The organism is Achromobacter sp. UBA4530 (assembly GCF_002388205.1).
GTDB classification, from domain to species: Bacteria; Pseudomonadota; Gammaproteobacteria; order Burkholderiales; family Burkholderiaceae_B; genus Achromobacter; species Achromobacter animicus.
The window spans coordinates 1-111882 of sequence record NZ_DGMA01000011.1 but is presented as its reverse complement, the minus strand read 5'-3'; the positions used below and the strand labels follow the sequence as shown (position 1 = coordinate 111882).

Annotated in this window: 105 protein-coding genes and 1 riboswitch (1 of these 106 only partly in view); of the genes, 50 read left to right on the top strand and 55 right to left on the bottom strand. The window is 65.8% G+C overall.

Going from position 1 to position 111882, the window contains the following annotated elements; translation table 11 throughout:
* The 5 genes from hslU to B2W22_RS12345 all read right to left on the bottom strand — a co-directional run.
* Positions 1-904 carry the 5' portion of an ATP-dependent protease ATPase subunit HslU gene (gene hslU, locus B2W22_RS12365; RefSeq protein WP_175124909.1) on the bottom strand. The gene continues 431 nt to the left of window position 1, outside the view, so the window shows 904 of its 1335 coding nt (coding positions 1-904); the start codon lies at positions 902-904; the stop codon falls past the left edge of the window.
* Between the two features lie 70 nt (positions 905-974).
* On the bottom strand, positions 975-1514 hold the full coding sequence (hslV, locus tag B2W22_RS12360; RefSeq protein WP_056327243.1) for an ATP-dependent protease subunit HslV: 540 nt from the start codon (positions 1512-1514) through the stop codon (positions 975-977).
* A gap of 114 nt (positions 1515-1628) precedes the next feature.
* A complete protein-coding gene (dksA, locus tag B2W22_RS12355; protein ID WP_056327244.1) occupies positions 1629-2093 on the bottom strand; it encodes an RNA polymerase-binding protein DksA in 465 nt (154 codons plus the stop codon).
* A 124-nt stretch (positions 2094-2217) separates the two neighbouring features.
* Entirely contained in the window at positions 2218-3333 is a 1116-nt protein-coding gene (locus tag B2W22_RS12350; RefSeq protein WP_175124910.1) for a CobW family GTP-binding protein, read from the bottom strand.
* 426 nt (positions 3334-3759) lie between these two features.
* Entirely contained in the window at positions 3760-4263 is a 504-nt protein-coding gene (locus tag B2W22_RS12345) for a Fur family transcriptional regulator (RefSeq protein ID WP_056327248.1), read from the bottom strand.
* A gap of 202 nt (positions 4264-4465) precedes the next feature.
* Between B2W22_RS12345 and B2W22_RS12340 the strand changes: the two genes are divergently transcribed.
* Genes B2W22_RS12340 through B2W22_RS12315 form a run of 6 tightly spaced genes read left to right on the top strand, consistent with a single transcriptional unit; the run spans position 4466 to position 9069 of the window.
* Positions 4466-4636 carry a hypothetical protein gene (locus tag B2W22_RS12340; protein WP_175124911.1) on the top strand — a complete coding sequence of 57 codons (171 nt, stop codon included), beginning with the start codon at positions 4466-4468 and terminating at the stop codon, positions 4634-4636.
* Entirely contained in the window at positions 4633-5355 is a 723-nt protein-coding gene (locus B2W22_RS12335; RefSeq protein WP_175124912.1) for a metal ABC transporter ATP-binding protein, read from the top strand. Before B2W22_RS12340 ends, B2W22_RS12335 begins: the two co-directional genes overlap by 4 nt.
* Positions 5352-6218 carry a metal ABC transporter permease gene (locus B2W22_RS12330; protein ID WP_175124913.1) on the top strand — a complete coding sequence of 289 codons (867 nt, stop codon included), beginning with the start codon at positions 5352-5354 and terminating at the stop codon, positions 6216-6218. Before B2W22_RS12335 ends, B2W22_RS12330 begins: the two co-directional genes overlap by 4 nt.
* Positions 6219-6239: 21 nt before the next feature.
* The gene (locus B2W22_RS12325) at positions 6240-7274 is read left to right on the top strand and encodes a metal ABC transporter substrate-binding protein (protein ID WP_175124914.1); all 1035 of its coding nucleotides are present in this window, start codon (positions 6240-6242) and stop codon (positions 7272-7274) included.
* Positions 7235-7918, top strand: coding sequence for a DUF1007 family protein (locus B2W22_RS12320; protein ID WP_175124915.1), 684 nt, complete (start codon positions 7235-7237; stop codon positions 7916-7918). The genes B2W22_RS12325 and B2W22_RS12320 overlap by 40 nt, the downstream gene beginning before the upstream one ends.
* On the top strand, positions 7909-9069 hold the full coding sequence (locus B2W22_RS12315) for a nickel/cobalt transporter (protein WP_286937880.1): 1161 nt from the start codon (positions 7909-7911) through the stop codon (positions 9067-9069). The genes B2W22_RS12320 and B2W22_RS12315 overlap by 10 nt, the downstream gene beginning before the upstream one ends.
* 61 nt (positions 9070-9130) lie before the next feature.
* Here B2W22_RS12315 and xerC read toward each other — a convergent pair whose 3' ends face one another.
* Genes xerC through B2W22_RS12290 form a run of 5 tightly spaced genes read right to left on the bottom strand, consistent with a single transcriptional unit; the run spans position 9131 to position 13587 of the window.
* Positions 9131-10138, bottom strand: coding sequence for a tyrosine recombinase XerC (gene xerC, locus B2W22_RS12310; RefSeq protein WP_286937877.1), 1008 nt, complete (start codon positions 10136-10138; stop codon positions 9131-9133).
* A gap of 28 nt (positions 10139-10166) precedes the next feature.
* Entirely contained in the window at positions 10167-10844 is a 678-nt protein-coding gene (locus tag B2W22_RS12305; RefSeq protein WP_175136852.1) for a DUF484 family protein, read from the bottom strand.
* Between the two features lie 4 nt (positions 10845-10848).
* The gene (gene dapF / locus B2W22_RS12300; RefSeq protein WP_286937875.1) at positions 10849-11760 is read right to left on the bottom strand and encodes a diaminopimelate epimerase; all 912 of its coding nucleotides are present in this window, start codon (positions 11758-11760) and stop codon (positions 10849-10851) included.
* A 30-nt stretch (positions 11761-11790) separates the two neighbouring features.
* Positions 11791-12681, bottom strand: coding sequence for a lysophospholipid acyltransferase family protein (locus B2W22_RS12295; protein WP_191577600.1), 891 nt, complete (start codon positions 12679-12681; stop codon positions 11791-11793).
* Between the two features lie 39 nt (positions 12682-12720).
* On the bottom strand, positions 12721-13587 hold the full coding sequence (locus B2W22_RS12290) for a lysophospholipid acyltransferase family protein (protein ID WP_286937873.1): 867 nt from the start codon (positions 13585-13587) through the stop codon (positions 12721-12723).
* Between the two features lie 275 nt (positions 13588-13862).
* Here B2W22_RS12290 and metK point away from each other — a divergent pair, with 275 nt between their 5' ends.
* Positions 13863-15026 carry a methionine adenosyltransferase gene (metK, locus tag B2W22_RS12285; protein ID WP_056327270.1) on the top strand — a complete coding sequence of 388 codons (1164 nt, stop codon included), beginning with the start codon at positions 13863-13865 and terminating at the stop codon, positions 15024-15026.
* Positions 15027-15164: 138 nt separating this feature from the next.
* Here metK and B2W22_RS12280 read toward each other — a convergent pair whose 3' ends face one another.
* Entirely contained in the window at positions 15165-16592 is a 1428-nt protein-coding gene (locus B2W22_RS12280) for an amidase (protein ID WP_286937870.1), read from the bottom strand.
* A gap of 97 nt (positions 16593-16689) precedes the next feature.
* A complete protein-coding gene (locus B2W22_RS12275; RefSeq protein ID WP_286937868.1) occupies positions 16690-17994 on the bottom strand; it encodes an MFS transporter in 1305 nt (434 codons plus the stop codon).
* Positions 17995-18076: 82 nt separating this feature from the next.
* Between B2W22_RS12275 and B2W22_RS12270 the strand changes: the two genes are divergently transcribed.
* Positions 18077-19081 carry an Lrp/AsnC family transcriptional regulator gene (locus B2W22_RS12270; protein WP_175124923.1) on the top strand — a complete coding sequence of 335 codons (1005 nt, stop codon included), beginning with the start codon at positions 18077-18079 and terminating at the stop codon, positions 19079-19081.
* 127 nt (positions 19082-19208) lie between these two features.
* Here B2W22_RS12270 and B2W22_RS12265 read toward each other — a convergent pair whose 3' ends face one another.
* Genes B2W22_RS12265 through B2W22_RS12255 form a run of 3 tightly spaced genes read right to left on the bottom strand, consistent with a single transcriptional unit; the run spans position 19209 to position 23794 of the window.
* Entirely contained in the window at positions 19209-21698 is a 2490-nt protein-coding gene (locus B2W22_RS12265; protein WP_175124924.1) for a branched-chain amino acid ABC transporter ATP-binding protein/permease, read from the bottom strand.
* On the bottom strand, positions 21698-22576 hold the full coding sequence (locus B2W22_RS12260) for a branched-chain amino acid ABC transporter permease (RefSeq protein ID WP_175124925.1): 879 nt from the start codon (positions 22574-22576) through the stop codon (positions 21698-21700). The genes B2W22_RS12265 and B2W22_RS12260 overlap by 1 nt, the downstream gene beginning before the upstream one ends.
* Positions 22577-22603: 27 nt before the next feature.
* Complete coding sequence (locus B2W22_RS12255) at positions 22604-23794, bottom strand: ABC transporter substrate-binding protein (protein ID WP_175124926.1); 1191 nt, start codon at positions 23792-23794, stop codon at positions 22604-22606.
* Between the two features lie 230 nt (positions 23795-24024).
* Between B2W22_RS12255 and B2W22_RS12250 the strand changes: the two genes are divergently transcribed.
* From B2W22_RS12250 to B2W22_RS12240, 3 genes are read left to right on the top strand one after another with little or no spacing between them, the layout of a single operon-like run.
* Entirely contained in the window at positions 24025-24981 is a 957-nt protein-coding gene (locus B2W22_RS12250) for a polysaccharide deacetylase family protein (RefSeq protein ID WP_175124927.1), read from the top strand.
* 8 nt (positions 24982-24989) lie between these two features.
* Positions 24990-25742, top strand: coding sequence for a GntR family transcriptional regulator (locus tag B2W22_RS12245; RefSeq protein ID WP_175124928.1), 753 nt, complete (start codon positions 24990-24992; stop codon positions 25740-25742).
* A gap of 1 nt (position 25743) precedes the next feature.
* Positions 25744-26376, top strand: coding sequence for a flavin reductase family protein (locus B2W22_RS12240; RefSeq protein WP_175124929.1), 633 nt, complete (start codon positions 25744-25746; stop codon positions 26374-26376).
* A 4-nt stretch (positions 26377-26380) separates the two neighbouring features.
* Here the strand turns inward: B2W22_RS12240 and B2W22_RS12235 are convergent, their stop codons facing one another.
* Positions 26381-27304, bottom strand: coding sequence for a LysR family transcriptional regulator (locus B2W22_RS12235; protein ID WP_175124930.1), 924 nt, complete (start codon positions 27302-27304; stop codon positions 26381-26383).
* 124 nt (positions 27305-27428) lie between these two features.
* On the opposite strand from B2W22_RS12235, the gene B2W22_RS12230 reads away from it, so the two are divergent.
* The 12 genes from B2W22_RS12230 (at position 27429) to B2W22_RS12175 (ending at position 41104) form a co-directional block, all read left to right on the top strand.
* A complete protein-coding gene (locus B2W22_RS12230) occupies positions 27429-28409 on the top strand; it encodes a tripartite tricarboxylate transporter substrate binding protein (protein ID WP_175124931.1) in 981 nt (326 codons plus the stop codon).
* Between the two features lie 100 nt (positions 28410-28509).
* Positions 28510-29931 carry a 3-isopropylmalate dehydratase large subunit gene (gene leuC, locus B2W22_RS12225; RefSeq protein WP_286937862.1) on the top strand — a complete coding sequence of 474 codons (1422 nt, stop codon included), beginning with the start codon at positions 28510-28512 and terminating at the stop codon, positions 29929-29931.
* Positions 29928-30578 carry a 3-isopropylmalate dehydratase small subunit gene (gene leuD, locus B2W22_RS12220; RefSeq protein ID WP_286891942.1) on the top strand — a complete coding sequence of 217 codons (651 nt, stop codon included), beginning with the start codon at positions 29928-29930 and terminating at the stop codon, positions 30576-30578. Before leuC ends, leuD begins: the two co-directional genes overlap by 4 nt.
* A 36-nt stretch (positions 30579-30614) precedes the next feature.
* Positions 30615-31502, top strand: coding sequence for an alpha/beta fold hydrolase (locus B2W22_RS12215; protein ID WP_286937860.1), 888 nt, complete (start codon positions 30615-30617; stop codon positions 31500-31502).
* Between the two features lie 91 nt (positions 31503-31593).
* Positions 31594-31830, top strand: a complete 237-nt coding sequence (locus tag B2W22_RS12210) for a DUF1289 domain-containing protein (protein WP_175124935.1) — start codon at positions 31594-31596, stop codon at positions 31828-31830.
* A 159-nt stretch (positions 31831-31989) separates the two neighbouring features.
* A complete protein-coding gene (locus B2W22_RS12205; protein WP_286937859.1) occupies positions 31990-33036 on the top strand; it encodes a glycosyltransferase family 4 protein in 1047 nt (348 codons plus the stop codon).
* 61 nt (positions 33037-33097) lie between these two features.
* Positions 33098-33232: riboswitch (S-adenosyl-L-homocysteine riboswitch) on the top strand.
* A gap of 100 nt (positions 33233-33332) precedes the next feature.
* On the top strand, positions 33333-34751 hold the full coding sequence (ahcY, locus tag B2W22_RS12200) for an adenosylhomocysteinase (RefSeq protein WP_286937857.1): 1419 nt from the start codon (positions 33333-33335) through the stop codon (positions 34749-34751).
* A gap of 123 nt (positions 34752-34874) precedes the next feature.
* The gene (locus tag B2W22_RS12195; RefSeq protein ID WP_056327402.1) at positions 34875-35210 is read left to right on the top strand and encodes a phage holin family protein; all 336 of its coding nucleotides are present in this window, start codon (positions 34875-34877) and stop codon (positions 35208-35210) included.
* 130 nt (positions 35211-35340) lie between these two features.
* Positions 35341-36183 carry a methylenetetrahydrofolate reductase [NAD(P)H] gene (gene metF / locus B2W22_RS12190; RefSeq protein WP_286937856.1) on the top strand — a complete coding sequence of 281 codons (843 nt, stop codon included), beginning with the start codon at positions 35341-35343 and terminating at the stop codon, positions 36181-36183.
* A 259-nt stretch (positions 36184-36442) separates the two neighbouring features.
* Complete coding sequence (locus tag B2W22_RS12185; protein WP_286937855.1) at positions 36443-37357, top strand: DUF4123 domain-containing protein; 915 nt, start codon at positions 36443-36445, stop codon at positions 37355-37357.
* 29 nt (positions 37358-37386) lie between these two features.
* Entirely contained in the window at positions 37387-40221 is a 2835-nt protein-coding gene (locus tag B2W22_RS12180) for a toxin VasX (RefSeq protein WP_286937854.1), read from the top strand.
* Entirely contained in the window at positions 40205-41104 is a 900-nt protein-coding gene (locus tag B2W22_RS12175; protein ID WP_175124941.1) for a DUF6708 domain-containing protein, read from the top strand. Before B2W22_RS12180 ends, B2W22_RS12175 begins: the two co-directional genes overlap by 17 nt.
* Positions 41105-41473: 369 nt before the next feature.
* On the opposite strand, the gene B2W22_RS12170 is transcribed toward B2W22_RS12175, so the two are convergent.
* Positions 41474-42472, bottom strand: a complete 999-nt coding sequence (locus B2W22_RS12170) for a tripartite tricarboxylate transporter substrate-binding protein (protein WP_286937852.1) — start codon at positions 42470-42472, stop codon at positions 41474-41476.
* 261 nt (positions 42473-42733) lie between these two features.
* Entirely contained in the window at positions 42734-43831 is a 1098-nt protein-coding gene (locus B2W22_RS12165; protein WP_286937850.1) for a LacI family DNA-binding transcriptional regulator, read from the bottom strand.
* A 225-nt stretch (positions 43832-44056) separates the two neighbouring features.
* Between B2W22_RS12165 and B2W22_RS12160 the strand changes: the two genes are divergently transcribed.
* From B2W22_RS12160 to B2W22_RS12130, 7 genes are all read left to right on the top strand, one after another.
* Positions 44057-45148 (top strand): Gfo/Idh/MocA family protein, encoded by a 1092-nt coding sequence (locus B2W22_RS12160; RefSeq protein WP_279975674.1) that lies wholly within the window; start codon positions 44057-44059, stop codon positions 45146-45148.
* A 31-nt stretch (positions 45149-45179) separates the two neighbouring features.
* The gene (locus tag B2W22_RS12155) at positions 45180-46094 is read left to right on the top strand and encodes a sugar phosphate isomerase/epimerase family protein (RefSeq protein WP_175124945.1); all 915 of its coding nucleotides are present in this window, start codon (positions 45180-45182) and stop codon (positions 46092-46094) included.
* A 130-nt stretch (positions 46095-46224) separates the two neighbouring features.
* The gene (locus B2W22_RS12150; protein WP_175124946.1) at positions 46225-47403 is read left to right on the top strand and encodes an aldose 1-epimerase family protein; all 1179 of its coding nucleotides are present in this window, start codon (positions 46225-46227) and stop codon (positions 47401-47403) included.
* On the top strand, positions 47400-48161 hold the full coding sequence (locus tag B2W22_RS12145; RefSeq protein WP_175124947.1) for an SDR family NAD(P)-dependent oxidoreductase: 762 nt from the start codon (positions 47400-47402) through the stop codon (positions 48159-48161). Before B2W22_RS12150 ends, B2W22_RS12145 begins: the two co-directional genes overlap by 4 nt.
* Positions 48162-48193: 32 nt before the next feature.
* A complete protein-coding gene (locus B2W22_RS12140) occupies positions 48194-49387 on the top strand; it encodes a CaiB/BaiF CoA transferase family protein (protein ID WP_175136830.1) in 1194 nt (397 codons plus the stop codon).
* Positions 49384-50523, top strand: coding sequence for a hypothetical protein (locus B2W22_RS12135; protein ID WP_286937843.1), 1140 nt, complete (start codon positions 49384-49386; stop codon positions 50521-50523). Before B2W22_RS12140 ends, B2W22_RS12135 begins: the two co-directional genes overlap by 4 nt.
* A gap of 10 nt (positions 50524-50533) precedes the next feature.
* Positions 50534-51304: an enoyl-CoA hydratase/isomerase family protein gene (locus tag B2W22_RS12130; protein WP_128829573.1), complete on the top strand. Its 771-nt coding sequence runs from the start codon at positions 50534-50536 to the stop codon at positions 51302-51304.
* A 61-nt stretch (positions 51305-51365) separates the two neighbouring features.
* On the opposite strand, the gene B2W22_RS12125 is transcribed toward B2W22_RS12130, so the two are convergent.
* On the bottom strand, positions 51366-52922 hold the full coding sequence (locus B2W22_RS12125) for an AMP-binding protein (RefSeq protein WP_286937971.1): 1557 nt from the start codon (positions 52920-52922) through the stop codon (positions 51366-51368).
* 223 nt (positions 52923-53145) lie between these two features.
* On the opposite strand from B2W22_RS12125, the gene B2W22_RS12120 reads away from it, so the two are divergent.
* The gene (locus tag B2W22_RS12120; RefSeq protein WP_286937840.1) at positions 53146-54159 is read left to right on the top strand and encodes a Bug family tripartite tricarboxylate transporter substrate binding protein; all 1014 of its coding nucleotides are present in this window, start codon (positions 53146-53148) and stop codon (positions 54157-54159) included.
* Between the two features lie 25 nt (positions 54160-54184).
* Here B2W22_RS12120 and B2W22_RS12115 read toward each other — a convergent pair whose 3' ends face one another.
* Entirely contained in the window at positions 54185-55096 is a 912-nt protein-coding gene (locus tag B2W22_RS12115) for a LysR family transcriptional regulator (RefSeq protein WP_286937839.1), read from the bottom strand.
* Positions 55097-55185: 89 nt separating this feature from the next.
* Between B2W22_RS12115 and B2W22_RS12110 the strand changes: the two genes are divergently transcribed.
* Entirely contained in the window at positions 55186-56346 is a 1161-nt protein-coding gene (locus B2W22_RS12110; protein WP_175124954.1) for an acyl-CoA dehydrogenase family protein, read from the top strand.
* Positions 56343-57470 (top strand): CaiB/BaiF CoA transferase family protein, encoded by a 1128-nt coding sequence (locus tag B2W22_RS12105; RefSeq protein WP_286937837.1) that lies wholly within the window; start codon positions 56343-56345, stop codon positions 57468-57470. Before B2W22_RS12110 ends, B2W22_RS12105 begins: the two co-directional genes overlap by 4 nt.
* Before the next feature lie 46 nt (positions 57471-57516).
* On the opposite strand, the gene B2W22_RS12100 is transcribed toward B2W22_RS12105, so the two are convergent.
* From B2W22_RS12100 to B2W22_RS12080, 5 genes are all read right to left on the bottom strand, one after another.
* A complete protein-coding gene (locus B2W22_RS12100; RefSeq protein ID WP_175124956.1) occupies positions 57517-58380 on the bottom strand; it encodes a proteasome-type protease in 864 nt (287 codons plus the stop codon).
* A gap of 91 nt (positions 58381-58471) precedes the next feature.
* Positions 58472-59275, bottom strand: coding sequence for a transglutaminase family protein (locus B2W22_RS12095; RefSeq protein WP_175124957.1), 804 nt, complete (start codon positions 59273-59275; stop codon positions 58472-58474).
* A 13-nt stretch (positions 59276-59288) separates the two neighbouring features.
* Positions 59289-60263, bottom strand: a complete 975-nt coding sequence (locus B2W22_RS12090; RefSeq protein WP_286937835.1) for an alpha-E domain-containing protein — start codon at positions 60261-60263, stop codon at positions 59289-59291.
* Between the two features lie 2 nt (positions 60264-60265).
* Positions 60266-61696 (bottom strand): circularly permuted type 2 ATP-grasp protein, encoded by a 1431-nt coding sequence (locus B2W22_RS12085; RefSeq protein WP_175124959.1) that lies wholly within the window; start codon positions 61694-61696, stop codon positions 60266-60268.
* Positions 61697-62008: 312 nt separating this feature from the next.
* Positions 62009-62683 carry a 5-formyltetrahydrofolate cyclo-ligase gene (locus B2W22_RS12080; protein WP_175124960.1) on the bottom strand — a complete coding sequence of 225 codons (675 nt, stop codon included), beginning with the start codon at positions 62681-62683 and terminating at the stop codon, positions 62009-62011.
* A gap of 69 nt (positions 62684-62752) precedes the next feature.
* Between B2W22_RS12080 and B2W22_RS12075 the strand changes: the two genes are divergently transcribed.
* Complete coding sequence (locus B2W22_RS12075) at positions 62753-64891, top strand: lytic transglycosylase domain-containing protein (RefSeq protein ID WP_414631959.1); 2139 nt, start codon at positions 62753-62755, stop codon at positions 64889-64891.
* Positions 64888-65997, top strand: a complete 1110-nt coding sequence (locus tag B2W22_RS12070) for a CCA tRNA nucleotidyltransferase (RefSeq protein WP_286937833.1) — start codon at positions 64888-64890, stop codon at positions 65995-65997. The genes B2W22_RS12075 and B2W22_RS12070 overlap by 4 nt, the downstream gene beginning before the upstream one ends.
* Before the next feature lie 125 nt (positions 65998-66122).
* On the opposite strand, the gene B2W22_RS12065 is transcribed toward B2W22_RS12070, so the two are convergent.
* The 5 genes from B2W22_RS12065 to B2W22_RS12045 form a co-directional block, all read right to left on the bottom strand.
* Entirely contained in the window at positions 66123-67310 is a 1188-nt protein-coding gene (locus tag B2W22_RS12065) for a class I SAM-dependent methyltransferase (RefSeq protein WP_175186168.1), read from the bottom strand.
* Between the two features lie 88 nt (positions 67311-67398).
* Positions 67399-69198: a DEAD/DEAH box helicase gene (locus B2W22_RS12060; protein WP_175124963.1), complete on the bottom strand. Its 1800-nt coding sequence runs from the start codon at positions 69196-69198 to the stop codon at positions 67399-67401.
* Between the two features lie 276 nt (positions 69199-69474).
* Positions 69475-70239, bottom strand: a complete 765-nt coding sequence (locus B2W22_RS12055) for a uracil-DNA glycosylase (RefSeq protein WP_175124964.1) — start codon at positions 70237-70239, stop codon at positions 69475-69477.
* Between the two features lie 67 nt (positions 70240-70306).
* Positions 70307-70969: a thiaminase II gene (gene tenA, locus B2W22_RS12050; RefSeq protein ID WP_175124965.1), complete on the bottom strand. Its 663-nt coding sequence runs from the start codon at positions 70967-70969 to the stop codon at positions 70307-70309.
* A gap of 113 nt (positions 70970-71082) precedes the next feature.
* Positions 71083-71472 carry a DUF488 domain-containing protein gene (locus B2W22_RS12045; protein WP_175124966.1) on the bottom strand — a complete coding sequence of 130 codons (390 nt, stop codon included), beginning with the start codon at positions 71470-71472 and terminating at the stop codon, positions 71083-71085.
* Positions 71473-71731: 259 nt separating this feature from the next.
* Here B2W22_RS12045 and B2W22_RS12040 point away from each other — a divergent pair, with 259 nt between their 5' ends.
* Positions 71732-72910, top strand: coding sequence for a glycosyltransferase (locus B2W22_RS12040; RefSeq protein WP_175125000.1), 1179 nt, complete (start codon positions 71732-71734; stop codon positions 72908-72910).
* 22 nt (positions 72911-72932) lie between these two features.
* On the opposite strand, the gene B2W22_RS12035 is transcribed toward B2W22_RS12040, so the two are convergent.
* From B2W22_RS12035 to B2W22_RS12020, 4 genes are all read right to left on the bottom strand, one after another.
* The gene (locus B2W22_RS12035) at positions 72933-73397 is read right to left on the bottom strand and encodes an HIT family protein (protein WP_175124967.1); all 465 of its coding nucleotides are present in this window, start codon (positions 73395-73397) and stop codon (positions 72933-72935) included.
* Positions 73394-73843, bottom strand: coding sequence for a GNAT family N-acetyltransferase (locus B2W22_RS12030; RefSeq protein ID WP_286937829.1), 450 nt, complete (start codon positions 73841-73843; stop codon positions 73394-73396). The genes B2W22_RS12035 and B2W22_RS12030 overlap by 4 nt, the downstream gene beginning before the upstream one ends.
* 22 nt (positions 73844-73865) lie before the next feature.
* A complete protein-coding gene (gene pap, locus B2W22_RS12025; RefSeq protein WP_175124968.1) occupies positions 73866-75332 on the bottom strand; it encodes a polyphosphate:AMP phosphotransferase in 1467 nt (488 codons plus the stop codon).
* Positions 75333-75414: 82 nt separating this feature from the next.
* Positions 75415-76278 (bottom strand): MBL fold metallo-hydrolase, encoded by an 864-nt coding sequence (locus B2W22_RS12020; protein WP_175124969.1) that lies wholly within the window; start codon positions 76276-76278, stop codon positions 75415-75417.
* A gap of 126 nt (positions 76279-76404) precedes the next feature.
* Here B2W22_RS12020 and B2W22_RS12015 point away from each other — a divergent pair, with 126 nt between their 5' ends.
* Genes B2W22_RS12015 through B2W22_RS12005 form a run of 3 tightly spaced genes read left to right on the top strand, consistent with a single transcriptional unit; the run spans position 76405 to position 77617 of the window.
* Complete coding sequence (locus B2W22_RS12015) at positions 76405-76740, top strand: ArsR/SmtB family transcription factor (RefSeq protein ID WP_175124970.1); 336 nt, start codon at positions 76405-76407, stop codon at positions 76738-76740.
* Positions 76737-77168, top strand: coding sequence for a YeeE/YedE family protein (locus B2W22_RS12010; RefSeq protein ID WP_175124971.1), 432 nt, complete (start codon positions 76737-76739; stop codon positions 77166-77168). The genes B2W22_RS12015 and B2W22_RS12010 overlap by 4 nt, the downstream gene beginning before the upstream one ends.
* A 2-nt stretch (positions 77169-77170) precedes the next feature.
* Entirely contained in the window at positions 77171-77617 is a 447-nt protein-coding gene (locus B2W22_RS12005) for a DUF6691 family protein (RefSeq protein WP_175124972.1), read from the top strand.
* A 63-nt stretch (positions 77618-77680) separates the two neighbouring features.
* Here the strand turns inward: B2W22_RS12005 and B2W22_RS12000 are convergent, their stop codons facing one another.
* From B2W22_RS12000 to B2W22_RS11970, 7 genes are all read right to left on the bottom strand, one after another.
* The gene (locus tag B2W22_RS12000; RefSeq protein WP_286937826.1) at positions 77681-78949 is read right to left on the bottom strand and encodes a phenylacetate--CoA ligase family protein; all 1269 of its coding nucleotides are present in this window, start codon (positions 78947-78949) and stop codon (positions 77681-77683) included.
* A gap of 81 nt (positions 78950-79030) precedes the next feature.
* A complete protein-coding gene (locus B2W22_RS11995; protein WP_175235839.1) occupies positions 79031-79867 on the bottom strand; it encodes an ABC transporter ATP-binding protein in 837 nt (278 codons plus the stop codon).
* 106 nt (positions 79868-79973) lie between these two features.
* Positions 79974-81311 (bottom strand): ABC transporter substrate-binding protein, encoded by a 1338-nt coding sequence (locus tag B2W22_RS11990; RefSeq protein ID WP_081100873.1) that lies wholly within the window; start codon positions 81309-81311, stop codon positions 79974-79976.
* Positions 81312-81445: 134 nt separating this feature from the next.
* Positions 81446-82510, bottom strand: coding sequence for a branched-chain amino acid ABC transporter permease (locus B2W22_RS11985; RefSeq protein WP_286937820.1), 1065 nt, complete (start codon positions 82508-82510; stop codon positions 81446-81448).
* Positions 82511-82533: 23 nt separating this feature from the next.
* Positions 82534-83463, bottom strand: coding sequence for a branched-chain amino acid ABC transporter permease (locus B2W22_RS11980; protein WP_063955103.1), 930 nt, complete (start codon positions 83461-83463; stop codon positions 82534-82536).
* A gap of 24 nt (positions 83464-83487) precedes the next feature.
* On the bottom strand, positions 83488-84285 hold the full coding sequence (locus B2W22_RS11975; RefSeq protein WP_175124976.1) for an ABC transporter ATP-binding protein: 798 nt from the start codon (positions 84283-84285) through the stop codon (positions 83488-83490).
* 5 nt (positions 84286-84290) lie between these two features.
* Positions 84291-86267, bottom strand: a complete 1977-nt coding sequence (locus B2W22_RS11970) for an AMP-dependent synthetase/ligase (RefSeq protein WP_175136808.1) — start codon at positions 86265-86267, stop codon at positions 84291-84293.
* A 171-nt stretch (positions 86268-86438) separates the two neighbouring features.
* On the opposite strand from B2W22_RS11970, the gene B2W22_RS11965 reads away from it, so the two are divergent.
* From B2W22_RS11965 to B2W22_RS11955, 3 genes are all read left to right on the top strand, one after another.
* Positions 86439-87146 carry a Crp/Fnr family transcriptional regulator gene (locus B2W22_RS11965; protein ID WP_175124978.1) on the top strand — a complete coding sequence of 236 codons (708 nt, stop codon included), beginning with the start codon at positions 86439-86441 and terminating at the stop codon, positions 87144-87146.
* A 61-nt stretch (positions 87147-87207) separates the two neighbouring features.
* A complete protein-coding gene (locus B2W22_RS11960; protein ID WP_175124979.1) occupies positions 87208-87669 on the top strand; it encodes a MarR family winged helix-turn-helix transcriptional regulator in 462 nt (153 codons plus the stop codon).
* A 161-nt stretch (positions 87670-87830) separates the two neighbouring features.
* Positions 87831-88256, top strand: a complete 426-nt coding sequence (locus B2W22_RS11955) for an organic hydroperoxide resistance protein (RefSeq protein WP_056560358.1) — start codon at positions 87831-87833, stop codon at positions 88254-88256.
* A 1074-nt stretch (positions 88257-89330) separates the two neighbouring features.
* Here B2W22_RS11955 and B2W22_RS11950 read toward each other — a convergent pair.
* The 7 genes from B2W22_RS11950 to B2W22_RS11920 all read right to left on the bottom strand — a co-directional run bounded on the left by B2W22_RS11950 (position 89331) and on the right by B2W22_RS11920 (position 96493).
* Positions 89331-90053, bottom strand: coding sequence for an ABC transporter ATP-binding protein (locus B2W22_RS11950; protein ID WP_056560356.1), 723 nt, complete (start codon positions 90051-90053; stop codon positions 89331-89333).
* A gap of 18 nt (positions 90054-90071) precedes the next feature.
* Complete coding sequence (locus B2W22_RS11945; protein WP_175139640.1) at positions 90072-91994, bottom strand: branched-chain amino acid ABC transporter ATP-binding protein/permease; 1923 nt, start codon at positions 91992-91994, stop codon at positions 90072-90074.
* A gap of 3 nt (positions 91995-91997) precedes the next feature.
* The gene (locus B2W22_RS11940; RefSeq protein WP_006216335.1) at positions 91998-92870 is read right to left on the bottom strand and encodes a branched-chain amino acid ABC transporter permease; all 873 of its coding nucleotides are present in this window, start codon (positions 92868-92870) and stop codon (positions 91998-92000) included.
* A gap of 141 nt (positions 92871-93011) precedes the next feature.
* Entirely contained in the window at positions 93012-94175 is a 1164-nt protein-coding gene (locus tag B2W22_RS11935) for an ABC transporter substrate-binding protein (protein WP_175124981.1), read from the bottom strand.
* 369 nt (positions 94176-94544) lie between these two features.
* A complete protein-coding gene (locus B2W22_RS11930; RefSeq protein WP_286937814.1) occupies positions 94545-95486 on the bottom strand; it encodes a LysR substrate-binding domain-containing protein in 942 nt (313 codons plus the stop codon).
* Positions 95487-95537: 51 nt separating this feature from the next.
* Positions 95538-95852, bottom strand: coding sequence for an antibiotic biosynthesis monooxygenase family protein (locus B2W22_RS11925; protein ID WP_175124983.1), 315 nt, complete (start codon positions 95850-95852; stop codon positions 95538-95540).
* Between the two features lie 8 nt (positions 95853-95860).
* Positions 95861-96493, bottom strand: coding sequence for a LysE/ArgO family amino acid transporter (locus B2W22_RS11920; RefSeq protein WP_286937812.1), 633 nt, complete (start codon positions 96491-96493; stop codon positions 95861-95863).
* Positions 96494-96640: 147 nt separating this feature from the next.
* Here B2W22_RS11920 and B2W22_RS11915 point away from each other — a divergent pair, with 147 nt between their 5' ends.
* Both B2W22_RS11915 and B2W22_RS11910 read left to right on the top strand, forming a co-directional pair.
* Entirely contained in the window at positions 96641-97540 is a 900-nt protein-coding gene (locus B2W22_RS11915; RefSeq protein ID WP_056560345.1) for a LysR family transcriptional regulator ArgP, read from the top strand.
* A gap of 18 nt (positions 97541-97558) precedes the next feature.
* Complete coding sequence (locus B2W22_RS11910; RefSeq protein ID WP_286937811.1) at positions 97559-98050, top strand: copper chaperone PCu(A)C; 492 nt, start codon at positions 97559-97561, stop codon at positions 98048-98050.
* Between the two features lie 169 nt (positions 98051-98219).
* Here the strand turns inward: B2W22_RS11910 and gdhA are convergent, their stop codons facing one another.
* Together gdhA and B2W22_RS11900 are read right to left on the bottom strand one after the other, a co-directional pair.
* Complete coding sequence (gdhA, locus tag B2W22_RS11905; RefSeq protein WP_105241110.1) at positions 98220-99566, bottom strand: NADP-specific glutamate dehydrogenase; 1347 nt, start codon at positions 99564-99566, stop codon at positions 98220-98222.
* Positions 99567-99978: 412 nt separating this feature from the next.
* On the bottom strand, positions 99979-100773 hold the full coding sequence (locus B2W22_RS11900) for an exodeoxyribonuclease III (RefSeq protein ID WP_175124986.1): 795 nt from the start codon (positions 100771-100773) through the stop codon (positions 99979-99981).
* Between the two features lie 132 nt (positions 100774-100905).
* On the opposite strand from B2W22_RS11900, the gene pyrE reads away from it, so the two are divergent.
* Positions 100906-101592 carry an orotate phosphoribosyltransferase gene (pyrE, locus tag B2W22_RS11895; protein WP_175124987.1) on the top strand — a complete coding sequence of 229 codons (687 nt, stop codon included), beginning with the start codon at positions 100906-100908 and terminating at the stop codon, positions 101590-101592.
* A 199-nt stretch (positions 101593-101791) separates the two neighbouring features.
* Here the strand turns inward: pyrE and B2W22_RS11890 are convergent, their stop codons facing one another.
* The 5 genes from B2W22_RS11890 to gatC form a co-directional block, all read right to left on the bottom strand.
* Entirely contained in the window at positions 101792-102145 is a 354-nt protein-coding gene (locus B2W22_RS11890; RefSeq protein WP_286937809.1) for a type II toxin-antitoxin system VapC family toxin, read from the bottom strand.
* Positions 102142-102387, bottom strand: coding sequence for a hypothetical protein (locus tag B2W22_RS11885; RefSeq protein ID WP_286937807.1), 246 nt, complete (start codon positions 102385-102387; stop codon positions 102142-102144). The genes B2W22_RS11890 and B2W22_RS11885 overlap by 4 nt, the downstream gene beginning before the upstream one ends.
* Positions 102388-102510: 123 nt before the next feature.
* Positions 102511-103968: an Asp-tRNA(Asn)/Glu-tRNA(Gln) amidotransferase subunit GatB gene (gene gatB / locus B2W22_RS11880; protein WP_191578460.1), complete on the bottom strand. Its 1458-nt coding sequence runs from the start codon at positions 103966-103968 to the stop codon at positions 102511-102513.
* Positions 103969-103972: 4 nt separating this feature from the next.
* Entirely contained in the window at positions 103973-105508 is a 1536-nt protein-coding gene (gene gatA / locus B2W22_RS11875; RefSeq protein ID WP_175186159.1) for an Asp-tRNA(Asn)/Glu-tRNA(Gln) amidotransferase subunit GatA, read from the bottom strand.
* Positions 105509-105511: 3 nt separating this feature from the next.
* Complete coding sequence (gene gatC / locus B2W22_RS11870) at positions 105512-105820, bottom strand: Asp-tRNA(Asn)/Glu-tRNA(Gln) amidotransferase subunit GatC (protein ID WP_175124992.1); 309 nt, start codon at positions 105818-105820, stop codon at positions 105512-105514.
* Positions 105821-106049: 229 nt separating this feature from the next.
* Between gatC and B2W22_RS11865 the strand changes: the two genes are divergently transcribed.
* From B2W22_RS11865 to rodA, 5 genes are all read left to right on the top strand, one after another.
* Positions 106050-107093 (top strand): rod shape-determining protein, encoded by a 1044-nt coding sequence (locus tag B2W22_RS11865; RefSeq protein WP_006216320.1) that lies wholly within the window; start codon positions 106050-106052, stop codon positions 107091-107093.
* A gap of 84 nt (positions 107094-107177) precedes the next feature.
* Positions 107178-108062 carry a rod shape-determining protein MreC gene (gene mreC, locus B2W22_RS11860; RefSeq protein ID WP_056560320.1) on the top strand — a complete coding sequence of 295 codons (885 nt, stop codon included), beginning with the start codon at positions 107178-107180 and terminating at the stop codon, positions 108060-108062.
* Positions 108063-108111: 49 nt separating this feature from the next.
* Entirely contained in the window at positions 108112-108618 is a 507-nt protein-coding gene (gene mreD, locus B2W22_RS11855; protein ID WP_175125001.1) for a rod shape-determining protein MreD, read from the top strand.
* Positions 108619-108633: 15 nt separating this feature from the next.
* On the top strand, positions 108634-110562 hold the full coding sequence (gene mrdA / locus B2W22_RS11850) for a penicillin-binding protein 2 (RefSeq protein WP_286937805.1): 1929 nt from the start codon (positions 108634-108636) through the stop codon (positions 110560-110562).
* Positions 110559-111695: a rod shape-determining protein RodA gene (gene rodA, locus B2W22_RS11845; RefSeq protein WP_056560313.1), complete on the top strand. Its 1137-nt coding sequence runs from the start codon at positions 110559-110561 to the stop codon at positions 111693-111695. Before mrdA ends, rodA begins: the two co-directional genes overlap by 4 nt.
* The last annotated feature ends 187 nt before the right edge of the window (positions 111696-111882 follow it).

Here is a 111882-nt window from a genome sequence, read left to right as displayed (position 1 = left end):
GGTCGGTGCGGACCATGCCATAACGCGTGTTGACGGTGGTGCCTTCAACCAGCGGCAGCAGGTCGCGCTGCACGCCTTGGCGCGACACATCGGCGCCGCCGGATTCCTGGCGGGCGGCGATCTTGTCGATTTCGTCCAGGAACACGATGCCGTTCTGCTCGACGTTGTTGATCGCAACGCTGCGCAGGTCTTCTTCGTTGACGCGCTTGGCGGCTTCTTCGTCGACGATGAGCTTGAAGGCTTCGCGCACCTTCATCTTCTTGGGCTTTTTCTTGTCGCGCGCCATGCCCGCGAACATGCCGCGCAGCTGCTCGGCCATTTCTTCCATGCCGGGGGGCGTCATGACGTCCATTTGCGGCACGGTCTGCGCGACTTCAATCTCGATTTCCAGATCGTCGATCAGGCCTTCGCGCAGGCGCTTCCGGAACGTCTGGCGGGCGCTGTTGTCCTCGCCGCGCTGGGGCTCACCCGAGGCGCCGCGGGGCGGCGGAACCAGGGCGTCCAGGATGCGGTCTTCGGCGGCGTCCTCGGCCTGGGTGCGCACACGGCGCATTTCCAGTTCGCGGGTCTGCTTGATGGAGTATTCGGTCAGGTCGCGGATGATGGTGTCCACGTCGCGGCCCACGTAGCCGACCTCGGTGAACTTGGTGGCTTCGATCTTGATGAACGGCGCGTTGGCCAGTTTGGCCAGGCGGCGCGCGATCTCGGTCTTGCCGACGCCGGTCGGGCCGATCATCAGAATGTTCTTGGGATGGATTTCGTGGCGCAGGGGTTCGGCGACCTGCTGGCGGCGCCAGCGGTTGCGCAGTGCCACCGCGACCGCGCGCTTGGCGCGGTTCTGGCCGACGATGTACTTGTCGAGTTCGGAGACGATCTCTCCGGGCGTCATGTTGGATGCGGACATCAGGGCGGATCCTTGAAGCTAGGGCGGGCTGGGAGGGCGCCGCGGCGCAGGTTGCGCCGCGCGGCAGGCGTCAGTCGCCCAGCGTTTCGATGACGTGGTTCTGGTTGGTGTAGATGCACAGGTCGCCGGCGATCTCGAGCGATTGTTTGATGATCGTCTCGGGCGGGAGGTCGGTGTTGCGCAGCAGGGCCAACGCGGCCGATTGCGCGTACGCGCCGCCGGAGCCGATGGCGGCCAGGCCGTGCTCGGGTTCCAGCACGTCGCCGTTGCCGGTGAGAACCAGCGTGTGCTCGGCGTCGGCCACGATCAGCATGGCTTCCAGGCGTCGCAGGACGCGGTCGGTACGCCAGTCGCGGGTCAGTTCGACCGCGGCGCGCATCAGGTTGCCCTGGTGCTTTTCGAGCTTGGCTTCGAAGCGTTCCTGCAGCGTGAACGCATCGGCGGTGGCGCCGGCGAAGCCAGCGAGAATCTTGTCGTGGTACAGGCGGCGGATCTTGCGGGCAGTGCCCTTGATGACGATGTTGCCCAGGGTGACCTGGCCATCGCCGCCCAGCGCGACGCGGTTGCCGCGGCGCACACACACGATGGTGGTGGCGTGAAATTGTTCCATGCGTTCCTTCCGTTGAAAGTTTTAGCTGGGGGCGGTCGCCGGTATATCAAGTAGAAAAAAGGCCATGCGGTTAACCGGCATGGCCTTTCAGGGACGGAGCGGAAGCGGGACGGATCAGTCGCCGTACAGCTTTTGACGCATCTCACGGCGTTCCTGCGCTTCGAGCGACAGGGTGGCCGTGGGGCGGGCGAGCAGACGGGGGATGCCGATGGGCTCGCCCGTTTCTTCACACCAGCCATATTCGCCGCTGTCGATGCGGGCGATGGATTGCTGCACCTTCTTGAGCAGCTTGCGCTCGCGGTCGCGGGTGCGCAGTTCCAGGGCGTGCTCTTCCTCGATGGTGGCGCGGTCGGCGGGATCCGGCACGAATTGCGTTTCACGCAGGTGCTCGGTGGTCTCGCCGGCGTTGGCCAGAATGTCCTGCTCGAGTTGTTTGAGCCGTTCCTTGAAGAACGCCAGTTGGCGGTCGTTCATGTAGTCCGACTCGGGCATGGCCAGCAATTCCTTTTCGCTGGGCAGATCAATCGCCGTATCGCTCGTCGACTTACTTGATTTTTTGGTTGCTGCCTTGGTAGCCATGTAAACACTCCACTATGAATCGATCCTGGCGCGGGCGTCCGTCCCGGTCCGTGTTACTTGTTGCCTACGCTATCCGTACCTCACAGTACTGCCTTCGTCGCATCGCGTCACGCAGGAATGGGGATTACCCCGCCAGGCACTGCTCCAAGCCCCGGGTAAAAATCTCCTGGGGCAGCTTACGTCCGATGAACACCATCTTGGTGGACGGTTTTTCGGCCGCGGTCCACGGCTTGCCGGGTTCGGCGCCCATCATCATGTGCACACCCTGGAACAACATGCGGCGGTTGATGCCCTTCATGTACAGGATGCCCTTGTAGCGCATCAGGTCGGGACCATAGACCTGCACGACGCCGCCCAGGAATTCCTCAAGGCGCGCGGGATCGAACGGCTTGTTGGAACGGAACACGAACGCGCCGATTTCGTCGTCGTGCTTGGGGTGGTGATGGTGGGCATGATTGCAGTGCGCGCCGCATTCGCCATCGTGGTCATGATCGTGGTCATGGCCGTGGCCGTGATCATGGTCGTGATCGTGGGCATGGTTGTGCGCGGCGTCCGGATGCTCATCGGCCAGGAACTCCGGGTCGATGTCCAGAATGGAATTCAGATTGAAGCCGCTGATGTCGATGATGGACTTGAGGTCGACGTCGCCGAAGTTGACGGCGGTGATCGGCGCGCGCGGGTTCATGTGAACCAGACGGTGGCGCAGCGCTTCGTAGTCGACTTCGTTGACCAGGTCTTTCTTCGAGATCAGGATGCGGTCGGCGAAACCGACCTGCTTTTGGGCTTCGGGTTGTTCGTCGAGTGTGGACATGCCGTGCTTGGCATCGACCACGGTGACCACCGCGTCCAGGCGGTAGTACTCGGCGATGTCGTCATCCATGAAGAACGTCTGGCACACGGGGCCGGGGTTGGCCATGCCGGTGGTTTCGAGGATGACGCGTTCAAAAGTGAGTTCGCCGGCTTCGCGCTTGGCGCGCAGCTCGGACAGAGTACGCATCAGGTCGCCGCGCACCGTGCAGCAGACGCAACCGTTGGACAGCTCGATGATTTCTTCGTCGCTGTCCTGCACGAGCAGGTCGTTGTCGATGCTTTCGGGTCCGAACTCGTTTTCGATGACGGCGACGCGGCGGCCATGGAATTCGGTCAGGATGCGTTTGAGCAGGGTGGTCTTGCCCGCACCGAGGAAGCCGGTGAGGATGGTGACGGGAACCATTTTGTCCAAACTGCGCGGGGTGTTCATGGCGAAGCTGCTAGCGTGATGTCAGGGCGTGAAACACAGCGCCTGACGGGGTTTTCAGTCCCTGCCGATTGATGTCTGCCACAGGCTGCGAGAGCCACCGATAGCGGCCGGACGCAGGATTACAGCACAGTCGGGGGCAGGGGGCAAACCCCGGGCCAACCCGGGGGGCCGTGGCCGCCAGATGGCAGCCGATCGCCGTCAAGTATCGGGCGATACCTCTATTTTGGGGCGGTTTGCCTGAATTCAAGGGCGAGCCGGCGGCCCGGGAGCGGGCGGGCTTGAAATGGCGCGGCCGATGGGGCGCATCCTAAGGATGAGATGCGGCTCGAAATGGGGCTCATCCAAGGATGAGAGGTGCCCGGGATGAGGCCAATCCAAGGATGAGGCGCACCCAATGGATGAAACGCCTCAGGGGCGCCCGCCCAATCAGTGGTGATGGTGGTGATGACCCGCGTCGGCCGGCTGCGTCTTCTGGCACTGCGGGCACAGCGCGCGGATTTCGGTTTCATGCGTGGCCAGCGCATAGCCCGTCTGGGCAACGCGTTCGGCCAACTGACGGCTCATGGCCGGGTCGGAGACTTCAGCGACAGCGCCGCAACCGGTACAGACGACGAGCAGGTCATGCGGGGCGCCGCCGGCGTCGTGGCAGGCGCTCCAGGCATTGACGGCGTCCAGGCGGTGAATGAGGCCTTCGTCCATCAGGAAGTCCAGGGCGCGATACACCGTGGGCGGCGCAGCGCCCGGATGGACCGCGCGCATGGCGTCCAGCAGCTCGTAGGCCTTGAGGCTGCGGCCATGGCGCAGCAACAGTTCGAGGACCTTGCGGCGGATGGGGGTCAGGCGGCGTCCGCGCTGCGCGCACAGCGTTTCGGCGACGCTGAGCTGAGCGCCAACGCTGTCGTTGCGGGGTGGACGGGACGGAGCGGACATGGCGGGCTTTATCTGAATGGGAAGCGCGCGCGACGCGCGCGCGAGATGCCTGGAAGGTAGCAGAAAACCCCGGCGTGCGGGAACCGGCTCTGAAGCCGTCATGGTTTAGTTATGATATAACATAATAAAACTACCGCTGCTTCGTATGTTGTTGCTGCGGTTGCCGCTTTCCCGTCGTTGCCGAATTCCGTTGTTGCCTGCCATGTCCCATTTCTCGCTCCTGCCCCCGCGGCCCGGCGCCGCGCCCGGCCGGGGCACGCCGCCCCGTTCCGCGTTTCTCGTTTCCGCCTGGCGGCGCATGGCTTACGCCCTGATGGCCGGCATCGCGCTGTGGGCGTTGACCGGCTGGGCGCTGGACTGGTGGCCGCGATGAACGCGGCGCCCGTCACGGTCGAGCTGGTCGACGCATCGTTCGGCTGGCATGGGCGCGCGGCCTTGCGCGCGGTTTCGGGCAGCTTCGCGCCCGGCGGCATGACAGCCGTGGTCGGACCCAACGGCGCGGGCAAGTCGACGCTCATCAAGGGCATCATGGGCGTGCTGCGACCCATGACCGGCAGCGTGCGCATCCAGGGCGCCGGACGATCGGCGTTGGCGTGGCTGCCGCAGGCGGCGGAACTGGACCGATCATTTCCGACGACAGTGCTGGACCTGGCGGCCATGGGCGCCTGGCGCCGGGTCGGCGCCTGGCGCGCGTTCAGCAACGACGAGCTGGACCGGTGCATGCACGCACTTGAAACCGTGGGCCTGGCCGATTGCGCGGGCTGCGGCGTGGATACGCTGTCGGGCGGGCAGATGCAGCGCGCCCTGTTTGCACGGATGCTGGTGCAGGACGCGCCGGTGCTGTTGCTGGACGAACCCTTTGCGGCCGTGGACAGCCACACCGCCGAGGAACTGATGGCCCTGTTGTGCGGCCTGCATGGACAAGGCCGCACCGTGATCGCGGTGTTGCACGATCTGGACCTGGTGCGCGATCACTTTCCGGAAAGCCTGCTGTTGTCCGGTTCAGTGGTGGCCTGGGGCGACACCACCGCCACCTTGAGCGAGGCGCATCTGAAGACGGCGCGCCAACGCCACGCGGGAGCCTGGGCATGACGCTCGTGGATTGGGTGGTATCGCCGTTCCTCGACTACGGTTTCATGCGGCGCGCGCTTGCGGGTGCTTGCGCGCTGTCGCTGGGCGCCGCGCCCTTGGGTGTCTTTCTGGTGTTGCGGCGCATGAGCCTGATGGGCGATGCGATGTCGCACGCCATTCTGCCGGGTGTGGCGGTGGGCTTTCTGATGGCCGGCCTGTCGCTCGGCGCGATGATGCTGGGCGGTATTGCGACTGGACTGGCCGTGGCATTGCTGGCGGGGCTGGTGGCCCGGCTGACGCCGCTGCGCGAGGACGCGAGCTTTGCCGCCTTCTACCTGATATCGCTGGGGCTGGGCGTGCTGCTGGTGTCCCTGCGCGGCTCCAACATGGATCTGCTGCACGTGCTGTTCGGCACGGTGCTGGGCCTGGACGACGCGGCGTTGCTGCTTGTGACCGCCACGGCCAGCGTGACCTTGCTTGTGCTGGCGGCCATCTACCGGCTGCTGGTTGCCGAATGCCTGGACCCGGGATTCCTGCGCGCCAGCGGCGGCATGGGCGGCGTGGTGCACATGGGCTTTCTGGTGCTGGTCGTCGTGAATCTGGTGGCGGGCTTTCAGGTGCTGGGCACGCTGATGGTGGTGGGCATCATGATGCTGCCGGCCGCCGCGGCGCGGTTCTGGGTGCGCAGCGCGGCCCGTCAGATTCCGCTGTCGGCGGCGCTCGGCGTGGCGTCTTCGGTGGCCGGGCTGCTGGTCTCCTATCACTTCGACGTGCCGGCCTCGCCCGCGATCATCCTGGCGGCCGGCGCCTGCTATCTGTTTTCCATCGTGGGCGGCCCGCAAGGCGGGCTGCTGCGGGCAACGCGCCGCGCGCGCCCTGCCTGAGACTTCATAAGGAGATTGACCATGCGTTCGATTCTGCCGGCACGCCGCCGCGCACTGCTGGCCATGGCGGGCGTCTGCCTGTCGGCCATGTTGGGAACCGCGCAGGCGGCCGAGCCGCTGAAAGTGGTGGCCAGCTTTTCCATCCTGGGCGACATCGTGCGGGAAATTGGCGGCGCCGACATCAGCCTGACGACGCTGGTCGGGCCTGACGGTGATGCGCACGGGTACGAACCCACGCCGGGCGATGCGAAAAAGCTCGCGGATGCGCGCGTGCTGGTGGTGAACGGCCTGGACTTCGAGACCTGGCTGCCCAAGCTGACGAAGGCGTCCGGGTTCGCCGGACAGACGGTGACGGCGTCCAAGGGCGTGACGCCGCGCAAGTTCGCGGGGCATGGCGATGGGCACGCGCACGAGGCTGATCACGATCATGATCACAAGGACGGACACGATCACAAGCACGGCGATGACCACGACCATGACCATGACGATGACCACGACCACAAGCCCGGCCATCACCATCACCATGGCGACGCCGACCCGCATGCCTGGCAGAGCCTGGCGAACGGCGTGATCTACGCGCGCAACGTGGCCGACGGCCTGGCCGCCGCGGATCCCGCGCATGCGCAGGCGTATCGCCAACGCGCCGACGCCTACGTCGCCAAGCTGCAGGCGCTGGACGCCAGCGTGCGCAAGACCTTTGGCGCCATCGGCGCCGATCGCCGCAAGGTCGTCACCTCGCACGATGCGTTCGGCTATTTCGGCGACGCGTATGGCGTGACGTTCATCCCCGCAATGGGGGTGTCTACCGACGCCGAACCGTCGGCGCGCGAGGTGGCCGCGATCATCGAACAGGTGCGGCGCGACAAGGTGCCCGCGGTGTTCGTCGAGAACATCAGCAGTCCCAAGCTGGTCCAGCAGATCGCGCGCGAGACCGGCGCAAAGGTGGGTGGTACGCTCTACTCCGATGCCCTGTCCAAGCCTGGACAGCCGGGCGCCACCTACCTGGAAATGTTTGAATGGAACGCACGCCAGCTTGCCGCGGCCTTGCAACCCTGAGCGCCGTGGCGGCGCTGCTGGCGGCGGGCGCCGCCAGCGCGCACCCGCACATGTGGATCGATGCGCGCGCGCAGATCGACGTCGATGCCGAACAGCGCATCAGCGCCGTGCGGCAGGTGTGGCTGTTCGACGAAATGTTCGGCGCCTACGCGACGCAGGGGCTGAAAAAGGCCAAGGACGGGACGCTTCCCGCCGACACTCTGAAAGGCATGGCGCAGGATTGGATGAAGGCGCTGGGTGAGCCGATCTCGCATTACTTCACGCGCGTCACCGTTGACGGCAAGACCGCGGCATTCGCCGCACCTCGCGACGCCCGCGTCGACTGGAACCCCAAGACCACGCGGCTGACGCTGTCCTTCACGCTGCCGCTGGCCGAGCCCGTCGTGCCGGGCGCGGGCGGCGCGCAGGTGGACATCTACGACCCCACCTATTTCGTGGCCTACGCATTTGAAGAGAAGGGGGCGGTGTCGCTCGGCGGTCCGCAAGGCGCGGCCTGCAAGGCCGACTACCGCAAGCCCAAGGAACTGGATTGGAAAACCATGCAGGAACTGGCCGCGATCCCGGCCGACCCGGACGCCTTGCCCGACGAACTGTTCGCCATTACCAAGGGACTCACGCACCGCATCGAGGTGCGATGCCCGTGAGCCGCCGCGCGCGCGCGCTGGCGATCATCCTGCTGATGCTCGGTGGGCTGTCGATTGCGGCCGCGCAAGGCACGCATCCCTTTGGCGTGCCGGAAAGCGGCAGCGGCCTTGCCGGTCCCGGCTGGCTGTCCAGTTTTTTTGGCAGCGTGTCTGTCTGGCAGTCGCATTTCTACAGGCAACTGACGGGCGCTGTCCGTGCCTGGCAGGCGGACGGCGGCGCAGCGTGGGCCTTGGTCGGCCTGTCGTTCGCGTACGGCGTCTTTCATGCGCTGGGACCGGGCCATGGCAAAGCGGTGATTTCGTCGTACGTCCTGGCCAACCGCCAGACGGCGCGCAACGGTGCGCTGCTGGCTTTGGCGTCTTCGCTGATCCAGGCGCTGGTGGCGATCGTGATGGTGGCGGTGCTGGCGTTGATCTTCAACGCGACGGCGGCGACGATGAACGAAGCCACGCGCTGGCTGGAGCTGGCGTCGTATGCGTTGGTGACGCTGTTGGGCGTGTGGCTGGTGTGGTTCAAGGCGGTGAGGCCGTTGCTGCGGCGGGCCGGGGCGCGTGAACATGCAGCGCATGATCATGCAGATGCGCCGGTGCAGGCGCACGAACACACGCACGAACACACGCACGAACATGCGCATGGGCATGAGCACGTACACGAGCACGTACATGAGCACCGGCATGATCACGAACACGCGCACAAGCATGCGTACGGCAATCCGCAGGTTCAGGTCCAAGCGCATCACCATGATCACGATCATCACCATGACCACGACTGCGGTTGCGGACACGCGCACGTACCCGCGCCGGAACAGGTTGCCGGTCCGATGAACTGGCGCCGCGCGTGGTCGGCGATTTTCGCGGTGGGCCTGCGGCCCTGCAGCGGCGCGTTGATCGTGCTGGTGTTCGCGTTGTCGCAGAATTTCTTTCTTGCCGGCGTCGCATCGGCGCTGGCGATGGGTTTGGGCACGGGGCTGACCGTGGCGGCGTTGGCTTGCCTGGCTGTTGCGGCCGGGAGCGCCGCGACGCGTCTGGGCAGCCGTCTGTCCGGCGCTGGCGCGGCGCGGCTGCGCTATGCGGTCGAGGCGCTGGCCGCGATTGCGGTGTTGCTGCTGGGCGTGATGCTGCTGGGCGGCATGTTGGCCGTGGGCGGGTAGCGTATACCCGCGTGCGGGCCGGGCCTTTGATCAGGCTGGACGAGCGCCTCGCCAAGAAAGGTCAGGACTTGCGCCCAGCGCGCGGATGGGCCTGGTCGTAGGCCTTGGCCAGATGCTGGAAATCCAGCCGCGTGTAGATCTGCGTGGTCGAGATATTGGCGTGGCCCAGCATCTCCTGCACGGCGCGCAGGTCCTGCGCGGATTGCAGGACGTGGCTGGCGAAACTGTGGCGCAGCACGTGGGGGTGCACATGCGTGGGCACGCCCGCCGTCTGCGCGATGCGCGCAAGCTGCAACTGCACCACGCGGGGTGAAATGCGGCGTCCGCGGGCGCCCAGGAATAGCGCGGCCGCGTCTGCGGGCGGCGGCGAGGGCAGCGCAAGCTGCGGACGCACCTCGATCCACTTGCGCAGCGCGGCCAGGGCCTGCTGACCGACCGGCACTGAGCGGCGTTTACCGCCCTTGCCCAGCACCACGACTTCGGCATCATCCAGATTCAGCCAGCCGCGCGACTCGTAATCGGCGGTGCGCTCGTAGCACAGGTCCAGTCCCACCAGTTCCGACAGCCGCAGTCCGCTGGAATACAACAGCTCGAACATGGCCTGATCGCGCAGCGCGGCCGGTTCGGTGGCGACCTGTGCCGGTGCGCTTTCCAGCAGAGCCTGGGTCTGTTCGACCGACAAGGCCTTGGGCAGGCCACGGGGCGCTTTGGGCGCGCGTACGCCCGCGACGGGATTGCCGGCCAGTTCGACGGCAGGCGCCCACCATTGATAGAAACCGCGCCACGCCGCGAGTGTGCGGGCCAGACTGCGCGGACCGCGGCCCTGCGCGTGCAGGCGCGCGACGAACTGCCGGATGTGGCCGTTGCCAAGCTTGTCGAGCGGCAGACCGGCCTTGTCGGCCAGTTCGCGCAGAAAATGCAGTTCGCGCTGGTAGCCGTCCAACGTATGGGGCGAGTACCGGCGGTTGGTCTCCAGATGGCGCAGCCAGGCGCGCATCGGATCCGGCAGCGGGGGCGGATTGTTGGCTTGCTCGGCTTCGTGCTTCGCATTCTGCTCGGCGTTCTGCATCGCGTTGTCCTTGTCCGCCCCGGCAGCCCTACGCCTTGGGCGAGGCCGGATTCAACCGGTGCAAAGCCGCCGACGCCAGCTGGCCGACGGATTCAAGAAACGTCGTCCCCATTTCCGGCGTGAAACGTTCCGGGTCGTCTGAACCCAGCACCAGCAGGCCCACGGCCGCGCCGTCGGCTTCAAGGCGCAGGGGAACCAGCGCCAGCGACTTGGGCTTGGCGTCCAGCCACGCCACCGCTTCGAAGGCGGTGTCGGCGCCGACATACGGCGTTTTCAGGCTGTCGGTGAAGGTGCGCACGTCATCGGATACGGGCTCGCCGTAGCCGTGATCGGGCAGGTCAGACAGGTTCCACAGGCGCAGCGCCACGTGGTTCAGTTCGAATTGTTCGGCCAGGCCCAGCGCGATTTCGCCGGGCACCAGCTGAGGATCGCATTCGGACAGCAGGCGGCAGCACCACTTGGCCACGTGCGAACCGATGGTCTCGTTGGCGGTGGCGTTGCGGACCAGTTCGTTCAGGCGCCATTCGAGTTCGCGGGTGCGCTCGCGCAGCGTGAGGATCTGGCGTTCGCCCAGCGAGATGGCGCGCGAACCGTGCGGATGCGGCACCTGCAGGGTGGCGAAGACTTCGGCGTGTTCGTCGAAGAAGCCGGGGTTCTCTTGCAGGAAGGTTGCGATGTCCTGGGCGGTGAAAGCGGTATCGGTCATAGAGTTATCGGTTCAGCGCCATGGAAAAGACGAGCTTGTCGATGTCGACCTGGCCCGTGAAGACGGATTCGGCCGGGCCGGTCATGCGGAGTTGTTCGCCGTTCCAGGCGACGGTCAGCACGCCGCCGAGCGCTTGCACGCGCACGGGCGAATCGAGCAGGCCGCGGCGGATGCCGGCCGCGACGGCGGCGCAGGCGCCCGTGCCGCAGGCCAGCGTTTCGCCGACACCGCGCTCGAAGACGCGCAGGCGGATGTTGTTGCGGTCGACGACCTGCATGAAGCCGGCGTTGACGCGGCGCGCAAAGCGCGGATGGGTTTCGATCAGCGGCCCCAGCACGGCGACGGGCGCGGTGTCGACGTTGTCGACGACCTGCACGGCGTGCGGGTTGCTGATGGCGACGGCGGACAGAGTGACCGTGCGGGGAAATCCGGCGGGGGCGTCGAGGTCCAGTTCCCAGAGGGTGTCCTGGCCCTGCGTCACGGAGGGCAGGCCGGCGGTGTCGAAGGGCAGCGCGGCCGGATCGAAGCGGGTGCTGCCCATTTCCACGGTGACCTGCTCGTCGTCGCCTTCGTCCAGGACGAGGATGCCGGTGGCGATCTCGGCGCGAAGCGGATTGCGGTCGGACAGGCCTTGCTCGTGCACGAAGCGCACGAAGCAGCGGGCGCCATTGCCGCAATGTTCGACCTCAGATCCGTCCGAATTGAAAATGCGGTAGCGGAAGTCGGCGTCCAGCCGCGTGGCGCGTTCGACCAGCAGGATCTGGTCGGCGCCGATGCCGAAGTGGCGGTCGCCGAGGGCGCGCGCGCGTTCGGGCGTCATCTCGATGGTCTGGCGGACCCCGTCGAGCACAACGAAATCGTTGCCCGCGCCGTGCATTTTGGTGAAGTTCCAGTTCATCTGCGGATTATCCCCCATTCTCGCGGTGCGGCGAGTGCGCGCCGCGGTTCAGTACAGCTTGGCTTCGCCTTCGGGGCGTGTCTTGAAGCGGCGGTGCACCCAGTAATACTGGCTGGGGCAGCGGCGCACCCAGGTTTCGAGTTCGCGGTTCAGGCGGGCGGTGGCCGCTTCCAGCGTGTCGTCGCCCGGAAAGTCGTCAAGTGGCGGCAGCACGTCGACATGGTACTTGCCGGTGTCAGGATTCCAGAACCCCACGATAGGCAGGACGGCGGCGTTCCATTTCTGGGCGAGCTGCGCTGTGGCGAGCAGCGTGGCGGCGGGCACACCGAAAAACGGCACGAAGACCGAGCCCTGCCGGCCGAAGTCCATGTCGGGGAGGTAGTAGACCGGGCGCGGGGCGCGCAGGTGCCGGATCAGGTCGCGCACGCCGTCCTTGCGGCTGACCAGGAATACTTCATTGAAGCGCGCGCGCCCGGCGGCCACGACGGCGTCGATGTGCGGATCGCTTTGCGGCGTATACATGGTGGCCGCGCTGGGCACTTCCATGGTCAGGCGGGTGGCGGCGGCGTCCAGCGCGATGAAGTGGGGCGCAAGCAGGATGACCGAGCGGCCCTCGGCCGTCAGCGCGTTGATGCGGTCGGCGCCGGTCTGCGTGACCATCTCCTTGATGGCCTCGGGCGTGCCGTACCACAGCACGCCGCGGTCGACGATGGATTGCGCCAGCGCGCGGAAGTGATCGGCCACCCACTGCTCTCGCACGGCCTCGGGCTGGTCGGGAAAGCTCAGTTCAAGATTGCGGCGGACGATGCGCGCGCGCGACTTGGCCAGCCGCGGCGCCAGCCAGCCCAACACCGCGCCGATGCGCAGGCGCGTCGACGGCTTGATGCGGCCGAACCATTTCAGCAGGGTAACCAGCGTGCGCGTTTTTCTATCGTTCATGGATGTGGGTGGAGACCGGACGGCGGGATGAGCCAGGGTTCAAGCGGTCGGGGGCGCCGATTCAGCGTCGGGCGCCGGGGTGGCGCCGCGCGGAGTCTTGTAGCGGTTGTAGCTCCAGAGGTACTGGTCGGGGCAGCGGCGGATCAGCGTTTCCATCGCGGCGTTGATGAGGGCGGCCTGGGCCTCGGGCTCGGCGGGCAGCGGCTCGGGCACGCGCACGTAGTGGATGCGCCAGCCTCGGCCCTTGGGCAGGCGTTCGCCGGCCGTAAGGATGATGGGGACGTTGGTCTGCGATGCAAGCTTGCCGGGCAACGTCATGGTGTAGGCCAGGCGCCCGAAGAACGGCACCCACACGCCGTCGCCCACGCTGGGCGCCTGGTCGGGCAGCATGCCGACGGATTCGCCGCGTCGCAGCGCGCGCACGAATTCCCGCACACCCTGCATGTTGGCGGGCACCGCATTGACGGCCGAGCTGTTGCGCGCCGTTTCCAGCAAGGGCGCCAGCGCTTCCTTGCGCGGGGGGCGGAACATCACCGTCATGGGCATCTGGCGGGCCAGGTAGCGCGCGGTGATCTCAAAGCAGCCCAAGTGCGGCGTCAGGAACAGGATGCCGCGGTTCTCGGCGCGGGCGGCGGCGACCACGTCGTCATCGTCGGAGACCACCTGCGCCAGGCTTTCCTGGTTGCGGAACCAGACGCGGGGATTCTCGAGAATCATTGCGCCGGCTTCAGCCGCCGCGCGCCGGGCGAACGCCGCGCCGGGGTAGCCCGCCTGCGCCGCATTGGCCTGCAGGCGCCGCCGGTACTTGCCCGGCAAGGCGTAGATGGCGCGTCCCGCGAACCTTCCGATCGCATGCGCGACGGGGAGCGGCAGGGCGGCAAAAAGTCGGAACAGAGGCAGCAACATGCGTCAAAAGGTTGAAATCGGGCAGGGTAATACTGCTGATCGAGGCATATGGATACACCCCGGCAACAAGCATAAGAACGGCATTTTCGCTTAAAATGCGCCCAGTCGCCGAGTTAACCGACAACTTGCGGGGCGACGGCAAGGGTAATGCGCTTCGCGCAGCCTGCGCCAAATCCGCTAAAGCGTCGCGCCCAGTTGGCATTGCATTGCAGACCGGGGTGCAACGCGCCTCGAGAACCTATGCGCCGGCAAGACCGGACAATAAGGACGCATCTGTGGCCAACAACGATTTTCTCTTCACTTCCGAATCCGTCTCCGAAGGGCACCCCGACAAGGTTGCCGACCAGATCTCCGATTCGATCCTCGATGCCATCTTCACGCAAGATCCCAACGCGCGTGTTGCAGCCGAAACGCTGTGCAACACCGGTCTCGTCGTGCTGGCTGGCGAAATCACCACCACCGCCAACGTCGACTACATCCAGGTCGCGCGCGACACGATCCGCCGCATCGGCTACGACAACACCGAATACGGCATCGACTACAAGGGTTGCGCGGTGCTCGTCGCCTACGACAAGCAGTCGCCCGACATCGCGCAGGGCGTGGACCGCAGCTCGGAAGACTACCTGAACCAGGGCGCCGGCGACCAAGGCCTGATGTTCGGCTACGCCTGCGACGAAACCCCCGACCTGATGCCCGCGCCGATCTGGTACGCGCACCGCCTGGTGCAGCGCCAGAGCGAACTGCGCAAGGACGGCCGCCTGGGCTGGCTGCGTCCGGACGCCAAGTCGCAGGTCACGTTCCGCTACGTCGACGGCCGTCCCGCCGAAGTCGACACCGTGGTGCTGTCGACCCAGCACGCGCCGGAAGTCTCGCAAGAGACCATCCGCGAAGCGGTCATCGAAGACATCATCAAGCCCAGCTTCCCCGAAGGCCTGATCACGCCCAAGACCAAGTTCCTGGTCAACCCGACCGGCCGCTTCGTCATCGGCGGCCCGCAAGGCGATTGCGGCCTGACCGGCCGCAAGATCATCGTCGACACCTACGGCGGCGCTTGCCCGCACGGCGGCGGCGCGTTCTCGGGCAAGGATCCGTCCAAGGTCGACCGTTCGGCCGCCTACGCCGCCCGTTACGTGGCCAAGAACATCGTGGCCGCCGGTCTGGCGCGCCAGTGCCAGGTGCAGGTCAGCTACGCCATCGGCGTGGCCGAACCCATCAACATCACCGTCTACACGGAAGGCACCGGCGTCATCCCCGACGACCAGATCGCCAAGCTGGTGCGCGAGCACTTCGACCTGCGTCCGAAGGGCATCGTGAACATGCTGGACCTGCTGCGCCCGATCTACACCAAGACCGCCGCCTATGGCCACTTCGGCCGCTCCGAGCCCGAGTTCTCGTGGGAAGCCACGGACAAGGTCCAGGAACTGAAGAAGTCCGCCTGACGCGATCCAGGATCCGCGATGCGGATAACGAAAAGCGCCCGATTGGGCGCTTTTTCGTTTTGTGCCGCCGATGAACGGCGTTCTTGATTCACGGCGCGCGCCGGCCGGGCCGGGCTTCTGCCGTGGCTGCGCGCGGCGTCAAAGACCCCAGGCCGACAGGTCCGGCTGCAGCGGCGTTGGAGACAGCACCGTTTCCAGCGCCGCTGCGCAGTCCAGCAGCGCGGCGTCACCGCCTGCGGGCGCCAGCAGTTGCACGGCGCACGGCATGCCGTCCATGTCCAGGCCCGCCGGCAGTGCAATGGCCGCCGCGCCCAGGAAGTTGGCCGGGCGCAGCAGCTTGCCCAGGCCGGCGTGGCGCGTGTCCTGCGCGTCCAGCGCCTGGGCGGCCTGATCGCTGGCGGGCATGAGCAGGGCGTCAACGCCCCGCATGGCGGTTTCGAAAGCCGCCATGTCGGCCTGGCGGCGCAGCAGCGCGGCCTCGTAGCTGGCCTGCGTGATCCGGCCGCCAGCGGCGATGCGCGCGCGCACCACGTCCCACAACGGTTGCGAGGCGTCTTCGGCCAAAGCGCCGAAATAGCGGAAGGCTTCGTACGCCAGCACCAGCGAGTTGTCTTCCGCCATGCGCGCAAACGACAGCGAGGCGGGCGGGTGCCAGGCGGTGGGCGTAAAGCCAGCCTCTGCCAGGCGTCCCTGCGCCGCGTGCCAGGTTTGCAGCGCCTCGTCGGTCAGCGGGGCCGGCCAGGCCTGCGGCGCCAGTACGGCGACGGCGCCCGGCTGGCGCGCGGCGGTATGACGCAGGCTGGTGAAGCGGGCGGCCGGCAGCGCCAGCGTGGCGCCGTCATCGACGTCCGGGGCGGCCAGCAGTTGGGTCAGGAGACGGGCGTCGCCGACGCTGCGCGCAATCGGGCCCAGCACGTCCAGCGTGTCGGACAGCGGCAGGCAGCCCGCGCGGCTGATAAGGCCGGAGGACGGCTTGTAGCCGACCACGCCATTCAACGCCGCCGGCGCGCGCACCGAGCCGCCGGTGTCGCCACCCAGCGCCAGCGGCGTCAGACCGGCCGCGACCGCCACGCCCGCGCCGCTGGACGAGCCACCCGGCGCGCGCGCCACCGTTGCGTCCCACGGATTGCGGGCGGTGCCCTGCGTCGGGTTCTGTCCCGACAGCCCGAACGCGAACTCCGTCATGCGCGTCTTGCCCAGGATCACCATGCCTTGCGCCGCCAGCCCGCGCGTTGCCGCGGCGGTTTCCGTGCTGACGACGCCGGCGCGCGCCTGCGAGCCGCCGGTGCACGGCGTGCCTTCCCACTGCACGCTGTCCTTCACCGCGACCGGCACGCCATGCAGCGGGCCCAGAATGATGCCGGCGTCCAGCAAACGGTCTGCCGCCTCAGCCTGCGCCAGCGCGCGCTCGGCCGTGACCACGCTGTAGGCGGCCAGTGCGGCGCCGCGCTCGATGCGGTCGAGGAAATGCAGGGTAAGGTCGCGCGACCGGAGCTTGCGCTCGCGGATGGCGCGGGCAAGCTGGCGGGCGTCCTGGAAATGCGGAGTGGTGTCTTGGGCGGGCATGTGTCTCGTCGAAATGGAAAAAGCCTTCCGGTCCTCGGCGGGACCGGAAAGCGATCTGATCGGGATGGCTGAGCGGGGGGGGCCTACCGCGGCTGGTCTATTTCAGGACCTGGCCTTTCGTCTCAGGCATGCGGATGAAGGTGATCAGTGTGATCACGGCGCCCGCCAGCACGTAATAGAAGAACCAGCGCTCCATGCCCTTGCTTTGCAGCCAGGTCAGCAGGTAGGGCGTGGTGCCGCCCAGCAGCGCGACGACCAGGTTGTACGGCGTGCCGATGCCGACGGCGCGCACGCTGGTGGGAAACTGCTCGGACATGATGGCCGGGGCGATCGCGGTGTACATCGCGTAGAGCACCAAACCGAACAGTTCGACGGCCAGGATCGAACCGAATGACGGCCCGAGCGTGGTCATGACCGGATAGAAGAAGATCAGGTAGCCGGCGGCAAAGAAGATCAGTTGGGGCTTGCGGCCGATGCGGTCGGACAGCATGCCGAACAGCGGCTGCACCAGCATGAATACGATCAGCGCGACGGTGTTGGCCGCAAACGCGGTCTTGGGGTCGGCGCCGACCTGCCGGATGGCGTAGGTGGGCACGTAGGCCACGAAGATGTAGAACGCGAACGTGGTCAGGACCGAGAAGCCCACGATGCGCAGCACTTCGCGCGGATGGTCGCGCAGCAGCGTGCGCAGGGGTTGCTTTTCGATGCCGGCCTTCTTGGTGTGCGAGAAGGCTTCGGTTTCCGGGATAGCACGGCGGATCCACATGCCGGCCAGGCCGCCCAGCGCGCCCAACAGGAACGGGATGCGCCAGCCCCACTCGGCCATGTCGGCCTTGGTGAGAACGGTGGTCAGGATCCAGCCCACGGCCGAGGCGGCCAGGATGCCGACCGCGGCGCTGAAGAAGACGAAGCTGGAATAGAAGCCGCGCTTGTTCGGCGGCGCCATTTCCGCCAGGAAGGTCGTGGCCGAGGCATACTCTCCGCCCAGCGACAGGCCTTGCAGCAGGCGCGCGGCGGTCAGCAGCAGCGGCGCAGCGATGCCGATGGTGGCGTAGGTCGGCGTGATGGCGATGATGAGCGAGCCGCCCGCCATCATCAAAATCGTCAGGCCCAGCGCGGCCTTGCGGCCGTAGCGGTCGGAGAAGATGCCGAGCACCCATCCGCCCACCGGACGCATGAAGAAGCCCACCGCGAAGATGCCGAACGTCGCAAGCAGGGCAGTGGTTTCGTTGCCGGGCGGGAAGAACTGGCTGGAAAAGAAAATGGCGAACGACGCGTAGATGGTCCAATCGAACCATTCCACCGCATTGCCTACACTACCGGCCAGAATCGTGCGGCCGCGCGAAACGGGCGGGGCGCTTGCGCCTTGCGCCGCGCGCAAGGTTGCGGATGTGCTGCTCATGACGTCCTCAAATTGTGTTTTGTTTTTTGGTCAAATAGGCCACTAAATTTTGTGTTTTTATCAGTGCGCGAACGTTAGATTAATGGATATGGTCACGTCAAGTAAGGGTAATTCCCTAAGCGCCGCGTTGGACGACACGGATCTCGCGTGCCTCGTCGCGCTGCAGGCGCAGCCTCGCGCGTCCTGGCGCGAGCTGGGCGCGGCGACCGGCATCGCCGAGCGAACCGTCGCGCGGCGCATCAAGCGCCTGATGGACGCGGACGCGCTGCGCGTCATCGCGGAACCGGACCCGCTGGCCACCGGCCGCGGCGTGGTGCTGCACGCCTGGGTGCGCTGCCGGTCTGGCCGGGTGCCGGACGTGGCCGACCAACTCGCGAAGCTGGACATCAGCCAGCTCGTGGTGACGCTGGCCGGTTCCGCCGATCTGATGGCCGAGCTGACGCTGGCCGACGCGGCCGATATGCCGGACGTGGTGACCCACGTGCTGCCGTCCATCGACGGGGTGGAGCACGTGGAGGCGCGGCTGGTGCTTCGGCCGTTCCGGCGCGCGGGTCAGTGGCGCATTCAACCGGCGTCTGAAGGCGATGCGGACGCGCCGCTGCTGTCCCCGCCAGCCGCGCTGACCGATCCCGAGCAGCGCATGGTGTCGCACCTGATGCGCGATGGCCGCGCCAGCCTGGCGGAATTGGCCGAACGGTCCGGCGTCAGCGAGCCCACCGCGCATCGTCTGCTGCAGAACCTGGTGGAGCGCCGGGCGCTGAGCTTTCGCGTGGAAGTCGAGCCGGCGCTGGTCGGCTTTCCGGTGGAAGCGGTGATCTCGGTGCAGGTGCGTCCGCAAACGGTGGACGCGCTGGCCGCGCATCTGGCGCTGGACCCCAATACCCGCTGCCTGTTCGGCACCAGCGGCGCGTCGCAGCTTTTCTGGCACGTGCTGTGCCGCGACAGCCTGCATCTGTGGGACGTGGTGACGCGGCGGCTGGGCGAGCTGGACGGCGTGCTGAACAGCGAAGTCGGCGTGGTGATGCGCGCGCACAAGCGTTGCGGCATCGTGCGCGCGGGCGCGCGGCTGGGGGCGGACGCCGCGTGATGTTCACGCGGGGCCGCCTTCGGTCCTTCCGGCCCTTCCGGCCCTTCCAGCCCTTCAGACCCTTCAGACCCTTTAGGCCCTTCCGGCGGCCACACTTCCAGGCGGCCGCCTCGGCGCCTCACTTCCGCTATGCCCCGAGATACGCGCGCGCCAGCGCGCCGTCCTTGGCAATGTCTTGCGCGGCGCCATGCGCGGCGACCCGGCCGGATTCCAGCACGTACGCGCGGTCGGCCAGGGACAGCGCCAGCGCCGCCATCTGGTCCACCAGCAGGATGGTCATCGACTCCTTGCGCAGCCGGTCCAGCGCATCGAACAGCTCGTCGATGATCTTGGGCGCCAGGCCCAGCGACGGCTCGTCCAGCAGCAGGATCACGGGCTTGGCCATGAGGCCACGAGCGATCGCCAGCATCTGTTGTTCACCACCCGACAGCAACCCCGCGCGCTGGTGCAGCCGTTCGCGCAGCCGCGGAAAGCGCGTCAGCATTTCCTCGACGCGCGCCTCGCGATCCTGCGGATGCAGGAAGGCACCCAGGCGGATGTTGTCCAGCACGCTAAGTCCCGGAAACACCTGACGTCCTTCCGGCACCAGCACCAGGCCGCGCGCCACGATGCGGTCGGCGGCCAGACCGTGCAGCTCCTGACCCTGAAGGTGCATGCCGCCCTGCGCGGGCCGGTGCAGCCCGGCTAGCGTGCGCATCAGCGTGGACTTGCCCGCGCCGTTCGCGCCCAGCAGCGCCACCATCTCGCCTTGCCTGACCTGCAGGTCGATGCCGTGCAGCACGGGATTGGCGCCGTAGCCGGTCGTGAGATTGCCCACACCCAGCACCTCGGGCGGCAGCGCCTCGCCCGCCGGCCTGCGCCGCGCGGCGGGCGCCCGGCGGGCCGCCTCGTCGCCCAGATAGGCCTGCCGCACTTCAGGCGATTGCTGGATCTGGGCGACGCTGCCCTGCGCCAGTTCGCGTCCGGCGTCGATCGCCACGATGTGGTCGGACACGCCCATCACCAGCGTCATGTCGTGCTCGACCAGCAGCACGCCCGCGCCCGCCTCGGCAATGCGCCGCAGCAGCCCGGCCAGCCGCGTCTTGTCCTCGCGCGACAGTCCGGCCGCGGGCTCGTCCATCAGCAGCACGTCGGCATCGGTGGCCAGCGCGCGCGCAATCTCCACCAGCCGCCGGTCCACGTGCGGCAGGTCCGCCGCGGGAATGTCCAGCGCGCCTTCGTAGCCGCAGAACGCGAGCAGGGCGCGCGCGCGTTCGCGCACGTCGGGCGCCAGGTAGCGGCGCGACGCCAGCAGCCCGCCCAACCGTCCGCGCAGCATGCCCAGCGCGACGTTGTCTTCGACGCTCAGCGTGTCGAAGAGCTGCGAGGTCTGGTAGGTGCGTGCAATGCCGCTGCGCGCCACGCGATGCGCGGGCAGCGCGGCCAGCGGGGCATCGCCCAGCGCCACGCGGCCGCTTGTCGGCTGGTAATAGCCGCTCAGCATGTTGATGACGGTGGACTTGCCCGCGCCGTTGGGGCCGATCAGCGCCGTCACCGCACCGGGCGGCACCGTGAACGACACGGCCTGCACGGCGCGCACGCCGCCGAAGGTCATGGTGAGCGCGTCGGCCTGCAACGTGCGGCGCGCACGCGCGGTCGCAGGCAACGCGCCGTGGCGAGGCGCAAGCCCTTGCGTCTGCGCGCGCCGCCGCCAGCGCGCCAGCAGCCCGGCGGCGCCTTCGGGCGCGGCCCACAACACCACCAGCAGGAAGGCGCCGAAGAACAGCAAGCGGTATTCCTCCAGGCTGGACAGCACTTCGGGCAGCAGGCCCACCACCACCGCGCCCAGCAGCGGCCCGGCCAGCGAGCCCGCGCCGCCGATGGTCACCGCCAGCACGAACAGGATGGACTGCATGAAGTTGAAATTGTGCGGCGTGATCATGCCCGTGAGCGGTGCATACAGCCCGCCCGCCAGGCCGACCACCGCGGCCGACACCATGAAGGCCACCGCTTTGACCACCAGCGGATTGATGCCGATGGATTCGCTTGCTGTCTCGCTGTCCTTGACCGCGCGCATGGCCGCGCCCCACGCGCCGCGCGACAGCAGCGCATAGCCGATCAGCGCGGCAAACACCGCCACGATGGCAAGCATGGCCACGCCGCGGTCGCCGCCCAGGCTGCCGAGGGCCGGCTGCACGATGCCCATCAGGCCGTTCTGCCCGCCCGTGACCGAGCCGCCTTCGATCAGCGCGTGTTCCACGATGAAGCCGAAGGCGATGGTGATCATCGCCAGATACGGGCCTTTCACGCGCAGCGCGGGCACGGCGAGCAGCAGGCCGAACGCGCCACACACGAGCGCGGCGGCCGGCCACGCCAGCCAGAAGCTCCATTCGGCCTGGCCGGTCAGGATCGCGACGGTGTACGCGCCGATGGCATAAAAGCCCGCGTGGCCGAACGACATCTGGCCGGTCAGACCCAGCAGCACGTTCAGGCCGATGCCGGCCAGCGCCAGCAGCGCCACATTGCCCAGCACGAAAACGTAGTAGCCGTTGACGGTGGCGGCCAGCATCAGCGCCGCCACGGCCAGCAGGGCATACAGCGCCGGCGGCAGCCAGCGCATTGCGGATTGCTTGTTCATCAGACTTTCCTCACATCGGCGCGCCCGAACAGGCCATTGGGCAGCACGGCCAACATGACGATCACCAGCGTGAAGCTGATGATCTGCGTATACCCGGAGCCCAGCGCCACGGTGATCAGCGCTTCGACCACGCCGAACAGCAAGCCCGCGATCATCACGCCCCATGCGCTGGTGATGCCGCCCAGGATGGCGACCACATAGGCCTTCAAACCGAACAGCGTGCCCATGTCCGCCTGCACGTTAAAGAGCGGCGCGACCAGCGCGCCGGCCACGCCCGCGAACAGCGTGGACACCGCGAAGGCGGCCATGATGGCGTGGCGCACGGGGATGCCCATCAGCCGCGCGGCGTTCGGGTTCTGCACCACGGCCAGCAGCGCCACGCCCCAGCGCGTGCGGCGCGACAAGGTGTGCAGCGCAGCCGCCAGCGCCAGACCCACCACCGGGATCAGCAGTTGCAGCGGATAGATGCCCAGGCCCAGCCCGCCGATCTCCAGCGGCGATTGCGCCAGCGGAGAGGGCAGGCTGCGCGGCTCCTTGCCGAACGTGAACATGACCACGTTGTCCAGCACGATGCCCAGCGCCACCGTGGACATGAGCCACGCATTGGAGCCGCGGCTGGCAAACGGCCGCACCGCCAGCCGCTCCACGACCAGGCCGTACAGCGCGCAGAGCGCCAGCGCAAACAGCAGCGCCACGGCCAGCGGCCAGCCCAGCGTCTGGGCGAACGTGTAGGTCAGCACGGCGCCCAGCATCATGGAACTGCCCTGGGCGAAGTTCACCGTGCCGGACACGGCATAGGTCAGGTAAAAGCCCAGGGCCATCAGCCCATACATGCTTCCCAGTCCCAGGCCGCTGACGATGGCGGACATCAACAACATGCGCGTCTCCCGCGGCGTCTGGCCGCTTTACTGCACGCCCTTGACGGGCAGGATGCGGTTGTCGATGAACTGCGTCCACACGTAGTCGTCCTCACGCAGCGCATCGTGCGAGGCCGGCGTGAAAGGCTGCTCATACGTCTTGATCAGGCCTTCGTACTTGCCGATCTTGTAGAAGCCCTGGCGCACCGCGTCGCCATCGGTCGAGCCGGCCTGCGCGATGGCCAGCGCGGCAAGCTGCATGCCGTCGTACGCGTTGGCCACGCCCACGGCCGGCGTGATGTCCTGCGGACCCTTGATGTCGGAATACTTGGTCTTGAGCGCCTGCATCACCTTGTCGCCCACCGGGCCCTGCTTGCCGAAGAAGCTGTAGGTCTGCACGAAGTGCACGTTCTTGGCGTTGGGACCGGCCAGTTCTGTGAAGCGGCCGCCGGCCGGGCCCCAGTGCGACACAATCGGCACCTTCCAACCCATGCGGTCCAGCGACTTCACCACCTGCGCGGACGGACCCACGTTGCCGACCAGGAACAGCGTGTCGGCGCCGGCGGCCTTCAGGCGGCTCAGTTGCGGCACGATGTCCAGATCGTTGGGCTGGAATTTTTCGACGCCGGCGGGCGTGATCTTGGCGGTGGCCAGCGCGGCGTTCAGGCCTTTCTCGTTGGATTCGCCCCAGGGGTTGTTCACCAGGATCATGCCTGGCTTGGCGCTCTGGAACGTCTTCTTCGCGTACTGGACCATCGCGCTGTCGACGATCTCGTCCATCGCCGACACGCGGAACACGAAGTTGGGATTGCCCTTGTTCTGCGTGATGGCGGTGCCCGCGGCCCACGGCCCCATGAACGGCACCTTCTCCTGGTTCACGATGGGAACGATGGCCATCGAGACCGGCGTGTCCAGGCCGCCGAACAGCACGGCGACCTTTTCCTTGTAGATCAGCTCGCGCGCGGCGGCCATGCCCTTGGCAGGATTGCCTTCGTCGTCGCGGCGCACCAGCACGACCTGGCGGCCGTCCAACAAGCCGCCGCGCGCGTTGATCTCGTCAATGGCGATGGTGATGCCGCGCGTCAGCGCTTCGCCGGCGCGCGCCGACTCCCCGGACAGCGCGGTGATCAGACCGATCTTGATCGGGTCCGCTGCCAGCGCCGACTGCGAGGCAAGGCCCGCGGCGAAAAGCGCGGCGGCGGCCGCGTGGCGCATAAAGGAACGACGGGTCGGGGTCATCGGGACACTCCTGAAAAAGTGGAATGAATCTTGCATGGGGTTAAGTGCTGCTTCGTTCCCTTATGCAAGATCCATGCCACCTGATCCGCGTTCATTGCTGCATGCCGCTTTCGCCCCGCCGCCGCTGGGCGCGGGCAGTGTAGGCGGGATATGTGCACACCGATGTCAGGATTTTGTCGCCAAAACCGCAGCGATTTTGTTCACAATCATGCTTCAGGATTTGCACCAAAATGAATCCATCCTCGCTTCCAAGCACTAAACCGGGGCGCGAAGGCAACGCCGCCTGGACGCCGCAACCGCTGGCCAGCCACGGCCGCTTCCCGTACCGCGCCATCGCGGGCCGCGCCGACTATTCGTGGCCGAACGGCGCACGCCTGGCCGTGTACCTGGGCTTCAACATCGAGCACTTCGCGTTCGGGGAAGGACTGGGCGCGGAACTCGGCCCGGCGTCGCCCCATCCGGACGTCCTGAACTACGCCTGGCGCGAATACGGCAACCGCGTGGGCGCGTGGCGCTGCCTGGAACTCTTCGACGAGCTGCGCCTGCCCGCCGGCGTGTTGATCAATACCGCGCTGTATGAGCATTGCCCCGATCTGGTGGACGCCTTCCTGGCGCGCGGCGACGAGCTCATCGGACACGGCTACAGCAACGCGCACCGGCAGGGCGGATTGCCCGAGGCCGAGGAACGCGCGCTGCTAGCGCACTGCCGCGATCGCATCCTGCGGCACGCGGGCAGCGAGCCGGCGGGTTGGCTGTCGCCGTGGATTTCGGAAAGCCACGCCACGCCCGACCTGCTGGCCGAGGCGGGCTACCGCTACACCCTGAATTGGTGCCACGACGACCAGCCCATGCGTATGCGCACCCGCGCGGGCGACCTGTGGGCCATTCCGTATCCGCAGGAACTCAACGACATTCCGATGATCATGGGCCGCAAGATGGACGCGCGCGATTTTGCCGATATGATCCTTGACCAGTTCGAGGAGATGCGCGCGCAGGCGGTGCGCCAGCCGCTGGTCATGGGCATTGCGCTGCATCCCTACATCGTCGGCCAGCCATACCGGTTGCGTCACCTGCGGCGCGCGCTGGCGCCACTGGCCGCCGCCCGTGACCGCGGCGAGATCTGGTTCACCACGCCAGGCGAGATCTGCCGGCATGTGGACGGCTTGCCGCCGGGTGTGATCGTTTAGGAGCCGCAGTGCCAAGTCCAACCCAATCCCGCCGCGCCGCCGCCGCGCGGTCCAAACCCCCCAAGCCCGCCGCGGACGATGACGTCCTGCCCGACGCCGACATGGAACGCCGCATCTGCGAGGCGGTCTACGAAAGCGTGATGAGCCAGCGCCTGACGCCTGGCACCAAGCTGCCCGAGGCCGCGATCTGCGACCTGTTCGGCGTATCGCGATCGGTGGCGCGCAAGGCGTTGCAGCGGCTGGCGCACGAGCACGTCGTGGACCTGCACCACAACCGCGGCGCGGTGGTGGCCGAACCCACGCCCGAGGACACCCGCCAGATCTTCCAGGCGCGCCGCGCGCTGGAGGCGGCCTTGCTGCCGTTGGCCGCGGCCCGCGCCACGCGCGCCGACTACGCCTCGCTGCGCAAGCAGTTACGTGACGAGCATGCGCTGCTGCACCGCGCCGGGCAACCGGCCTGGGCACGGCAGGCCAGCGCGTTTCACGTGCGGCTGGGCGAACTGTCCGGCAACACCATCCTGCACGGCTACCTGGCCGAGCTGGTCTCGCGCTGCTCGCTCATCGTGGCGCTGTACGAGCCGCCCGGCAACGCCGCCTGCGAACACGGCGAGCACGTGCTGATCGTGGACATGATGGAGCGCGGCGACGTAGCCGAAGCCGTGCGGACCAACGACAACCACCTGGCGGACCTGGAGCGGCGCATCAGCCTGGAGCGCCCGCAGCCCGCGCAAACCCTTGCCCAGATGCTGGGACTGGCCTGACATGGAAATCGACTTCGACGCTATCACCGAATATCAGCGCTACAAGCTGATGGCCAGCCTGATCGTGCCCCGTCCGATCGCGCTGATCACGACGCTGTCCGAGACCGGCGTGGTCAACGCCGCGCCGTTCAGCATGTTCAACATGCTGGGCGAGGACCCGCCCATCGTGATGGTCAGCATCAACCGCCTGGAAGACGGCGGGCTGAAGGACACTGCGGTCAACATCGCGCGCGACCGCGAGTTCGTCGTTCACCTGACCGACGAAGCCATGGCCGAAAAGATGCACCGCTGCGGCGACCGCCTGCCCTCCGATGTCAGCGAACTGGCGCACGCGGGTCTGGACGCCGCGCCCAGCCACCGCGTCGCGCCGCCGCGCATCGTGCAGGCGCCCGTCGCCTTCGAATGCACGTTGTTCGAGACCATGGAGACCGCCAGCCGCCAGATCTTCATCGGTCAGGTGCGCTGGCTGCATGCGCGCGATGGCTTGATCGACACGGAGACGTGGCGCGTGCGCCTGCAGGATTACTTTCCGGTGGGCCGGTTTGGCGCCAGCTTTTACGTGCGGACGCGAGACCGCTACGCCATCGACGCGGAAAAGAACGCGCCGGCCAGCACGGCCATCGACGAGATCTGAGGCCTCACCACACGGCGGCGCCGGAGCCGGGCGCCCGCAGGCGGCGCGCAAAGCGTCGCGACAGGAAGTCCACGAACGCCAGCGTCTTGGCCGGCAGGTTCAGGCGTTCCGGGTACAGCGCGTGAATATCCGCGGGCGGCGTGCGCCAGTCGGTCAGCACTTCTTGCAACCGGCCGGCGCGCAGGTGCGCCGCGGTTTCCCATTCGGACCGCATGACGATGCCGTGGCCGTCCAGCGCCCATTCCAGCGCGCTCTGGCCGTCGTTCGAACTGACCGGGCCGCGCACCTTCACCGTTTCCGCGCGCGCGCCGGATTCCAGCCGCCAGGTGCCGTAGGCCACGTCGTTCTCGCGCACGACGATGCAGCGGTGGCGCTGCAGGTCGCCGGGGGCGCGCGGCTCGCCATGAATCTCCAGGTAGCGCGGCGACGCGCACAGCAGGCGCCGGTTTGAGGCGATCCTGCGCGCCGTCAGCCGCGCGTCCGGCAGGTCGCCGAAGCGCACCGCCACGTCAAAGCCTTCCTCGATCAGATTGAGCGGCCTGTCGGTCAGGCGCATCTGCACTTCCACGTCGGGAAACTGCCTGCAGAAATCCGAAACGGCCGGCACGATGTGCGCGCGTCCAAAGCCGAACGTCGCGTTCAGGCGCAGCAGGCCCTGCGGTTGGGCGCGGGCACTGGACACCGACCGTTCCAGCGCCTGCAGATCGGCCAGGATGCGCGCGCCTTCGGCCAGGTACAGCTCGCCTTCCTGCGTGACGCTGACACGTCGCGTGGTGCGGTTCAACAGACGCACGCCCAGCCGCTGTTCCAGTTTGGCCAGCCGGGTGCTGACCGCGGGCGGCGTCAGCCCCAGTTCCCGCGCCGTGGCCGAGAGGTTGCCGTGCTTGACCACCAGCGAGAAGAAGGCGAGATCGGAGAGCGCGTCCATGGCGATTTATAAATTGAATTTAATAAAGATTTATACATTCCACGAATTATAAGAATGAAACCGGCCTATACACTGGGTTTACCGATACAGAGCCGCGCCACGCGGCCACACGAGGAGACCCGAAATGAAGATAGCCAGATTGGCCGGCGCATTGTGCGCGGCCGTTGCCGCATCCTGTTGGGCCCATGGCGCTGCGGCCAGCAATGCCTTTCCTGAACGCGCGGTGACGCTGATCGTGCCGTTCGCGCCGGGCGGCAGCGTGGATATCGCGGCCCGCCTGATCGCCGACGCGTGGGCAAAGGAACTGGGGCAGAGCGTGATCGTCGAAAACCGCGCCGGCGCGTCCGGCAACATCGGCATGTCGGCCGTGGCGCGCGCAGAACCCAACGGCTATACGCTGGGCATCAACACCATGTCGCTGGCGATCAATCCGGCGCTCTTCAAGAACATGCCATTCGACACCGCGAAGGATCTGCGCTCGGTGGGAACGGTGGGCACGTCCCAGCACGTGCTGACGGTCACCAATTCGTTGCCCGTCGCGTCGGTGAGCGAGCTGCTGACGTACGTGCGCGCGCGTCCCGCGAACGAACTGAGCTTTGGCTCGGCCGGCACCGGCAGCACGTTCCACATGGCCGCGGAGCTCTTCAAGTCCGTGTCCAAGACGCAGATCATGCACGTGCCGTACAAGGGCGGCGGCCCGGCCATGCTCGACACGATCAGCGGCCAGGTGCAGATGAGTTTTCCGGTGCTGTCCGCCGCCAAACCGCAGGTCGACGGCAAGAAGCTGCGCGCGCTCGGGGTGACCGGCACAAAGCGCTCGCCGCTGCTGCCCGACGTGCCGACCATCGCCGAGTCTGGTCTGCCTAGCTATGAATTCAACACCTGGTTCGTCGTCAGCGCGCCGGCCGGCACGCCGCAGGCGGTGATCGACACGCTGAACGCGAAGCTGGGGCAGGCGCTGAAAACGGACGCGCTGACGCAACGCATGCAGAGGGAGGGGTTTGAACCGCTGATCACCACGCCCGACAAGACCGACGCGATGGTAGCCGCCGAGATGACGCGCTGGTCCGGCATCGTCAAGGAAGCCGGCATCGAGGCGAACTGAACGCGCAGGATGCACCCGCAATAGCCGGCGGCAATACCGCCGGCCGCAATACCCGCCCGCGCGCACCGCGGGCGCCTCTTTCAAGCAAGGAAGCACAGACATGCCCGGCATGACGCTTTACGACAAACTGGTGGCCAGCCATGAAGTGGCCCGGATCGACGCCGAGCACGTGCTGCTTTACGTCGACCTGCACATCATGAACGAGTACACCAGCCCGCAGGCCTTCAGCGGCCTGGCCGCGCGGGGCCGCGACGTATTGCGCCCGGGCCAGCAGATGGCGGTGGTGGACCACATCATCCCCACGCATCCCGTGCCTTCCGCGCTGCGCGTGATTGCGGACGATGCGTCGTCGCGGCAGGCGCTGAACCTGAAGCGCAATTGCGATACGCAGCACATCGCGCTCTTTGACACCACCGATCCGCTGCAAGGCATCGAGCACGTCATCGCGCCGGAACACGGCATGATCCTGCCCGGCATGGTGGTGCTGTGCGGCGACAGCCACACCACCACGTACGGCGCGTTGGGGGCGCTGGGCTTTGGCATCGGCACCAGCGAGGTCGAGCACATTCTGGCAACGCAGACGCTGGTGTACCGCGTGGCGCGCAACATGCGGATCCGCATCGACGGCGCGCTGCCGGCGCATGTGTCGGCCAAGGATCTGGTGATCTACATCGTGCACCGCATCGGCGCGCAGGGCGCGCGCGGCCATGCCGTGGAGTTCTGCGGCGAGGCGGTGGCTGCGCTGTCGGCCGAAGCGCGCATGACCCTGTGCAACATGACGGTCGAAGCCGGCGCGCGCGCCGCACTGATCGCGCCGGACGCCGTCACTGATGCCTACGTCACGGTGCACGCGCCGCAGCTGCGCGGCGCCATGCTGGACGACGCGCGCGCCTGGTGGGCCACGCTGCGCTCGGATGACGACGCGCGCTTCGACGTGGAACACGCGTTCGACGCGGGCCGCATCGCGCCGTTTGTGACGTGGGGCACGAGCCCCGATCAGGCAATGCCGGTCGATGGCGCCGTGCCGGATCCGCGGGACGAGCCCGACGCGCTGGCCCGGCTGGCGCTGGAAAAAGCCATGGACTACATCGGCCTGGCCGCGGGCGCGCCCATCGCGGGCGTGCCGATCGACCGCGTCTTCATCGGTTCCTGTACCAACGGCCGCATCGAAGACCTGCGTGTCGTGGCCGAACTGGCGCGCGGCAAAAAGGTGGCGGCGGGGGTGCGGGCGATGGTGGTGCCCGGTTCTGGCGCAGTGCGCGCGCAGGCTGAAGCCGAAGGGCTGGCCGCCGACCTGATCGCGGCCGGCTTCGAATGGCGCCAGCCCGGCTGCTCGATGTGCCTGGCCATGAACGACGACGTGCTGCGCCCCGGTGAGCGCTGCGCGTCCACCACGAACCGCAATTTCGAGGGACGCCAGGGGCGGGCAGGGCGCACGCACCTGATGAGTCCCGCAATGGCCGCAGCGGCTGCGCTGGCGGGCCGTATCGTCGACGTGCGCACCTGGGGAGACGCCAAATGAATGCCATGACCGAAGGCGTGGCCGCGCCGCTGCCGTATTCCAATCTGGACACCGACCAGATCATGCCCAAGCAGTTCCTGCGCATCATCGACAAGGCGGGGCTGGACAAGGGTCTGCTCTACGACCTGCGCTTTGACGAAGCGGGCGCGCCGCGGCCGGACTGCGTGCTGAACCAGCCCGCGTACGCGGGCACGTCCATTCTGGTGGCGGGCCCGAACTTCGGCTGCGGTTCCAGCCGCGAGCACGCCGTCTGGGGCTTGCAGCAGTTCGGCATCCGGGCGGTGATCGCGTCCAGTTTCGGCGAAATCTTCTACTTCAACGCGCTCAACAACGGCCTCTTGCTGGTGACGTTGCCACCGGCCGAGGTCGACGCCTTGCTCTCGAAGGTGTCCAATACGGCGGCGGCCGGCGCAAACCGCGTCAGCATCGACGTGATGGCCGGGCAGGTGCGCGCGGCCGATGGCTGGACCGCACACTTTGACCTGCCGGCGCGGCATCGGCACATGTTCGCGCAGGGACAGGACATGGTGGGGGCAACGCTGCAACAACTGCCCGACGTCGAGCGTTTTGAAGCCCGCCATTGGGCGCGCTTTCCGTGGATGAAGGACGTGGCGCGTCAGGTGCGCGACCGGCTGGACGCCGCCTAGCGCGTAACGTGCGCGACAACAATGGAGATGACGCAGATGACCGCCTTTTTCGACCTGCCGGTGCGGCGCTTTCGGGCCAACGGCGTGGAGATTGCCGCGCGTATCGACGGCTCGGGTCCGCCCCTCTTGCTGTTGCACGGCCATCCGCAGACCCACACCATCTGGCACCGCGTCTGGCCCGAACTGACGCGTCATCGGACCTGCGTGGCTGCCGACCTGCGCGGCTATGGCGACAGCGAGAAGCCCGCTGCCAGTGCCGATCACGCCGCGCATTCGAAGCGCACCATGGCGGCAGACATGGTGGCGCTGATGCGCGGTCTGGGCTATGACCATTTTGAGATCCTGGCGCACGACCGCGGCGCGCGCGTGGCGCACCGGCTGGCGCTGGACCACCCCGAGGCCATCTCGCGCATGATGCTGCTGGACATCGCGCCCACGCTGGATATGTATGAAGGCACGACGCGCGCCTTTGCGCAGGCCTATTTCCACTGGTTCTGGCTGATCCAGCCGGCGCCGGCGCCGGAAACGATGATCGAGCACGATCCCGTCTTCTATCTGCGGTCCGTGATGGGCGGTCGGCCGGGCGGACTGGCGCATTTTTCGGCTGAGGCCATGGCCGAATACGAACGCGCCGCGCGCCAACCCGGCTGGGCAACCGGCATTTGCGAAGACTACCGCGCGTCCGCCACGATCGACCTGGACCACGACAAGGCCGGCCGCGCGGCGGGCGAGCGCCTGCGCATGCCGGTGCGCGCGATGTGGGGCGAGCGCGGCGCCGTGGGCCGCAACTTCGATGTGCTGGCCCTGTGGCGCGCGGTGGCCGACGACGTGACCGGCGGCCCGCTGCCCGGCGCGCACTATCTGGCCGAGGAAACGCCGGACGCGGTGCTGGCCGAAGCCGGAAATTTCTTCGGCTGGCGATGAAGGGGCGGGGGCGCACCGCCTGTCAATCAAGCCTCGGCAGGCGATAGGGCTATCCAATAAGGGACGCACCCCTGGTGTTAACCTTCGGCCCATGAATCGTTACTTCGCCGATCTTTCCGAATTGCCCGACGCCGAGGACGCCCAGCGCGCCTTCAAAGCGTCGGATTCACCCTGCGTGGCGGTGTGCTCCACGCTGTTCGACGACATCTGCCGGGGCTGCGGCCGCACCGCCATGGAAGTCGCCAACTGGGTGTTCATGTCGGAAGAAGAAAAGCGCGAAGTCTGGATCCGCATCAAGTCGCAAGGGTATCCGCGGCGCAACAACTGACGCGCTGCGCACTTGACGCGCCGCCGCGCCTGGGCATGACCGCGCCGCCCTCCACATTGAAGTCACGTTAAAGACGCGAAGCCGCGCGCTTGCGTCCCCGTCTTGGGCTTGTCACATGGCGCAGGCTGAATAGCGCCATTGCCCACTTCCGGCTCCATCATGCGCATCGTTCTCGTCACGGATGCCTGGCATCCGCAAGTCAACGGCGTCGTCCGCACCTGGTCGACCATGCGGCAGATCCTCAGCGACTGGGGCCACGAGCTGATCGTGGTCAGCCCCGAGGGCAGCCGAACCATCCCCGCGCCCTCCGAACCCGATCTACGGCTGTGCCTGCAACCCGGCCGGCAACTGCGCCGCATCCTGGGCGACACCATCCCCGACGCGCTGCACATCGCCACGGAAGGGCCGCTGGGTCTGGCCGCCCGGCGCATGGCGATGCGGCGGGGATGGCGCTTCACCACGTCGTTCCACACCATGTTTCCGGACTACCTGCAGGCGCGCATGGGCATTCCTGCCGCGCTGCCGTGGCGCTACCTGCGCTGGTTCCACCGGCCATCGCAATGCGTGCTGGTGCCCACGCCCACGGTGCGCGACATCCTGGTGCGGCGTGGCCTGGCGAATCTGCGCGTCTGGTCGCGCGGGGTCGATCCGCGCAAGTTCCAGCCCTCGGCCAGCCAGGCGTTCCAGGACCTGCCCCGGCCGGTCTGGCTGAGCGTGGGCCGCGTGGCCAAGGAAAAGAACCTGGATGCCTTCCTGTCCCTGAATCTGCCGGGCAGCAAGGTGGTGGTGGGCGCAGGACCTGACGAGGCCCGCCTGAAGAAGCGTTTTCCGGACGCGGTCTTCCTGGGCATGCAGCAGGACGGTGCGCTGCCCGGCTTTTACGCGGCGGCCGACGTGTTCGTCTTTCCCAGCCTGACCGACACCTTCGGGCTGGTGATGCTGGAGGCCATGGCCTGCGGCACGCCGGTGGCGGCCTTTCGCAGCGAGGCGCCGCTTGCCGTGGTCGAGGAGGGCGTGACGGGCCGGCTGGACGACGATCTGAAGCGGGCCTGCCTGGCCGCGCTGCCGCTGCACCGGGACGCGGTGCGCGCGCAGGCGCTGACCCGCAGCTGGGATTCGGTCGCTTCGGATCTGCTGGACGCACTGGTGCCGCTGACCCAGGGTGATTCGCGCGGGGCGGCCAACGACTGGGCGACCACCACCTGAAACACACGCGCCGCCCGGATTTGCTAGCCGCGCGGCGCGCCAACCTTGTACAATGCCCGGCAATCCTGAGGAGCGTTGCGACGACCCTGCGGTCCCCCATGTGTCTTACCCATGCGGACCCCGGCTCGCCAGGCTCAGGAATCCTTGTTCAAGCGCCGCGCCCCGCGCGTCGCTACAGCAACGGCGCTCACCTTTGTCGCGTATGGCGGGAAAGGCGAGCACTCGACTGTCGTGGTGTATTCGCGTTGTCCGGCCATCTCGTGCGCCGTTCGTATTTCACGTGGAGCCTACACACCATGAACGCTGTGACTGATAAATCCTTTTCCGACTACCTCGTCGCCGACATGTCGCTGGCCGGCTGGGGCCGCCGCGAACTGGCCATCGCCGAAACCGAAATGCCCGGCCTGATGGCCATCCGCGAGGAATTCGCCGCATCGCAGCCGCTCAAGGGCGCGCGCATCGCCGGCAGCCTGCACATGACCATCCAGACCGGCGTGCTGATCGAAACGCTGGTGGCGCTGGGCGCCGAAGTGCGCTGGGCCTCGTGCAACATCTTCTCCACGCAGGACCACGCCGCCGCCGCCATCGCCGCGTCCGGCACCCCGGTCTTCGCCGTCAAGGGCGAGACGCTGGAAGAGTACTGGCAGTACACCCACAAGATCTTCGAATGGCCCAATGGCCAGAACGCCAACATGATCCTCGACGACGGCGGCGACGCCACGTTGATGCTGCATCTGGGCACCAAGGCTGAAAAGGACATCTCGGTCCTGGCCAACCCCGGCAGCGACGAAGAGCGCATTCTGTTCGCCGCCATCAAAGAAACCCTGAAGCGCGATCCCAAGTGGTACTCGACCCGCCTGGCGCTGATCAAGGGCGTGACCGAAGAAACCACCACCGGCGTGCATCGCCTGTACCAGATGTCGCAAAAGGGCGAGCTGGCCTTTGCCGCCATCAACGTCAACGACTCGGTCACCAAGTCCAAGTTCGACAACCTGTACGGCTGCCGCGAATCGCTGGTTGACGGCATCAAGCGCGCCACCGACGTCATGGTCGCCGGCAAGATCGCGGTTGTGGCCGGCTACGGCGACGTGGGCAAGGGCTGCGCCCAGGCGCTGGTCGCGCTGCGCGCGCAAGTGTGGGTCACCGAAATCGACCCGATCTGCGCCCTGCAGGCCGCCATGGAAGGCTTCAAGGTCGTGACGATGGAAGAAGCCGCCGCCCACGGCGACATCTTCGTCACCGCCACCGGCAACTACCATGTGATCACGCGTGAGCACATGAACGCCATGAAGGACCAGGCCATCGTCTGCAACATCGGCCACTTCGACAACGAAATCGACGTCGCTGCGCTGGCCGACTGCCAGTGGGAAGAGATCAAGCCGCAAGTCGACCACGTCATCTTCCCGGACGGCAAGCGCATCATCCTGCTGGCGCAGGGCCGTCTCGTGAACCTGGGCTGCGCCACCGGCCACCCCTCGTTCGTGATGTCGTCCTCGTTCGCCAACCAGACGATCGCCCAGATCGAACTGTTCACGCGCAACGACGCCTACAAGTCCGGCGAAGTCTACGTGCTGCCCAAGCGTCTGGACGAGAAGGTCGCCCGCCTGCATCTGAAGAAGCTGGGTGTCAAGCTGACGACCCTGCGCAAGGACCAGGCCGACTACATCAGCGTGCCGGTCGAAGGCCCCTACAAGCCCAACCACTACCGCTATTGATGGATGTAGCACAATAGGAAAATTCCGCGCCATGTCGGCGCGGGTTTTCCGGTCTGCGGGTCACGCCCGTCGCCGCCCGGCGCCGACGGGTCCGCGGAGCGTCAATACAGGAGTTCGAACATGGTGACACTGATACTCGTCTGGATCCTGAACGCAGTGGCCTTGCTGGCCGTTGCCTACCTGCTGCCCGGCATCACGGTGGCCAGTTTCGGTTCGGCGCTGATCGCCGCGCTGGTGCTGGGCTTGGTGAACATGCTGGTCAAGCCGGTCCTGGTGCTGCTGACGCTGCCCATCACGATCGTTACCCTTGGGCTCTTCCTCATCGTCATCAACGCCTTGCTGTTCTGGTTCGTGGGCTCCGTGCTCAAGGGCTTCCAGGTCAACGGGTTCTGGTGGGCCGTGGGCGGCGCCATCCTCTACAGCATCATTTCCGGTCTCCTGACCAAGCTGATCCCGTAGGGTAGAGCCCCCCCGAGCGCTGCGCGCTTCCCCCAGGGGCGTGCCTGCGGACCGGCGGAGCCCGGATCCGCGGCACCCCGCGGGGGCCGCACCTGCCCTAAGCGGCGCTTGGCGCCATAAAAAGATTGATATGTCCGAATCGAACTCTCCTGCTTTTAGTCTGGAATTCTTTCCTCCGCGTGATCTGGCCGGCCAGGAGCGTCTGGTGCGTGCGGCCAAGCAGATGCTGGCCATCCAGCCCAAGTACGTCAGCGTGACGTTCGGCGCGGGCGGTTCCACGCGCGCCGGCACGGCCGACGCGGTGCGCACGCTGCGCAATCTGGGCTGCGATGCGGCGCCGCACTTGTCGTGCGTGGGCGCGTCGCGCCAGGATCTGCGCGACATCCTGCAGGCCTACACGAACGAGGGCGTGCGGCGCGTGGTGGCCCTGCGCGGCGACCTGCCCTCGGGCATGGGCGGCGACGCGGGCGAACTGCGCTACGCCAACGAACTGGTGTCGTTCATCCGCAAGGAAACCGGCGACTGGTTCCACATCGAAGTGGCCGCCTATCCCGAAATGCACCCCCAGGCCGCCAATCCGTCGGCCGACCTGGACCATTTCGTGACCAAGGTGAAGGCCGGCGCCGATGCCGCCATCACGCAGTATTTCTTCAACGCCGACGCCTATTTCGACTTCGTCGACCGCGCCCGCGCCAAGGGCGTGAACGTGCCGATCGTGCCGGGCATCATGCCCATCACGAACCACACGCAGCTGCTGCGGTTCTCGGAAATGTGCGGCGCAGAAGTGCCGCGCTGGATCCGCCTGCGCCTGGCCGAATTCGGCGACGACAAGGCCTCCATCCGCGCCTTCGGCGTGGACGTCGTGACCGAGCTGTGCCAGACCCTGCTGGACAACGGCGCGCCGGGCGTGCATTTCTACACGCTGAACAATTCCGAAGCGCCGCTGGCGATCTGGAAGGAACTGACGGTGTAAGCGGTCGGTTGCACGGCGGCGGGAATACCGCTGGCTGCCGTCGTAAAAGGCCGGCGTCTTCCCCGGTCTTAATAAGTTGGTCAGATCGATCCCCACGAAGCGTTACGCTGCGTGGGGATTTTTTTGCTGGTAACTCAGACCCGCTCCTCAGCAGTTTCGAAGTATTCATATGTCCAAGGGGGCGGCCCCGCCTTAGATTGAACGACTTTTCGTTCAATCAACGAGTGAAACTCACATGGCGGGAGCGGCGACTGATTTGATGGCCGAGGCGTCCAGATGGACGCGTCGGGTGGTAAGTACATTGGCATGTCCGGATTGGACCTCGCTGGAACACGGTATCCGCCCCTGGCTTTTTCTGGACGGCGCCCGCAGCGACACACTCGAAAGCGACGTTCTGCGAATCACAAGGGGATTCGAGCACCGGTGGGTGTGGCGCGACACGCCTCGGGAGTACCGCAACCCAGGCTATCGCCATGGTCCCCTGCTCGTGCCCCTCGACGAGGCCTTGTTCACTCACGCCCTTGACCATTGGTTCCGTCAGCAAACGGGGATCATCCTGCTCGCCTCTGACGATAACGACACCCTGGTCGCCCATCTGCAACAGTTGCATCAACTGACGGGTTCAGACGGACTTCCGATCAGCTTCAGCCTTAACGGCGCGCGGGCGCTTGAAGAGTTCTGTGAAGGCTTGAACGCGCACGCCCTGGCCAGGCTGTTCGGCCCCATTCAACGTTTCATCTGGTACGCGGGCAACCCGCATCAGGGCGAATGGCTGGTTGCGGACTCTCCCTTCCCGGGGCAAGCCACAACCGCGCTGGACGAGCCCATCGCCTTGACGAAAGCCGATGAGATCTCACTCGACGAGGCCAGCCTCGCGTGGTTCATGCGTGACTGCGCGCGCAGTGTTCGCCAGCGAACGCCGGCCTACGACGATCCAAAGAATGAACCAGTTCTGTGGCGTTGCATCGACCTCTTCGTGCACGAGGCGGCCGATCAACTCGCACTCACCTTGGAACGCGACGTTCGCCGCTACGTCGATCTGCGCTTTCGCTACCCGCAAGCGTTTTTCTCCACAGACAACGCGCTTCGCGAAATGCTGACCAGCCGGCACATTCCGGGAAAACAGCGGTTGGTGGACGCCGAAGCGCGGCTCTCGACCCTTGTGGCGCGGTAAAGGAGCCTCATCAGCTGGACTGCAAAGCGGTGAACTACAAAAAGGCGCTGGGTTCCATTCGCCCGAATGAAAAACGCCTGGGCAAAGCCATCTCCCCACCGCCCTGCGAACGCGGTGTGCCCCTGTATCCGCTGCGCTATGGCATTGCCGATTACGCGTGGGACAGGGAGGTGTTTCCCCGCCTGAACATTGAGGGCTATCCCACGCTCACGGCGGGCAAAGCGTACGGATTGCGCACATTGCGTCCGGGCACTTACGTCTACCTCTTCCACTTCCAGAATGGGCGCATGTGGACGCAGCATTACCAAGTCACCGAAGACGTCCGCTTCGCCCGTATCTGGTGGAGTGATGCGGACGACGCCGATGCCACGCCGGGCCGGCTCAGCCGGCCCGATACGGTGGGTGCTCAGACGTATCTCTTCGCGCCGGACGCAAAGACTGCCGAAACCGTACACATCCTGGTGAGCGACACGCTGCTGTCCCACCGCACGTTGTGGGCCATCGAGACCAATGACGGCGGCCTTCGCGATGCATTGAGCACACAGTGCAGGCCTGCGGGCAATGCGTACCAAGAACACATCTTCGACTCGACGCTGCTGGGCGAGGCCGCACGGGAACTCGTCTCGCCATCCGGACATGGCGCGCCCAAGCCGTTCGACTGGAGCGAAATCCAGTTCTCGGAAAAGGCGCCAAACCACCACAACATCCTGGCCAACATGTACCTCGCGTTGCTGCCACGCAAGGACTTCACGCCCCTGGTGGTTGCGTTGCAGGATCCGATCGGGATCGCCAGCGAGCTTCATTATCGGATTACCCATTCCGTGACCCGCAAGACGGAATACGCCGGACGCAACGCGCACAAATTGCAGAGCGCAACGCTCATCCGCAATTACTTCGAGGCGATGAAGAAAGAGGCAGGTAGAAACCCAGACGTCGCCAACACGATCACGCGGCAGCAAAACTTGGTGAACTACAGCGGCGCCATGTCATTCCCCGGCGTCTACGCCAAGGAAATCGAAGCGTTCGACCGCACTATTGCAGCAGCGGTAGCGGATTCCGTTGCGTGGGTTCGCCTTATCGACCCCTCGCGGTTGCTGGGCAAGGCGCTGCGTTGCTTTGATCGCGGCGTGATCTACAACGCCCATGACTATGAGGACGCCGTCCTGCAGTGCATTGGCGGTCTGGTGCACGCGAAAGATGGAATACAGGTACTGCACGACCTGATCAATCTGCCCGTCGATAAAAGCCCTTACTGGCTCGCACTGGCCAATGGCAGTGAACTGCTTCTTGCTCGTCTGAAGTCGAGCTCCGGCGAGATTGCCAAGAATCTTTTCAACGTCATGGACAAGGTGTTGGAACAGCACCAGCTGACCACAGCGTCCAACGCGCTAATCGGGTTGTTGCAGGCGCTGCCGGAAACCAAGGTGGCGGATGTACTGGTTCCACGTCTGCGGCATGTGATGGAGGTCAGAGCCGGTTTCACCATCGTTCGTTACGACGTTGGGATCGTCGACCTGCAGCGAGCCGCTTATGAATTCCAAGGATATCAAACGCTTGGCGAAGACGGGTTGCGTGGGTGGAAGATGCCGTCCCCGAAGATCAGTCAGGCAGATTCGGGCAAGAGGACATCAGTCTATGACTGGGTGAAGGTGGGTGAAACCACGTACCGCGAGATTGGCGAGGCGACCACGGACAAGTCGGCCCTGCCGCTGTCCAGGGCAATTCGGATGGAGGGCAACCCGTTCATCAGTATGTTGAATCGCTTGCGAGCGCCAGTCGGAAACTTATTCACCGGACTGGGTGGCCTTCTAGCGTTGAATGCATTGTCAAACGCTTGGAAGAACCTGAGGAATTCGGACGAAACTGCCGCCAATTACGTGAGCTTCACTGGAGCGACGAGCGCCGTCGTCGCCGCCGGCATAGAAATTGGTACTTCCATGATTTCATTCAGTGCAACGAGGCGGGGAAACACAGCTTTGGCGCTCCAGACGTCCGTCATTGCAGCAAAGCGAGGCATTGCGCTCTTTGGAGCCGGAGCGGCAGGACTGGCGGCAGTTGCCGACTTGATCAAGGCGGCCCAGGCGTTTGGTGACGGCAACCCTGAGCAGGCGGGAATGTTGATTGGATCAGCGATAGCTGGCGGCGTTATAACTGTCGCGATGTGGGCGGGAGGGACGGCTACGGCAGCCTCCCTTGTCGGTGGAGGTGCCGCAATCATGCTCGGCTTAAATCCTGCGGGATGGGCAATCGCGGCGGGTATTGCGGTGGTGTTCTTGTTTGGATTCGCCTTCGGTGTTGACGTCAACAAGCACGGTCCGGTCGAGATCTGGCTCAAACACAGTGCGTGGGGAGTGGAAGACCGTCATTACTCCAACGCTGAAGAATTGGACGTGGTTCACGGCATGCTTTATCGACCAAGGTTGACAGCTGAATGGACCAACGCATCAGGATATGCGGTAGGTGCTCTTCGCATCAGTTGTCAGCTACCCGATAACACTGATTATCTCGAGGACCGATTTCAGTCGAGACTGTCTCTAACTATGCGGGGCAGGCAGCTGATTCAAGTGGACGGACCCATTGCATATGCGCCCGGCACGAGTCCCGTCAACTATGAACTCGAGTGCGTCGTCTCGCGATTAGGTGGGACCGGCAAAGAATGCGGGTGGTCGATCTTCATGCATGAGGACGCCGAAGTGGCGCTGGAGTATCTCTACTTCCCCGACCCAGAACGACATCCAACTCTGGCAATTCGGCAGCCCGGTGAGCCTGCGCCTTTGGAATTCACATCGGGAGGTTGGTTTAGAGATCCGATCCATCAATCCAAGCTTGAGTCTGTACGCCCCCCGAATGAACAAAAATATTAAGCGTCTGCCGAATAGTCTTCGCCTCGGAGGCACTCCACTCGACAGAGCGGGTACTGCTTCTGTTCCCCCCAAACCCGATGGCGTTCGGCGCGCTAACGAAAGTTGCGTTGAACTCGAAACGTACGCGAATTACGTGCACGGGGGCGCCGCAAGTTTTATTGCGATGTCGATCGTTGTGAGTATCGTAGCGTTCTTTGCGGGAGTAATCGCAATTGGCGTGGAGGACATCAGCGGCGAACAGATCATGATCATGCTCGCCTTATCTCCGACCTTGACGATCATGGCCTTGATTTTCTATTTCGCAGGCGGAACGCATAAAAGTCGCGGGGCATATGTTCGTGTACACCGCGGTACGCGAAAACTCTACTTCGTATACCCAAGGCAGAAGCGGACGCATGTTCTTGCCTGGGATCAACTGGAAGCGGTAGCCGGCTACATTCCCATCATTTCCGCAAACGGCTACTTCAGCAGACACCCTCTCTATCTAATCGGCGTCGACTACAGCATGGACCCGCCGTCTGAGGTGTGCGTCGCGTGCGGCAATCTCGGCCTCTTTACTGGAGATCAGTCAGCGAAGGGGCTGTGGTCCTATCTTTTCTCTTTCATGGAAAACGGACCAGAGGGTTTGCCCAAGCCTGCCTTGCTGGCCCCACGACTAAGCCGGGCAGAGGAAACGCTCAAGCCGTATCGGAATTGGTACATGGGCTTGCGGCACAAGCTCTCTCAACCCAACGGCATCTTGATAGCCCCAATCACCATTCCGTTCTGGCTAATTTTGCTGGTGATCGAAGCTTATCCAGACAGTTTCGAGGCCTTCCTTCAATACAACGTGCCCTTTGCGCAATTCCCCGAGGAAATAGATCGGCTATGCGGATTTGACTAGAAACGCACGCCAACTGCCCAACTTATCAGCAAATGCTCCGATTGATTCGAACGGAAATTTGCCGTGTGCCAAGTAGTGTTGACATAAAGCGCCTCTCTCAGAGCCTGCGCTTTGGCGGAACGCCGCTGCGAAGCGATGGCCGTTTTCCCCCCTAGAACAGGCTCAAGCGATGACGTCATAAGCCTGCGTCATCGTGAACCAGCGCGGGTCTACCGCCTAGAACGAAGCCTCCGAACGCCAACGTCCCTGGCTGCATCAAGTGTTTTCCGACACGGCCACCGCTTTGGAGACGCATCCCTTCACACGGGCGTTGCCGAGATGGCCTTGTTTTGTTCCGCCGCGGCGCCCAGCCGGGCGCCGCAACATGCCTCAATCCGCGTACACGCCCGCCTTGCGAATCACCCCGCCCCACTTGTCGACTTCAGACTTCAGCCACGTCTGCAGGCCCTCAGGCGTCTGCTTGGCTTCGGGCACGATTTCGGCGCCCAGCTCGGCCATCTTCTGCGTGAAAGCCGGGTCCTTCAGTGCGGCGCGAAGCGCGGCGTTGAACTTGTTGATGGCCTCGGGCGGCGTGCCCTTGGGGGCGTAGACACCGTGCCATACCTTGACCTCGAAATCCTTCAGGCCGCCTTCCTGCAGGGTGGGCGCGTCGGGCAGCGTCTTGATGCGTTCCTGGGTTGTGACGCCGTACAGCTTGACGCGTTCGGCCTTGATCTGCGGGATGGTCTGCGTGGTCTGGTCGCACAGCACGTCCACCTGGCCGCCCAGCAGCGCCGTCATGGCGGGCGCGGTGCCCGCGTAGGGCACGGTCGTGAACTGCACGCCCAGCGACTCCTGCAGCAGCATGCCGCACAGCTGCGACACGGCGCCCAGGCCGGCATTGGCCAGGTTGATCTTGTTGCCGTTTTCCTTGGCGTACTTGATGAAGTTGGCCATGCCGTCGGCCGGCAGGTCCTTTCGGCCCAGCAGGGTCATCGGCACGTCGGCGACCTGGCCGACATACGAGAAGTCGGTCAGCGGATTGAACGACAGCTTGCGGTACAGCGCCGGAGCCGTCGCCATGCCGTTGTGGTGGATCAGGAAGGTGTAGCCGTCGGGCGCGGCGCGGGCCACGTGTTGCGAGGCCAGCGTGCCGCCCGCGCCGGTGCGGTTTTCGATGACGACGCTCTGGCCCAGTGTCTTGGCCATGGAGGCGCCCAGGCTGCGCGCCACGACGTCGGTGGGACCGCCCGCGGCAAACGGCACGACCAGTGAAATCGGGTGATTCGGGTAGGCCCCCTGCGCGCCGGCGTTGCCAACAGCCAGGCAGGACAGGGCCAGCACGGGCCAGGCAGCGCGCTTGATCGCGCGCGCGTATCGGTGGGACATGTCTCGCTCCTTGTAGTGTCTTTGGCCCGCGATGCCGCGCATGGCGGGCAGGCATCGGCAGTGTGGCGCGACAAGGGCGAGGTTGGGAATTCGCGGTTTCGCAAGCCGGGCTTCGGCGTGCGGAAAGGAGGGTTTACGTGGACTTGCCGGCAGAAGCGCTAAAAAGCGTGCGTGTAGTGCCTCGGATGGGCTGGGTCTTGCCTGGGCCCGGGCCGGTGCAAACTGCGCGCACGGGTTCAAGACCGGGCCCGCGCCGGGCCATCACGGCTCCGGTATGTTTTCCCTGAAGATCACCTGCAGCCGCGGCAGGTAGCTGGGTTCCGGTGCGCCCTTCACGGCCGCCACCAGCAGCTTCACGATCTCCCGTGCCTCGACGCGCGGGTTCTGGTCGATCACGGCGTCCATCGTGCGATCGAGCAGGAGGCGACGCGTGGCTTCGGTGAGGTCGTGGCCGACGAAGACGATGCGAGGGGCGGAGGACGCCTTGTCCGGGCGGGCCGCGCTCGGCCGGGCCGCGATCGGCCGGGCCGCGTCCGGCCACGCGTCGGCCGCCCATGCCTCAGCCGGCCGCGCCTCCTTCAGCGCCCGCGCGATGCCCTGATTGCCCGCGCCGATGTTGTAGATCGCGTGCGGCGGGTCTGTGCGCAGCAGATCCTGCGTGACGGCAAAGGCCCGGTCGCGGTCGTCGCCGATCTCGAGCGTGTGGGCGATGCGCAGGTGCGGAAACTCTTCGCTCAGCAGCGAGCGAAAGCCCATCTCGCGCTCTTCGTGGCCGCGATAGGCCAATGACCCCACGAACACCGCGACCTTGCTTTCGGTGTGCTGCGGCAGAAACCGGCCCAGCAACAGCGCGGCCAGGCGGCCTGCGGCGCGGTTGTCGATGCCCACGTACCCCAGGCGCGCCGAGATCGGAATGTCCGACACCAGGGTGCTCACGTGCACGCCGCTGTCGCGCAGCGCCATGATGGCGTCGCGCACCTGAGGATGGTCCAGCCCGACCAGGCCAACCGCCTGCGTCTGCTCGCGCAGCTCGTAGAGCTTTTTCGCGAGCTTGTTGGCGTCGAATCCCTCGATCAGATGCAGGCGGGCCTGCACGTCGGGGCGGGCGGCGGCTTCTTCGAGCAAGTGCCGGCCCAGCGCGGTCATGAAGCTGTTGGTGCCGGCGGGCAAGACGAAATCGACCCGTACGTCCTGACTGGCGGACTCGGCGCCCGGAACGAAGTAGCCCAGGCGATTCGCAATCGCCAACACGCGGTCGCGCGTCTTGCCGCGCACGCCGTCCCGGTCGTTCAGGACCCGGTCCACCGTCGCGGTGGACATGCCGGCTTCACGGGCAATGAGGGAAATGGTGGGGCGCATGGCGGATCAGGCTCTCAATACACCATCAGGACGATGGCAGCGCGGCCATCATAAGCCATCATTTGCAATCATTCGAGATCAAAAAGGTAACGCCGCGGCCCTATGAGCGAGGATCGTCTTTACCCCTGATTGTTTTGATGTGAATATCGCGGCTCAATACATCAAACACAGCACGGCAGGATGCCAGGCAGTCGACAGTGCATACCAGGCCGGCAGGAGGAGCACATGTCGAACCCTACCTTGGTGCCCGACCCCCCCGTCCGCGAACGGCGCTTTCGCATCGGCTGCATCGGCGCCGGCATGATCATGGCCGAGTGCCATCTGGCGGCCTATCAGCAGGCCGGCTTCAACGTGGCGGCGATCGCGTCACGCACCCGCAGCAAAGCGGCCGCGGTTGCTGAACGCTATGGCATCCCGCGTGTGCATGACGACCCGCTGGCCCTGATCGCGGATCCGCAGATCGAGATCGTGGACATCGCGTATCCGCCCGACCAGCAGCCCGCGCTGATCCGCGCCGCATTGCGCGCCCCGCACGTGCGCGGCGTGCTGGCGCAGAAGCCCCTCGCGCTGTCGCTGGATGAAGCCCGCGCCTTGCGCGACGAGGCCCGGGCCGCCGGCAAGATCCTGTCGGTGAACCAGAACATGCGCTACGACCAGTCGATGCGCACGCTCAAGCAGCTGCTCGACCAGGGCGTGCTGGGCACGCCGGTGTTTGCGCAGATCGACATGCACGCAATCCCGCACTGGCAGGACTTTCTGCGCGGCTACGACCGTCTGACGCTTTCGAACATGAGTGTGCATCACCTCGATGCCCTGCGCTATCTGTTTGGCGAGCCCACCGAGATCACCAGCATCACCCGTCCCGATCCGCGCACCGAGTTCGCGCATCAGGATGGGCTGGTGAGCACCACGCTGCGCTTTGGCAACGGCCTGCTCGCGCTGTCGCTCGAAGACGTGTGGTCGGGTCCGCGGGCCGAGGGATACCCCGACGACCAGCACATCCGCTGGCGCGTGGAAGGCACCGAGGGCGTCGCGCGCGGCACCATCGGCTGGCCCACCGGCGAGCCGTCGACCCTGAGCTACGCCTCGCGCGCGGCCGTGGGCCATACCGACGGGCGTTGGGTGACGCCCACGTGGGACACGATGTGGTTTCCGCATGCCTTCATCGGCGTGATGGAGCAGTTGCAGTACGCGCTGGCCAGCGGCACCGAGCCTGCGTTGAGCGTGACCGACAACGTACGCACGATGGCGCTGGTCGAGGCCGCGTACACGTCCATCGCCGAAGGCCGCACGGTACGGCTGCCGGCTGTTGAATAACCAGACAGAAAAACAGACGGAGACAACCATCATGATCCAGACCGGAATCTTCTCGGGCTACTTTCCCTATGAGCTGGAGCGCACCGCCAAGGTGATCCGCTCGCACGGCTTCAACACCGTGCAGCTGGACCTGCATTTCAAGGACATGGAGCTGGGCCCGGGGCAACTGACCGCGCAGAAATGCACGCAGATCCGCGACACCTTCCGCAACTACAACCTGCCGGTGTCCTGCATCTCGGCCTACACCAACATCGTGCATCCCGATCCCGCCGAGCGCCAACGCCGCAACGGGTATTTGAAAGAGATCCTTACGCACGCACGCCAGTTGGGCTCGCCTTACGTGATCTCGGAAACCGGCACGTTCGACACCGAAAGCGACTGGGTGCATCACCCCAAGAACAAGACCGAGGAAGGCTGGGACCAGTGCCGCGCGGTGATCGCCGAGCTGTCGCAGCATGCCTACGACCATGGGGCGGTGTTCCTGCTGGAGACCTACGTGAACAACGTGGTGGGGTCGGTCGAGGAAACACTGCGCATGTTCGCCGAAGTAGACCACCCAGGCCTGGGCCTTCTGATGGACCCGACGAACTTCTTCGAAGCGCACAACATCGACCAGATGGACCGCACGCTCAATCAGGTGTTTGACGCGCTCTCCGACAAGATCTGCATCGCGCATGCCAAGGACGTGAAGCGTTCGGGCGATGACAAGTCGGAAAAGCACAGCGACATCGGTGACGACAGCGCGGCGGAAAGCCATACGTTCCGTGGGGTAGGGGAGATCGAGTTGCCGGCGCCGGGCCTGGGCGCGCTCAATTACGACCTGTACCTGCAGCGCCTGGCCAAGAAGCACCCCAACATTCCCATCATCATCGAACACCTGACCGAAGACGACGTGCCGCGCGCCAAGCAATTCCTCGACGAGCGGCTGCGCGCGAACGGTCTGTAGGCCGGCGCTCCAAGCAGTACCGGCGCGCCGCGAAGCCATCAACGAACAGCGTCCGCGGCGCGCCTCTTGAACACGATTCCGAACACCGACACCGGTGGACGCGCGTCCGCGCATCCGCCAGGGAGAACTCATGCCTGACATTTACGGAACCTGGATGACGCGCCGCGACGTAGAGGCGCGCACCGGACAGCTTGCGCAGTTTGCCGGCGTACGCCTGATGACGCTGGACGACGGGCTGGAGCGCGGTATCCGCATGCTGGAGTTCCGCAGCGGCACGGGCCTGCGTTTTACGGTGCTGGTGGATCGGGCGATGGACATCGCCGACTGCGAATATCGCGGTATGGCCATGGGATGGCAATCGCCGTCGGGCTTTCGCCACCCCGGGCTGCACGACTACGAAGGCGAGGGCGGACTGGGCTGGATGCGGTCGTTTTCCGGGCTCATGATCACCTGCGGGCTGGACCACATCCTGTTCATGTACGACGCACCGGCCGACAACTACGTGTACGGCCCGCGCAAGACGGCCAGGCAATCGATCCATGGCCGCGTCGGCACCATTCCCGCGCGGCTGACCGGTTACGGCGAACGCTGGGACGGCGATCGCTGCGTGCTGTGGGCCGAGGGCGTGGTGAGCCAGGGCACGGTGTTCGGCGAGCATCTCGAGCTGCACCGCCGCATCGAGATCGAGGTGGGCACCAACGACATCAAGCTGTCGGATCGTGTCGTGAATCGTGGCTTCTACCGCACGCCCCATATGCTCTGCTACCACATCAACCTGGGCTATCCGGTGCTGGATGCAGACTCTCGCTATCTGGCGCCGATCCGCGAGGTGGTGTGGGCCGCGCACGAGCAGGACTACCGCAAGCAGGGCGTGGGCTACCGCCGCATGCCGGCGCCGCAACTGGGCTTTCATGAGCAGGTGTGGCAGCACGAGATGGCGGCCGCGGCCGACGGCAGCGTGCCGGTCGCCCTGGTGAACGACGCGTTGGGCCTGGGCATGCAGGTCAGCACCTACAAGCATCAATTCCCCTGCCAGTACCAATGGCAGAACCTGCAATCCGGCCAGTATGCGATGGGCATCGAGCCCTCCACCAACCATGTGCTGGGCCAGGGCGCGGCGCGCGAGCGCAACGAGCTCATCTGGCTCGAGCATGGCGACGAGCGCCGCTACGACACCACGTTCAGCGTGCTGGGCTCGGCCGCCGACATCGCGGCCTGCGAAGCTCGTATCCGCGCAATCGCGGTGCAGCCCGAGACCGACTATCCGCCGTTGTCGGGACGCTTTGCGCCTATCGCGGGGCGCACATGAGCGCGCGCTTCTCGTTGCAAGGCCGTCGCGTGCTGTACACGGGCGCCGCGGGCGGCTTTGGCGTGGACACCACGATTGCGCTGCTGGAAGCGGGCGCACGTGTGATTGCGCTGGACAACCACGCCGGGCATATCGATCGCTTGCGCAGCACCGTGCCGGCACAGTTGGCCGGCCAGCTTCAGATCCTGCAGGCCGACCTTGCCGACGCCAGCGCGCTGCAATCGCACCTTGAGCGGCTGACGGCCGAGGGCACGATCGACGTGGTCATCAACAACGCGGCCATCTATCCGTCGCGCCCGTTCGAGGAATACAGCGATGCCGAGCTGGCGCGCGTGCACCGTGTCAACGTGGAGGCCGCCGTGCAGATCGTGCGCGCGGCACTGCCTGGCATGCGCGAACAGCAGTGGGGCCGCGTGATCAACATCTCGTCGATCACCCTATCGGGCGGCTGGGAAAACCTGCTGCCCTACGTGCAATCCAAGGGTGCGATGGTGGGCGCCACGCGCGCCTTCGCCCGCGAGTTCGGCAAGTGGGGCATCACGGTCAACGCCATTTCGCCGGGCGCGTTTCCGACCGACGCCGAGAAGATCCATCCCGATCCCGAGGGCTACAACCGCATGGTGCTCGAACGCCAATCGGTCAAGCGCCGGGGGCACGCCGGCGACATTGCCGCGGCCATCTTGTTCCTGGCCTCGGACGAGGCGGGTTTCATTTCCGGACAGACGCTGGCGGTGGACGGCGGCTGGGTCATGCACTGAGGCGCATCGGCGCCACGCAAAGGGTAGAAGCAATGAGCATTCTTTCTGGCTACAAGGTTCTGGACTGCTCCATCGCCATGGCGGGGCCGTTCGCGGCGCAGCGCCTGGGCGACCTGGGCGCCGACGTGATCAAGATCGAGCCGCCCACCGGCGAATGGCAGCGGCACGCGCCCGCCGGCGGCATCACGGGCAACAAGATCAACGTGTCGTTTCTTTCGCTGAACCGCAACAAGCGGTCGCTGGCGATCGATCTGAAGAGCGCCGGCGGCAAGGAGATCATCCAGAAGCTCGCGGCGCAGGCCGATGTGTTCATCCAGAACTATCGGCCTGGTGTGGCCGGCCGTCTGGGCGTGGATTACGAGACCCTGTCGGCCCTGAACCCGCGCCTGATTTATGTATCGATGTCGGGCTTTGGTGAAGACGGCCCCTATGCCACGCGCCCCGGGCAGGATCTGCTGTTGCAGGCGATGTCTGGCGCGATGCTGTCGTCGGGCCGGGCCGGCGAAGCGCCGCGTGCGGCGGGCCAGTATGTGGTCGACGCCGTCACCGCGTACTGCGCCTTCGAAGGCGTGCTGGCCGCGCTGCTGCACCGCGAGCGCACCGGCGAGGGCCAGAAGGTCGAGGTCAACATGCTGGACGCGATCACCACGATCCAGATGCAGGAGCTCTCGGTGTTTACCGTGGGGCACAAGCCGCAGGTGCGCAGCGCCGAGCCGCATGCCCACGTGTACATCCGCGCGCCCTATGGCACCTTCGCGACGACGGACGGCTATCTGGCGCTGGCCATGCCCGACATGAAGGTGCTGGCGCGCGTGACCGAAGAGCCGCGCCTGGCGGCGTACACCGAGCGCGACGGTTGGGAAAAACGCGACGAGATCTACGCGCTGGTGCGCGATACGCTGGCCAAGGCTTCGACCGCCGACTGGTTCGCCAAACTGGATGCCGCCGGCATCTGGTGCAGCCCCGTGTATGGCTATGCCGATCTGGTCGAAGATCCGCAGATCGCGCACAACGGCACGTTCGTCGAGTACGACCATCCGACCGAAGGCCGGATCAAGACGCCAGGCTTTCCGATCCGCTTTTCCAAGACGCCGAGCCAGGTGGTGCGCGGTGCGCCGCTCACCGGTCAGCACACCGACGAAGTGCTGCGTGATTTTGGCTTCAGCGACAACGAGATCGCCGCGCATGCGGCGTCGGGTGCGGTGTTGCGTGGAGCCTCGGAATGAGCCAGCTACCCTATCGTGGCCTGACCTGGGATCACCCGCGCGGCTTCAATGCGCTGCACGCGGCGACCGCCCACACGCCGCTGGTGCAGTGGGACAAGCAGTCGCTCGAGGGGTTCGAGTCGGCGCCGATTGCCGAGCTCTGCACCCGCTATGACCTGGTGGTGCTGGATCATCCACATCTGGGCGAAGCCCTGGCGCACGATTGCCTGCAGCCGCTGGACACCGTGTTCGCGCCCGACGAGCTGGCGCGGATCGCACGCGACAGCATCGGACTGTCGTACGACAGCTATCGCATGGCCGACCGCCAATGGGCGCTGCCGCTGGACGCTGCGACGCAGGTGATGGCCACGCGCGCGGATCGGCTTGACGGCCCCGCGCCGCGCACATGGCATGAAGTGATGACGCTGTCGCAACGCAGCGGCTCGGTCGCGCTCAGCTGGGGGGGACCGCATCCGTCTCTGTCGCTGCTGTCGATCGCCGCCGCCATCGCGCCCGACACGGACCTGCGGCCGCACGGGGCCTGGCATGACGAAGCGACGCTCGCCGGCGCGTGCGATGTGCTCACTGAACTGGCGCGGCGCACGCCCGCGCACGCCCTGGCGTACAACCCGATCGCCTTGCTTGGTCACATGAGCTCGCATGATGACATCACGCTCTGCCCGCTGGTCTATGGCTATGTGAATTACGCCACCGCCGCCGTCGCCAAGCCGCTCACGTTCCGCGACGCGCCCCAGGCCGACGCTGGCCGGCCCGGGTCGATCCTCGGCGGCACCGGCATTGCGATATCGGGGCGCTGCATCGTGGGACCAGAGCTGCGCGCGCATCTATTGTGGTTGCTGGCAGCCGAGACCCAAAGCCGCTTCATCCCGCAGCACGACGGACAGCCCAGCCATCGCGGCAGCTGGGCCGATGCAAACGTGAATGCGGCGAGCGGCAACTTCTACGCCAACACGGCCCGCACGCTGGAAGCGGCCTCGATCCGGCCGCGGCACGACGGCTACATCGCCTTTCAGAGCGAGGCCTCGCAGTTCCTGCGCGATGGCGTCGCCGCCGGCGCATCGTCCCATGCATTGGCGCGCGGCCTGACCGAGCGTTTCGAGGCCAGCCTGGCCGCCACCCCAAGCACTCCGCAATAAGGATGTCGACGTGAGCGCACTCGTCAATCTCAGTATCGATGGCCATGTCGCCATCATCGAACTCAACCGCCCAGAGAAGCTGAACGCGATGACGCCCGAGATGGCCGATTTGCTGATCGCGGCGGTGGAGCAATGCAATACCGACGCGCAGGTGCGCGCGGTGATCTTGACCGGTGCGGGTCCCAAGGCCTTCTGCGCCGGCTCGGACATTACCGAGCTGGACCGCTATGCGACGCCCTGGGATTTTCGCAACCGGCTCGACTACTGCGACTGCGTGCGCATGTTGAAAAAGCCCACGGTGGCTGCGATCAACGGCTACACCTTCGGCGGCGGCCTGGAGATGGCATTGGCCTGCGATATCCGCATCGCCGCCGACAACGCGCGCCTGGGCGCGCCAGAGATCAAGCTGGGCTGGATCGGCGGCGGCGGCATGACGGCGCAGCTTGTCCATGCGATCGGCCCGAGCAACGCCGCACTCATGGTGCTGACCGGCGACCCCATCCGCGCCGAGCAGGCGCTGGCCTGGGGTCTGGTGAGCGAGGTGGTGCCGCAAGAACAACTGCGCGAGCGCGCGCAGGCGCTTGCCGCCACCATCGCCTCGCGCGCGCCCATCGCTGCCGAGACGGCCCGCGTCAATCTGCGCGCCGCGCTGTCGATGCCGCTGGAGAAGGCCGTGGAATACGAGCGCGATCTGCAGGCGATCTGCTTTGCCACGGCGGACGCCAAGGAAGGCCGCAAGGCGTTTGAAGAAAAGCGCGCGCCGAAGTTCGAGCGGCGCTGATCCGATAGGTGCCGTCTTGGGCGGCACCTGACCGCTGTTCCATGCCCGCAAGCCGTTGCGATCACCCAACCTTGCGCTCCTCATCCATCCAGAATGCGTCCCGCATCTGCTTTCTTGCGACCTTGCCATTGGCGTTCTTCGGCAGTTCCGCCAACAGTTCGACGCTCCGCGGCTTCTTGAAGTCGGCCAGTTGCTTGCGGCAATGCTCGATCAGGTCGGCCGGGGTCGCCGTTTCGCCCGGCTTGAGGACGATCATCGCCTTGACTGACTCGCCCCACAGTTTGTCGGGCACGCCGAACACGCAGGCTTCGTAAACGGCGGGGTGCTGGTAGAGCGCCTGCTCGACTTCCGTCGGGTAGATGTTGAAGCCCCCCGAGATGATCATGTCCTTCTTCCGGTCGACGATGTACATGAAACCTTCGTCGTCGGTGCGCGCCAAGTCGCCCGTATGCAGCCAGCCGTCGCGCAGCGCCTGCGCCGACAGTTCCGGTTCTTGCCAGTAACCGGCAAAGACGTCCGGACCGTTGACGCTGATTTCGCCAATCTCGCCGGGAGGCACTTCCTGACCGCTTTCATCGACGAGCCGGACTTCGCTTTCGCCGAAAGGCCGGCCGCAGGACAGAAGGCGCTCCGGATGGCCCGCCATCGCATCGGCGTGATCCAACGCGCTTAGCAGAACGAGGCCGCCGGTCGTCTCGCCGGCGCCATATCCCTGACTGAGCTTCGGCCCCAATGCTTCCCAGGCCTCGCGGATGCGTGCGGGTGCCATCGGCGCGCCGCCATAGGAAATCTGCCGCAGCGCAGACAGATCATGGCGATGCAGGTTCGGATGCGCGATCAGCATGTTGACCATCGTGGGTACCATGAAGCTGAAGGCGGCGCGGTGGCGGGCGGCTGACGCGAGAAAGGCCTCGGGCTCGAACCGGTCGTGCAGCAGGATCGTGCCGCCCTGAAACAGAAACGGTTGCATGAACATGCCGCTGGCGTGCGTGATCGGCCCGGCCAACGCCAGCACTTCACCCGGATTCGCGCGCATTCGGCCCATGACCACCTTGCGCAGCGAGGCCAGGCGGTTGCCGACCGTCTGCATTGCGGCCTTCAGCTTGCCGGTTGAACCCGATGTGAAATGCAGCACCGCCAGGTCTTGCGGCTGCATGGGGACATCCGGGTTGCGGTCGGCGGCGTCCTCCAGCAGACGTTCGTAGGACCGCCAGTCGCCCGCGTCCCGGCTTCCGGTCACGACGAGATGGCGAACGGTCTCGAAGGCGTTGCGACGCGACTCGGCGTCCTCCAGATGCGCCGGATCCACGATAAATGCGGCGGCCTGCGCGTTGTTGACCGAGTCCACCATCTCCTGCGCAGACAAGCGGGCATTCAATGCCACCTTGACCAGTCCCGCCTTGTACAGGGCGCACTCCAGTTCGATGATTTCAGGGCAATTCCAGGCCTGGATGGCGACGCGGTCGCCTTTGACCAGGCCCAGCCCCAGCAGCGCATTGGCCAGCCGATTGGACCGGGTTTCCAGTTGACCAAAGCTTATTCTGCGGTCGCCGAAAATAATGGCGGGACGGTCGCGCCAGTAGCGCGCGTTGCGGGTGGTGTATCGGCCTTGGTTCATGACGGCTCCGTATCGAATTTGGCTTGCCGCTATGCTGCGCGGCGCAGCGCACGGCCGCATAACCGGGACGCAAAACCTCATGCCGCTGCGTTATCGCGTCTGCGCGATTCCCGTGCGTTATGAAGATCGCCGGGTGTGGCATGACGCGGCGCGGGACGCCGGGTTACCTCTATTGCCAAAGGGGAGGCGACGGTCCAACCCCGATAAGAGACAGGAGACAGGCGTGGATAAACGAGATGTTCGGTGGGGAGTGAAGGCGGTCCGTCGCTTGGCCGAGGCGACCCTTGCGTTGGCGGGCCTGACCGCCATCGCGCCGGCGCAGGCCGCGGACGCGGCGGGCAAGTATCCGGAAAAGCCCATCCGCCTGATTGTTCCGTTCACGGCGGGCGGCCAGTTCGACTACATCGCCCGGTTGGTATCGGCGCCGCTGGGCAAGGAGCTGGGCCAGACCATCATTGTCGAGAACGTGGGAGGCGGCGGCGGAAACCTGGGCGGCGGTAAAGTCGCCAGTGCGGCGGCCGATGGCTATACCCTGCTTGAATATGGCGGCAACTTCGCGATCGCAAAGCATCTGTCGCCCAAGCTGACATACGATCCGATCGCCGACCTTGCGCCGGTATCGGGTTTGAGCATCGCGCCCCACGTGGTGCTGGTCAGCAGTGCGTTGCCGATCAAAACGTTCGCCGAACTGCAGGCGTACGCCAAGGCCCATCCGGGCAAGCTCAGCTATGGCAGCCCGGGCGTGGGCTCGTCCATGCACCTGACGTTCGAAACCATCAAGCAGCATTTCGGCCTGGATGCCGTTCACGTGCCGTACCGCGGCGGCAGCAATGCGCTGAACGACCTGGCCGGCGGACAGATAGATGTGGGTATTGTGGCCGTTGCGCCGGCCATGCCATTCATTACGTCGGGCAAAATCCGCGCGGTAGCCGTCACCAGCGAAGCGCGGGCTGCGTCCCTGCCTGACGTGCCGTCGATTGCCGAACTGGGTTACGCAGGCTTCGACAGCGGAAGCTGGGCGGGCATCGCCGTGCCGAAGGGCACGCCGCCAGCGGTGGTGGAACGCCTGAATGCGGCGATCCGCCGGGTCATGGCCGACCCGCAAGTCTTGCAGGCGCTTGAGTCGCAGTCGTTCAAATCCATCGCCGGCTCGCCGGCCGACATGGGCAAGCTCATCGATCAGGAGTCCGCTCGCTATGGACCGCTGATCCAGCGCCTTGGTCTGACGGCGGAATAGCGAATGCCACGCGGCGGGCCGGGCGTTACTTCGCATGCGTGCGCCGCTGCGCGTGCTGGCGCAGGATCTCCAGCAGCCGCTCGGTCAGGGGCGACTGATAGCTATTGCGCCGCGTCAGCACGCCGATCTGGCGATGCCAGGTAAGGTCCTCCAGCGGCACAATCGCAAGGTCCTGGCCGGCGTGCGCCGACAGGGTCATTTCGCTGACCAGCGTCAGCAGGTCCGTGCCGTGCAGGATGCTCAGCAGGTTTGATACGGACGCGTTGGATTCGATGGTCACTTCGGGCGGGGGCAAGCCGTGCTGCGCAAATCTGGTTTCCAGCCAGCGGCGGGAGGCGGCTTGCGGACCGGGCAGCATCCATTTGTACGGAGCAAGGTCGGCAAAGCGAACTTTGCGGCCGCTCAGCAAGGGATGGCCCGGCCGCGCCGCGGCATATAGCCGGTCTGCAAACAACGGTTCGCAATCGAATTCGGCCGCGGTGGCGGATTCAAACAGCGAGCTGATCGCAAAGTCCAGGTCTCCCTGACGCAGGGCAGGAATCAACGCATCGTTCAGGCTGACCATGACCTGCACCTTGGCGGCGGGCCGCTGCGACAGCAATTCGATGCAAGCGGGATTGAAGAACGGCTCGGCCAACAGCGGCGTGACGCCGGCGCGCACCTGCCCGATGCTACCCCGATGCAAATCACCAGCTTCCTGCATCGCGTCGTCAAGCTCGCGTCGGGCCTGGACCGACCGTTGATAGAACGCGCGTCCGGGAACGGTCAGCTCCATGCCTTTGGGCGTGCGCAGGAACAACTGCAGCTTCAGTTCGTCTTCCAGTCGGCGGATTCCCTTGGTCAGCGCGGGCTGGCTGATGCCGATGCTGTCCGCGGCGCGCCCCACGTGTCCCAGGCGGGCGACGGCCAGAAAATAGTCCAGATCTTCCAGTCTCATGATTCCGCATGGTTATCAAGATCGAAGAAAAGATAATCATGAGGATGACTGGCGCTGTCAAGCTGGGCACTACCTAGACAGGAGACATCATGCCCAACGACACACCGCTCACCCTGGCCGAACTGCGCGAGCGGCTGCGGCAGTATCTGCAGGACGAACTGCTTCCGCTGGAGCGCTCGCTCAACTTGAGTTACGAAGACAAGTTCGAGCGCAGTCTGGTGCAATCCGTATGGAAACGGTGCCGGACGCTCGGACTGTACGGTCCGCAGCTGCCGGTGGAACTGGGCGGGCAGGGCCTGTCCTATCGCGATCTGTGCGTACTGAAGGACGACGTCGCCGCTTCCGGCGCCATCCTGTTTCCGCACGTGCTGGGCGACTGGGGCGGGCCATCGCGTATCGGCAATCTGGTGCGCCATGCCACGCCGTATCAGCTTGAGCGCTACATCATGCCCGTGATTCATGCCGAGCGCGGGGCCTGCTTTGCCATGACGGAACCGCAGTCGGGTTCTGACGCGACCCGTCTGCAGACCACTGCGGTGGAGGACGGCGACGACTACATCGTCACGGGCACCAAGCACTACATCACGGCGTCCATGTTTGCGGACTTCGCCATCACGATGTGCGTCACGGACCCGGAGGCAGGGACCGACGGCATCTCGGCGATATTGATCGACCTGGACAGTCCCGGCGTGCGGCTTGTGCACGACTGCGTGCCGATGACGGGGCAGTACGTGGACGCGGACATCGTGTTCGACCAGGTTCGCGTGCCGAAGAAAAATCTGATCGGCGCGCCGGGGCAGGGCTTCAAGATCGCCATGAATCGCATCAGCGTGAACCGGCTGCTGCATTGTCCGACGATGATAGGCCTGGCGCGGCAGGCCTTCAGGCTGGCGGTGGACTACGCCAAGCACCGCCAGCAGTTCGGCGGCCCGATCAGCCGCTTCCAGGCCATCCAGCACATGCTGGCCGACATGGCGACGGCGTTGTACGCCTGCGAACACATGGTGCTTGCCACGGCGGCAAAGGCCGACGCCGGCGCAGACGTGCGGGACGAGGCCGCCATGTGCAAGCTGTTCGTGTCCGAACGCTGCTTCGACATTGCCGACAAGGCCATGCAGATCCACGGAAACGTGGGCGTGACGAAGAATCATCCGGTGGAGTTCATATTCCGCCGCCTGCGTCTTTACCGCATCGTCACCGGCACCAGCGAAATCCAGCGCAATACGATCGCCAAGGGGATCCTCGCATGACCCGAGGCGGCGGCTATCTCAGTGGGCTGACCGTGCTGGACCTGGGCCAGCTTCACCCGGGCCCATATACGGCGATGCTGCTCGGCCAGCTTGGCGCTAGCGTGATCAAGGTGGAAAAGCCGCAGGGCGACACGGCGCGTCAGCTCGGCGCGGAAACGTTTGCCAAGTACAACCGCGGCAAGCGATCCATCAGCCTGGACTTCACGTGCGAGGAAGACCGGAGCACCCTCCTGCAGCTGACCGCGCGCAGCGACGTGCTGATCGAAGGCTTCCGGCCCGGCGTCATGGCCAGGATGGGGTTGGACTACACCCGCTTGGCGCAAGCCAATCCACGTATCGTGATGTGTTCGATCTCCGGCTTTGGCCAGACAGGCCCCTACGCGCAGCGGCCCGGCCACGATGTGAACTATCTGGCCCTGTCCGGTTACTGGGCCGTTCCATCGCAGGTGCGCGACGTGATGGGGCGCCCGCGCTTGCGCCTGTCGGATTACTGCGCGGCCATGCACGCCGCCTTGGCGATCCTGGCCGCCGTCGATGACGCGCGTGTCTCGGGCGTGGGCCAGCATCTGGACGTGTCCATTCATGATGCGCTGACCGCCTGGATGGCGCCGGCCCTGCAGGCGATGAACGGGCCCGCTGGCGCGGCCATCGATAACATGGCGCATGTCATGCCCGACAACGACGTGTTCGAGACGGCCGATGGACGGCATCTTGCGCTGGGCATCCTGGAAGAGACCTTCTGGCAAAACCTCTGCGAGGCGCTTACTCCGGACTGTCCCGAACTGAGCACGGAGACCTACCGGACGCGGGCAGGACGGCTGCGTGACAAGCGGGCGCTGAACGACCGGCTGCGCGCCTTGTTTGCCAGCCGCAGCCTGGATTATTGGGAAGGCGTGTTCCGTGGCCGCGACATTCCCTGGGCGCCGGTGCTTCGGCATGACGAGGTCTTCGACGATCCGCACGTACGCCATCGGGGCGTGGTTGCCGAGACGCCTGATGGACCCCGCGTGGCGTTTCCGGTCAAGTTCTCAAAGCCGCTGCCGGTACAGCCGGCGGCAGTGCCTGAGCTGGATGGGAATCGGGATGAGATCCTGGCCTGGGCAATGGGACGCGGGCCGAGATAGGCGGGGTGCCATGGCCCCCCCATGCGCCATGCCCCCGTCACGCGTTTCAGTTGGGCTGATCCTTGCCCGGCTCTTCGGCCAGCACCTGCGGCGTCACGTAGGGGGCGTGGGCGGTGTTGACGGGCTCCATGCGCAGCGGCTGGTGTACGCGCGACGGCGGCACCAGTGAGCCGGGGGCGTCGGGATTGGTCCACGACGGATCCGGGATTTCCGCAAAGACCTGGCGCAGGCGTTCACCCCAGGTGCCGCGGATCATGCGGAAGTATTCGTTGTGTTCGTCGATGCTGGCAAAGTGCGTCACGCGCATCGAGTTGGCGCTATACACAAGCAGGTCCAGTGGCACGCCGACCGAGATATTGGAGCGCAGCGTGGAATCCATGGAGATCAGCGCGCACTTGGCGGCCTCGTCCAGCGAGGTGTCCGGCTGCAGCACGCGGTCCAGGATGGGCTTGCCGTACTTGGCCTCGCCGATCTGGAAATACGGGCACTCCTGGCCGGCCTCGATGAAGTTGCCCGCCGAATACACCTGGAACAGGCGGCACTGTTCGGTGCCGATCTGGCCGCCGAAGATCATGCTGACGTTGAAATCCACGCCCTGCTCGTGCAGGGCGGCGGCCTCGCTTCGGTAGACCTCGCGCACCGCCGCGCCCACCAGCCGCGTGGCCGCGAACATGTCGGGCGCGTTCCAGAGGGTGTCGGCGCCTTCCTCGCGCTGACGGGTCAGCACATTCAGCACGGCCTGGCTGACCGCCAGATTGCCGGAGGTCATCAGGACCATGACGCGCTCGCCCGGCAGTTCGAAAACGGTCATTTTGCGAAACACGCTGATCTGGTCGACGCCCGCATTGGTGCGGGAGTCGGAGAGAAACACCAGGCCGGCGTCGAGTCGGGCGGCTACGCAGTAGGTCATGATCGGAAAGAGGGAAAAACCACCACGCATTGTATTGCGGCGCGGCGGGGCGGATGTAACGGCATACTGCTGCGGGCTTACTGCTGCGGGCTTACTGCTGCGCGCCGGCCTGGACCCGGACGCTGATCTCCATCGATTCCTCGCCGCCACCGGTGCGCACGCCGCGCACGGGCGAGGCCGAGTCGTAGTCCCGGCCCACCGCCAGCCGGCAATGGCACTCCGAGGCGAACTGGTTGTTGGTGATGTCCACGCTGGTCCAGCCCACGTCGGGCAGCCAGACGTCCGCCCACGCGTGGCTGGCCGCATGCTCGGCGGTGGTGTACAGGTAACCGCTGACGTACCGCGCCGGCACCGCCAGGCCGCGCACGCAGGCCAGGAAGAGGTGGGCGTGGTCCTGGCACACGCCGAGGCCCAGGGCCAGCACCTGATCGGCGGCGGTCGTCACGTCCGTGGTGCCGGGCACGTAGGCCACGCGTCCGTGGATCGCCGCCGCCAGTTTCAGGATGTCGTCCGACGTCGACAGTCCATTCGGCAACACTGCCCGCGCAAAGGCCAGAATCGTTTCATCCGCCTGCGTCAGCCGCGTCGGCACGCAATAGGCGTGCACCGGCAGGCGGCTGTCTTCGCTGCCCAGCACGCCGCGCGTCAGCGGCGCCACCAGCACCTGGCCGGAGACGCGCAGTTCGATGTCGCTGTGCGGCTGGTTCAGCGTCAGCGTATGCGTGATGTTGCCGTAGGCGTCGACCTGCTTGTCCAGTTCGCCCGGAGCCTCGATGTGCCAGCGCAGCACGCGCTGGTGCTCGTCGTCGCGCGGCGTCAGGCGCAGGGTCTGGATGCTGTAGTTGACCGGCGCCGTGTAGCGGTAATGCGTGACGTGCGTGATGATCTGCTTCATTGCCTCTCCCGTGTTAGGCCGACAGCGGCACCAGGAAGTCCTGGCTGATCCGGTTGCCCAGGTCGTTGATGCGGTCCAGGAAGCGATCCAGGTAGCGGTGCAGTCCGCTCGCCAGTATGTCTTCGACGCGCCCGAACTGCAGCTCCGCACATAGCATGCCCGCGCGGCGCTCGGTTTCCGTGGAGCGCTGATTCGAGACGCGCGCCAGGTCGCCGGCCACCGCCCGCATCGCGGCCAGCAGCGATCGCGGCATGTCGCCATGCAGGATCAGCAGTTCGGCCACGCGGTCGGGCGTGATGACATCACGGTACACCTTGCGGTAGATCTCCAGGCCGGACACGGAACTGAGCAGCGCCGACCAGCGGTAGAACTCGCTTTGCAAGGCGGCCGCGCCGGCCGGTTCCGCACGGCCGTCCTGCGCGCCCGCGCCGCCGCGTTCATGGAACTTCACGTCCAGCATGCGCGCGGTGTTGTCGGCGCGTTCCAGATGCATGCCGATGCGCATGAAGTACAGCGCCTCGTCTTCCAGCATGGTGGCGATCGTGACGCCGCGCGCCAGATGCGAGCGGAACTTCACCCACTCGAAGAACTCGCCCGGATTGCGCTCCAGCAGGCCGGTGTGCAGGTGCTTGAGGAGTTCAAGCCAGGTGGTGTTGTAGGTTTCCCAGACTTCGGTCGTCAGGCTGCCGCGCACCGCGCGCGCGTTTTCGCGAGCGGCGCGCATGCAGGCATAGATCGATGACGAATTTTCCGGATCGCGCACCATGTACTGCAGCACGTCGTGCGGCGATATGGAGGCGTATTTGCTTTGGTACAGGCCCTGCAGCTCGGAAATGCGCAGCACGCCCAGCCACGAGCCTTCGCGCGTGTGCGTGTCCTGCGGCAGCAGCGACATCTGCAGGTTCACGTCCAGCATGCGGGCGGTGTTTTCGGCGCGCTCGGTGTAGCGGCACATCCAGAACAGGTTGTCGGCGGTTCGGCTCAGCATGGTCAGTCCTCCAGCACCCAGGTGTCCTTCGTGCCGCCGCCCTGGCTGCTGTTGACCACCAGCGAGCCCTCGGTCAGCGCCACGCGGCACAGGCCGCCCGGCACGGTGCGGATCTCCTTGCCGCACAGCACGTACGGACGCAGGTCCACGTGGCGCGGCGCGACGCCTGATTCCACGTAGGTCGGCGTGGTCGACAGCGCCAGCGTGGGCTGCGCGATGTAGTTGCCGGGGTTGGCGCGTACGCGGTCCCTGAACGCGTCCACGTCGGCGCGCGAGGCGGACGGCCCGACCAGCATGCCGTAGCCGCCCGCGCCGTGCACTTCCTTGACCACCAGTTCGTGCATGTTGGCCAGCACGTGCGACAGCTCGTCCGGCCGGCCGCAGCGCCAGGTGGGCACATTCGACAGGATGGGTTCCTCGCCCAGGTAGAAGCGGATCATGTCGGGCACGTACAGGTACGTGGATTTGTCGTCGGCGATGCCGGTGCCGATGGCGTTGGCCAGCGTGACGCGGCCGGCGCGATACACCGACAAGAGGCCCGGCACGCCCAGCGCGGAATCGGCGCGAAACGCCAGCGGATCCAGAAAATCGTCGTCCAGCCGGCGGTAGATCACGTCCACCTTGCGCGGCCCGCGCGTGGTGCGCATGTAGACGGTGTTCTGTTCCACAAACAGGTCCTGGCCTTCGACCAGTTCCACGCCCATCTGCTGCGCCAGGAACGCGTGCTCGAAGTACGCCGAGTTGTACATGCCCGGCGTCAGCACCACCACGGTGGGGTCGTCGCCGCCATGGGGCGCGACCTCGCGCAGGTTGTCCAGCAGCAGGTCCGGGTAGTGGGCCACCGGCTCGACCTTGATGCGGCCGAAGGCGTCTGGCATCAGCCGCATCGACATCTTGCGGTTTTCCAGCATGTACGACACGCCCGACGGCACGCGCAGGTTGTCCTCCAGCACATAGAACTCGCCGGCGCCCGCCCGCACGATGTCCACGCCGGCGATGTGGCAGTAGATGTCTTCGGCCACGTCGACGTCCTGCATCTCGGGGCGGTATTGCGCGTTCAGGAAGACCTGCTCGGCCGGCACGATGCCGGCGCGCACGATGTCGTGACCGTGATAGATGTCGCGGATGAACAGGTTCAGCGCGCGCACGCGCTGCTTCAGGCCCGCTTCCAGGAGCCGCCATTCGTCGGCGGGGATGATGCGGGGGATCAGGTCGAAAGGGATGAGGCGTTCGGTGCCGGCGGCGTCGCCCGCCACCGAGAACGTGATGCCGACCCGGCGAAAGCTCAGGTCGGCCTCGAGCCGGCGCACGGACATGGCCTCGGCCGACTGCTCGTTGTGCCAGCGCTCGAATGCCTGATAGTGGGCGCGGATGCGGCTTTCGCCGTCGCGCATTTCGTCATAGGCGGATGGGCGGGCGGGTCTGTCCATCATGGCTCCTCCGGTGCAGATGCATAGCTACAAGCAACCCGCATGCCAGGTTTGGCGGCTGGCGGGCGCCACGGAGTCAATATGCGCTGCGGACGGGGGAATTGCCATCCCCACGGCGGACGACGCGGAGATCGGGGGACGGGCCGCGCCACGGCGGGCGCGGGGGCGTTGGAAAGCGCACCACGCTGGTGCGCCCTCGCGAAGCTGCTGATGCGTCAGGCTGGTGCGTCGCCGGGTGCGTCGCCGGGTGCACCGACGGGTGCGTCAGAGTGGCGCATCGGACGGGTGCGTTGGTTGCACCCGCAGACCGGCGTGTCAGTTCATCCGATACGAATGCAGGACCGATCCGCCTGTCTTGCCTTCCTCGAGCGGGGCGTGCGGCACCCAGCCGTCCTGGGTCAGCACCGCGTCCAGCCGGACGTCGTGCGCGGCGGGGACGTATCCCGGTTCCAGCTCACCGCAGCTCCAGGCGATGCCAATGGCGGTGAACGCGTAGCCGCGTTCGCGCAGGGCGGCGAGCGTGCGGTCGTAGTAGCCGCCGCCATAGCCCAGGCGGTCGCCCTGTTCGGTGTAACCGAGGGTGGGCACCAGAACCACATCAGGCAGCAGTTCGGGACCGGCCACGGGCTCCTGGATGCCGTAGGGGCCGGCGCGCAGCTCGGCTTCGGGTGTCCAGGGCAGGAACGCGAGCGGCGCGTTGCGCTCGCGCACCACGGGCAGGGCGACGGTCATGCCGGCCTCGCTCCATTGCGTCAGCAGGGGGCGCAGATCGGGTTCGTCGGCCATGGGCCAGAACGCGGCGACGGTTGTGGGGGCCGGATTGCCCGCCTGCACGGCCTGGTCGCGGGCGACGTTCAGCCACGTGAACAGGCGCGCGCGCATGAGCAAAGCGCCCCGGCTGCGCTGGTCTTCCGGCAGGTCGGCGCGCAATTTTCGCAATCGCGTGCGCTCCTGGACTGCGGTATCCTCTTGAGTATTTTGCGTAGTCATGCTGTGGCTGTAACCGGGGGGTTGAAGATGAAGGCAAACATGCTGAAGACGAACTTGCGTAGGCTCAGCATGCGGGTGCGTCGAGAGACAGGCGCCCAGCAGCCACCACGGTATCAGAAATCCTCGTCCCAAGCCGCCGACGCCCGCTCCGGGCTGTACCGCGGGTTGCACCGCTTTCTCCCGCTAGTGGCGCTGTTCACTGCAGCCTGTGCGCCCGTTGATGCGCAGCAGCGCAGCGCCGCCGTCAATCCTCAGCCCCAGCCCGCCGTGCAGGCCGCCCAGCCGATGATCGCGGTGCCGCCCGTGGCGCTGGCAGGCCTGCCGCCTACTGCCGAAACCCCCGCGCTGGCCGCCGTGGTCGCCGCCCGCGAGGCCATGAGCCGCAAGCAGTGGTCCGTTCTGGGCGTGCTCGTGCCGCAGGCCAAGGGCGATCCGCTGGGCATGTACCCCGAGTACTGGCTGCTGCGCTACCAGCTCTGGACGCCGCCCGCCTCGGGCCGTCCCGTCGCGGCCCTGCAGCAGTTCATCAACAGCAATGGCGACGCCTACCTGGCCGACCGCCTGCGCGGCGACTGGCTGCTGGCGGCTGCCCGCAGCGGCGACTTCGAAACGGTGCGCAAGCTGGCGCCCGTGAAGAACAGCAACGCGCAGATCGAATGCGCCATCTTGGACGGCAAGCATATGACCGGCCAGCGCGCCACCGCCGCGCAGGCGATGGCCGTTTTCGCGCCCGGCAGCGCGTGCTGGGCGCTGTACGACCAGCTGGTGGCCGACGGCATCCTGGGCTGGGAGCAGCTTGAACCGCAGCTGCGCGACGCCATCGAGGCCAACAAGACCACCGACGCGCGCAAGTTCGTGCAGTACATGTTCGAGCCGCGCGACGTGAAGACCTACGACGTCCTGATGAAGGACCCCATGAAGTGGCTCACGCGCCAGGACCGCATGCCGGTGGGCCGCAACGAAAAGGAACTGGTCACGATCGCGCTGGCCCGCCTGGCGCGGTCGGACGTCGGCGTCGCCGATTCCTATCTGCGCCGCGAATGGGCCAAGTCGATGTCCAAGCAGAACCTGGCCTGGGTGCGGGGGCAGTACGCGCTGGCCGCCGCGCTGGGCTTGGACAGCCGCGCCAACGACTGGTACCGCGAGGCCGGCCATATCCGCATGACGGAATACAACGCCGCCTGGAAGGTGCGCGCGGCGCTGCGTCAGCCCAAGATCGACTGGAAGTGGGTCATCGAATCCATCGACGAGATGCCGGCCTCGCAGCAGGCCGAGACCGCGTGGGTGTACTGGAAGGCCCGCGGCCAGGCCGCGCAGGGCCACAAGGAAAAGGCCCAGGCCGCCTATGCCAGCATCTCCGACCGCTTCGATTTCTACGGCCAGCTCGCGGCCGAAGAACTGGGCCGGCGCATCAACGTGCCGCCGCGTCCGGCGCCCATCAGCGACCGCGAGATCGCCGAGGCGCGCGCCAATCCGGGCCTGCAGCGCGCCGTGCTGCTGTTCCGTCTGGGCTGGCGTGCCGAGGCCGTGCCTGAATGGAACTTCACGCTGCGCGGCATGAACGACCGTCAGCTCATGGCGGCCGCCGAACTGGCCCGCGCCGAAAACATTTACGACCGCGTGGTCAATACGTCGGACCGCACGGAAAAGGAATTCGACTTCAGCCAGCGCTTCATCGCGCCGTTCGAGGGCCGCGTTACCGCCAAGGCCAACGCCATCGCGCTCGATCCGGCGTGGGTGTACGGGCTGATCCGCCAGGAATCGCGCTTCATCATGGATGCGCGCTCGCATGTGGGCGCCTCGGGCCTGATGCAGCTCATGCCCGCCACGGCCAAGTGGGTCGCCGGCAAGATCGGCATGAGCGACTTCACCCCTGGCAGCGTCAATGATTTCGACACCAATACCGAACTGGGCACCAACTACCTGAACATCGTGCTGCGCGACCTGAACGGTTCGCAGATGCTGGCCAGCGCGGGCTACAACGCCGGTCCGGGCCGCCCGCGCAACTGGCGCTCGACGTTCACACATCCGGTTGAAGGCGCCATCTTTGCCGAGACCATCCCGTTCACGGAAACGCGCACGTACGTCAAGAACGTGATGTCCAACGCCACGTACTACGCGGCGATGTTCACCGGCCAGCCGCAATCGCTGAAGGAACGCCTGGGCAACATCGTGCCGGTCGGCACTGAAACCGCCGCGGCGCAATGACGGGGGACCCGGCCACCGAGGGCCTGCGCGCCTACATCGTCGGCGGCGCCGTGCGCGACGCGCTGCTGGGCCTGCCGGCTGGCGATCACGATTGGGTCGTGGTGGGCGCCACGCCCGAGGACATGACGCGCCGCGGCTTCATCCCGGTCGGCGGCGATTTTCCCGTCTTCCTGCATCCCCGCACGAAAGAGGAGTACGCGCTGGCGCGCACCGAACGCAAGTCGGGGCGGGGCTACAAGGGCTTCACTTTTTATACGGGCACGGACGTCACGCTGGAGGAAGACCTGCGCCGCCGCGACCTCACGGTCAACGCGATTGCGCAGGACGAGAACGGACAGCTCGTCGACCCGCTGAACGGCGCCGACGACCTGCGCGCCCGCGTCTTTCGGCACGTGGGCGAGGCGTTCGAGGAAGACCCCGTGCGCATCCTGCGCCTCGCCCGCTTTGCGGCGCGCTTTGGCGATTTCAGCGTAGCGCCGGAAACAATGACGCTGTGCCGGCGCATGGTGGCGGCCGGCGAGGCCGATGCGCTGGTGGCCGAGCGCGTCTGGAAGGAACTGTCGCGCGGCCTGATGGCGCAAACGCCTTCGCGCATGCTGGGCGTGCTAGCCGAATCCGGCGCGCTGGCGCGCGTGATGCCCGAGCTGCAGGGCGTGGAGGAAGTGGGGCCGCAGGTCGACCGCGCCGCGCAGCAGGGCTTGCCGCTGGCAAGCCGCTACGCGCTGATGTGCCGCCTGACGCCCGAGCGCGAGGCGCTTGGCCGCCGGATGCGCGTGCCCACGGAATGCAACGACTATGCGCGGTTGCTGCCTGATGTGCTGGACGCGCTCGATGCATTGGACGGCATGCCGGACGGCGCCGATGCGCAACTTGCGCTGATGGAGCGCGCCGATGCCTTGCGCAAACCGGAACGCTTTTTTGAATTGCTGGATGCCGCGGCCGTGTTGCGCGCGGTGGATATGCCCGCCTGGCAGGAACGGGTGGCGGCGGTGCGCGGCGTGGACGCGGGCGCCATCGCCAAGGCGTGCGCGGGCGAGCCGGCGCGCATCAAGGAAAGCGTGCGCCAGGCGCGACTGGCGCAATTGGTGGATCTGCAGGCGGGCTGATTCGGCCGGCCGCTGCGGCGCTTGCCGCAGCGGCCCATCGCAGCCGCTTGCTGCAGTACTCGTCGCAGTTACTCCCCGCAGTTACTCGCCGCAGCCGCTCAGCGCAGTCGGCCACTACTCGTCACTTACAGCTTGCCCAGCCGGTCGCCGCGTGAAAACCCGGACAGCGGCGCCGTCATGCCGCGGCCAATGGCCAGCACCTTGAACAACTCGCCCATTTCGGCCTCCGACAGCAGCTTCTGCACGGGCGCGACCGCCTGCGCGTAGGCCTGGGCATCGGACGGGTCCAGCCCGGCCAGCAGATCCATCAATCCGGCGTTCATCAGAAAGCGGGCCTGCGAGGTGTAGCCCAGCACCTGCATGCCCGCCTCAAGGGCGGCTTCCGCCATCGCGGTGAAGTCCACGTGCGCGGTGATGTCCTGCAGGCCCGGCGCGGTGAAGGGGTCGCCATGCGCATGGTGGCGCAGGTGGCACATCAGCGTGCCGCCCGCGCGCTGCGGATGGTAGTACTCGCTGCGCGGAAAGCCATAGTCCACCAGCAAGGCCGCGCCGCGCTCGAGCCAACTGCCCATCGCGGCGATCCACGCCTCGCCCTGCAGATTGATTTCGGACACATAGCCGGGCAGCGCGGGCATGCGCGCCGCAACGGCGGTGGCCAGGGCCGCCGGGGCCGGCCGATCTTCCCACGTGAACCCGCCGTTCGCATCCACCGTCACGCCGCGTTCCTGCACCTGACCGGCTTCGCTCCAGGCAAAGAGCGACACGGGCATCGCGTCCAGCACCTCGTTGGCCAGCACGCAGCCCGAAAACGTATTCGGTAGCGCATCCAGCCACTGCACCCTGTCGCCGAAAGGCGCCAGCCGTTCGGCCTGGCGGGCGCGCAGGTCCGCCGACACTTCCAGGATCCAGTAGCGCGTGTCGGCCAGGCCCAGCGCATCCAGTTCATGCAGCACGCCTTCGGCCAGCGCGCCGGTGCCGGCGCCGAACTCCAGCACGTCGTGCGTGCCGGTCTGGCGCAGCACCTCGGCCGCCTGGCGCGCGAGCGTGCGCGCAAACAGCGGCGTGAGCTGTGGCGCGGTCACGAAGTCGCCGGCTGGCGTCTTGCCGCCGTCGTCAGCATCGGCCAGCTTGACGTTGCCTGCCGCGTAATAGCCCAGCCCGGGGGCATACAAGGCTTCCGCCATCCAGTGATCGAACGGCAGCCAGCCGCCGTTGGACGCGATCGCGGCGCGCAGGTGGGCAGCGGTAGCGTCGCTGTGCTCACGTGCGGCGGGGGAAAGGGGGGGCAGATTGGCGGGGGCGGGGCGTTGCATGGGCGGCAAAGACGTGGGTAAACCGGCATTTTCCCAAAAAAAAACCCCACGGCATGGCCGCGGGGCTTTTTTGAATCAGGCGTGGGGATCAGCCGCGGCGATCGTTCGACTTGCCGAAGCGCTTGGCGGGGGCGCCAGGACGCTTGTCGAACGAGGGCTTGCCACGGAAACCGCCTTCGGGGCGGTCACCGCCGCGGAAGCCGCCTTCGCGCTGCGGACGGTCGCCGAAGCTGGGACGGTCGCCAAAGCTGGGGCGCGCGTCGCGATCGCCACCACGGAAGCCGCCTTCACGCGGGGCACGCTCGCTGAACGGGCGGGCATCGCGCTGCGGACGGTCGCCATAGCTGGGACGGTCGCCGAAGCTGGGACGCGAATCGCGGTCGCCGCCGCGGAAGCCGCCTTCACGCTGAGGACGGTCGCCGAAGGGACGATTGCCCTGGTAGCCGCCTTCGCGCTGGGGACGATCGCCGAAGCTGGGACGGTCACCGAAGGAACGCTGCGGGCGGTCGCCAAACGGGCGGTCGTCGAACGAACGGTTGCCTTGGTAGCCGCCGTCGCGCGGCTTGAACTCGCCACGCGGGCCGCCGAACGAACGGCCTTCACGCGGTGCGCCATCGCGCGGCGCGCCGTCGCGGTTACCTGCAAAGCCGCCCGAATGGCGCGAACCGCCGAAACCGCCGGGACGCTTGCCGAAAGGCTTGCCATACGGCTTGCCACCGCCGCCGCCACCCGTGGACGGACGCGGCGTGCGCTTGGGTTCCAGGCCGGCGATCACTTCAGGGGTGATGGACTGGCCGATGTAGTGCTCGATGCGGCGGACCTTGTGGCGCTCGGAGTGCGTAGCCAGCGTGAAGGCCAGACCGTTGCGGCCGGCGCGGCCCGTGCGGCCGATGCGGTGCACGTAGTCTTCGGCCTGCATCGGCAGGTCGAAGTTGACGGCGTGGCTGATGCCTTGCACGTCGATGCCACGGGCAGCCACGTCGGTGGCGACCAGGATGCGCAGCTGGCCGCGTTGCAGTTGCGACAGCGTGCGGGTGCGTTGGCGCTGGTTCATGTCGCCGTGCAGGGCAGCGGCGGCAAAGCCTTGGTCGGCCAGGCGGTCGGCCAGGTCGTCCGCGCCGCGCTTGGTCGACGTGAAGACGATGGCTTGATCCAGCGAGGCGTCGCGCAGCACGTGATCCAGCAATTGCATCTTGTGGCTGGCATCGTCCGCGTACAGCAGGCTTTGCGTGATGTTGGTGTGCTTTTCCTTGGCGCCGGCGATCTCGATGCGCTGCGGCTCGCGCATCATGCGCGAGGCCAGCTTGGCGACGGTGCCGTCCAGCGTGGCCGAGAACAGCAGCGTCTGGCGGCCTTCGGGCAGGCGCTCGACGATGGTCTCGATATCTTCAATGAAGCCCATGTCCAGCATGCGATCGGCTTCGTCCAGCACCAGCGTGTGCACGGTGTTCAGCTTGACGCGGCCGGATTGCAGGTGGTCGATCAGGCGGCCCGGGGTGGCGACCAGCACGTCAACGCGGCGCGACAGCGCCTTCAGTTGCGCGCCGTAGGGCATGCCGCCCACGACGGTCGCGGTGCGCAGGTCGGCCAGCTTGCGGCCGTAGGTGGCGGTGGCTTCCGTGACTTGCAGGGCCAGTTCGCGGGTCGGGGTCAGCACCAGCACTTGCACGCCGACGCCCTTGTTGGCGGGCATCTGGGCGATGCGGTGCAGGGCGGGCAGCATGAAGGCGGCGGTCTTGCCGCTGCCGGTCTGCGAGGACACCATCAGGTCATGGCCGGCCAGTGCTTGCGGAATGGCGGCGGCTTGAACGGAGGTGGGGGTGGTGAAGCCAGCTTCTTGAACGGCCGACAACAGGGCGGGCGCGAGACCCAGGGTATCGAAAGACATTACTTTCCCTTGCCGCAATCAATGCGACGCAGTGCTTGGTCGGGCCAGGGGATTAGGCGGCCGGATCCAGGCGACGGTTGATGGAGCATCGTGCCGACCGGATCAACCATGCGCGTGGCGCGTTCTCTTGTACTGATGGAACGCAGGGCGAAAGGAAAGGGGTCAGGAATCGATGATAGTTCGGCATGAGGCCGGGGATAGGCTTCCCGGCAGTCTGCAAAAAATTCCGCTAAATCAAGGCGGTAAATGCCGAACTCGTTTTGTGCAGTGCGGCGATCATAACCCGAATTCGCCCTGCAATGGAATTATTTTTTTGTCCAGTCCCCAATCAATAGGGTTTTTCCCTTGGTCCTGCAGCCAGGTGTTGGTGGCCCGGAAATGGCCGCATCCGAGGAAGGGCACGGGCGGCCGGCGGGCGGATAGCGGAGATGGATGGTTGGACATCAGGACGAGATGACCACTGTCGGGCGGAAGCAACAGCCGCTTGGCCTGCGCGTGGGCGCCCCACAGCATGAAGACCTTGGGCGAGGGATCACGTGCCACGTGCGCGATCAGCGCATCCGTCACCGTTTCCCAGCCGCGTTTCGCGTGCGAGGCGGGCTGGCCGTCTTCGACCGTGAGTGCCGTGTTTAGCAGAAGCACACCTTGGTCGGCCCAGGGGCTCAGATCGTTGCCCGCCGGGACGCTCAGCGCCGGATAGTCGCGCGCAATCTCGTTGAAGATATTGCGCAGGCTGGGCGGGCGCTTGCAATCGTCCGGCACCGAAAACGCCAGGCCCTGCGCCTGGCCGGGGCCATGGTAGGGATCCTGGCCCAGGATCACGACGCACACGTCCGACGGCGCCAGGCCATGCAGCGCGCGGAAGGGCGTGGCGGGGTACACCACGGCGCCTTGTGCGAGGCGCGCCTCCACATGGGCGGTGGCGGCAGCCAGCGCGGCGGCGACGGCAGGGTCGGCGGACAAGGCGGCCTGCCACGCGGCAGGCAGTTGCGCGGCCTGGGCGGCCAGGGCGTTGGATGTGAGGCGGTTGTCGATCGGCATGGGCGCGATTTTGGCACAGCCCGGTCAGCCGGATCGGCCCGCTTGTGCGATCAGACCGCCTTCCCAATCAGACTGGCCAGCCAGCCTGACGGTGCGCCGAATCCCAGAACATCCATTCAAGCTGGGCGGCGTGCGTGTAGGCCTGGTGCATCGCGGCCAGGGTCTGCGGCGACGTTGTATCCGCCGCACGATCCACGGTGGCGGTCACGGCGCGGACCAGCGCGTGGAAATCGTCGCCGGCGTAGGTGTCGATCCAGGCCGCATACGGATTGGGCCGCACGGCGCGTGCGTGGATGTCGCGCCCGATTTCGGCGTAGATCCAGAAGCAGGGCAGCAGGGCGGCCAGGACGACCGGATAGGGCGCGCTCCAGGCGGTGGCAATCAGGAAGCTGGTGTAGTGATGGCTCGCCGGCGTCAGCGGCGTGGCTTCGAAGGTAGCGGCGTCGATGCCGAACTGCTGCATGAACCCGGCGTGCAGGCTGCGCTCGGCGACGACGGCGCCCTTGGCGGCCTCGGCAAACTGCACCACGCCGTCGGCATCGTCGGCCTTGGCGGCGGCGATGGCGAGCGCGCGTCCGAACGCCACCAGATAGTGCGCGTCCTGGATCATGTAGTGCTTGAACGCGTCCTCGGCGAGCTGGCCGCTGGCCAACTCGCGGTTGAACGGCATGTCGCGCGTCTTCTCATAGAGCGCGGCGTTGCGGGTCCAGGCATCGGAACTGAAAGACATGGAATTCCTCTGGGATAGGCTCGGGCGCGCGTGGCGCGCGCCATCGGCGGGGCATAAGGGTAAAGGGGGTAAAGACGGAAGCGCAGGCGGATCGCGGCGCGGGGACGGCTGGTTCAGGCTGCGCGTTTGCGGTGTTGTCGGGCGTAGTCGAGAAGCGCGTCGCGCAACACCACCGCCTGGTTGTGCTCGGTATTGCGCGCACCGAAAAGCAAGGTCAGGGGGCGATCCCCCGCGGCGTCCAGCAACGCCGCCATGCGCGATTGCTGCGCTGGGGTGGCGAGTTCAGCCAGATACTTGGCGCGGAAGTCATCCCAGCGGTCCTCGATGTGGCTGAACCATTTGCACAGTTCGGCGCTGGGGGCGATGTCGCGGGCCCATTCGTCCAGGCCAAGGTCTGCGCGGCGCAGTCCGCGTGGCCACATGCGGTCGACCAGGGCGAGGTAGTGACCTTCCGGACCGGTGCCTTCATAGACACGCTGCACGATGATGTTGGACGATTTCATGCCGGCTCCTGCAACTGACGGTGCGGCCAGTCTACTGCAACGCCCGCGACGCGCCGGATCACGGCGTACTGGAAGTTTGACGCGGCGCACCGGCGGCGCGCAGCACCGCGAATCCGACCGGCTTGTCGCGCCAGCGGGTTGTCGATTACATTCACTTAACCTCTATGTAACAACCCTATTACAGGCCGACGCCGTCGGCCTTTTTTGAACCCACGATTCTGTCGTGGCTTCGCCAGGCCGCCTGGCGCCCTTCGCCGTCATGCCGCCACGCAACCCTTCAGACCTGCATCCCTCGCCCGTTACCGCCGGCCGCCTGCGCATTCTGCATACGGAGGCGGCTACGGCGTTCGGCGGACAGGAATTCTGCATCTATAAGGAGATGGTCGCCATGCGCGAGCGCGGCCATCACCTGGAAGCCGTGTGCCAGCCGCACGCCGAACTGACGCAGCGCCTGCGCGACGCCGGGTTCACCGTGCACACCATCAACATGGACGGCCCTGTGAATTTCATGCGCAGCGTGGCATTCGTGCGGCGCGTGGCGGCTCGTGGCCGGTTCGACGTAGTCAACACCCACAGCCGCAGCGACACGGTGCGGGCCGCGATGGGCGCGCGCCTGGCGCGCACGCCGCTCATTGTGCGCACCCGCCACCTGGCCAAGCCGATCAACTCGCTGTACGCCTATACGTGGCTGGCCCACCGCGTCATCGCGGTGAGCCGGCACGTGCACCGCCAGCTGCTGGATGGCGGCGCGGCGCCCCAGTCCATCGCCACCATCCATTCCCCGATCGTCCTGCCCGAAAGCGATGGCCAGGGCTCTGTCCGGCAAGAACTCGGGCTGCCTGACGATGCCCTCGTGGTGGGTTGCGTGGCCGTGATGCGTGCGGAAAAGGGGCACGCGGACCTGATCGACGCCTTCCACCAGGTTGTGGCCACGTTTCCGCATGCCCACCTGGTGCTGGCCGGAGATGGCATGCCGGTGTTCGAGCGCCTGAAGGCGCAGGTGCAATCCCTGGGCCTCGCATCGCGCGTGCACTTCCTGGGCCGGCGTCATGACATCGGCAACGTATTGCAGGCGTTCGACGTGTTTGCGTTGCCGACCCACCGCGAAGCCTTTGGCACGGCGTTCGTCGAGGCCGCCGCCATGGGGGTGCCGGTGATCGGCACCGACGTGGGCGGCGTGCCGGAAACCATGCAGGCCGGCGTGACCGGGCTACTGGTGCCGCCGCGAGACCCGGCTGCGCTGGCCGCGGCGCTGGAAAGCCTGCTGGCCGATCCCGAACGCAGACGCCGCATGGGCGAGGCGGGCCGCGAATTCATCCGCGGGCAGGGTCTGTTCAGCGCGGATCGTGCCGCGCAGTTGGTCGAATCGGCGTACGCACGCTGGCTGGGGGAGCGGCGCGGGCCTGCATCCGTGGCGCCTGGCGGCTCATTGCCCTGACTGCCTCAACGCCCATGCAGGCTCAATGCCATAGCAACGCATTCATGGCTTCCACCAGCCGGTCGCGGTAGCGAGGCAGCAGCGCTTGCACCTGCGCCTGCCGGTCCTTCCAGGAATCCGGCTCAGCGCCCGGCGCGATGCGCGGCGCTGCCCAGATCGGATCCGGAAAATGCCGGTCGCCGCGCCAGCGCGGGATCACGTGCCAATGCAGGTGCGGCACCATGTTGCCCAGCGACGCCAGGTTGATCTTGTCCGGCGTCAGGATCGCCTGCTGCGTTTCCTCCACCACATACACCGCCCGCATCAGCAGGTCGCGGCCATGCGTGGACAGGCTGGTCATCTCGGCCAGGTGACCGTTCCAGATCACGCGCGTGAAGCCTGGATAGTCGGCGTCGTCGACCTCGATGATGCGCAGGTGCGGCCCGCGCCACAGCAGCGTGCCGCCGTCTTCCTGGCACAGCGGACAGTTGGGATCGCGCGCGCTCAAGCCATCACCTTGCGGTACTGGATGAAGCCGGAACGGTCGGCAATCCGGTCGTAGAGCTGCATGGCGGTCGCGTTGGTTTCGTGTGTCAGCCAATAGACGCGGGCGCAGTTGGCCGCGGCGGCTTCGGCGTAGACGTGTTCGATCAACTTGCGGCCCGCGCCCGTGCCGCGCGCGTCCTGGTCCACATAAAGGTCCTGCAGGTAGCAGTAGTCGCCGGCGGTCCAGGTGGAGCGATGGAAGATCCAGTGCACCATGTCGACAGCGCGGCCGCTTTCATAGACCAGCGCCGCGTGCATGGGCTCGGCGGGGTCCAGGAAGCGCGCCCAGGTGTTGCGCGTGACGGCGTCGTCGATGCTGACGCGGTAGAAGTCCTGGTAGCCCTTCCACAGGGGCAGCCAGGCGTCGAAGTCGGTGGCGACGATGGGACGGATTTCTGCGGTACTCATGGCGCAAGGCCTCCTGGGGTCTTCAGAGTTGGATTTCCATGGCGTCGACGATATGCCGCAGCACCTGCAGGCGAGCGTAACGCTTGTCGTTGGCCGACACCAGATGCCACGGCGCGTGGGCCACATCGGTGCGCGTCATCATCTCGTTGGCTGCCGCCGCGTATTCTTTCCACTTGTCGCGGTTGCGCCAGTCGTCGGGCGTGATCTTGAAATTCTTGAACGGTGATTTCTCGCGCTCGTGAAAACGCTTGAGCTGCTCGTCGGGCGTGACGGCCAGCCAGAACTTCAGCACCAGCGCGCCGCTGGCGGCAAGCTGTTCCTCGAAGTCGTTGATCTCGGCATACGCGCGGCGCCACCGGGCGGGCGGTATCAGCTTTTCGACGCGCTCGACCAGCACGCGGCCGTACCACGAGCGGTCGAAGATGCCGATGCGGCCATGGCTGGGAATGCAGCGCCAGAAACGCCACAGATAGGGCCGGGCCAACTCTTCGGTCGTGGGCGCGGATATCGGCGTGATGTCGACTTGCCGGATATCCAGCGCGTGTGTGACGCGGCGGATGGCACCACCCTTGCCGGCTGCGTCCTGCCCCTCGAACACCAGGATCAGGGAGCGATTCCTGAACTTGTCGGACCGGGCGGCGCGCGCCAGCCGGCCTTGCAGCAGGCCGAGTTCGGTCTCGTAGTCTTCCTTGTCCACCTTGGCGTCGTAGTCCAGCTTGCCCAGCCGGTCCACGATGCGCGTCGTGCTGGAGTGCGCCACGAAAGCGGGCGGCAGGCGGGGCACCCCGCGCCGGCGCAGCGCGCCGAGCACCGCCTCGGCCGTGCGGGCGGCGCGCATGTTTTCGTCGGCGCTGGGAATCACCACCCACGGCGCATGGCCGCAGTCGGTGTGATTGAGGACGACTTGGGCGCCGGCCCGGATGCGGTCGAACCGCTTGTTGACCTTCATGTCGACCGGACTGACCTGCCAGGCCGTATCGGGGTTGGCCAGCAGGCGCTGCGCGCGCGTCTTCTGCGCCTTGGCGGACAGGTGAAACCACAGCTTGATGATCTGCACGCCTTCGGCGGCCAGCATGGTCTCAAAGCGCATGATCGCCGCCGAGTGCGCCTCGATCGCGTCCGCGTTGGGCTTCTTGCGCGCGGCTTCAATGACGAGCGGCGTATACCATGAGCCGAACACGATGCCCGTGCTGCCCTTGGGCGGCAGATCGCGCCAGTAGCGCCACAGCGGTGGGCGCTCGAGCTCGTCGCCTTCGCGCGGCCCGTAGGCCAGCGTGCGGATGTGGCGCGGGTCCATCCATTCGTTCAGCAGGTTGATCGTGGCGCCCTTGCCGGCGCCATCGATGCCGGCCACGACGATCAGAAGCGTCTTGTCGGCCTGCCGCAGCCGTTCGTATTGCGCATTGAGCAACGCGACGCGCAGCCGCGCTTCGAGCGCCTTGAATTCGTCTTTGGACAGGATGGGGTCGGCTTCGGCTTCGGCAAACATGGATGCGCGTCGGATCGGGTGGCTGCGATCGGGCGATCTTGCGGGATAAGGCCGCGCGGCGCAAGTGCGCCGCGGCCGAGGGTCAGAGCGCGTTCACGGGAATCTTGAGATAGCGCACGCCGTTGTCTTCGGGGGGCGGGAAATGGCCCGCGCGGATGTTCACCTGGATCGCCGGCAGAATCAGCGTGGGCATCGACAGCGTGGCATCGCGCCGCGTGCGCATGGCGACGAATTCGTCCTCGGTAATGCCGTCGCGCACGTGGATGTTGCCGCGGCGCTCTTCGGCCACGGTGGTTTGCCAGGCGGCCTCGCGGCCCGCCGGCGGATAGTCGTGGCACATGTAGAGCCGCGTGTCGTCTGGCAGGCTCAGCAGCCGTTGGATCGACTGATACAGCAGATGCGCGTCGCCACCGGGAAAATCGCAGCGCGCCGTGCCCACGTCCGGCATGAAAAGCGTGTCGCCCACGAATGCCGCATCGCCGATCAGATAGGCCATGTCGGCCGGCGTGTGGCCGGGCACGTGGATGGCCGTGGCGGTCAGCGAACCGATCTGAAAGGTCTCGCCATCGGCGAACAGATGGCCGAATTGCGAGCCGTCGAGCTGGAACTCCGGCTCCAGGTTCAGGATGGTCTTGAAGACGCCCTGCACGGTGCGGATGCTCTGGCCGATGGCGATCACGCCACCAAGCTGCCGTTGCAGATAGGGCGCCGCCGACAGATGATCGGCGTGGGCATGGGTTTCCAGCAGCCAGACGGTCCGCAGGCTGCGTTCGCGCACGTAATTAGCCACGCGATCGGCGCTGGCGGTGCTGCTGCGGCCGGACTTGGGATCGTAATCCAGCACCGAATCGATGATGGCGCACGCGCCGCCGGGCGCGGGTTCGTGGACGACGTAGGTGATGGTCGCAGTGACGGTGTCGAAGAAGGCCTGGATGTGCGGGGTCATGAGGGCTCGCGTGAAGGCCGCAAGGGCGGCCCGATCAGGTCAATTTACGAAAATAAATAATATTTGCGCATAGTTTATTCATAAATATAATGACGCGGCTATCCCCCACGTGTCCGACACCTCGTCATGAACGCTCCCCTTACCGATTGCGAAGTCGCCGTCCTGCGCGAGTCCGCCACCCAGGCCTGCGCGCTGCTCAAGGCGCTGGCCAACGAAGACCGCTTGCTGCTCTTGTGTCAGCTGGTCCAGAATGAACGCAACGTCGGCGAGTTGGAATCGCTGACCGGCATCCGCCAGCCGACGCTCTCGCAACAGCTGGGTGTGCTGCGCGACGAGGGTCTGGTCGCGACGCGGCGCGAGGGCAAATACGTCTATTACCAGATGGCCAGCTTCGAGGTCAGCCAGGTGATGAAAACGCTATCCAGTTTGTACTGCGGACGCGCCATGGAGTCACTCAAGTGAACGTGGACTGGTCCGCCTTCACCCCGGCCGCCGGCACGGTGGGCGGCCTGCTGATCGGCGCCGGCGCGGTGCTGCTGATGCTGGGCGCGGGACGCATCGCGGGCATCAGCGGCATCGTGGGCGGGTTGCTGGCGCCCGAGCGCGGCGGCGGCTGGCGCATCGCTTTCCTGCTGGGGCTGTGCGCCGCGCCCTGGCTGTTCCGCCTCTTTTCCGAACTGCCTTCCATCACGGTGGAGGCCAGCACGCCGCGCCTTATCGTCGCCGGCCTGCTGGTCGGCATCGGCACGCGCTATGCGTCTGGGTGCACCAGCGGACACGGCGTGTGCGGCCTGTCGCGCGGCTCGCGCCGGTCGCTCGTGGCGACGCTGATCTTCATGGCCGCGGGCTTTGCCACGGTCTACGTGCTGCGGCACGTGGCGGGCGTCTGATCATGGCCGCGCTCTACGCCTTCGCCGCCGGGCTCGTCTTCGGACTGGGCCTGCTCATATCGGGCCTGGCGGACCCGGCACGGGTGCTGGGCTTTCTGGATCTGGCCGGGTTGTGGAATCCTACCCTGGCATTCGTGATGGGCGGCGCCGTGCTGGCGACCAGTGTCGGTTATGCGCTGTTGCGGCGTCGCCGGGCCAGCTTGTCCGGCGAGCCCATGCGCTGGCCGCAAGCCACCCGGCTCGACGCGCGTCTGGCTGCCGGCAGCCTGGCGTTTGGCGTGGGGTGGGGGCTGGCGGGCTTCTGCCCCGGCCCGGCGCTCGTCGCTGCCGCGGCGGGCATCGGCGACGCAGCGGTGTTTGCGGGGGCGATGCTCGTTGGCATGGGCATCCACGCGTACATCACGCGGGCTGGGCGCCGCGACGGCGACGCAACCGGACCGCGCGCGTAGCGGCCGCTTGCCCGCGCGCCTGCCCGCGCGCTTGCCCTCGCGCTTGCACTCGAGTCGAATCGCCTATTCGTACGTCCGGATGTCGTCGATGACCTTGCCGTCGTTCGGTAGGCCACCCTCGGCCACCCATTCGACATCGGCCCGCAACTTCGTCAAGTCTCTCGCCGAATCGGCAATCCGGCGGGCCAGCGCGTCGTTCTGTTCGCGCGACTCCACCTTCAGCACCATGCGGTCCGACCCGGTGCTGCCGCTGATGACCAGCCGCGCCCGCAGGATCTCCGGATGCCGCCGCGCCACGTCCGCCACCTGCGACGGATGCACGAACATGCCGCGCACCTTGGTGGTCTGGTCGGCGCGTCCCATCCAGCCCTTGATGCGTGTGTTGGTGCGTCCGCACGGCGAGATGCCGGACATCACCGCGGACAGATCGCCGGTGCCAAAGCGCACCAGCGGGTAATCCGGATTCAACGTGGTCACCACGACCTCGCCGACTTCGCCTGCCGGCACGGGTTCGCCGGTGCCGGGACGCACGATCTCGACAATGATGTCCTCGCCCACCACAAGCCCTTCGCGAGCGGGCGTCTCGAACGCGATCATGCCCAGGTCGGCGCTGCCGTAGGCCTGGTAGCCGTCGATGCCGCGCGCCGCCAGCCAGTCGCGCAGCGACGGCGGAAAGGCTTCGCCGGAGACCAGTGCGCGCCGCAGCGAATCGAGCTTCACGCCCAGTTCGTCTGATTTCTCAAGAATGATCTTCAGGAAGCTCGGCGTGCCGGTGTAGCCGCTGGGCGCCAGGTCCTGAATCGCGCGAACCTGCTGCTCGGTCTGCCCGGTGCCGCCGGGAAACACGGTGCAGCCCACGGCGTGGGCGGCCGTTTCCATCATCGAGCCGGCCGGCGTGAAGTGGTACGAAAAGCAGTTGTAGGCCAGTTCGCCGGCGCGAAAGCCCGCCGCGTACAGGGCGCGCGCAAAGCGCCAGTAATCCGACCGCGCGCTCTCCGGTTCATAGATCGGACCGGGCGAGGCGAACACACGCACAGCTTCGCCCCAGCCGATGGCGGAGAACCCGCCGAAGGCTTTCTCGGGACCGGCGGGCTGCGCGCCGTCATCGCGGCTATGCTGCTGGCGTTCCAGCAATTCATGCTTGCGCAGCACCGGCAGCCGGGCCAGCGCCTCGCGCGAGGTGACCGTGGCCGGGTCCACGCCGCGCAATTGCTCGGCGATGGCCGGCGCGCGCGCGATGGCCCGCGCAATCGCCCCGGGCAGGGCCGCCATCAGATCGCGCTCGCGTTGCTCGGGCGCTCGGGTTTCGAGGTCATCGAAAAACTCGGACATGGAATCGCACCTTCTCGTGTGCCGGTTTGCGGCGCCGTTGCCGGCGCCATGCGGCAAGCGCTGGCTTGCCCGCGTCGGAAATCAGGCCAGCCAGCGTTTGCGGCGGCGGTAGAACTTGTTGTCCCGGAAACTCTTGCGTTCGCCGCTGGAGATGCCCAGGTAGAACTCCTTCACGTCCTCGTTCTGCGCCAGGTCGGACGCGGCGCCGTCCATCATCACGCGCCCGTTCTCCAGGATGTAGCCGTAATCGGCGTAGCGCAGGGCGATGTTGGTGTTCTGCTCGGCCAACAGAAAGCTCACGCGCTCGCGCTGGTTCAGGTCGCGTACGATCTCGAAGATTTCTTCGACGATCTGCGGCGCAAGACCCATCGACGGTTCATCCAGCAGGATCATGTTCGGGTTGGCCATCAGCGCGCGGCCGATCGCGGTCATCTGCTGCTCGCCGCCCGAGGTGTACCCGGACTGGCTGGTGCGGCGCTGCTTCAAGCGCGGGAAATACTGATAGACCCGTTCCAGCGCGGCGGCGGTGTCGCCGCGGCTCATGCTGCGCGTATAAGCGCCGGTCAGCAGGTTTTCCTCGATGGTGAGGTGGGCAAAGCAGTGCCGGCCTTCCATCACCTGCACGACGCCGCGCTTGACCAGTTCGGCCGGCGTCAGCTTTTCGATGCGCTGGCCGCGGTACTGGATGTGGCCTTTGGTGACGTCGCCGCGCTCGCCCTTGAGCAGATTGGAGATCGCGCGCAGCGTGGTGGTCTTGCCCGCGCCGTTCGCGCCCAACAGCGCCACGATCCTGCCTTCGGGCACCTGCAGGGACACGCCCTTTAGCACCAGGATCACGTGGTTGTAGATCACCTCGATGCCGTTCACATCGAGCAGCACCGGCGGGGCGCCTGCGGCGGCAATATTGGCGTCGTTCATAAACATTCCTGCAGCGTGGCGGCGGCCGGCCGGAAAGCCGGCCGCCGGGTCATATCAACATGCGTTGCGCACCCGCGGCATGGCCGCCGCGGGCGCTCCAGGGGCATCACTCACACTTGCGGGGCGTAATGTTCTTTTCCTTGGCGTACTTGGCCGCCGATTCCTTGACCATCGGGTCCAGGATCGTCTTGTCGGCCTGATACCAGTCGGAAACGACCTTGAACTTGGAACCGTCCCACTGCACGATGCGGGCCCAGTCGTCGCCCTTGTGGTTGGCGCACGAGGTCTTGACCGGACGCATGATCTGGCCAAAGCCCAGCTTGTCGAGCTTTTCCTGCGTCAGGTCCAGGTTCTCGAAGCCCCAGCGCACCTGTTCCGGCGTCAGCGCCTTGCCCTTGCCGTACTTCTCCTGCGCGGCGCGGATCGCTTCGACCTGCAGCATCGAGATCATCATGCCGCGCGTATGGGCGATGGTGCCCAGCGTGGTCTTGCCGGTCTTGTCCGCGCCCTGGCCCTTGTCGTAGACGTACTTCTTCAGATCGTCATAGACCTTGTCGCTGTCGGCGCCGCTGTTGTGGATGGTGATGGCGTTGTAGCCCTTGGCGACATCGCCCAGGTCCTTGACGTCGCCTTCCGAGCCGGCCCACCAGATCGCGTACATCTTGTCGCGCGGATAGCCGCTGGCCTGCGCTTCGCGGATGGCGGTGGGCGTCATGATGCCCGCGCTCCACAGCAGCACGTAGTTCGGGCGCGCCTGGCGGATCTGCAGCCAGGTGGACTTCTGCTCGACGCCCGGCGCCGTCACCGGATACAGCAGCAATTCAAAGCCTTCCTTGGCCGCGCGCTTTTGCAGCAGCGGGATCGGTTCCTTGCCGTACGGCGAGTCGTGATAGACCAGGGCGATCTTCTTGCCCTTGAGCTTGTCCATGCCGCCTTCTTTCTTGGCGATGTCCTGGATCATCACGTCGGCGGCGGTCCAGTACGTGCCCAAGAGCGGGAAGTTCCACTCGAACACGCTGCCGTCCACCGATTGCGACAGGCCGTAGCCCATCGTTTCCACGGGCACCTTGTCGACGATGGCCTTGTCGCTGACCGCGAAGGTGATGCCGGTGGACTGCGTGTCGAAGCCCGATGCGCCGGTGCCCTTGCCCTTCAGGCGCTCGTAGCATTCCACGCCGCGGTCCGTGGCGTAGGCGGTTTCGCATTCTTCATACGTGATCTTGACGCCGTTCACGCCGCCATCGCGCTCGTTCACGAGCTTCAGGTAATCCAGCTTGCCATCGGCCCAGGGAATGCCCAGCGGCGCGAACGATCCCGTGCGATACACCAGCAACGGAACGAACTGCTCTTCGGCCGCCATTGCCGGCGTGGCCACGGCGCCTGCGGCGCCGGCTGCGGCCATCAAGGCTGCCGCCAACTTCAGGTTAAGACGCTTCATCTCCATTTACCTCCTGCGTGGTGTTTGGGTCGGTCAACCCTGTGACACCGGGATTGGCCCGGTCTTGAGCCGGGTATTCGGGGCGGGGGTCCAGCGCGGTTGTGCTGCAATGGACCCACGGAAATCAAAACGAAACACGATCAGTGCGGGAACGGCCAGATCCTGAGCTTCTCCTTGCCGATGCTCCACAGCCGCGCCAGGCCGTGCGGCTCGGCGATCAGGAAGAACACGATCAGCGCGCCGAACACCATGTGCTCGATGTGGGCGGCGGTGTCCACCGACAGCGGCAGGCCAAGCATGTGCGGAATGTTGGACAGCGCCACGGGCACCAGCACGATGAACGCGGCGCCAAAGAAGCTGCCGATGATCGAACCCAGCCCGCCGATGATGACCATGAACAGCAGCTGGAACGAGCGGCCCAGGTCGAACGCCAGCGGCTCCCACGAACCCAGGTGGATGTAGCCCCACAAGGCGCCGGCCACGCCGACGATGAACGAACTGACCGCAAACGCCGTCAGCTTGGCGTACATGGGCCGGATGCCGATGACGGAAGCGGCGACGTCCATGTCGCGGATCGCCATCCATTGGCGGCCGATGGCGCCGCGCACCAGGTTCTTGGCCAGCAGGCTGAAGACGACAACCAGGACCAACACGAACAGGTACTTCTCCATGGCGCTTTGCACCGGCAGGCCAAAGGCCGTGAGCGGGGGCACTGACACGCTGCCCGAGGACGAATAGTTGGTGAAGAAGGGGATGCGCAGGAACGCCCAGTCTACGAAGAACTGCGCCGCCAGCGTTGCCACCGCCAGATACAGGCCGCGGATGCGCAAACTGGGGATGCCGAAGATCACGCCGACGATGGTGGCAAAGCAGCCGCCCAACAAGATTTGCACCACGAGCGGCATGCCGGGAAAGCGCACGCCGAAGTTCCAGGCCGCATACGCACCCACCGCCATGAAGGCGCCCGTGCCAAGCGAGATCTGTCCGCAGTACCCGACCAGGATGTTCAGGCCCACGGCGGCCAGCGCCAGGATCAGGAACGGAATCAGAATGGCGCGCAGCAGGTAGTCGCTGGCCATGGCTGGAACGACTATGAACGCCACCGCCATCAGCAGCCAGATGAAGACGCGGTCCTGGCGGATCGGGAAGATCTGCTGGTCAGCGCGATAGCTGGTCTTGAATTGGCCGTTTTCGCGATAGAACATTTTTTATCCTCGGTGACGCAGGCTTAGACGCGGTCGATGATCTTCTCGCCGAACAGCCCTTGCGGACGGAACAGCAGGAACACCAGCGCCAGCACGTAGGCGAACCAGATTTCGATGCCGCCTCCCACCAGCGACCCCAGATAGACCTCGGACAGCTTTTCCCCCACGCCGATGATGAGGCCGCCCAGAATGGCGCCAGGCACCGACGTCAGGCCGCCCAGGATCACCACCGGCAGCGCACGCAGCGCGGCGGTTGACAGCGTGAACTGCACGCCGAACTTCGATCCCCAGATGATCCCCGCCACCAGCGCCACCAGCCCGGCCACGCTCCACACGATCACCCAGATGCGGTTCAGCGGAATGCCGATCGACTGCGCGGCCTGGTGGTCGTCGGCCACGGCACGCAGCGCGCGGCCCGTCGAGGTGTATTGGAAGAACAGCGCCAGCGTCGCCACCAGCAGCGCGGCAATGACCGCCGCGGTCAGGTCTTCAAGGTTGATGAGCAGCCCCCCCTCGAACACCGAGTCCAGGATCATCAGCGGATCCTTGGGCATGCCGACGTTGATGGAGTACACCGAGCTGCCGAACGTGATCTGGCCGAGGCCGTCCAGGAAATAGCTGATGCCCAGCGTGGCCATCAACAGCGTCGTGGCTTCCTGGTTGACCAGGTGCCGCAGCACGAAGCGTTCGATCGCGACCGCCAGAAGAAACATCACGATGGCGCTGACGATGAACGCCAGCACGTTGGCCAGGATCATGTTGTCAAAGCCCAGCCAGCGAGGCAGCCATTCCGAAAAGCGCGCCATCGACAGCGCCGCCACCAGCACCATCGCGCCCTGCGCGAAGTTGAAGACGCCCGACGCCTTGAAGATCAGCACGAAGCCCAGGCCGATCAGCGCGTACAACATGCCGCTCATCAAGCCGCCGAATAAGGTCTCTAGAAAAAATCCCATGTCTTTCCGCCTTGGTTGTCCGGCTTAGTGCGACACGCCGAGATAGGCGCGGATCACATCCTCGTTCGCCCGAACTTCATCGGGCTTGCCGTCGCCGATCTTTTTCCCGTAGTCCAGCACCACGACGCGATCCGAGATGTCCATGACCACGCCCATGTCGTGCTCGATCAGCACGATGGTCGTGCCGAACTCATCGTTCACATCCAGGATGAAGCGGCTCATGTCCTGCTTTTCCTCGATGTTCATCCCGGCCATCGGCTCGTCCAGCAGCAGCAGGCGCGGCTCCATCGCCAGCGCGCGACCCAGGTCGACGCGCTTTTGCAGCCCGTAGGGCAGGCGGCCCACCGGCGTCTTGCGATAGGCCTGAATTTCCAGGAAGTCGATGATGTTCTCGACGAACTCGCGATGCTGCATCTCTTCGCGCTCGGCCGGCCCCAGGCGGAACGCCTGCGCCAGCAGGCCGCTCTTCATGCGCAGGTTGCGGCCGGTCATGATGTTGTCCAGCACGCTCATGCCCTTGAACAGCGCCAGGTTCTGGAACGTGCGCGCGATGCCCATTTCAGCGGCGCGGCGCGGGTTCATCCGCGAAAACCGCTCGCCGCGAAACGCGATGCCGCCTTGCTGCGGCGTGTACACGCCGTTGATGACGTTGAGCATCGAGCTCTTGCCCGCGCCGTTGGGCCCGATGATGGCGCGGATCTCGTGCTCGCGCACGTTGAAGGAAATGTCGGTCAGCGCCTTCACGCCGCCGAAAGACAGGGAGATGTTCTGCATGTCCAGCATGACATCGCCGATACGCTGGTCGCGGTCGTTAGTGCTCATGTTCTTTACGCGGCTCGGGCGGTGATGGCGGGAAACGTCTTGACCGGGTGGATCCGCAGATCCGCCGAAATCTTGCCGGTGCGTCCGTCTTCGAATTTCACTTCGGTCTCGATGAACTGCGACTGCTTGCCGCCAAAGAGCGCGTCGATCAGCACGCCGTACTTCTGCGCGATGAAGGCGCGGCGCACCTTGCGCGTGCGGGTCAGCTCGTCGTCGTCCGGGTCCAGTTCCTTGTGCAGGATCAGGAAACGGCTGACCTGCGACGCCGCCAGCTTGGGATCGGTCGCGAGATCCGCGTTGACCTGCTCCACGCACTCGGCGATCAGCTGGTAGACCTCGTCCTTGCCCGCCAGGTCGGTGTAGCCGGCGTACGGCAGGCCGCGGCGTTCGGCCCAGTTGCCCACGGCTTCCAGGTCGATGTTGATGAACGCGCACACGTCTTCGCGGTTGGCGCCGAACGCCACCGCTTCCTTGATGTGCTGGAAGAACTTGAGCTTGTTCTCGATGTACTTGGGCGCAAACAGGCTGCCGTTGGCCAGCTTGCCCACGTCCTTGGCGCGATCGATGATCTTGAGCTGCCCATCGGTATCCAGATAGCCCGCGTCGCCCGTGTGGAACCAGCCGTCGGCGCTGCGCGCTTCGGCCGTGGCGTCGGGATTGCGGTAGTACTCCTTGAAGAGCCCCGGGCTCTTGACGAGGATCTCGCCGTTGTCGGCCACGCGAATCTCCACGCCCGCCACCGGCGGTCCGACGGTGTCGTCGCGAACCTGGCCATCGGGCTGCACGCAGACGAACACCGAGGTTTCGGTGGAGCCGTACAGCTGCTTCAGGTTGATGCCGATGGAGCGGTAGAACACAAAGAGGTCTGGACCGATGGCTTCGCCGGCCGTGTACGCCACGCGCACGCGGCTCATGCCCAGCGCGTTGCGCAGCGGACCGTAGATCAGCACGTTGCCCACCGCGTAGCGCATGCGGTCCCAGGCGTTGACGGATTCACCGTCCAGGATCTTCGTGCCAACGCGGCGCGCCAGCTTCATGCACGCCGCGAACAGCTTGCGCTTGAGATAGCCCGCGTCCTCCATGCGGATCATCACATGCGTCAGCAAGCCTTCCAGCACGCGTGGCGGCGCGAAGTAATAGGTGGGGCCAATATCGCGCATGTCGATCGACACGGTGTCGGGCGACTCGGGATGATTCACCGTGAAGCCCGTGACCAGCAACTGCGTGTACGAGAACATGTTCTGCCCGATCCAGGCGGGCGGCAGATAGGCCAGCACGTCTTCCTGGTCGGTCAGCTTTTCCATTTCTGACACGGCGCGCGCGCGGTCGATGAGCGCATGGTGCGTCAGCACCACGCCCTTCGGCTTGCCCGTCGTGCCGGACGTATAGAACATGGCCGCGGCGTCGTGCGGCTGCACGGCAGCGACGGCGCGCGCGTAGAAGTCGGGATGCTTGGCGGCATATTCGCTGCCCAGCGCTTCCAGTTGCTCATACGACAGCAGCATGGGATCGGCGTAATGGCGCAGGCCGCGCGGGTCGTCAAACACGACATGCTTGAGCGCAGGGCACTGTTCGCGCACCTCGATCATCTTGTCGACCTGCTCCTGGTCCTCGACGATCGCAACGCTGATCTCCGCATCCTGCAGCACGTAAACCATTTCCTGCGCGACCGCGTCCTGATAGAGCGGAACAGGGATGGCGCCGAGCGATTGCGCGGCCATCATGGCCATGTAGAGACGCGGGCGGTTTTCACCGATGACGGCGACGTGCATGCCGGGCTGAATGCCGAGCGATGCAAGACCCTGCGCGACGTGACGGACATGCTCCGCCACTTCGGACCAGGTCAGGGTTTGCCAGATCCCCAGGTCTTTCTCTCGTATCGCGGGCCGCGACCCACGAACGTTGGCATGCGCGAGCAGCAGCGCCGGAAAGGTGTCCGGCGCCGCCGGCACCTGTGCAGATGCGGGCGATGAATGTGCCACGTTGTCTCCTCCGGTTTGGGCGCATCGCGCGCAGTGCCAGCAATGAAGCGGCGGTTGCGGCGGTGTGCTTGACCAGTTGGTTTTAGATTTACGGCAGGAGTTAAGGTATAAGGTTGGGTTGCTACCAACTGTCACCATCGCGACATTCAAGGACCTTTTAGGGTATTCCCGATGCAGCTATCCGACTCCCTGCAACTCGCCGCCGCCTGGTTCCGCGTGCTCAACGCTGAACAGCAAGCGCGCGTGGAGCGGGACCTTTCCGTGCAGCAGGTCGTTGCCGGATCGATCATAGAGCGCAAAGGCGAACTCGCCCAGGCTTGGATCGGCGTACTGGCGGGACTGGTGAAGGTGTCGGTGGGCAACTCGGAAGGCAAGGTTGCATCGCTGACGGGCGTGCCCGCCGGCGGCTGGATCGGCGAGGGCTCGCTGCTGAAACGCGAGGTCCGCAAGTACGACATCGTGGCGCTGCGCGATTCGGTGGTGGCGCGCCTGCCGGGCACGACGTTCGACTGGTTGCTGGATACCAGTATTCCGTTCAACCGGTACCTGCTGCATCAATTGAACGAGCGCGTGGCGCAGTTCATCGGCAAGGCGGAGTACGACCGTCTGCTCGATCCCGATGCGCGCGTGGCCCGCTGTCTGGCCGAGCTCTTCAACCCTTTGCTGTATCCGGGCATGGGGATGCGACTGACGATTACACAGGAAGAAGTCGGCTATCTGGCCCGGGTGTCACGTCAGCGTGCGAACCAGGCGCTGCGCAAGCTGGAGGAGGCGGGGCTGCTGAACGTGGAATACGGGGCGGTTCGGGTGCTGGACCTGGACGGGCTGAAGCAATACGGCTCGGACCGCGGCGCGGTGGAGGCGGAGCAGGCGGCGTAATCGTTATCAGGACTTAAAAAAAAGTGTTGACGATAAATCGCGCGCTATTTAATATCGCACCATGAAATCCAGAAACAAGACCAAAGCCGCATTCAACCCGCTGCTGCTGGACAGCCAGTTGTGCTTCGCCTTGTACTCGACCTCGCTGGCGATGAACAAGGTGTACCGCAAGCTGCTGAGCGGGCTGGACCTGACCTACCCGCAATACCTGGTGATGCTGGTGCTGTGGGAAGGCGACGAAATTACGGTGACGGATATCGGCAGCCGCCTGTTTCTGGATTCGGCCACGCTGACGCCGCTGCTTAAACGCCTGGAGGCCGCGGGACTGGTGACGCGCAAGCGCGCCGTGACCGACGAACGCCAGGTGATCGTGGGCCTGACGAAACAGGGCCGCGATCTGCGCGAAAAGGCCGAAGCGGTGCCGCACGCGGTTGGCGCGGCAGCGCAGTGTTCGCTGGACGAAGCGCAGGGCATGACGAAGATGCTGCACGCGCTGCGGGAGAAGCTGGCCGGAAGTCTTTGAGGTTGTGGGTGATAACTGTCATCATCCGGTTTTATAAATAGCGCACGATATTGTTGTTCACTATTTAAAGTCTTAAGCAAGTCGCAAGTTCATCGTTGACCGCCAACGGGAAGGGTCCCGCAAGGCAAGCAGTACAAACTTTCATTCAAAGGAACCACACCATGTCGATCGAAAAAGTCCTCTACCGCGCCAACGCCACCGCCACCGGAGGCCGTGAAGGCCGTGGCGTCAGCGACGACGGCAACCTTGACGTCAAGCTGACCACCCCCCGCGAACTGGGCGGCGCCGGCGCAGCAGGCACGAACCCCGAACAACTGTTCGCCGTCGGCTACTCGGCCTGCTTCCTGGGCGCGATGAAGTTCGTCGCGAACCGCGACAAGATCGCGATCCCGGCGGACGTGTCGGTGAACGGCATCGTCGGCATCGGCGCGATTCCGACGGGTTTCGGCATCGAAGCCGAACTGAAGATTTCGCTGCCGGGCTTGGACCGCGCAGAAGCCGAAAAGCTGGTCGCGGCCGCACACATCGTGTGCCCGTACTCGAACGCCACGCGCGGCAACATCGACGTGACGCTGACGATCGTTTGAGGGTGACGTCGCATCGAGAGTGATGCGACGTGAGCGTGGGCCTTGCAGGTGAAGACTGATTTGGTCGGTTGCCTGCGGAGGCCCATTTTCTTTTGGCGCGCCACGAAGCTCTTCGTAGGTCGCCCGATGCCGCGGTCACCGTGGGCACGATCGCCCACGATTGCGGTCCGGAGCCTTCGCTCCGGACTTCCCCTTCGTCATCTTCGTCCAGGCCTTCGGCCTTCCCTTCAGATTCCCTCGGGCGCATCGACGGCGCTCGCGCCCACGGTGACCGCGACGCCGTGCTGCCAGGGTCTTTGGTATGCAGCGCTACAAGACCTGTGGTCAGGGCAGGAGATCTGCGGGGCCGCCGAATTGCTGCCGCCCGGGCGGCGGCAATCGGCATCGGAGCTGTGGGTCGTCGTGGTGGTGTGCGCTTGCGCGCTTGCGGTGATCGGCTTGCGAATGACGCTCGTCAGTGGGGGAGAGCGGTGATGGGCGGCGCGGCGACGAGCAGCCACAACTTCCCGACCCGTACGCGCCGCCCATCGGGCATTGGGGTTCAAGTGACGATGAATGGTGGTTGCTTTTCTTCTGCCGGTGTCAGACACCGGAATCGGTCTTACGAATTTGCGGGTGTCAGACATCCGAATCGGTCTTACGCATTTGCGGGTGTCAGACACCCCACGTGCTTTCGGCAAAAACCCAACCACACCGCAGCCACACGCGAAGCGTCATCGCCACGACGCAAGACGCCGCGTAAGCCCCCGAAGGCCGCCCGCGCGGCCGCCGCGGGCGGGCCCCGCAAGATCTTTCTCTCTCCCCCCACCGTGGGCAAGAACCTAAAGAACCCAACTCGCCCCACCACCGGTAAAGCTGAATCAACTGGAGCCCGTCGCAGCGGGGGCCTGGGTGCGCGGGGCGTGTAGATGCGCCCGAGGGAATCTGAAGGGAGCCGAAGGCGGACGAAGATGACGAAGGGGCAGTCCGGAGCGAAGGCTCCGGACCGCAATCGTAGCCCCGCGCACCCAGGCCCCCGCTGCGGCGGGCGTCTCAAGAATCCGCCTCACCGCCAGCCGACCAATCGTCACCCCCTCAATGCCCCCCACCCAAATAAGCCGCCACCACAGCCGGATCATGCTTCAACTTCTCCGCACTCCCATGCACAGAAATCCGCCCGTTTTCCAGCACATACCCATAATCCGCAACGTTTAACGCTGCCGCCGCGAACTGCTCCACCAGCAGCATCGTCACGCCTTCCTCCTTGAGCCGCGCAATAATCCGGAACACCTCTTCAACCAGAATCGGCGCCAGTCCCATCGAAGGCTCGTCCAGCAGCACCAATTCCGGATTCAGCATCACCGCGCGCGCCATGGCCAGCATCTGCTGTTCACCGCCCGACAGCGTCCCAGCCAGCTGATCGCGCCGTTCCTTCAAACGCGGGAACAGATCCATCGCCCGCCCCAGATCAGCTTGAACGTCACCCTTAGGCCGGCTACCCGTCAGACGCGGAAACGCACCCAGCAGCAGGTTGTCAGTCACCGACAGCGTAGGAAACACCCGGCGCCCCTCCGGCGAATGCGCCAGCCCTAGCCGCGCGATGCGATGCGACTCCATCCCATCGATCCGCTTGCTACCCAGCGTGATCTCCCCCGCCGTCGGCCGGATCATCCCCGACAGGGCCCGCATCGTCGTCGTCTTCCCAGCCCCGTTCGAGCCGATCAACGTCACCACCTTGGCTTTCGGCACTTCCATGCTGATGCCGTGCAGCACCTTCACCTTTCCGTAGCCTGCTTCCAGATTCTTGATCGATAGCATCTTCTTGTCCCCTTGGCGTCAGGCGGGCGCGCCGCCCAGATACGCCTCGATCACCTTGGCGTTGCTTTGCACTTCATTAGGCAGGCCCTCGGCGATCTTCTGGCCGAAGTCCAGCACCGACACCGTGTCGCACACCCCCATCACGACGTCCATGTGGTGTTCGATGAGGATCAGCGTGATGCCGTGGTCACGCACCTTGCGGATGATCGCCAGCAGCTCCACGATGTCAGGCGCCGTCAGGCCTGCCGCCGGTTCGTCCAGCAGCAGCAGTTGCGGATCCAGCGCCAGTGCGCGGGCGATCTCCAGGAGGCGCTGCTTGCCATAGGGCAGGTTGCGCGCTTCTTCGCTGGCCAGCGATTCCAGGCCGACGAATTCCAGCAGCGCCATGGCCCGTGCCCGTGCGCCCTGTTCCTCGGTCTTCCATTTGGGGGTGCGCAGCGCAATGCCCGCCAGACCCGTCGTGAAGGTGTGATGCAGGCCCACCAGCACGTTCTCCAGCGCGGTCATTTCGCCGAAGAGTTGCACGTTCTGGAACGTGCGCGCGATGCCGGCTTCGGCGATGTCCGCGGGCGGGAGTCCGACGAGCGACTTGCCCCCGAACTCCACCGCGCCGGCCGTGGGCACGTAGATGCCGGTCAGCACGTTCATCATCGTGCTCTTGCCGGAACCGTTGGGTCCGATGAGCCCGTGGATGGTGCCGCGCTTGACGGTCAGGTCCACCTCGTTAAGCGCTTTCAGGCCGCCGAACTGCATCAGCACGTTCTTGGCTGCGAGCAGGGTCTCGCCCTTGCCCGCCACCGCGTCCGGCACGGCGTCCTGTTCCTTCACCAGGTCTTTCTTGACGGCCAGCGCCGCGCGGCGCGTCGAGAAGAACAGGTTGCGAACGAAGCCCACGATGCCGTCGGGCAGGTAGTACACGACGAACAGGATCATCGCGCCGAAGATGGTCAGGCGCCAGTCGGTGACGGCGTCCAGCCAGTACGAGAAGATGGCCAGCACGATCGTGCCGATTACCGGCACCGCGACCTTGCGCGGTTCGGTGCGGCCCTTGGAGATGGCCACGACGCTGCCTACCGTCACCAGGATCGCCACCGCCAGCGCGATCAGGCGGAAGGTGCCGATGTCGTCCAGCATCTTGGGCAGCAGCACGATGATCGAGGCGCCCAGCAGCGCGCCGGTGCGGCTCTTGCGGCCGCCCATGATGATGGCCAGCAGGAACAGGATCGTCAGTTCGAAGTTGTACGTGTTCGGCGAAATGTACTGTTCCGAATACGAGTACAGCGCGCCCGCCAGGCCGGCAAAGCCGGCGCTGATGACGAAGGCGATCACCTTGTGCCGGTACACCGACACGCCCATGCAGTCGGATGCGATGGGGCTGTCGCGCAAGGCTTCGAACGAGCGGCCCAGGTGCGACTTCAAGATCCGGTGCACCACGATCAGCGAGATCACCAGCAGCGCGGCGACCAGCCAGAAGTACTCGGCCTTGGTCAGCACGTGGCCGGCGATGGACGGCTTGGTGACCTTGATGCCCAGCGGGCCTTCGGTCAGGAAGGTCATCTCGTTGATCAGGATCTGGATGATCGTGCCGAAGGCCAGCGTCACCATCGCCAGATAGGGGCCGGTGACGCGCAGCGCCGGCAGCGCGAGCACTGCGCCAAAGGCGGCGGCGATGACGATGGCGGCGGGCAGCGTCAGCCAGATCGGAATCTGCAGGTGAAAGACCAGCACGCCGGCCACGTACGAGCCGATGCCGAAGAGACCCGCGTGGCCCAGCGACACCTGGCCGGTGTAGCCCACCACGATATCGAGCCCGAACAGCAGGATCGAATAGATCATGATGGTTTCAATCAGGTGCAGGTAATACGTGTTGGTCACGCCCAGCGGCACGGCGGCCAGGCAGGCCACGGCCACGATGGATAGGAGAAGATGCAGGGGTTTCATCGCTTACACCTTCTTGATCGCGGTCTTGCCGAACAGGCCGGCGGGCTTGAAGGTCAGAACGAGCAGCAGCAATACCAATCCCGGCACGTCTTTGTATCCCGTTGATAGATAGAAACCGGTGGTCGTTTCGGCGATCCCCAGGATCAGCCCGCCCACCACGACACCCATCCCGCTGGACAGGCCGCCAATGATCGCGACGGCAAATGCCTTCAGGCCCAGCACGGCGCCCATCGTGGCGCCCGTCAGCGTCAGCGGCGCGACCAGCACGCCGGCAAACGCCGCGGTCAGCGACGACAGCGCGTACGAGAACGTGATGACCATGCCGGTGTTGATGCCCATCAGGCCGGCCGCGTCGCGGTCGTTGGACGTGGCGACGAAGGCTTTGCCGTAGATGGATTTGCGGTTGAAGATTTCCACCAGAATCATCATGCCCAGCGCGCCGAACACCACCAGCAGCTCCATCGGCAGCACGTTGGCGCCCAGCACCTGAATCGGCGCCTCGGGCAGCGGCGAGGGAAAGCGCAGGTCGTCGCGGCCCCAGATGTTTTCGGCCACGTTCTTGAAGATGATGCCCAGCGCAATGGTGGCCATGATCCAGCCGAATTCCGATCGCGTCTTGATGGCGGGCCGCACGCCCACGCGTTCGACCAGCGCGCCCTGCGCGAAGCCGAAGATGCAGACGATGGGAATCATGACCCAGTAGTTCACGCCCAGTCCGACGAGCGTGAGGCCGACGAGCGCGCCCAGCATCAGGGCTTCGCCCTGGCCGAAGTTCAAGGTGCCCGATGTGGCGAAGGTGAGCTGGTAGCCGAACGCAATGACCGCATAGATCATGCCTAGCGCGATACCGCTATAGATGAGCTGTAGAAGAATCATGGTGTGTGTCTTGAGGCGCTGTGTTCCGTCCCAACCCCCTTGGGCAGAACGCTGTTTTCAGGCGGCTGCATGCCCCGCGCCCGAAGCTTCAGGCGCGGGCGGCGGCGGCCGGGCAGCCGCCGCCTTCCTGCTTGTCGGGATTTAGTTGGCCTTGATGACCCGGCCGCCCTTGACCTCGCCGATGACCACTTCCTTCGCGGTGATCGCGTCGTGGTTGTCGTGCGAGAAGGGCTTGTTGTAGGTCATCACCACGCCCTCGACCGGGGTCTGCAGGTTTTCCAGTGCTTCGCGCACCTTGGGACCGTCGGTCGAGTTCGCCTGCTTGATGGCCGCGGCCAAGAGGAAGATGGAGTCATAGCCCTGCGCCGCCGACACCGGCGAATCGATGCGGTTGTTCTTGGGCTTGAACTTGGCCAGGTAGGCGTCGATGAACGCCTTGCGCTTGGGCGTGTCCGGGTCCTGGATGAAGGTTTGCGGCATGCGCGCGCCTTCACCGTTGGCGCCGGAGTTGTCGATGTAGTTGGCCATGGACAGCGTCCAGCTGCCGATGATCGGCACCTTCCAGCCCAGCTTGGTCATGCCGTTGGCGACCTGGGCCAGCTCCGGGCCGATACCGTAGGTCAGCACGGCTTCGGCGCCCGCGGCCTTGGCCTTGAGCAGCTGGGCCGTCATGTCGACGTCCTTGATGTTGAACTTTTCGACGGCGACCGGCTTGATGCCCTTGGCGTCCAGGGCCTTTTCCAGGTCCTCGCGGCCGAGCTGGCCGTAGTTGGTGGAGTCGGCCAGGATCGCGACCTTCTTGAAGCCGCGGCGCGTGATCGCTTCTTCCACGATCATCGGGGCCTGGATGCTGTCGTGGGCCGCATTGCGGAACACGTAGTTGTCGGGGTATTCAGGCGCCTTGAACTGATGCGTGATCACGCTGCCGGTGGCCACGTTGTTGAACACCGGGATCTTGGCGTCCTGGTAGAAACGTTGGGAGGCCAATGCGACGCCGGTGTTGATATAGCCGACGGTGGCGGTCACCTGTTCCTTGTTGATCAGTTCCTGCGCGATCTGTACGCCGCGCTCGTTCTTGGCTTCGTCATCGCGTTCGACCGCGACGAGCTGGCGGCCCATCACGCCGCCGTTCTTGTTGATCTCTTCAATGGCAAGGCGAACGCCGTCGCGCATGCTGACGCCCATCGAGGACGATCCGCCCGTGTAGGGGCCGGCCACGCCGATCTTGATGGGGTCGGCGGCGTGGGACGCGGCCGATACGGCAAATGCAAGGGTTCCTGCAAGCAGCTTCAAACGAAAATCCATGGATGTCTCCGTTGTAATTGGGTGAACTGCGTGGAAAGCCGTGTGCCGGCGCCAATCGGCGGATGGTGTTTTGTTGGCGCGCTCCTTTGTTGCGTGTCGTGACTGTCTGCTTAATCGCTTACGCGAATCTGACCCGGCGGTGCTTTTCCGCGTAAATACCTAGTGCGGATGCAAGGTTCCTTTCAGCTTGCTGAATGCTGTGAGTGGAATGGGCGGTGAGATGGGCGTGCGTCGGTGTTGCGTTTGCAATGCGTCCGCTTCCGCTTGTCCACACAGCGTGTCTCCGGGACGGGCGCAGTCACGCTGGCCGCATCCTAGCGATCAGGGTGCGGCGTCGTGCGGAAATTCATTCCGCAGATAACTGGAAATTTATTCCTGACCGGCCTGCGGCCCGCATGGCCATTGGGCTGCGCGTTTGCAGACCTCGGCGAGCCATAGGGAAAACGCCTGGGCCGCGCCGCCCGGTGTGCGTGTGGCTTCGGTGCACAGGTAGTACTGCGACTCGCCGGGGATCTCCACATCCAGCACGCGAACGAGCTTGCCTTCGTCCAGCCACTCGGCGGCCAGCGATCGGCGAGTCAGCGCCACGCCCTGGCCGGCGCGCGCCGCAGCGAGCATCATGCCCAGGTCTACCAGCCACACGCCGCGCGACGGCTCGGGCCAGTCCAGGCCAGCCGCTGCCAGCCACGGACGCCAGGGTTCCATCGGGCAACGCAACAGGTCGGCGCGCGCCAGATCGGCGGGCCGCTTGAACGGGCCGCGCGCCGCTTGATAACTCGGTGCGCACACCGCGAACACCGTATCTTGCGTGAGCGGATGCGCATGAAGGCCGGGATATTTGCCGCTGCCAAAGCGGATCCAGACGTCGGCGTTGGGGGGCATGATGTCCAGATAGGGAATGGACAGCATGATTTCAAGTTCGACGCCGGGGTTTGCCGCCGTGAAACCGGGCAGGGCCGGAATCAGCACCTGCCGGGCGAATGTCGGCGTGGACACGACGCGCAGCGTTTCCAGCTTGGGTTCGTTGCGCTTGTGCAGCGAGGCGTCGGACAGCAGATCGAGCGCCGTGCGCACCTGTTCCAGGTACTCGCGTCCGGCGGCGCTCAGCGTCGCGCCGCGGCTGCTTCGAATGAACAGCGTGACGTCCAGCAGGGTTTCCAGCGAGGCGATGCGCTTGCCGATGGCGCTGGCGGTGACGAAGAGTTCTTCGCTCGCACGCTCGAAGGAACCCAGCCGCGCGGCCGCTTCGAACGCCTGGATGGCGGCAAGCGGCGGCAGGCGCACGTCTTTGGAAGGCGAAGGTCCACGCATGGCGCGTTGGCGGGCCGGCCCGGCGCCCGACAGAAAGTGGTGAGGCGCCAATTATAAAAGTGCCGGCGCGGGCACGCCGTGCCCGTACTGGCGCAGCACCTGGGCAATCTCCACCCGGTATCCGTCCAGCCATTGCGACTGCGCGGCCTTGGCCTGCTGATGCGCCGGATGCCGGATCAGCGCGTCCAACGCTTCAAGCGATTGCCAGTAATAGACATTGGCGAACAACCCGCGCGTGGTGTCTTCCCAGGATTCTTCCCCCAGGTAGCCCGGCATCGCGCGCGCCGCCTCTGCGATGCGCTGGTCGAGGCGGTGGAATGCATCGTCGAACTGCTTTATGGCGAAGATGAACGTGGAGGTGTACATGGCGAGGCTCAGACGCCCTTCAGCGCCAGGCTGATCGCCAAACCAGCCATGACCACGGCGATGATGCCGTCCAGCGCGCGCCAGGCCGACGCGCTGGCAAGGAAGGGTGCAAAGAGCCGCGATCCGATGCCCAGTACCGCCAGCCACAGCAGGCTGGCGGTGAAAGCGCCGGCGGCGAAGGCCATGCGGGCGTCTTCGAAGCCGTGCGCCAGCGAGCCGACCACCACCATGTCCAGCCAGAAGTGCGGGTTCAGCAGCGAGAAACCCAGCGCGCCCAGCATGGCGGCGCGGCGCGACGGCACCACGTCGCGGGCGGCGGCCAGACCCCCCGTGGCGGTCCAGGCGCGGCGCGCGGATTGCGCGGCGTACCAGGTCAGGAACGCCACACCGAACCACAGCACGGCGGTCGTCAGCCAGGGGAACCACGCGGTCAGCGCCTGCAGGCCGGACACGCTGGCAAAGATGAAGACCGCGTCGATCAGCGCGCAGATGGCGACGACGCTCAAGAGATGCGCGCGCATGAGGCCCTGGCGCAGGATGAACGCGCTTTGCGCGCCCACGACGGCGAACAGGCCTAGGCCCGTGGCCGTTCCGTTGGCCCAGGCGGTAAGGAAGGCGGGGGATGACAAGGTGGCAAACATGGAAAAAATACCTGTGACTGCAACGCCTGTGGCGGCGCTTTGATGGGTGGCCGAATGCTGAGAGCAATCGGCAATGCGCCATTTTCCCTTGCCATGTATATGAAATACAGCTAATTTTCCTTCACTATATTAAGTATTCCTAATCTCATGAAAATCGATCACGGCAACCTGCGCGCCCTGGCCGCGGTGGTGCGCGAAGGGAGTTTCGAGCGCGCGGCGCTGTCGCTCAGCGTCACGCCGTCGGCGGTGTCGCAACGGATCAAGGCGCTGGAAGACCGGATGGGCCGGCTGCTGGTCCAACGCACGGTGCCTGCCGCCGCCACGGCAGACGGACAGGTGCTGGTGCAACTGGCCGAGCAGACCGCCTTGCTGGAACACGACGCGCTGAACCGGCTGGGCGTCGCCGACGACGACGTGCCCCACGCCAGCATCCCCATCGCGGTCAACCACGACAGCCTGGAAACCTGGTTCGTTGACGCCGCCCTCCAGTTCGCGGCGCGCACCCGCGCCACGCTGGACATGCTGTCCGAAGACCAGGATCACACGGCCGCGCTGCTGCGCAACGGCTCCGTGCTGGGCGCCGTGACCACGCTGGCCGATCCGGTGCAGGGCTGCCGCATCCACGCGTTGGGCAGCATGCGCTACGTGGCCACCTGCACGCCGGACTTCCACAAGCGCTACTTCGCCTCGGGCGTCAACGCGCAGACGCTGGCTCAGGCGCCCGTTCTGGTCTTCAACCGCAAGGACGCGCTGCAGGCGCGCTTTGCGCACAAGATCGCCGACCCCGCGCCGTGGGAGCCGCCGGTCTGGTGGGTGCCGTCCACGCGCGCCTTCGTGCAGGCCACGCTGGGCGGATTGGGCTGGACCATGAACCCGCTGCCGCTCGTGCAGGAACATCTTGATGCCGGTCAACTCGTTCTGCTGCGCGGCCGGGCGTGGGAGGACGTGCCGCTCTACTGGCAGCATTGGCGGGTAAACTCCGAGGCCATGGAAGCCTTGACCGACTCGGTGCTGTCAGCCGCCCGCAGCCTGGTCAGGCGCCGCTAACGTCTCAGGAGGACACCCATGAACATCCGCAAGTTTGCCGTTGTTGCCGCGATCGGCCTGTGCACCGCCGGTTCGGCGTGGGCCAAGGACTACAAGGTCGGCCAGGTCGAAGTCGACGATCTCTGGGTCCGCGCCTCGGCGCCCGGACAGGCCAACGGTGCGGGGTACATGGATATCGACAACGATGCCAAGGCGCCGGACCGTCTGCTGTCGGTCTCGTCGGATGCCGCCGAACGCGTCGAACTGCACACCGTGCAGACCGAAAACGGCGTCTCCAAGATGCGTCAGGTCGAAAGCGGCATCGCGCTGCCCGCCGACACCGAGGTCAAGCTCAGCCCGGGCGGCTATCACGTCATGTTCATCAAGCTGAAGGCGCCGTTCAAGGATGGCGCCACCGTGCCCGCCACGCTCAAGTTTGAAAAGGCAGGCGAAGTGGCGGTGGAATTCAAGGTCAAGCCGGCTTCGCATAATCCCGGCATGAGCCACGATCACGGCGCGATGAAGCACTGATCTTTGCGCCACCCCGCCAGGCTGCGCGCTTTTTAAAGGCGCAGGCGCGGGCCAATCCGCGGCCCCATTCGCGGCCCGCCATCGCCGCAATGCAAAAGGCCGACTCATCCGAGTCGGCCTTTTGCATGCCGGGCCCGCGCGTTGTCGCGCGCGCTTCAGCGGGCGGCGATCAATACAGCCCTTGCTGACGCATGGCGTCTGCGACCTTGACGAAGCCGGCAATGTTGGCGCCGTCCAGGTAGTTCACGTACTCGCGCTCCGAATGGCCGTGGCGCACGCAGTTTTCGTGGATGTCGCGCATGATGGCATGCAGGCGGGTGTCCACTTCCTCGCGGGTCCACGACAGGCGGGCCGAGTTCTGGGCCATTTCCAGGCCCGACACGGCGACGCCGCCGGCGTTGCTGGCCTTGCCCGGCGCGTACAGCACGCGCGCGGCGATGAAGGCCTTGGCGGCGTCCAGCGTGGCGGGCATGTTGGCGCCTTCGGCAACCGCCAGCACGCCGTTCTTGATCAGCGTCTGGGCGTCCGACAGCTCCAGCTCATTCTGAGTGGCGCAGGGCAGGGCGACGTCGACGGGCACGTGCCACGGGCGCTTGCCGGCTTCGTACTGCAGGCCGAACTGGCGGGCGTAGGTGTCCAGGCGGCCGCGCAGGTCGTTCTTGATGTGCATCAGCGCCACGAGCTTCTCGTGGTTGAAGCCGGCTTCATCGACCACGGTGCCGTTCGAATCCGACACGGTGATGACGCGCGCGCCCAGCGCCATGGCCTTCTCGATGGCGTACTGCGCCACGTTGCCCGAGCCCGACACGGACACGCGCATGCCGTCGAAGGACTTGCCGACGCGCTTGAGCATTTCTTCGGCGAAGTAGACGGTGCCGTAGCCGGTGGCTTCGGGGCGGATCAGGCTGCCGCCGAAGGTCAGGCCCTTGCCGGTGAAGACGCTGGCGGTCGAGTTGGACAGCTTTTTCATCATGCCGGCCATGAAGCCGACTTCACGCGCGCCCACGCCGATATCGCCGGCGGGCACGTCGGTGTCCGGACCCAGGTGGCGATACAACTCGATCATCAGCGCCTGGCAGAAGCGCATGACTTCGGCGTCGGACTTGCCCTTGGGATCGAAGTCGGAACCGCCCTTGCCGCCGCCCATGGGCAGCGTGGTCAGCGAGTTCTTCAGGGTCTGTTCGAAGGCGAGGAACTTCAGGATCGACAGGTTCACCGACGGGTGAAAGCGCATGCCGCCCTTAAAAGGCCCGATTGCGGAGCTGTGCTGGATGCGGAAGCCGCGGTTGACCTGGGCGCGGCCCTGATCGTCGGTCCAGCAGATGCGGAACTGGATGACGCGTTCCGGTTCGACCAGGCGTTCCAGCAGAGCGTGCTCGGCGTAGTGGGGATGCTTCTCGACGAAGGGCCACAAGCTGAGCATCACCTCCTGGACGGCTTGCATGAATTCGGGCTGCTGCGGGTCGCGCGCGGCGACGCCACGCAGGAAGTCGTCCAGACTCTGCACTTTCACCATGATCTCCTCGGGGGTGCTTCGAATAGGTGCGGAAATTGCGCCAAATTGGGGCGCGATCAGTTTGTTTTGGTGCATGACTGCACCTGTATGGTGCGGGGATTGTAGGGGCAAAATGTTGCCCTGCGCAAAGCGAAAAACTGCGCCATCACCTTGATAACAAACAGATTTTTCCAGACGATAAACGGGGACGTATAAAAGCGGAGTGTTGATCGCCTGTGGATGGAAACCGGGCTGATCAAACGGGGGAGCTTGAAAATTCAGGGATTTTTGAAGTGTCCCCGTTTAATTTCGCCGATGCGGCATAGGGCAGGGCGCCTTCTGATACGCCGCTGCGGGGCATCCGGCAGCGTCGCAAAGACGCCGCCGCCCGCTTGGCGCCCTTAATGCGTCCCTATATTTATTTTGAGAAAAATCACGCGCGCAAAGTGAAGTCGTAATCGACCGTCAACGGCGCGTGATCCGAGAAGCGTTCGTCCTTGTAGATGGCGACGCTGCGCGCCTTGGCCGCGATGCCGGGGGTCGCGATCTGGTAGTCGATGCGCCACCCGACGTTCTTGGCCCAGGCCTGGCCGCGATTGCTCCACCAGGTGTACTGGTCGGGGCGGTCGTCGATGGTGCGGAATACGTCCACAAAGCCGCGCTTGTCGAAGACGTCCGTCAGCCACGCGCGCTCTTCGGGCAGAAAGCCCGAATTCTTCATGTTGCCCTTCCAGTTCTTCAGGTCGATTTCCTTGTGCGCGATGTTCCAGTCGCCGCAAATGACGAATTCACGGCCGGTCGTCTTGTGCTCGTGCATCAGGGCATCGATCCACGGGCCGAAACTGTCCAGGAAGCGATACTTCGCCTGCTGGCGTTCGTCGCCACTGGAGCCGGAAGGCAGGTAGGCGCTGATGACCGACAGATCCTTCCAGTCGGCGCGGATGATGCGGCCTTCGCTATCGAACTCTTCACAATCAAAGCCGTTGTTCACGCGCTCGGCGGCATCTCGCAGGTAGATGCCCACGCCGCTGTAGCCCTTTTTCACGGCGTGGTGGAAGTGGCCGGTGTAGCCGGGCGGATGGCGCAGTTCGTCGGTCAGGTCCTCGTGGGATACCTTGATTTCCTGCAGGCACAGCACGTCGGCGGCGTGCTTTTCCATCCACGGTTGCAGGCCCTTTTTGAAGGCGGACCGGATGCCATTGAGGTTGATCGACGTGATGCGCAGCAAAGCGAAACTCCTGTAATGCGGCCGCAGGGGGGGCGGACAATGCCAGGAATTTAACCGACTCCGCCGCGGCCACCTGGAACAGCCCCGACAGCGGATAAAATGCGGGGTCTGCCACCTACCGGATCACCCTGCATGCCCGCCGCCCCGTCCTCCGTCACCGCCCTGGATTTCGTCCGTTTCGCCTTGAACGAGGGCGTTCTGCGCTTTGGCAGCTTCAAGGTCAAGTCGGGCCGCATCAGCCCCTATTTCTTCAACGCAGGCCTGTTCAACAATGGCCGCTCGGTCGGCAAGCTGGCGCAGTTCTACGCACAGGCGCTGCTGGATTCCGGCGTCGAATTCGACATGCTGTTCGGCCCCGCGTACAAGGGCATCCCGCTGTCCACCGCCACCGCCGTGGCGCTGGCCGGCCACCCGGACATGCAGGGCCGCAGCGACGTGCCGTTCGCCTACAACCGCAAGGAAGCCAAGGATCACGGCGAAGGCGGCACGCTGGTTGGCGCTCCGCTCAAAGGCAAGGTCGTCATCATTGACGACGTCATCACGGCCGGCACGTCGGTGCGCGAGTCCGTGGAAATCATCCGCGCCGCCGGCGCCGAACCGGCCGCCGTGCTGATCGCGATGGACCGCATGGAGCGCGCCGGCCCGGACGACGCCCTGTCGCCGCATTCGGCCGTGCAGGACGTGGCCAAGACCTACGGCATCCCCGTGGTGGCGATTGCCTCGCTGACCGACATCCTGGCCCTGCTGCAGGATGATGCGTCGTTTGCGGAGAACCGGGATGCCGTGCTGGCGTATCGGACGAAGTACGGGGTGAAGTAAGGGTCTCGTTGCTGAAAGCAATGACAAAGGGCGGCCATGGGCCGCCCTTTGTCATTGCAAAGATGCAATTGCCAAAACGTCATTGCCACAGATAGGGCGCAACGGGTTCGGCGACGCCGTGCGGTTGCCCGAACACGGTGACGCCGCTGGCCCGCGCCGCGTCCGCCAGCTTGCGGTCAAAGGTGGCCAGGCACGCGCGCTACCGCAGCGAGAGTTCGAGATAACTGGCGTCGTAGGCAGTCAACCCATGGGCGCGGGCAAGCTGGCAGGTGCGCGCGATGCTGGAAGCCGCATCGTCGTTGTCGGCGGCGATGGGCAGGTTGTCGAGAAGCTGATTGAACGCAGCGACCTGGGCCCGCGAAATGCGCTGGCTGCGCTCTGCACGCAGAACGCCATTGGCAACTTCCACGCGCCAGATGTGAGGCACGGTGTTTTGCGAGCCGTGCGCGACGTCGAGCAGATGCTGGGCAAGCAGCGATTCGTGGACATCTACGCGGTACAGCAGCCAGGCAAGGGCGACCGATGCGTCCGGCACCAGACGGATGGTGTTCATTCTCGGCCTTCTTCAATCCAGGCGCGGATGATGTCGTGCGAGACCGGGGCCGCCGTGTGCAGGCGCTTCATGGCTTCCAGGGCATCGTGCGCGTTCAGCGAGGTGTCGGGCAGGACGGGCGTCAGCCTTGCGCGGCGAACGCCGTCGACAGAGATGATGAAGTGCTGCCCTTGGTGGAGGGCCTGCAGGTAATCGGTGAATCGGTGCAGCAAGTCGTTGCTGCTGACCTCGGTGTAGTTCATGGCCAAGCCTCCGGCGAAATCGACCAGATCATTCTTGGCCAAACAAAAGGCCGCGGCAATATGCCGCGGCCCCTGATTCAGTCTGATATTGCGCCGGTCCCCGCGTGGGGATCCGGCCGACCATCAACTATCCAGCTTCTGCTTCAGCAGATCATTCACCTGCTGCGGGTTGGCCTTGCCGCGGGCAGCCTTCATGATCTGGCCGACCAGGGAGTTGAACGCCTTCTGCTTGCCGGCGCGGTACTCCTCGACGATGGCCGGGTTGGCGGCCAGCACCTCGTCGATCATCGCGCCGATGGCGCCCGTGTCGCTGATCTGCTTCAGGCCGCGCGATTCGATGATGGCGTCGGCATCGCCGCCGTTTTCGCCAGCCCACATGGCGCCGAAGACTTCGCGGGCGATCTTGTTGGAGATCGTGCCGTCGATGATGCGGCTGATCAGGGCCGCCAGCGCCGGCGCCGCGACGGGCGATTCGGCGATGGTCTTTTCTTCCTTGTTGAGCACGGCGGCGACTTCGCCCATGACCCAGTTGGACGCGAGCTTGGCCTGGCCTGCCGGCAGCGCGTTGGCGACCGCCTGGAAGTAGGCGGCCAGATCGCGGCTGATGGTCAGTTGCGCGGCGTCGTACGCGGGCAGACCGTATTCCGTTTCGAAGCGGGCTCGCTGGGCGGCCGGCAGTTCCGGCATGGCGGCGCGGACCTCGTCCACCCACGCGCTGGAGATCACCAGCGTGGGCAGATCGGGATCGGGGAAGTAGCGGTAGTCGTGCGCGTCTTCCTTGCTGCGCATGCTGCGCGTCTCGTCGCGGTCGGCGTCGTACAGGCGCGTTTCCTGGACGACGGTGCCTCCGTCCTCGATCAGCTCGATCTGGCGGCGCGCTTCATAGGTGATGGCGCGTTCCAGGAAGCGGAACGAGTTGACGTTCTTGATCTCGGTGCGGGTGCCGAATTCTTTCTGGCCCACCGGGCGGACCGACACGTTGGCATCGCAGCGGAAGGAGCCTTCCTGCATGTTGCCGTCGCAAATGCCGAGCCACACGACCAGGCTGTGCAGCGCGCGCGCGTAGGCCACGGCCTCGGCGGCAGAGCGCATTTCGGGTTCGGTCACGATTTCCAGCAGCGGGGTGCCGGCGCGGTTCAGGTCGATGCCGCTGGCCGGGCTGCCATTGCCCAGGTTGAAGTCGTCGTGCAGGGACTTGCCGGCGTCTTCTTCAAGGTGGGCGCGCGTCAGGTTGACGGTCTTTTCTTCTTCGCCGACGAAGAACGACAGCGAGCCGCCCACCACCACCGGCAGCTCGTACTGGCTGATCTGGTAGCCCTTGGGCAGGTCAGGGTAGAAGTAATTCTTGCGCGCAAAAACCGAGCGCGGGGCGATCTTGGCGCCCACGGCCAGGCCGAAGCGGATGGCGCGTTCGGCCGCGCCGCGGTTCATGACCGGCAGGCTGCCCGGCAGGGCCAGGTCAACCTCGTTCGCCTGCGTGTTGGGCGCGGCGCCGAATTGCGTGCTGCTGCCCGAAAAGATCTTGGAGTCCGTGGAAAGCTGCGTGTGCGTTTCCAGGCCGATGACGATTTCCCAGTTCATGTTCTCAGCCTTGCTGGACAGGGGCACGCTGATGCCAGTCCGTCACGTGTTGGTAGCGGTCGGCGATGGCCAGCAGGCGGCCTTCGTCGAAGTAGTTGCCGATGATCTGCAGGCCGATGGGGCGATTTTGGTTCTCGCCGCCGAAGCCGCAGGGGATCGACATGGCGGGCAGGCCCGCCAGGCTGACGCCCAGCGTGTAGACGTCGGCCAGCCAGTCGGCGGTCGGGTCGTCGCGGTTGTCGCCGATGTTCTTGGCGACCGACGGCGTCACCGGTCCCATGATGACGTCGCACTGATCGGCATAGGCGCGCTGGAAGTCCTGCGCGATCAGGCGGCGCAGGCGCTGCGCCTGCAGGTAGTAGGCGTCGTAATAGCCGTGGGACAGCACGTAGGTGCCGATCAGGATGCGGCGCTTGACCTCGTCGCCGAAGCCTTCGGCGCGCGAGCGGCTGATCATCTCGTTCAGGTCGCCATACTGCTTGGCGCGGTGGCCGTAGCGCACGCCGTCGTAGCGGGCCAGATTGCTGGACGCTTCGGCGGGGGCGATGACGTAATACGCCGGAATGGCCAGCTCGGTGCGCGGCAGCGAGACGGGCACGCGCACGGCGCCCAGCGCCTCGAATTGCTCAAGCGCGGCCTGCACGGCGGCGGCCACATCGGGGGCCAGGCCAGCGCCGAAATACTCTTCGGGCACACCGATGCGCAGGCCTTTGAGCGGCTGGCTGCCGGCGGCGTCGAAATGGGCCTGCGCGGCGTCGAAGTCGCGGCGCACGCGGCCGGGTTCGTTGACCGCGCCATCGCATTTTTCGAGGCTGGTGGCGTCGCGCGGATCGAAGCCGCTGATGACATCCAGGATTTCAAGCAGGTCGCGGCTGCTGGGGGCCAGCGGGCCGGCCTGGTCCAGGCTGGAGCCGAAGGCCACCATGCCGTAACGCGACACGGTGCCGTAAGTGGGCTTGATGCCGCTGACGCCGCACAGCGCGGCGGGTTGGCGGACCGAGCCACCGGTGTCGGTGCCGGTGGCGGCGGCGACCAGGCGGGCGGCCACGGCGGCGGCCGAACCGCCCGACGAGCCGCCGGGTACGGCAACGTGATCCCAGGGGTTCTTCACGGCGCCGTATGCCGAGTTCTCGTTGCCCGAGCCCATGGCGAATTCGTCGCAGTTCAGCTTGCCCAGCGACACCGCGCCGGCCGCGCCCAGGCGTTCCACGACGGTCGCGTCGAACGGGCTGACGTAACCGTCGAGCATCTTGCTGCCCGCGGTAGTGCGCCAGCCGCGCGTCACGAACGCGTCCTTGTGGGCGATCGGGATGCCGGCCAGCGGACCCGCGGTGCCGGCTGCCAGTGCAGCGTCGGCCGCGCGGGCCTGGGCCAGCGTCAATTCGGCGTCAATATGTAAAAAGGAATTCAGGCCGCTGGCCGCTTCGGCGGCCGACAGGGCGCTTTGCGCCAGGTCTACCGCGCTGACTTCGCGTTGCGCGAGGGCCGCGCGCAACGCGGCGATCCCCTCGAATTGGGTATGCAGGGCAGGTTTCGTCATGACTTAATCCAGGACCTTGGGAACCAGGAACAGGCCGTCCTGGGCATCGGGCGCGTTGGCCAGCAGTTCCTGGCGGCGGGCTTCCGATCCGGCTTCGGTCACGGCGTCTTCACGCAGGCGCAATACGATGTCCTCGTGCGCGGACAGGGGATGAGCCAGGGGTTCGACGCCTTGGGTGTCGACGGACTGAAGCCGTTCGATCAGGTGGAGGATGCCGTTGAGTTCGGCCTGCGCGACGGTGCGCTGGTCGGGGGTCAGTTCGATTCTGGCCAGCCGGGCAATGCGGGCCACATCTTTGTCGTTGAGCGCCATGGGGGATTGCAAAAATCGGTAAGCGAAGGCCGCGGGGCGGGAGTGGGCAGTATGCATACGCCAAACCCGTTACAAAGCTTGAATAGCCTGCATTTATGCGCTATTTCCGGGGAAATTATAAGTTATGATTCACGGTTTAATCGCCGTGATGACAGGCGGACCCGTTGTTTCACGGGCCAAACGCCCCGCGGCTTGACCCCAATTCCCCCCAGAATTTAGCTGAGCTCCCATGTTCGGATTCCTGCGCAGTTATTTTTCCAGCGATATGGCGATTGACCTAGGTACCGCCAATACGCTGATTTACGTCCGCGGCAAGGGCATCGTTCTCGATGAGCCTTCCGTGGTCGCAATCCGTCATGAAGGCGGCCCCCACGGCAAGAAGATCATTCAGGCCGTCGGGCACGAAGCCAAGCAGATGCTCGGTCGCGTTCCCGGCAACATCGAGGCCATTCGGCCCATGAAAGACGGCGTGATTGCCGACTTCACGGTCACCGAACAGATGCTCAAGCAGTTCATCCGCATGGTGCACCCCCGCAACATGCTGGCGCCCAGCCCGCGGATCATCGTCTGCGTGCCCTGCGGCTCCACCCAGGTTGAACGCCGCGCCATCCGTGAATCGGCGCTCGGCGCCGGCGCTTCCCACGTGTTCCTGATCGAAGAACCCATGGCCGCCGCCATCGGCGCCGGCTTGGCCGTGTCCGACGCCAGCGGCTCGATGGTCGTCGACATCGGCGGCGGCACCACTGAAGTGGCCGTCATCTCGCTGGGCGGCATGGTCTACAAGGGTTCCGTGCGCGTCGGCGGCGACAAGTTCGACGAAGCCATCGTCAACTACATCCGCCGCAACTACGGCATGCTGATCGGCGAACCCACGGCCGAACTGATCAAGAAGGAAATCGGCTCCGCATTCCCGGGTTCCGAAGTCCGCGAAATCGAAGTCAAGGGCCGCAATCTGGCCGAAGGCGTGCCGCGCAGCTTCACAGTCTCGTCCAACGAGATCCTCGAATCGCTGACCGATCCGCTCAACCAGATCGTTTCCGCCGTCAAGATCGCGCTCGAACAGACGCCGCCCGAACTGGGCGCCGACATCACCGACAAGGGCATCGCCCTGACTGGTGGCGGCGCGCTCCTGCGTGACCTGGACCGCCTGCTGCAAGAAGAAACCGGCCTGCCGGTCGTGGTGGCCGACGATCCCCTGACCTGCGTCGTGCGCGGTTGCGGCGAGGCGCTGGAACACCTTGAGAAACTGGGCGCCATCTTCATCAACGACTAATATTGCCCGCCAGCCCGGAGCCCCGCTTTTTTCTGGCTCCGGCCGCTGCGGGGGCCTCGGACGCGGGCGCCCGGGCTGAGATTCATGCAACGACAAGGGACTCCCCCCCTATTCAGGCGCGGCCCACCGGCAGAGGTGCGGCTGGTCGTTCTGGTCGTCCTTGCTCTGGCCCTGATCGTCATGGATTCCCAATGGCGCATGCTGGAACCGGCGCGCCGCGCGATTGCCGTAGGGCTTTATCCGTTCCAGCGTGCCGTCATGGCGCCGCGCGATCTCGTCCAGCAAGTCAACGAATGGGTTAACGCGGCCAACCTCATCCGCAGCGAAAACGAAGCCTTGCAGCGTCAGCGCATCGAACTCGCCCAGGTCGCATCCCACGCGGCGCAGCTTGCCGCCGAAAACTCCCAGCTTCGCCGCCTGCTTGGCGTGACCGACACCGTGGCGCAGTCCGCAGTGGTTGTTGAAGTCATGTACGAACCCACCAACGCGTTCACGCAGCGCCTGGTCTTCAACAAGGGCAGCAAGGCTGGCTTGGCGCCCGGCATGCCCGTCATCGACGAAGGCGGTGTGGTTGGCCAGATCGTTCGCGTGACGCCCATGACCGCCGAGGCGGCGCTCGTCACCGACGAGCAGGTTTCCATCCCCGTGCAACTCCTGCGCAACGGACTTCGTCTGATTGCGTTCGGCGGCAACTCGCCCGGCAAGATGGAAGTGCGTTACCTGGCGGCCAATGCCGACATCAAGGAAGGCGATACTATTGTCACCAGCGGCGTCGGCGGCCTCTTTCCCGCCGGCCTGCCCGTGGCCAAGGTGACCTCGGTGGAACGCGATACCGCCTCAGGTTTCGCGCGCGCCGTATGTGAACCGCTGGCCCATCCCGAACGCTATCGCCATTTCCTGGTTCTGCAGGTGGATGTGGATCGCGCCGAGTCCAACCGTCAGGAGGTCGATTCCGGTGGATCGGACTAACCAACACGCTGCGGGGCAGTCCCCGCGCCGCCTTGGCACGCCCAGCAACGTGCATCCCGACCGGCTGTCGGGTCCCGCGCATGCCTTTTTCGTGTGGGGCACCGTCCTGCTCGCCTGGCTGGTGTCGCTGCTGCCGTGGCGTCTGTGGCAGGGCGCGCCCGACGTGCTGCTGCTCATCATCGCTTTCTGGTGCGTGCACGAGCCGCGCCGCGTGGGTCTGTTCACGGCTTTCTTCTTCGGCGTGCTGATGGACGTGCACGACGCCGGCCTCTTGGGTGAGCACGCGCTGTCGTACACGCTCGTCGCCTACGGCGCGGTGGTCCTGCATCGCCGGCTGCAACGGTTCGACCTCTGGAGCCAGGCGATGCACATGCTGCCTGTGTTCTTCATTGCGCGCTTCGTCACCCAGATCATCCACGCGTGGCTGGCCGGAAAATGGCCGGGCTGGGACTGGGGCATCAGCGTGCTGCTGACGGCTGCGTTGTGGCCGCTGGCGGGTTGGGTGCTGCACCTGCCGCAACGCGGTGTCGACGACGCCGAATCCTCATCCGCCTGACGGCGGCGTTGCGTCATGTTTGAATTCAAGAAAACCGGCCAGCAGCAGAAGCAGCGCTTTCGCCTGCGCGCCTGGGTGGGCGGCGCCTTCGCCCTGGTCTGCTTCGGCGTGCTGGTCGGCCGTTTCTGGTATCTGCAGGTCGACCGCTACGAAGGCTTGTCCGAACGCGCCGACCGCAACCGCATCGCGGTCGTGCCGATTCCGCCGCGGCGCGGCGAGATCCTGGACCGCAACGGCGAAGTCCTGGCCCGCAACTACCGCACCTACACGCTCGAAGTCGTGCCGGCCCACGCGGGCAACATGAACGAACTCTTCGAGCGCCTGACCGAAGTCGTCTACATCAGCCCGTCCGACCAGCGCCGCTTCAAGCGCCGCGCGGCCGAATCCAGCCGCTACGCCAGCCTGCAACTGCGCAACAACCTGAACGAAACCGAAGCCGCGTGGTTTGCCGCGCACGCCTTCCAGTTCCCCGGTGTCGAACTGCGCGCCCGCTGGGTGCGCGAGTACCCGCAGGGCGTGTCGGCCGCGCACGTGGTCGGCTACATTGGCCGCATCGCCGACAACGACATCGAAGAGCTGGACCGTGCCGGGCAGCTCGGCAACTACCGCGGCACCGAGGTCATCGGCAAGAAGGGCATCGAAAAGACCTGGGAAGAGCAGCTGCACGGCCGCACGGGCCTCGAAGAAGTCGAGGTCACCGCCGGCGGCCGGCCCATGCGCACGCTGCGCCGCATCGATCCGGTGCCGGGCTCGGACATCATGCTGTCCATCGACATGGGCCTGCAGAAGGTGGCCGAAGAGGCCTTCGAGGGCCAGCGCGGCGCCCTCGTCGCCATCGACCCGGACACGGGCGAGGTCCTGGCGTTCGTGTCGCAGCCGTCGTTCGACCCGAACCTGTTCGTGGATGGCATCGACGTCGACAACTGGCGCATGCTGAACGAATCGCCGGACCACCCGCTGATCAACCGTCCCCTGTACGGCACGTATCCCATCGGCTCCACCTACAAGCCTTTCGTGGCGCTGGCCGCGCTGGAACTGGGCAAACGCCGCGCGACCGACCGAATTTCGGACCCGGGGTATTACGAATTCGGCGGACAGAAGTTCCGCAACGCGGGCGGCGCGGCCTACGGCATGACGGACATGCACAAGGCCATCGTCGTGTCGTCCGACACCTATTTCTATTCGCTCGGCCCTGAAATCGGCGTGAACGCCCTGCACGATTTCACCAAGCAGTTCGGGTTCGGCCAGATCACCGGCATCGACCTGGAAGGCGAGAAGCGCGGCGTGCTGCCGTCCACCGACTGGAAGCGCTCGGCCTACAAGGACAAGGAGCGCCAGCGCTGGTACGCGGGCGAAACGATTTCCGTGGCGGTGGGTCAGGGCTACAACGCCTTTACGCTGCTGCAACTGGCGCAGGGCACGTCCACGCTGGCCAACAACGGCCTGTACCGCCGCCCGCACCTGGTGCACGCGGTGCGCGATTCGCGCTCGGGCGTGGCCAAGCCCACCGAGGCGCCGCCGGACTACCGCATACCGCTCAAGCAGGCCAACGTGGACGTCATCAAGAACGCCATGGCCGACGTGGTGCGCGCCGGCACGGCGCGGCGCGCGTTCGCCAACACGCCGTACCAGGCGGCCGGCAAGACTGGCACGGCGCAGGTGTTCAGTCTGCGAGGCGGCCACTACCGGGCCAGCGCGATCGACGAACGCCTGCGCGATCACGCGCTGTTCATGGGCTTCGCGCCGCTCGAGCAACCGCGCATCGCCGTGGCGCTGATCGTCGAGAACGCCGGCTGGGGCGCCAGCGTGGCGGCCCCGGTCGCGCGCAAGGTCTTCGATTACTGGCTGGCCAAGGATCGCCAGGACAAGATCGCGCGTCCCCAACCCGCCGACACCATGGCGACCGTCGATGACATCGCCTCCGACCTGGTGCGCCAACAATGAAACGTCTTGGCCTGATTCTGCTGCGCGTGTTCACGGCCTTCGACTGGCCGCTGCTCGCGATCCTGATGATGTTCGCGGCGCTGGGCCTGACGGTGATGCACTCGGCCGTCGGTGGCACGGATTGGCGCTTCGCGGAACAGTCGCGCAACTTCATCATCGCGTTCTTCGCGATGTGGACAATGGCGCTGATTCCGCCAAAGCTGCTAATGAAACTGGCGTTGCCGTTCTATGTGGTGGGCGTGGTGCTGCTGCTGGGCGTCGAGTTCTTCGGCGAAACCAGCAAGGGCGCAACCCGCTGGCTGAACCTGGGCGTCACCCGCATCCAGCCGTCCGAGATGATGAAGATCGCGGTGCCGATGATGCTGGCCTGGTATTTCCAGCGCCACGAAGGCGCGGTCCGCGTGCGCGACTTCCTCGCCGCCGCCGCGATGCTGGCCGCACCTTTTGGCCTGATCGTGCTGCAGCCCGACCTGGGCACGGCGCTGCTGGTGTTCGGCGCGGGCTTTTTCGTGATCTATTTCGCGGGACTGTCGTTCAAACTGCTGGTGCCGGTCATGCTGGCCGGCGTCATTGCCATCGGCACACTGGTCTATTACGAAGATCAGCTCTGCGAGCCGGATGTGGACTGGGTGGTGCTGCATGAGTACCAGAAGCACCGGGTCTGCACACTGCTCAATCCCAGCTCCGATCCGCTGGGCAAGGGCTTTCACACGATCCAGTCAATGATCGCAGTGGGCTCGGGCGGCGTGTACGGCAAGGGCTACATGAAGGGAACGCAGACGCACCTGGACTTCATTCCGGAACGCACGACAGACTTCATCTTTGCCGTGTACGCCGAGGAATTCGGCTTGTACGGCGGCATTGCAATCCTGGTTTTGTACGGCCTGATGATGGCGCGCGGCCTGACGATCGCATCCCGGGCTGCGTCGCAATTCGGCCGGCTGCTGGCGGGGGCGCTGACGATGATGCTGTTCATCTACGTGTTCGTGAACGTAGGCATGGTGACGGGGATATTGCCCGTGGTGGGGGTGCCGTTGCCGTTCATGAGTTATGGGGGGACGGCGTTGTTCACGATGGGGATTGCGTTTGGGATCATGATGAGTATTAGTCGGCATCGGTCTGTGAAGACTTGATGGTGGTTTGCTGGTCTCGATGGTTTGTCGCGGCTTTTGCTGTCTGGACGTGGCTTAGTTCTTATCTCCTGCATTCGTTGACTCTTGTTGCCTGGGCTTCGAAGGTCGGTGAATTTGGCGCCGCGAAGTTCTTCGTAGGTCGCCCGACGCCGCGGTCACCGTGGGTGCGATCGCCCACGATTGCGGT

Bases quoted from the DNA above. Each gene is read 5' to 3' on its own strand.
- B2W22_RS12175 (WP_175124941.1), top strand. From the start codon at position 40,205: ATGAACAAAAATATTAAGCGTCTGCCGAATAGTCTTCGCCTCGGAGGC.
- leuD (WP_286891942.1), top strand. From the start codon at position 29,928: ATGAATGCCATGACCGAAGGCGTGGCCGCGCCGCTGCCGTATTCCAAT.
- B2W22_RS12315 (WP_286937880.1), top strand. From the start codon at position 7,909: ATGCCCGTGAGCCGCCGCGCGCGCGCGCTGGCGATCATCCTGCTGATG.
- leuC (WP_286937862.1), top strand. From the start codon at position 28,510: ATGCCCGGCATGACGCTTTACGACAAACTGGTGGCCAGCCATGAAGTG.
- B2W22_RS11975 (WP_175124976.1), bottom strand. From the start codon at position 84,285: ATGAGCACTAACGACCGCGACCAGCGTATCGGCGATGTCATGCTGGAC.
- B2W22_RS11885 (WP_286937807.1), bottom strand. From the start codon at position 102,387: ATGAACTACACCGAGGTCAGCAGCAACGACTTGCTGCACCGATTCACC.
- B2W22_RS12015 (WP_175124970.1), top strand. From the start codon at position 76,405: ATGAACGCTCCCCTTACCGATTGCGAAGTCGCCGTCCTGCGCGAGTCC.
- B2W22_RS12055 (WP_175124964.1), bottom strand. From the start codon at position 70,239: ATGCCGATCGACAACCGCCTCACATCCAACGCCCTGGCCGCCCAGGCC.
- B2W22_RS11935 (WP_175124981.1), bottom strand. From the start codon at position 94,175: ATGGATTTTCGTTTGAAGCTGCTTGCAGGAACCCTTGCATTTGCCGTA.
- dapF (WP_286937875.1), bottom strand. From the start codon at position 11,760: ATGGGGGATAATCCGCAGATGAACTGGAACTTCACCAAAATGCACGGC.
- B2W22_RS11920 (WP_286937812.1), bottom strand. From the start codon at position 96,493: ATGTTTGCCACCTTGTCATCCCCCGCCTTCCTTACCGCCTGGGCCAAC.
- B2W22_RS12075 (WP_414631959.1), top strand. From the start codon at position 62,753: ATGCGGGTGCGTCGAGAGACAGGCGCCCAGCAGCCACCACGGTATCAG.
- B2W22_RS12030 (WP_286937829.1), bottom strand. From the start codon at position 73,843: ATGAGTACCGCAGAAATCCGTCCCATCGTCGCCACCGACTTCGACGCC.
- ahcY (WP_286937857.1), top strand. From the start codon at position 33,333: ATGAACGCTGTGACTGATAAATCCTTTTCCGACTACCTCGTCGCCGAC.
- B2W22_RS12335 (WP_175124912.1), top strand. From the start codon at position 4,633: ATGAACGCGGCGCCCGTCACGGTCGAGCTGGTCGACGCATCGTTCGGC.
- B2W22_RS11890 (WP_286937809.1), bottom strand. From the start codon at position 102,145: ATGAACACCATCCGTCTGGTGCCGGACGCATCGGTCGCCCTTGCCTGG.
- B2W22_RS12215 (WP_286937860.1), top strand. From the start codon at position 30,615: ATGACCGCCTTTTTCGACCTGCCGGTGCGGCGCTTTCGGGCCAACGGC.
- B2W22_RS12005 (WP_175124972.1), top strand. From the start codon at position 77,171: ATGGCCGCGCTCTACGCCTTCGCCGCCGGGCTCGTCTTCGGACTGGGC.
- pyrE (WP_175124987.1), top strand. From the start codon at position 100,906: ATGCCCGCCGCCCCGTCCTCCGTCACCGCCCTGGATTTCGTCCGTTTC.
- pap (WP_175124968.1), bottom strand. From the start codon at position 75,332: ATGTTTGCCGAAGCCGAAGCCGACCCCATCCTGTCCAAAGACGAATTC.
- gatA (WP_175186159.1), bottom strand. From the start codon at position 105,508: ATGACGAAACCTGCCCTGCATACCCAATTCGAGGGGATCGCCGCGTTG.
- B2W22_RS12240 (WP_175124929.1), top strand. From the start codon at position 25,744: ATGGAAATCGACTTCGACGCTATCACCGAATATCAGCGCTACAAGCTG.
- B2W22_RS11960 (WP_175124979.1), top strand. From the start codon at position 87,208: ATGAAATCCAGAAACAAGACCAAAGCCGCATTCAACCCGCTGCTGCTG.
- B2W22_RS12280 (WP_286937870.1), bottom strand. From the start codon at position 16,592: ATGCCCGCCCAAGACACCACTCCGCATTTCCAGGACGCCCGCCAGCTT.
- B2W22_RS11990 (WP_081100873.1), bottom strand. From the start codon at position 81,311: ATGGAGATGAAGCGTCTTAACCTGAAGTTGGCGGCAGCCTTGATGGCC.
- xerC (WP_286937877.1), bottom strand. From the start codon at position 10,138: ATGCAGAACGCCGAGCAGAATGCGAAGCACGAAGCCGAGCAAGCCAAC.
- B2W22_RS12185 (WP_286937855.1), top strand. From the start codon at position 36,443: ATGGCCGAGGCGTCCAGATGGACGCGTCGGGTGGTAAGTACATTGGCA.
- B2W22_RS11985 (WP_286937820.1), bottom strand. From the start codon at position 82,510: ATGTTCTATCGCGAAAACGGCCAATTCAAGACCAGCTATCGCGCTGAC.
- B2W22_RS12060 (WP_175124963.1), bottom strand. From the start codon at position 69,198: ATGTCTTTCGATACCCTGGGTCTCGCGCCCGCCCTGTTGTCGGCCGTT.
- B2W22_RS12070 (WP_286937833.1), top strand. From the start codon at position 64,888: ATGACGGGGGACCCGGCCACCGAGGGCCTGCGCGCCTACATCGTCGGC.
- B2W22_RS12125 (WP_286937971.1), bottom strand. From the start codon at position 52,922: ATGAACCAAGGCCGATACACCACCCGCAACGCGCGCTACTGGCGCGAC.
- B2W22_RS11925 (WP_175124983.1), bottom strand. From the start codon at position 95,852: ATGTACACCTCCACGTTCATCTTCGCCATAAAGCAGTTCGACGATGCA.
- B2W22_RS12045 (WP_175124966.1), bottom strand. From the start codon at position 71,472: ATGAAATCGTCCAACATCATCGTGCAGCGTGTCTATGAAGGCACCGGT.
- mrdA (WP_286937805.1), top strand. From the start codon at position 108,634: ATGTTTGAATTCAAGAAAACCGGCCAGCAGCAGAAGCAGCGCTTTCGC.
- B2W22_RS11965 (WP_175124978.1), top strand. From the start codon at position 86,439: ATGCAGCTATCCGACTCCCTGCAACTCGCCGCCGCCTGGTTCCGCGTG.
- B2W22_RS12340 (WP_175124911.1), top strand. From the start codon at position 4,466: ATGTCCCATTTCTCGCTCCTGCCCCCGCGGCCCGGCGCCGCGCCCGGC.
- B2W22_RS12265 (WP_175124924.1), bottom strand. From the start codon at position 21,698: ATGAACAAGCAATCCGCAATGCGCTGGCTGCCGCCGGCGCTGTATGCC.
- dksA (WP_056327244.1), bottom strand. From the start codon at position 2,093: ATGGCTACCAAGGCAGCAACCAAAAAATCAAGTAAGTCGACGAGCGAT.
- B2W22_RS12325 (WP_175124914.1), top strand. From the start codon at position 6,240: ATGCGTTCGATTCTGCCGGCACGCCGCCGCGCACTGCTGGCCATGGCG.
- B2W22_RS11910 (WP_286937811.1), top strand. From the start codon at position 97,559: ATGAACATCCGCAAGTTTGCCGTTGTTGCCGCGATCGGCCTGTGCACC.
- B2W22_RS12140 (WP_175136830.1), top strand. From the start codon at position 48,194: ATGAGCATTCTTTCTGGCTACAAGGTTCTGGACTGCTCCATCGCCATG.
- B2W22_RS12090 (WP_286937835.1), bottom strand. From the start codon at position 60,263: ATGCTGAGCCGAACCGCCGACAACCTGTTCTGGATGTGCCGCTACACC.
- B2W22_RS11955 (WP_056560358.1), top strand. From the start codon at position 87,831: ATGTCGATCGAAAAAGTCCTCTACCGCGCCAACGCCACCGCCACCGGA.
- B2W22_RS12205 (WP_286937859.1), top strand. From the start codon at position 31,990: ATGCGCATCGTTCTCGTCACGGATGCCTGGCATCCGCAAGTCAACGGC.
- gatB (WP_191578460.1), bottom strand. From the start codon at position 103,968: ATGAACTGGGAAATCGTCATCGGCCTGGAAACGCACACGCAGCTTTCC.
- B2W22_RS11995 (WP_175235839.1), bottom strand. From the start codon at position 79,867: ATGAACGACGCCAATATTGCCGCCGCAGGCGCCCCGCCGGTGCTGCTC.
- hslV (WP_056327243.1), bottom strand. From the start codon at position 1,514: ATGGAACAATTTCACGCCACCACCATCGTGTGTGTGCGCCGCGGCAAC.
- B2W22_RS12350 (WP_175124910.1), bottom strand. From the start codon at position 3,333: ATGAACACCCCGCGCAGTTTGGACAAAATGGTTCCCGTCACCATCCTC.
- B2W22_RS12275 (WP_286937868.1), bottom strand. From the start codon at position 17,994: ATGAGCAGCACATCCGCAACCTTGCGCGCGGCGCAAGGCGCAAGCGCC.
- gatC (WP_175124992.1), bottom strand. From the start codon at position 105,820: ATGGCGCTCAACGACAAAGATGTGGCCCGCATTGCCCGGCTGGCCAGA.
- B2W22_RS12235 (WP_175124930.1), bottom strand. From the start codon at position 27,304: ATGGACGCGCTCTCCGATCTCGCCTTCTTCTCGCTGGTGGTCAAGCAC.
- B2W22_RS12105 (WP_286937837.1), top strand. From the start codon at position 56,343: ATGACCCGAGGCGGCGGCTATCTCAGTGGGCTGACCGTGCTGGACCTG.
- rodA (WP_056560313.1), top strand. From the start codon at position 110,559: ATGAAACGTCTTGGCCTGATTCTGCTGCGCGTGTTCACGGCCTTCGAC.
- B2W22_RS11945 (WP_175139640.1), bottom strand. From the start codon at position 91,994: ATGAAACCCCTGCATCTTCTCCTATCCATCGTGGCCGTGGCCTGCCTG.
- B2W22_RS12085 (WP_175124959.1), bottom strand. From the start codon at position 61,696: ATGATGGACAGACCCGCCCGCCCATCCGCCTATGACGAAATGCGCGAC.
- B2W22_RS12290 (WP_286937873.1), bottom strand. From the start codon at position 13,587: ATGTTGCTGCCTCTGTTCCGACTTTTTGCCGCCCTGCCGCTCCCCGTC.
- B2W22_RS11930 (WP_286937814.1), bottom strand. From the start codon at position 95,486: ATGCGTGGACCTTCGCCTTCCAAAGACGTGCGCCTGCCGCCGCTTGCC.
- B2W22_RS12260 (WP_175124925.1), bottom strand. From the start codon at position 22,576: ATGTTGTTGATGTCCGCCATCGTCAGCGGCCTGGGACTGGGAAGCATG.
- B2W22_RS11915 (WP_056560345.1), top strand. From the start codon at position 96,641: ATGAAAATCGATCACGGCAACCTGCGCGCCCTGGCCGCGGTGGTGCGC.
- B2W22_RS12155 (WP_175124945.1), top strand. From the start codon at position 45,180: ATGATCCAGACCGGAATCTTCTCGGGCTACTTTCCCTATGAGCTGGAG.
- B2W22_RS12230 (WP_175124931.1), top strand. From the start codon at position 27,429: ATGAAGATAGCCAGATTGGCCGGCGCATTGTGCGCGGCCGTTGCCGCA.
- B2W22_RS12305 (WP_175136852.1), bottom strand. From the start codon at position 10,844: ATGACCGATACCGCTTTCACCGCCCAGGACATCGCAACCTTCCTGCAA.
- B2W22_RS11980 (WP_063955103.1), bottom strand. From the start codon at position 83,463: ATGGGATTTTTTCTAGAGACCTTATTCGGCGGCTTGATGAGCGGCATG.
- B2W22_RS12020 (WP_175124969.1), bottom strand. From the start codon at position 76,278: ATGACCCCGCACATCCAGGCCTTCTTCGACACCGTCACTGCGACCATC.
- B2W22_RS12145 (WP_175124947.1), top strand. From the start codon at position 47,400: ATGAGCGCGCGCTTCTCGTTGCAAGGCCGTCGCGTGCTGTACACGGGC.
- B2W22_RS12040 (WP_175125000.1), top strand. From the start codon at position 71,732: ATGCCGCCACGCAACCCTTCAGACCTGCATCCCTCGCCCGTTACCGCC.
- B2W22_RS12150 (WP_175124946.1), top strand. From the start codon at position 46,225: ATGCCTGACATTTACGGAACCTGGATGACGCGCCGCGACGTAGAGGCG.
- B2W22_RS12165 (WP_286937850.1), bottom strand. From the start codon at position 43,831: ATGCGCCCCACCATTTCCCTCATTGCCCGTGAAGCCGGCATGTCCACC.
- B2W22_RS12345 (WP_056327248.1), bottom strand. From the start codon at position 4,263: ATGTCCGCTCCGTCCCGTCCACCCCGCAACGACAGCGTTGGCGCTCAG.
- gdhA (WP_105241110.1), bottom strand. From the start codon at position 99,566: ATGGTGAAAGTGCAGAGTCTGGACGACTTCCTGCGTGGCGTCGCCGCG.
- B2W22_RS12135 (WP_286937843.1), top strand. From the start codon at position 49,384: ATGAGCCAGCTACCCTATCGTGGCCTGACCTGGGATCACCCGCGCGGC.
- B2W22_RS12100 (WP_175124956.1), bottom strand. From the start codon at position 58,380: ATGACCTACTGCGTAGCCGCCCGACTCGACGCCGGCCTGGTGTTTCTC.
- B2W22_RS12295 (WP_191577600.1), bottom strand. From the start codon at position 12,681: ATGAACGATAGAAAAACGCGCACGCTGGTTACCCTGCTGAAATGGTTC.
- B2W22_RS11865 (WP_006216320.1), top strand. From the start codon at position 106,050: ATGTTCGGATTCCTGCGCAGTTATTTTTCCAGCGATATGGCGATTGAC.
- B2W22_RS12095 (WP_175124957.1), bottom strand. From the start codon at position 59,275: ATGAAGCAGATCATCACGCACGTCACGCATTACCGCTACACGGCGCCG.
- B2W22_RS12270 (WP_175124923.1), top strand. From the start codon at position 18,077: ATGGATATGGTCACGTCAAGTAAGGGTAATTCCCTAAGCGCCGCGTTG.
- B2W22_RS11950 (WP_056560356.1), bottom strand. From the start codon at position 90,053: ATGCTATCGATCAAGAATCTGGAAGCAGGCTACGGAAAGGTGAAGGTG.
- B2W22_RS12250 (WP_175124927.1), top strand. From the start codon at position 24,025: ATGAATCCATCCTCGCTTCCAAGCACTAAACCGGGGCGCGAAGGCAAC.
- B2W22_RS11940 (WP_006216335.1), bottom strand. From the start codon at position 92,870: ATGATTCTTCTACAGCTCATCTATAGCGGTATCGCGCTAGGCATGATC.
- tenA (WP_175124965.1), bottom strand. From the start codon at position 70,969: ATGTCTTTCAGTTCCGATGCCTGGACCCGCAACGCCGCGCTCTATGAG.
- B2W22_RS12065 (WP_175186168.1), bottom strand. From the start codon at position 67,310: ATGCAACGCCCCGCCCCCGCCAATCTGCCCCCCCTTTCCCCCGCCGCA.
- B2W22_RS12170 (WP_286937852.1), bottom strand. From the start codon at position 42,472: ATGTCCCACCGATACGCGCGCGCGATCAAGCGCGCTGCCTGGCCCGTG.
- B2W22_RS12000 (WP_286937826.1), bottom strand. From the start codon at position 78,949: ATGTCCGAGTTTTTCGATGACCTCGAAACCCGAGCGCCCGAGCAACGC.
- metF (WP_286937856.1), top strand. From the start codon at position 35,341: ATGTCCGAATCGAACTCTCCTGCTTTTAGTCTGGAATTCTTTCCTCCG.
- B2W22_RS12110 (WP_175124954.1), top strand. From the start codon at position 55,186: ATGCCCAACGACACACCGCTCACCCTGGCCGAACTGCGCGAGCGGCTG.
- B2W22_RS12115 (WP_286937839.1), bottom strand. From the start codon at position 55,096: ATGAGACTGGAAGATCTGGACTATTTTCTGGCCGTCGCCCGCCTGGGA.
- B2W22_RS12210 (WP_175124935.1), top strand. From the start codon at position 31,594: ATGAATCGTTACTTCGCCGATCTTTCCGAATTGCCCGACGCCGAGGAC.
- B2W22_RS12080 (WP_175124960.1), bottom strand. From the start codon at position 62,683: ATGACTACGCAAAATACTCAAGAGGATACCGCAGTCCAGGAGCGCACG.
- B2W22_RS12160 (WP_279975674.1), top strand. From the start codon at position 44,057: ATGTCGAACCCTACCTTGGTGCCCGACCCCCCCGTCCGCGAACGGCGC.
- B2W22_RS12330 (WP_175124913.1), top strand. From the start codon at position 5,352: ATGACGCTCGTGGATTGGGTGGTATCGCCGTTCCTCGACTACGGTTTC.
- B2W22_RS12320 (WP_175124915.1), top strand. From the start codon at position 7,235: ATGGAACGCACGCCAGCTTGCCGCGGCCTTGCAACCCTGAGCGCCGTG.
- mreC (WP_056560320.1), top strand. From the start codon at position 107,178: ATGCAACGACAAGGGACTCCCCCCCTATTCAGGCGCGGCCCACCGGCA.
- B2W22_RS12255 (WP_175124926.1), bottom strand. From the start codon at position 23,794: ATGACCCCGACCCGTCGTTCCTTTATGCGCCACGCGGCCGCCGCCGCG.